Annotated in this window: 101 protein-coding genes, 1 tRNA gene and 4 pseudogenes (2 of these 106 running past the window's edge); 29 read left to right on the top strand and 77 right to left on the bottom strand. The window is 60.7% G+C overall.

The annotated features are described in order from the left end of the window. Positions 1-162 carry the final stretch of a WD40 repeat domain-containing protein gene (locus EJ066_RS17130; protein WP_126039938.1) on the top strand. 966 nt of this gene lie to the left of the window's left edge, so 162 of the gene's 1,128 nt are visible here — the last part of the coding sequence; the start codon falls outside the window, past its left edge; the stop codon is at positions 160-162. 33 nt (positions 163-195) lie between these two features. Next, positions 196-369, top strand: a complete 174-nt coding sequence (locus tag EJ066_RS31430) for a hypothetical protein (RefSeq protein WP_189644292.1) — start codon at positions 196-198, stop codon at positions 367-369. A 151-nt stretch (positions 370-520) separates the two neighbouring features. Here the strand turns inward: EJ066_RS31430 and EJ066_RS17125 are convergent, their stop codons facing one another. From EJ066_RS17125 to EJ066_RS17115, 3 genes are all read right to left on the bottom strand, one after another. Then, complete coding sequence (locus EJ066_RS17125; protein WP_126039936.1) at positions 521-1,831, bottom strand: HlyD family type I secretion periplasmic adaptor subunit; 1,311 nt, start codon at positions 1,829-1,831, stop codon at positions 521-523. After that, a complete protein-coding gene (locus tag EJ066_RS17120; RefSeq protein ID WP_126039934.1) occupies positions 1,831-3,576 on the bottom strand; it encodes a type I secretion system permease/ATPase in 1,746 nt (581 codons plus the stop codon). Before EJ066_RS17120 ends, EJ066_RS17125 begins: the two co-directional genes overlap by 1 nt. 91 nt (positions 3,577-3,667) lie before the next feature. Beyond that, the gene (locus tag EJ066_RS17115; RefSeq protein ID WP_126039932.1) at positions 3,668-5,059 is read right to left on the bottom strand and encodes a family 16 glycosylhydrolase; all 1,392 of its coding nucleotides are present in this window, start codon (positions 5,057-5,059) and stop codon (positions 3,668-3,670) included. 253 nt (positions 5,060-5,312) lie between these two features. On the opposite strand from EJ066_RS17115, the gene EJ066_RS17110 reads away from it, so the two are divergent. The 3 genes from EJ066_RS17110 to EJ066_RS32090 all read left to right on the top strand — a co-directional run bounded on the left by EJ066_RS17110 (position 5,313) and on the right by EJ066_RS32090 (position 8,154). Next, a complete protein-coding gene (locus EJ066_RS17110; protein WP_126039929.1) occupies positions 5,313-5,609 on the top strand; it encodes a DUF1236 domain-containing protein in 297 nt (98 codons plus the stop codon). A 111-nt stretch (positions 5,610-5,720) separates the two neighbouring features. Next, on the top strand, positions 5,721-5,882 hold the full coding sequence (locus EJ066_RS17105; RefSeq protein ID WP_348629257.1) for a hypothetical protein: 162 nt from the start codon (positions 5,721-5,723) through the stop codon (positions 5,880-5,882). Positions 5,883-6,330: 448 nt separating this feature from the next. Then, entirely contained in the window at positions 6,331-8,154 is a 1,824-nt protein-coding gene (locus EJ066_RS32090) for a hypothetical protein (protein ID WP_245454916.1), read from the top strand. Positions 8,155-8,251: 97 nt separating this feature from the next. Here EJ066_RS32090 and EJ066_RS17095 read toward each other — a convergent pair whose 3' ends face one another. Beyond that, the gene (locus EJ066_RS17095; RefSeq protein WP_126039927.1) at positions 8,252-8,857 is read right to left on the bottom strand and encodes a hypothetical protein; all 606 of its coding nucleotides are present in this window, start codon (positions 8,855-8,857) and stop codon (positions 8,252-8,254) included. A gap of 442 nt (positions 8,858-9,299) precedes the next feature. Here EJ066_RS17095 and EJ066_RS17090 point away from each other — a divergent pair, with 442 nt between their 5' ends. From EJ066_RS17090 to EJ066_RS17060, 6 genes are all read left to right on the top strand, one after another. Then, positions 9,300-10,055 (top strand): ABC transporter ATP-binding protein, encoded by a 756-nt coding sequence (locus EJ066_RS17090; protein ID WP_126039925.1) that lies wholly within the window; start codon positions 9,300-9,302, stop codon positions 10,053-10,055. After that, complete coding sequence (locus tag EJ066_RS17085; RefSeq protein ID WP_126039923.1) at positions 10,048-10,794, top strand: ABC transporter ATP-binding protein; 747 nt, start codon at positions 10,048-10,050, stop codon at positions 10,792-10,794. The genes EJ066_RS17090 and EJ066_RS17085 overlap by 8 nt, the downstream gene beginning before the upstream one ends. A 47-nt stretch (positions 10,795-10,841) precedes the next feature. Further along, positions 10,842-12,038, top strand: coding sequence for an ABC transporter substrate-binding protein (locus tag EJ066_RS17080; protein ID WP_126039921.1), 1,197 nt, complete (start codon positions 10,842-10,844; stop codon positions 12,036-12,038). A gap of 69 nt (positions 12,039-12,107) precedes the next feature. Beyond that, positions 12,108-12,995: a branched-chain amino acid ABC transporter permease gene (locus EJ066_RS17075; RefSeq protein ID WP_126039919.1), complete on the top strand. Its 888-nt coding sequence runs from the start codon at positions 12,108-12,110 to the stop codon at positions 12,993-12,995. 59 nt (positions 12,996-13,054) lie between these two features. Next, the gene (locus EJ066_RS17070) at positions 13,055-13,978 is read left to right on the top strand and encodes a branched-chain amino acid ABC transporter permease (protein ID WP_245455213.1); all 924 of its coding nucleotides are present in this window, start codon (positions 13,055-13,057) and stop codon (positions 13,976-13,978) included. Positions 13,979-14,379: 401 nt separating this feature from the next. Further along, positions 14,380-14,568 (top strand): DUF3606 domain-containing protein, encoded by a 189-nt coding sequence (locus EJ066_RS17060; protein WP_126039915.1) that lies wholly within the window; start codon positions 14,380-14,382, stop codon positions 14,566-14,568. Positions 14,569-14,639: 71 nt separating this feature from the next. Here EJ066_RS17060 and EJ066_RS17055 read toward each other — a convergent pair. From EJ066_RS17055 to EJ066_RS16950, 22 genes and pseudogenes are all read right to left on the bottom strand, one after another. Continuing rightward, positions 14,640-14,798, bottom strand: a pseudogene (locus tag EJ066_RS17055) (transposase); the annotation flags it as partial. A gap of 78 nt (positions 14,799-14,876) precedes the next feature. Next, a complete protein-coding gene (locus tag EJ066_RS17050) occupies positions 14,877-15,731 on the bottom strand; it encodes a DUF296 domain-containing protein (protein WP_126039913.1) in 855 nt (284 codons plus the stop codon). A 10-nt stretch (positions 15,732-15,741) separates the two neighbouring features. After that, entirely contained in the window at positions 15,742-16,500 is a 759-nt protein-coding gene (locus tag EJ066_RS17045; protein ID WP_126039911.1) for an SDR family NAD(P)-dependent oxidoreductase, read from the bottom strand. A 122-nt stretch (positions 16,501-16,622) separates the two neighbouring features. After that, positions 16,623-18,242 carry an acyl-CoA synthetase gene (locus EJ066_RS17040; RefSeq protein ID WP_126039909.1) on the bottom strand — a complete coding sequence of 540 codons (1,620 nt, stop codon included), beginning with the start codon at positions 18,240-18,242 and terminating at the stop codon, positions 16,623-16,625. A gap of 94 nt (positions 18,243-18,336) precedes the next feature. Further along, complete coding sequence (locus EJ066_RS17035; protein WP_126043922.1) at positions 18,337-19,194, bottom strand: IclR family transcriptional regulator; 858 nt, start codon at positions 19,192-19,194, stop codon at positions 18,337-18,339. 2 nt (positions 19,195-19,196) lie between these two features. Next, on the bottom strand, positions 19,197-20,000 hold the full coding sequence (locus EJ066_RS17030) for an SDR family oxidoreductase (RefSeq protein WP_126039907.1): 804 nt from the start codon (positions 19,998-20,000) through the stop codon (positions 19,197-19,199). A gap of 142 nt (positions 20,001-20,142) precedes the next feature. Beyond that, positions 20,143-21,159 carry a TRAP transporter substrate-binding protein gene (locus EJ066_RS17025; protein WP_126039905.1) on the bottom strand — a complete coding sequence of 339 codons (1,017 nt, stop codon included), beginning with the start codon at positions 21,157-21,159 and terminating at the stop codon, positions 20,143-20,145. A 30-nt stretch (positions 21,160-21,189) separates the two neighbouring features. Beyond that, positions 21,190-23,058, bottom strand: a complete 1,869-nt coding sequence (locus EJ066_RS17020) for a TRAP transporter large permease subunit (protein WP_126039903.1) — start codon at positions 23,056-23,058, stop codon at positions 21,190-21,192. Between the two features lie 336 nt (positions 23,059-23,394). Continuing rightward, positions 23,395-24,678: a glycosyltransferase gene (locus EJ066_RS17015; protein ID WP_126039901.1), complete on the bottom strand. Its 1,284-nt coding sequence runs from the start codon at positions 24,676-24,678 to the stop codon at positions 23,395-23,397. A 282-nt stretch (positions 24,679-24,960) separates the two neighbouring features. Next, positions 24,961-26,304, bottom strand: a complete 1,344-nt coding sequence (locus EJ066_RS17010; protein WP_126039899.1) for an SGNH/GDSL hydrolase family protein — start codon at positions 26,302-26,304, stop codon at positions 24,961-24,963. A 204-nt stretch (positions 26,305-26,508) separates the two neighbouring features. Further along, positions 26,509-27,602: pseudogene (gene ugpC, locus EJ066_RS17005) on the bottom strand (sn-glycerol-3-phosphate ABC transporter ATP-binding protein UgpC). 11 nt (positions 27,603-27,613) lie between these two features. Further along, the gene (locus EJ066_RS17000) at positions 27,614-28,462 is read right to left on the bottom strand and encodes a carbohydrate ABC transporter permease (RefSeq protein WP_126039897.1); all 849 of its coding nucleotides are present in this window, start codon (positions 28,460-28,462) and stop codon (positions 27,614-27,616) included. Next, a complete protein-coding gene (locus EJ066_RS16995) occupies positions 28,462-29,403 on the bottom strand; it encodes a sugar ABC transporter permease (protein ID WP_126039895.1) in 942 nt (313 codons plus the stop codon). Before EJ066_RS16995 ends, EJ066_RS17000 begins: the two co-directional genes overlap by 1 nt. A 116-nt stretch (positions 29,404-29,519) precedes the next feature. Beyond that, the gene (locus EJ066_RS16990; protein ID WP_126039893.1) at positions 29,520-31,175 is read right to left on the bottom strand and encodes an extracellular solute-binding protein; all 1,656 of its coding nucleotides are present in this window, start codon (positions 31,173-31,175) and stop codon (positions 29,520-29,522) included. Positions 31,176-31,292: 117 nt separating this feature from the next. Further along, the gene (locus EJ066_RS16985; RefSeq protein WP_126039891.1) at positions 31,293-32,345 is read right to left on the bottom strand and encodes an NAD(P)-dependent oxidoreductase; all 1,053 of its coding nucleotides are present in this window, start codon (positions 32,343-32,345) and stop codon (positions 31,293-31,295) included. Between the two features lie 13 nt (positions 32,346-32,358). Next, a complete protein-coding gene (locus EJ066_RS16980) occupies positions 32,359-33,135 on the bottom strand; it encodes an aldolase/citrate lyase family protein (protein ID WP_126039889.1) in 777 nt (258 codons plus the stop codon). A 49-nt stretch (positions 33,136-33,184) separates the two neighbouring features. Next, positions 33,185-33,490, bottom strand: coding sequence for a putative quinol monooxygenase (locus EJ066_RS16975; RefSeq protein WP_126039887.1), 306 nt, complete (start codon positions 33,488-33,490; stop codon positions 33,185-33,187). Beyond that, complete coding sequence (gene nanR, locus EJ066_RS16970) at positions 33,490-34,197, bottom strand: transcriptional regulator NanR (RefSeq protein ID WP_126039885.1); 708 nt, start codon at positions 34,195-34,197, stop codon at positions 33,490-33,492. The genes EJ066_RS16975 and nanR overlap by 1 nt, the downstream gene beginning before the upstream one ends. Positions 34,198-34,407: 210 nt before the next feature. After that, a complete protein-coding gene (locus tag EJ066_RS16965; RefSeq protein WP_126039883.1) occupies positions 34,408-36,027 on the bottom strand; it encodes an ABC transporter ATP-binding protein in 1,620 nt (539 codons plus the stop codon). A gap of 1 nt (position 36,028) precedes the next feature. Further along, a complete protein-coding gene (locus EJ066_RS16960) occupies positions 36,029-37,150 on the bottom strand; it encodes an ABC transporter permease subunit (RefSeq protein ID WP_126039881.1) in 1,122 nt (373 codons plus the stop codon). Then, on the bottom strand, positions 37,143-38,066 hold the full coding sequence (locus EJ066_RS16955) for an ABC transporter permease subunit (protein WP_126039879.1): 924 nt from the start codon (positions 38,064-38,066) through the stop codon (positions 37,143-37,145). Before EJ066_RS16955 ends, EJ066_RS16960 begins: the two co-directional genes overlap by 8 nt. 166 nt (positions 38,067-38,232) lie before the next feature. Continuing rightward, positions 38,233-39,825, bottom strand: a complete 1,593-nt coding sequence (locus tag EJ066_RS16950) for a peptide ABC transporter substrate-binding protein (protein WP_126039877.1) — start codon at positions 39,823-39,825, stop codon at positions 38,233-38,235. Between the two features lie 369 nt (positions 39,826-40,194). On the opposite strand from EJ066_RS16950, the gene EJ066_RS16945 reads away from it, so the two are divergent. From EJ066_RS16945 to EJ066_RS32080, 3 genes are read left to right on the top strand one after another with little or no spacing between them, the layout of a single operon-like run. Beyond that, positions 40,195-40,674, top strand: a complete 480-nt coding sequence (locus tag EJ066_RS16945; protein ID WP_126039875.1) for a TadE/TadG family type IV pilus assembly protein — start codon at positions 40,195-40,197, stop codon at positions 40,672-40,674. Continuing rightward, positions 40,675-42,102, top strand: coding sequence for a pilus assembly protein TadG-related protein (locus EJ066_RS16940; protein WP_245454914.1), 1,428 nt, complete (start codon positions 40,675-40,677; stop codon positions 42,100-42,102). After that, on the top strand, positions 42,099-42,455 hold the full coding sequence (locus EJ066_RS32080) for a hypothetical protein (RefSeq protein WP_245454913.1): 357 nt from the start codon (positions 42,099-42,101) through the stop codon (positions 42,453-42,455). Before EJ066_RS16940 ends, EJ066_RS32080 begins: the two co-directional genes overlap by 4 nt. Before the next feature lie 16 nt (positions 42,456-42,471). Here EJ066_RS32080 and EJ066_RS16935 read toward each other — a convergent pair whose 3' ends face one another. The 10 genes from EJ066_RS16935 to EJ066_RS16890 form a co-directional block, all read right to left on the bottom strand. Then, a complete protein-coding gene (locus EJ066_RS16935) occupies positions 42,472-44,097 on the bottom strand; it encodes an alpha-glucosidase family protein (RefSeq protein ID WP_126039873.1) in 1,626 nt (541 codons plus the stop codon). A 42-nt stretch (positions 44,098-44,139) separates the two neighbouring features. Then, positions 44,140-46,107: a glycogen debranching protein GlgX gene (gene glgX / locus EJ066_RS16930; RefSeq protein WP_126039870.1), complete on the bottom strand. Its 1,968-nt coding sequence runs from the start codon at positions 46,105-46,107 to the stop codon at positions 44,140-44,142. A gap of 172 nt (positions 46,108-46,279) precedes the next feature. Then, a complete protein-coding gene (locus EJ066_RS16925; protein ID WP_126039868.1) occupies positions 46,280-47,908 on the bottom strand; it encodes an alpha-D-glucose phosphate-specific phosphoglucomutase in 1,629 nt (542 codons plus the stop codon). A 3-nt stretch (positions 47,909-47,911) separates the two neighbouring features. Then, on the bottom strand, positions 47,912-49,357 hold the full coding sequence (glgA, locus tag EJ066_RS16920; protein ID WP_126039866.1) for a glycogen synthase GlgA: 1,446 nt from the start codon (positions 49,355-49,357) through the stop codon (positions 47,912-47,914). A 4-nt stretch (positions 49,358-49,361) separates the two neighbouring features. Continuing rightward, positions 49,362-50,627: a glucose-1-phosphate adenylyltransferase gene (gene glgC, locus EJ066_RS16915; RefSeq protein WP_126039864.1), complete on the bottom strand. Its 1,266-nt coding sequence runs from the start codon at positions 50,625-50,627 to the stop codon at positions 49,362-49,364. Between the two features lie 34 nt (positions 50,628-50,661). Next, positions 50,662-52,875 carry a 1,4-alpha-glucan branching protein GlgB gene (gene glgB, locus EJ066_RS16910; protein ID WP_126039862.1) on the bottom strand — a complete coding sequence of 738 codons (2,214 nt, stop codon included), beginning with the start codon at positions 52,873-52,875 and terminating at the stop codon, positions 50,662-50,664. Between the two features lie 60 nt (positions 52,876-52,935). Beyond that, entirely contained in the window at positions 52,936-55,398 is a 2,463-nt protein-coding gene (locus tag EJ066_RS16905; protein ID WP_126039860.1) for a glycogen/starch/alpha-glucan phosphorylase, read from the bottom strand. Positions 55,399-55,530: 132 nt separating this feature from the next. Then, positions 55,531-56,313, bottom strand: a complete 783-nt coding sequence (locus EJ066_RS16900) for an ATP-binding cassette domain-containing protein (RefSeq protein WP_126039858.1) — start codon at positions 56,311-56,313, stop codon at positions 55,531-55,533. A gap of 2 nt (positions 56,314-56,315) precedes the next feature. Then, complete coding sequence (locus tag EJ066_RS16895; protein ID WP_126039856.1) at positions 56,316-57,377, bottom strand: ABC transporter permease; 1,062 nt, start codon at positions 57,375-57,377, stop codon at positions 56,316-56,318. Between the two features lie 153 nt (positions 57,378-57,530). Then, positions 57,531-58,508 (bottom strand): sugar ABC transporter substrate-binding protein, encoded by a 978-nt coding sequence (locus EJ066_RS16890; protein WP_245455212.1) that lies wholly within the window; start codon positions 58,506-58,508, stop codon positions 57,531-57,533. Positions 58,509-58,751: 243 nt separating this feature from the next. On the opposite strand from EJ066_RS16890, the gene EJ066_RS16885 reads away from it, so the two are divergent. The 6 genes from EJ066_RS16885 (at position 58,752) to EJ066_RS16860 (ending at position 64,190) form a co-directional block, all read left to right on the top strand. Further along, positions 58,752-59,978, top strand: coding sequence for an ROK family transcriptional regulator (locus EJ066_RS16885; protein WP_126039852.1), 1,227 nt, complete (start codon positions 58,752-58,754; stop codon positions 59,976-59,978). A 2-nt stretch (positions 59,979-59,980) separates the two neighbouring features. Continuing rightward, the gene (locus EJ066_RS16880) at positions 59,981-60,226 is read left to right on the top strand and encodes an RbsD/FucU domain-containing protein (RefSeq protein ID WP_126039850.1); all 246 of its coding nucleotides are present in this window, start codon (positions 59,981-59,983) and stop codon (positions 60,224-60,226) included. Beyond that, a complete protein-coding gene (locus EJ066_RS16875; protein ID WP_126039848.1) occupies positions 60,223-61,146 on the top strand; it encodes a carbohydrate kinase in 924 nt (307 codons plus the stop codon). Before EJ066_RS16880 ends, EJ066_RS16875 begins: the two co-directional genes overlap by 4 nt. 245 nt (positions 61,147-61,391) lie before the next feature. Then, entirely contained in the window at positions 61,392-62,534 is a 1,143-nt protein-coding gene (locus EJ066_RS16870; protein WP_126039846.1) for a DegT/DnrJ/EryC1/StrS aminotransferase family protein, read from the top strand. A gap of 377 nt (positions 62,535-62,911) precedes the next feature. Then, complete coding sequence (locus EJ066_RS16865; RefSeq protein WP_245454912.1) at positions 62,912-63,844, top strand: complex I NDUFA9 subunit family protein; 933 nt, start codon at positions 62,912-62,914, stop codon at positions 63,842-63,844. A 109-nt stretch (positions 63,845-63,953) separates the two neighbouring features. Then, positions 63,954-64,190: a hypothetical protein gene (locus EJ066_RS16860; RefSeq protein ID WP_126039842.1), complete on the top strand. Its 237-nt coding sequence runs from the start codon at positions 63,954-63,956 to the stop codon at positions 64,188-64,190. Positions 64,191-64,281: 91 nt separating this feature from the next. On the opposite strand, the gene EJ066_RS32075 is transcribed toward EJ066_RS16860, so the two are convergent. The 18 genes and pseudogenes from EJ066_RS32075 to EJ066_RS16770 form a co-directional block, all read right to left on the bottom strand. Continuing rightward, positions 64,282-64,440: an SDR family NAD(P)-dependent oxidoreductase gene (locus EJ066_RS32075; RefSeq protein WP_245454911.1), complete on the bottom strand. Its 159-nt coding sequence runs from the start codon at positions 64,438-64,440 to the stop codon at positions 64,282-64,284. A gap of 40 nt (positions 64,441-64,480) precedes the next feature. Continuing rightward, the gene (gene cysQ / locus EJ066_RS16850) at positions 64,481-65,269 is read right to left on the bottom strand and encodes a 3'(2'),5'-bisphosphate nucleotidase CysQ (RefSeq protein WP_189644534.1); all 789 of its coding nucleotides are present in this window, start codon (positions 65,267-65,269) and stop codon (positions 64,481-64,483) included. Between the two features lie 10 nt (positions 65,270-65,279). Beyond that, on the bottom strand, positions 65,280-67,217 hold the full coding sequence (gene cysN / locus EJ066_RS16845; RefSeq protein ID WP_189644291.1) for a sulfate adenylyltransferase subunit CysN: 1,938 nt from the start codon (positions 67,215-67,217) through the stop codon (positions 65,280-65,282). A gap of 2 nt (positions 67,218-67,219) precedes the next feature. Beyond that, positions 67,220-68,125: a sulfate adenylyltransferase subunit CysD gene (cysD, locus tag EJ066_RS16840; protein WP_126039838.1), complete on the bottom strand. Its 906-nt coding sequence runs from the start codon at positions 68,123-68,125 to the stop codon at positions 67,220-67,222. 329 nt (positions 68,126-68,454) lie between these two features. Beyond that, a pseudogene (locus EJ066_RS32070) lies at positions 68,455-68,583 on the bottom strand (dTDP-glucose 4,6-dehydratase); the annotation flags it as partial. 71 nt (positions 68,584-68,654) lie between these two features. Continuing rightward, positions 68,655-69,974 carry an O-antigen ligase family protein gene (locus EJ066_RS16830; RefSeq protein WP_126039836.1) on the bottom strand — a complete coding sequence of 440 codons (1,320 nt, stop codon included), beginning with the start codon at positions 69,972-69,974 and terminating at the stop codon, positions 68,655-68,657. Beyond that, positions 69,971-71,230 carry a hypothetical protein gene (locus tag EJ066_RS16825; RefSeq protein ID WP_189644290.1) on the bottom strand — a complete coding sequence of 420 codons (1,260 nt, stop codon included), beginning with the start codon at positions 71,228-71,230 and terminating at the stop codon, positions 69,971-69,973. Before EJ066_RS16825 ends, EJ066_RS16830 begins: the two co-directional genes overlap by 4 nt. Beyond that, positions 71,118-73,496, bottom strand: coding sequence for a polysaccharide biosynthesis tyrosine autokinase (locus EJ066_RS16820; RefSeq protein WP_126039834.1), 2,379 nt, complete (start codon positions 73,494-73,496; stop codon positions 71,118-71,120). The genes EJ066_RS16825 and EJ066_RS16820 overlap by 113 nt, the downstream gene beginning before the upstream one ends. 58 nt (positions 73,497-73,554) lie before the next feature. After that, entirely contained in the window at positions 73,555-74,340 is a 786-nt protein-coding gene (locus tag EJ066_RS16815; protein ID WP_245454910.1) for a polysaccharide biosynthesis/export family protein, read from the bottom strand. Further along, complete coding sequence (locus EJ066_RS16810; RefSeq protein ID WP_126039832.1) at positions 74,337-75,146, bottom strand: CpsB/CapC family capsule biosynthesis tyrosine phosphatase; 810 nt, start codon at positions 75,144-75,146, stop codon at positions 74,337-74,339. Before EJ066_RS16810 ends, EJ066_RS16815 begins: the two co-directional genes overlap by 4 nt. A 392-nt stretch (positions 75,147-75,538) precedes the next feature. Beyond that, a complete protein-coding gene (locus EJ066_RS16805) occupies positions 75,539-76,054 on the bottom strand; it encodes a hypothetical protein (protein ID WP_126039830.1) in 516 nt (171 codons plus the stop codon). Between the two features lie 44 nt (positions 76,055-76,098). After that, positions 76,099-76,302 (bottom strand): hypothetical protein, encoded by a 204-nt coding sequence (locus EJ066_RS16800; RefSeq protein ID WP_126039828.1) that lies wholly within the window; start codon positions 76,300-76,302, stop codon positions 76,099-76,101. 133 nt (positions 76,303-76,435) lie between these two features. Then, positions 76,436-76,909 carry a hypothetical protein gene (locus EJ066_RS16795; protein WP_126039826.1) on the bottom strand — a complete coding sequence of 158 codons (474 nt, stop codon included), beginning with the start codon at positions 76,907-76,909 and terminating at the stop codon, positions 76,436-76,438. Positions 76,910-77,150: 241 nt separating this feature from the next. Continuing rightward, complete coding sequence (locus EJ066_RS16790; RefSeq protein WP_126039823.1) at positions 77,151-79,391, bottom strand: AGE family epimerase/isomerase; 2,241 nt, start codon at positions 79,389-79,391, stop codon at positions 77,151-77,153. Beyond that, positions 79,388-80,563: a glycosyltransferase family 1 protein gene (locus tag EJ066_RS16785; protein WP_126039821.1), complete on the bottom strand. Its 1,176-nt coding sequence runs from the start codon at positions 80,561-80,563 to the stop codon at positions 79,388-79,390. The genes EJ066_RS16790 and EJ066_RS16785 overlap by 4 nt, the downstream gene beginning before the upstream one ends. Continuing rightward, entirely contained in the window at positions 80,560-81,597 is a 1,038-nt protein-coding gene (locus tag EJ066_RS16780; protein ID WP_189644289.1) for an SDR family oxidoreductase, read from the bottom strand. Before EJ066_RS16780 ends, EJ066_RS16785 begins: the two co-directional genes overlap by 4 nt. Beyond that, the gene (locus EJ066_RS16775; RefSeq protein ID WP_245454909.1) at positions 81,539-82,318 is read right to left on the bottom strand and encodes a class I SAM-dependent methyltransferase; all 780 of its coding nucleotides are present in this window, start codon (positions 82,316-82,318) and stop codon (positions 81,539-81,541) included. The genes EJ066_RS16780 and EJ066_RS16775 overlap by 59 nt, the downstream gene beginning before the upstream one ends. 59 nt (positions 82,319-82,377) lie before the next feature. Next, entirely contained in the window at positions 82,378-82,557 is a 180-nt protein-coding gene (locus tag EJ066_RS16770; protein ID WP_126039815.1) for a hypothetical protein, read from the bottom strand. Positions 82,558-82,789: 232 nt separating this feature from the next. On the opposite strand from EJ066_RS16770, the gene EJ066_RS16765 reads away from it, so the two are divergent. Next, a complete protein-coding gene (locus tag EJ066_RS16765) occupies positions 82,790-83,596 on the top strand; it encodes a hypothetical protein (RefSeq protein ID WP_126039813.1) in 807 nt (268 codons plus the stop codon). 53 nt (positions 83,597-83,649) lie between these two features. On the opposite strand, the gene EJ066_RS32065 is transcribed toward EJ066_RS16765, so the two are convergent. The 14 genes from EJ066_RS32065 to EJ066_RS16700 all read right to left on the bottom strand — a co-directional run bounded on the left by EJ066_RS32065 (position 83,650) and on the right by EJ066_RS16700 (position 96,677). Then, positions 83,650-83,967: a glycosyltransferase gene (locus EJ066_RS32065; protein WP_245454908.1), complete on the bottom strand. Its 318-nt coding sequence runs from the start codon at positions 83,965-83,967 to the stop codon at positions 83,650-83,652. A gap of 62 nt (positions 83,968-84,029) precedes the next feature. After that, positions 84,030-84,725, bottom strand: coding sequence for a hypothetical protein (locus EJ066_RS32060; protein WP_245454907.1), 696 nt, complete (start codon positions 84,723-84,725; stop codon positions 84,030-84,032). Between the two features lie 191 nt (positions 84,726-84,916). Further along, positions 84,917-86,227, bottom strand: coding sequence for an O-antigen ligase family protein (locus tag EJ066_RS16755; RefSeq protein WP_126039811.1), 1,311 nt, complete (start codon positions 86,225-86,227; stop codon positions 84,917-84,919). 26 nt (positions 86,228-86,253) lie between these two features. After that, positions 86,254-86,937 carry a class I SAM-dependent methyltransferase gene (locus tag EJ066_RS16750; RefSeq protein ID WP_126039809.1) on the bottom strand — a complete coding sequence of 228 codons (684 nt, stop codon included), beginning with the start codon at positions 86,935-86,937 and terminating at the stop codon, positions 86,254-86,256. 108 nt (positions 86,938-87,045) lie between these two features. Next, the gene (locus EJ066_RS16745; RefSeq protein WP_126039807.1) at positions 87,046-88,410 is read right to left on the bottom strand and encodes a flippase; all 1,365 of its coding nucleotides are present in this window, start codon (positions 88,408-88,410) and stop codon (positions 87,046-87,048) included. Further along, on the bottom strand, positions 88,403-88,597 hold the full coding sequence (locus EJ066_RS16740) for a hypothetical protein (protein ID WP_126039805.1): 195 nt from the start codon (positions 88,595-88,597) through the stop codon (positions 88,403-88,405). Before EJ066_RS16740 ends, EJ066_RS16745 begins: the two co-directional genes overlap by 8 nt. After that, the gene (locus EJ066_RS16735) at positions 88,594-89,196 is read right to left on the bottom strand and encodes an acyltransferase (RefSeq protein ID WP_126039803.1); all 603 of its coding nucleotides are present in this window, start codon (positions 89,194-89,196) and stop codon (positions 88,594-88,596) included. The genes EJ066_RS16740 and EJ066_RS16735 overlap by 4 nt, the downstream gene beginning before the upstream one ends. Next, positions 89,196-90,368, bottom strand: coding sequence for a glycosyltransferase family 4 protein (locus tag EJ066_RS16730; RefSeq protein ID WP_126039800.1), 1,173 nt, complete (start codon positions 90,366-90,368; stop codon positions 89,196-89,198). Before EJ066_RS16730 ends, EJ066_RS16735 begins: the two co-directional genes overlap by 1 nt. Positions 90,369-90,471: 103 nt before the next feature. Beyond that, on the bottom strand, positions 90,472-91,509 hold the full coding sequence (locus EJ066_RS16725) for a hypothetical protein (protein WP_126039798.1): 1,038 nt from the start codon (positions 91,507-91,509) through the stop codon (positions 90,472-90,474). A gap of 3 nt (positions 91,510-91,512) precedes the next feature. Beyond that, positions 91,513-92,301 (bottom strand): glycosyltransferase family 2 protein, encoded by a 789-nt coding sequence (locus tag EJ066_RS16720; protein WP_126039796.1) that lies wholly within the window; start codon positions 92,299-92,301, stop codon positions 91,513-91,515. A 14-nt stretch (positions 92,302-92,315) separates the two neighbouring features. Beyond that, a complete protein-coding gene (gene gmd, locus EJ066_RS16715; RefSeq protein ID WP_126039794.1) occupies positions 92,316-93,410 on the bottom strand; it encodes a GDP-mannose 4,6-dehydratase in 1,095 nt (364 codons plus the stop codon). Between the two features lie 99 nt (positions 93,411-93,509). Further along, a complete protein-coding gene (locus EJ066_RS16710; RefSeq protein ID WP_189644288.1) occupies positions 93,510-94,790 on the bottom strand; it encodes a sugar transferase in 1,281 nt (426 codons plus the stop codon). Between the two features lie 273 nt (positions 94,791-95,063). Then, complete coding sequence (locus tag EJ066_RS16705; RefSeq protein ID WP_189644287.1) at positions 95,064-95,627, bottom strand: transcription termination/antitermination NusG family protein; 564 nt, start codon at positions 95,625-95,627, stop codon at positions 95,064-95,066. A 459-nt stretch (positions 95,628-96,086) separates the two neighbouring features. After that, positions 96,087-96,677: a biotin transporter BioY gene (locus EJ066_RS16700; RefSeq protein WP_126039788.1), complete on the bottom strand. Its 591-nt coding sequence runs from the start codon at positions 96,675-96,677 to the stop codon at positions 96,087-96,089. A 116-nt stretch (positions 96,678-96,793) separates the two neighbouring features. Between EJ066_RS16700 and EJ066_RS16695 the strand changes: the two genes are divergently transcribed. Next, on the top strand, positions 96,794-97,702 hold the full coding sequence (locus EJ066_RS16695; protein WP_126039786.1) for an MBL fold metallo-hydrolase: 909 nt from the start codon (positions 96,794-96,796) through the stop codon (positions 97,700-97,702). Positions 97,703-97,705: 3 nt separating this feature from the next. Here EJ066_RS16695 and EJ066_RS16690 read toward each other — a convergent pair whose 3' ends face one another. Both EJ066_RS16690 and EJ066_RS16685 read right to left on the bottom strand, forming a co-directional pair. Beyond that, the gene (locus EJ066_RS16690) at positions 97,706-98,488 is read right to left on the bottom strand and encodes a DUF1499 domain-containing protein (protein WP_126039784.1); all 783 of its coding nucleotides are present in this window, start codon (positions 98,486-98,488) and stop codon (positions 97,706-97,708) included. A gap of 202 nt (positions 98,489-98,690) precedes the next feature. Continuing rightward, positions 98,691-100,319: a fatty-acid--CoA ligase gene (locus EJ066_RS16685; protein ID WP_126039782.1), complete on the bottom strand. Its 1,629-nt coding sequence runs from the start codon at positions 100,317-100,319 to the stop codon at positions 98,691-98,693. Positions 100,320-100,499: 180 nt separating this feature from the next. Between EJ066_RS16685 and EJ066_RS16680 the strand changes: the two genes are divergently transcribed. Further along, the gene (locus EJ066_RS16680; protein ID WP_126039780.1) at positions 100,500-100,856 is read left to right on the top strand and encodes a hypothetical protein; all 357 of its coding nucleotides are present in this window, start codon (positions 100,500-100,502) and stop codon (positions 100,854-100,856) included. 302 nt (positions 100,857-101,158) lie between these two features. Next, a complete protein-coding gene (locus EJ066_RS16675) occupies positions 101,159-101,548 on the top strand; it encodes a DUF427 domain-containing protein (RefSeq protein WP_126039778.1) in 390 nt (129 codons plus the stop codon). 64 nt (positions 101,549-101,612) lie between these two features. Here the strand turns inward: EJ066_RS16675 and ppdK are convergent, their stop codons facing one another. Beyond that, a complete protein-coding gene (gene ppdK / locus EJ066_RS16670; RefSeq protein WP_126039776.1) occupies positions 101,613-104,291 on the bottom strand; it encodes a pyruvate, phosphate dikinase in 2,679 nt (892 codons plus the stop codon). Positions 104,292-104,500: 209 nt separating this feature from the next. Here ppdK and EJ066_RS16665 point away from each other — a divergent pair, with 209 nt between their 5' ends. Together EJ066_RS16665 and EJ066_RS16660 are read left to right on the top strand one after the other, a co-directional pair. Beyond that, a complete protein-coding gene (locus tag EJ066_RS16665; RefSeq protein WP_126039774.1) occupies positions 104,501-104,845 on the top strand; it encodes a VOC family protein in 345 nt (114 codons plus the stop codon). 145 nt (positions 104,846-104,990) lie between these two features. Further along, positions 104,991-105,065, top strand: a tRNA-Gln gene (locus EJ066_RS16660). A 91-nt stretch (positions 105,066-105,156) separates the two neighbouring features. Here EJ066_RS16660 and EJ066_RS16655 read toward each other — a convergent pair. From EJ066_RS16655 to EJ066_RS16640, 4 genes are all read right to left on the bottom strand, one after another. Next, positions 105,157-106,143: an NAD-dependent epimerase/dehydratase family protein gene (locus EJ066_RS16655; protein WP_189644286.1), complete on the bottom strand. Its 987-nt coding sequence runs from the start codon at positions 106,141-106,143 to the stop codon at positions 105,157-105,159. Between the two features lie 119 nt (positions 106,144-106,262). Next, on the bottom strand, positions 106,263-109,721 hold the full coding sequence (gene smc / locus EJ066_RS16650; protein WP_126039766.1) for a chromosome segregation protein SMC: 3,459 nt from the start codon (positions 109,719-109,721) through the stop codon (positions 106,263-106,265). Positions 109,722-109,838: 117 nt separating this feature from the next. Further along, positions 109,839-110,591, bottom strand: a complete 753-nt coding sequence (locus EJ066_RS16645) for a DsbA family protein (RefSeq protein WP_126039764.1) — start codon at positions 110,589-110,591, stop codon at positions 109,839-109,841. 133 nt (positions 110,592-110,724) lie between these two features. Next, on the bottom strand, positions 110,725-111,222 hold the full coding sequence (locus EJ066_RS16640) for a DUF721 domain-containing protein (protein WP_126039762.1): 498 nt from the start codon (positions 111,220-111,222) through the stop codon (positions 110,725-110,727). A 55-nt stretch (positions 111,223-111,277) separates the two neighbouring features. On the opposite strand from EJ066_RS16640, the pseudogene mutY reads away from it, so the two are divergent. Next, positions 111,278-112,484: pseudogene (gene mutY, locus EJ066_RS16635) on the top strand (A/G-specific adenine glycosylase). 37 nt (positions 112,485-112,521) lie between these two features. Continuing rightward, a complete protein-coding gene (locus tag EJ066_RS16630; RefSeq protein WP_126039760.1) occupies positions 112,522-113,133 on the top strand; it encodes an HAD family phosphatase in 612 nt (203 codons plus the stop codon). A gap of 67 nt (positions 113,134-113,200) precedes the next feature. On the opposite strand, the gene EJ066_RS16625 is transcribed toward EJ066_RS16630, so the two are convergent. After that, on the bottom strand, positions 113,201-114,334 hold the full coding sequence (locus EJ066_RS16625) for a site-specific DNA-methyltransferase (RefSeq protein ID WP_126039758.1): 1,134 nt from the start codon (positions 114,332-114,334) through the stop codon (positions 113,201-113,203). A gap of 170 nt (positions 114,335-114,504) precedes the next feature. On the opposite strand from EJ066_RS16625, the gene EJ066_RS16620 reads away from it, so the two are divergent. Further along, positions 114,505-115,194, top strand: coding sequence for an HAD family phosphatase (locus tag EJ066_RS16620; protein ID WP_126039756.1), 690 nt, complete (start codon positions 114,505-114,507; stop codon positions 115,192-115,194). A gap of 41 nt (positions 115,195-115,235) precedes the next feature. Here EJ066_RS16620 and EJ066_RS16615 read toward each other — a convergent pair whose 3' ends face one another. Continuing rightward, on the bottom strand, positions 115,236-115,343 hold the 3' end of the coding sequence (locus tag EJ066_RS16615; RefSeq protein ID WP_126039754.1) for a hypothetical protein. It continues 573 nt past the right edge of the window; 108 of the gene's 681 nt are visible here — the last part of the coding sequence; its start codon lies beyond the right edge, outside the window — the gene reads right to left on this strand; it ends in the stop codon at positions 115,236-115,238.

Raw genomic sequence — 115,343 nt, 5'->3', positions numbered from 1 at the left:
ATCAGCATCGCCCAGATCGGCGCGCCCGGCGAACTCCTCGTCAGGCCCTTGGGCAGTGCGGTGATCGCGCTTGCCTGGTCCGGCGACGGGCGGCATCTGGCGGTGGGCGCCGTCGACGGCACCGCCGCGATCGTCACCTTTCCCGTGCAAATGTTCAAATGACGGAAACAGACCCGCAAGAGACAGGAGGAAAAAATGCAAACCGCACCCACTCCCGAGGACGAGAGCAAGGACGAGTTTTTCGAACGGCTCGCCAGACTGTCGGAAGAAATGGTGGCCAGGCACGGTAAGGATTTCAGCATGGGCGCGCTGGTGCTCGCCGCCCGTTGGATCGCCGAAAATCGCGTCGGCCAATTGAAGACCAACTAGCCATACGGGAATTGAATGCCCTAGGCGCGGCAGAGCGTTCGGATATGCCATGTTGCCTTGCCGTTCTCCGTGGTGTCTGGCTGGCGCCCGACGAAGAGCTTCAAGCAATGGCATGCCCGGCGACCGTGCAGCCCAACGGGAGCAGCACAACTCACTGCTCTCTGAATGCCCGCTGGACCTGATCGGCCAAAGGCTTTACGAGATAGGACAACATCGTGCGGCTGCCGGTCGAAAAGAATACTTCGACAGGCATGCCTGGCGTCAGAACCAGGCCTTTCAGTCTCGTAAGTTCGGTGCGTGGCAGGCTGAGACGCACAGTATAGAAGCCGGCGCCGCTTTGCTCATCGATACTGAGATCCGGGGAAATTTCCCGGACCACACCATTCAGCTCCGGCGTTATCTGTTGATTGAAGGCCGAAAGCCGCAAGGTTGCGGTCTGCCTTGGTGTCAGCTGATCGATATCTTGCGGAACCACACGCGCTTCGACGGTCAGGTCGTCGGTGACCGGAACAATGAGCATGATCAGCTCTCCGGGAGAAATAACGCCCCCGACTGTGTGCACAGCGAGCTGATGTACGACGCCGGTCTGCGGACTGCGTATATCGATCCGCCTGAGCTGATCTTCGGCCGAAACCTTGCGCTCGACGAATTCGGAAATCTTTGCCTGGACGTCACGCAGTTCGCTCGCCACCTCGCTGCGCAAATCCTGATCGATCTGAATGATCTGCAAACGGATTTCGGACGTACGGCCCTTCGACTGCGCTATGGCCGCAGTCAGTTGCCCATGCTCGCCTTGAAGCCGGACGGCATCGCGTTCGAGTGCGGTTATGCGGTCAATTGAGACCAGCTTGCGCTGCCAGAGTTTGCGCATCCCCTCAAGTTCAAACCCGATCAACTCGATTTCCTGGCTTTTGGCATGCTTTTGCTCGGTCAGGCCGGAAACTTCTTCGGTGAGCTGAGCGATACGCTCTCTCAACTGAGCCTTCTGGCCAGCGCGTGCTTGCCGGCGAAATTCGAACAACGACTGCTCGCCGGCCATCGCACGGCCGATCTCATGACCGTCCTGCCGCGACGTGAGCGAAGATGGAAATGAAATCGTTTCGGTGCCACTACGCTCGGCCTCGAGGCGCGCCAAGCGGGCCTCGAATTCGTCCAGGCCCTTTGTGACGATCGCCAGATTGGCCCGGGTGACGGTCTCGTCGAGGCGGATCAAAACCTGACCCGCCTTTACGGCATCGCCTTCCCGGACTGAGATTTGACCGACAACGCCACCCGTCGGATGCTGTACCTTCTTGACGCTGGAATCGACGACCAGCTTTCCCGAAGCAATGACAGCCCCGGATATCTCGGTAACGGCGGCCAGGCTTCCCGCGCCACCAATCAGAAGGATGCAAGCTGCGACCCCACCAAGCAGATAGCGCCGAAGGGTCCGGTCAATCGCGGATGCAGTGCGTTGTGCCATCAGGATGGAGATCCTTCAGGACCAGAGACGACCTTCAGAGGAACGCCTCCCGGACGGGTTACCTTGTTCAAGACATCATTCTTGGGGCCAAACACTTGGACGCGGCCATTTGCCATGACCAGGACCTGATCCAGGCTTGCAAGCGCGCTCGGCCGATGTGCCACCACGACGGCGATGCCGCCACGTGCACGCACACCCTGGATTGCTTCCGTCAAGGCGGCTTCGCCTTCCGCGTCAAGGTTGGAATTCGGCTCATCGAGGATGACCAGGAACGGGTCGCCATAAAGAGCCCGGGCGAGCGCAACCCGCTGCCTCTGGCCGGCCGAAAGCGCCGACCCTGCCTCGCCAATCCGCGTCTCGTAGCCTTCCGGCAGATGGATGACGAGATCATGAACCCCGGCTGCTCGCGCGGCCTCAAGTATCTTGTCCGATGGCGCTTGCGGTTCGAAGCGCGCGATATTCTCGGCAATGGTGCCGTCGAACAGTTGCACATCCTGCGGCAGGTAGCCGACATGGTTGCCCAGTTGTTCCGGCGACCATTGATCGAGCGTTGCGCCATCCAGCCTGACGGTTCCGCGGACCGGGAGCCATATGCCGGCAATCGCACGGACGAGCGACGATTTGCCCGAAGCGCTCGGTCCGATGATGCCGAGGCCGGCGCCTTTTTCCAATGCAAAGGCGACGTCTTGCACGACCACACGGGGCTCGCCCGGCGGCGTGACGCTGATGCCTTCGACCGAAAGAGCAGATATAGGCGCCGCTAGCGAGACGGTCGGTATGGTTTTGGGAAGCAGCGCCAAAAGCTGCGTCAGCCGGGCCCATGCCTGGCGCGCGGTGACGAAGCCCTTCCAGTGGGCGATAGCCAGTTCGATCGGTGCGAGCGCCCGGCTCATCATGATCGAACTGGCGATCATGATCCCGGCCGTGGCTTCCTGATGAATGACCAGGTAGGCGCCAATCGCCAGGATGCCCGACTGCAGCATCATGCGCAGGACCTTCGAGAGCGTTCCTAGGGTCCCAGCCAAATCGCTGGCTTTCGCGTTCGTGTCCAGATAATCGGCGTTGACGCTGGACCAGCGCTCAGCGATGCGCGTGCCAAAGCCCATAGCCTGCAGAACCTCGGCATTGCGACGCGTCGCCTCGGCAAGCATGTTGCGCGCTGCGGCCTGGCCGTTGGCCCTTTTCACAGGTTCTCTTGTGCGCGCTTCGGCAAACAACGTCAGACTGAAGAGTATCACAGCGCCGGCCAGTGCCGTCATCCCGATCCAGAAGTGGAACAGGAAGCAGATTGCGAGATAGAGCGGCATCCACGGCAGGTCGAAAAGCGCGGTCGGGCCCATGCTCGACAGAAACGACCGCACCTGGTCCAGATCGCGCAATGACTGAAGGCCGTCGCCTGCGAGCTTGGTGCGCAACGGCAAATGCATAAGGGCGGTTAAGGCCTGTCCGCTCAACTGCGCGTCCAGGGCCATTCCAACACGCACGAGCAGCCGCGACCGGATGAGCTCAAGAACGCCCTGAAAAACAAAGAGGGTGCCGGCAAACACGGCAAGCCCGACGAGCGTCGGCACACTGCGGCCAGGTATGACGCGATCGTAGACCTGCAGCATGAAGAACGAGCCGGTCAGTGCCAGAACATTGACGACGCCGCTCATCAACGCAATTCCCGCCAACGCTCGCCGGAAGGAAGCCAGAACCGCCGCGAGGGCCGTTCGCGGCGGCTCGGATGGATGGGGATGCGACATCGCCTTCACATCAGTTCAGTCTCAGGCCGCAATGATCGCGCCCGAGGCCTGCCGAACGTGTCCGTGCCGAACCCACCGTCGTGTATTACGCTTAGATAATCCAATCGTTCAACGCATAGGCATGGATGTAGTCGATCTGCATTTCTGCAGGCGTCGCAAGCCCGTCAGCGGGCGCTCCCGCGAGGCCACCAACCCCCATATTCACCACCATATACATCGGATCGTGCATGTCGGCAGGCGTTGCGGCACGTGCAACTTCGACGTCGTCGAAATACCAGACGAGTTCGTCTTCTGTCCACAGCACCCCGTATGTGTGGAAGCCTTCGGTATCCGAGGTATAGGCCGTCGCGCCCACTTTCGTTTGAGTTCCCGTCGCGTTCGAGTGAGCCGTCAGAATGAGCTTGTTTGGATCCTGACCGAACATCTCTATGACGTCCAGTTCCGGTGGCCAGGAGCCGTCCGCCGGGAGAAGCCAGAAGGCAGGCCATACACCTTGATTTTCGGGCATGTCGGCGCGAATTTCGAAATAGCCGTAGGTCTGCGCGAAGGATTCGTAGGTCGTCAGCACTCCTGACGTGTATTTGTAATTGTTTATGTAGGGCCGGATCGCCGCAGGAGCCTGGGCGGCAGTAATCGTGAGAACACCGTCCTCAACGCTGAATGGGTTGACGGAACTCGTCTGAGCGTAGTCGGTATCAATGTACCATTGAAGCTCGTTGGCGCTCGTGATCGAGCTGCCGTTCGCGGCTCCCCACGGGAAGTTCGAGTCCCAGGTGCCACTCGAGCCATTCCACAGGTTCAGCGTGTCGAACTCATCGGAAAATGTAAGTTCCAAAGCCGACCTGTCCACGGCCAGCTTAAACTGACTTGCGGTGAACTCGCCGATAGTCTTGTTGGCGAAGACGAGAAACTCGCTATCGGACAGATTAAGTCGGACGTTGGCTCCCAACTGGACCATGTTGGCACGCACCTCGTCGAAGGAGGTGAAGCCGTAGCTCCCGACGCGCACGGTATCTTCGGCGCGAAAGTCAAGGATAAGGTCACTGCCATTACCTTCGGTCACGACGAAAATATCCGCCCCGGATCCGCCCTTGAGCACGTCGTTGCCCTGCAAGCCGTCGAGCGTCTGTTGGCCGGAGCCGCCGGTAACGATGTTGTCTAGCGCGTTTCCGAAAGCATAGCGTTTGTCGCCGGTGACCGTCAGGTTCTCGAAATTTGCTGGAAGCGTATAGCTCATCCAGGTCGAGATGGTATCGACACCCTCGTTGGGCAGCTCGACCGCCTTGTTTTTCGAGGCATACAGATAATAAATGTCATCGCCTTTGCCGCCATACATTGTGACGGTGACGCTGCCATCGCCGTAGATCGAGTCGTTGTAGATGCTGCCATAAAGCGTTGGGCCGGAATTCGTCGCCGAGTACCACTTTACGGAGGACCCGCTGTAGGGGAGTGGAACGCCCTTGGCGTTCAATACCGTGGCCATCCCGGTCTTTTCTCCTTTGTCTCGCTCCGATATCAGCCCTAACATTTATCGGGGCTAAAGGAGCCACTCCTTTCTGACTTTCGAGTTCGGAGGGTTACCGAACGGTTAATGGCCAGCCTATTGCGCGAAACAGGAAAGACTTAGGTCTTACGTCGGATCAGACCGAAGCCCAACTGAGGAACGTTTGCGGTTCCCTCAGGTTTGGGTGGACCGAGCGCGCCCCAGCACAAAAGATCTTACGAAGGAGATAGCTATGAGAATGCATCTTTCCACAGCCGCGGGATTTCTGCTGCTGGCAGGTGTCGGCGCCGCTGCCGCTCAGGACGTGATCATCGCGCCTGAACAGGAGACCGTCATCAGGGAATATGTAAAAAAGCAGCCGCTTGCATCGGTGAAAATCCCTGGAGTGGAGCTCAATATCGGCTCACCGCTGCCCGATACCGTCGAGCTTCATGAAGTCCCCGACACCGAATATCGTTACGTGGTGGTCGACAACCGGACCGTTGTCGTTGATCCAGGCACACGCAAGATCATCAAAATCATTGAATGACCTAAGCGACTGGGAGGACCCGCCATGCCGAAAGGTGCGGCGTGTGGCCAAGCAAGGAGGAATGTGATCGCGATGTCGAACCGTGAGATTGGAGCGTCCCAGGCACTCCGAATGCGCGTGACGGACCTCAACGAGAGGATGCGCGGAGCCCGGATTACCGTGCGCGAACTGGAGACCTTTCGAAAGGTTGCAGCCGCCATGGAGGACGGCAAGGGCAGAATCGATGCCGACGATTTGATTGCCGCATCCTTCATCGTCGAGACGCTGGACTAACCTCTAGAATGCGAAGCGCTGCAATGTCCCTCTCTCCCAGCCTATTTTCTGTTGGTCTGACTTTCCCAATGCCCGCAATGCAACTTCGCCGTCGTCAAGAGCGGCAGAGAATCGGCTACCACGGCATCTTCAAGTATCCATCTGCGCCGGCATGTCGATTAGCGCGCAACCGGCGCTGCGCCATGCAACAGCAATTCGTGCACTGGAGAAAGTAACAGCTTCGAGGGCGACCAACGGCGTTAGCCAGCACCAAGGTAAGGGACCAAACACCGCTTCGCGAGCTTGAGGATACACACCAAAACGCACAGGCCCGGCAATGCCAAATCACCTTGCCGAAATTTACGCAAACAACGCAGATCTCGCCGTCCTGGGCGGGATAGCAACACTTGCATCGGTGGGCGTCTGTCTTGTGCTCAGGCGTATCCTTATCTCTGTCCAACGGCGTCACATGAAACCAGATGCCGACCTCAGCGAAGGCATATCTGATCCCACCGAGGAATCTTCTTGGGATTGGGAAAGCCCGATCGACGTTGCAACCGAGCCAGCTTCTTCTCAGGTTGCCGTGACCTCAGACACGGCAGACCTGGACGTTCCGCCTCAGCATGCCAAGTACCTTCGGTTCGGGGTGCGAATCGAGTATTTCGACGTAATTTCCGAACCTTGCGAGAGCTCGTTAGTGGCCCAACCCAACGCTTTCGCATCCGCGACGGACATACCGCAATCCGGCCGAGTTGCGGCGTCGATCAGAGAAATCGATGACCAGTTGCGTCATAAGGCTGGCCCGCGCAAAGTTGCTCAGTTGGCCAATCCGGCGCGTGGCGGCTTGAAGGTCACAGCTCAGGATTCCGACCTGACCATCGCGACGGCCTCATCTCCTCGCGTTCGCAGGCCGATCGGTCTTGTGTCCCGCTTCGGCGTTGCAATCTGTCTGGCGGCGCCGCTTGGCTATGCGATGCCGAGACAAAACTGGGTCGACAGCGCCCCCGCCATTTCGCAGGCTCAAGGCCAGGCCCATCCGGACCCTTCGCGACTCTTCGAGATACAGGCGAATGCTGCATTAGACATGCGTAGAACAGCTCACGGTGACGAGCGCATGAGTGTCGAATTGCTCAGCCCGGATCTCACGGCTTCCCAGGCGAAATTGGGGGCAGCCGGTGCTCAGGCAACTGCTGCGAGGGAATTGGCAAGCCAGGATCACCGGGCGGCGGAAGGCGAGCGCGCCAGGAGCGCCGCTCTGCAGGGAGCGCTCCTCGAGTCGCATAAGCAGATCGACGCGCTGAGGACAAGCATGGCAGCCGCCGACAACGCACGCGAGGAGCGATTGCGCAACGACCTCGCGGCAGCCCGCACGCTTGATGCGTTGCAGCGCATTGTGGGAGATGCCCGCGCGCTGCTGCGCGAAGCCACCAACTATGTCCTTACGGAGATGCCCGCTGCTCATCTGGAGCGTCAGCGAACCGAACGGCTGACGCGTGATCTATCGCGAGCGCGGGCGCAAATTGGACAGCTTGAGGCCGACGCCGCCGAGCATCGCACTAAGGCCAAGGCTTCGCTGGCGCAAGCGAGCGGAATGCTCGACGACGAGCGCCGGAAGTCAGAGGACCTTCGTGACGATCTCGCCGAAATGAACCTGTCCAATGCCGCGCTCGTGGAGCGCGCAGACGCGGCTGAGCAGGAACGGACCGGTGCAGTCACAGCGAGAGAACGCGTCGAGCAGACCACAGCCGAGACGGAGCAGGCGCTGGCGCGAGAACGCGCTGCAGCAGCGTCGACTCGTGACGAGCTGAAAAAAGCTCGCCTCGAGCGCGACGCGGCTGAACGGGAGCGAGTCAGAGCAGTCTCAGCGAAAGAGCGTGCCGAGCAAACTGCAACCGAGACAGCGCAGGCTCTGGCACGAGAACGCGCCGCAGCAGTCTCGACCCATCAGGTTCTCGATAAAGCTCGCCTCGAGAGCGACGCCTCCCGAGCACTTTTGATACAGGTCGCCAGACTGAAGGAGGCTCTGGACAAGCAACGTGAAGCGACAGTTTCTCTTGCACGCGACCTGGCCGCCGCGCGCGCGGATAATGACAGGCTCAGGGCTGAGCGTCGCAGCGCGCAGATTGAGCAGCCGCTGAAGCCGCGCTCTGGCCGCGCAGCCGATACCAGCCGGGTGAAGGCTTTCAGCCAGAAGACTGCACGCAGCAAGGTTCGCAATCCGTCGCGGATTGCCCGAATGCGTTCTATCGCACTTCCCTATTCCCTCAGGCCAAGTTACGCGACATTGGAGTGATTACCAAAACGACTGGCGCTGTCCTGCTGTTGAAGGCCAGGATGAACCACCCCATTCGAATTCATCTGCTCTCGCCGGCGAGGGGTTCCGCGATGCGCTATGTCAGCCCGACCACGCTGCCTTTCGCGTTCAATTCGCAATTGACCGGCGCCTGCCGCGTTTCCACTTTGCCTTGCCGTCCATAGTCGATGCTGACCTTGATGGGAGCCGAGATCATATCTGGGCTCAACTGCCGTATGAAACCTGCGCTGCTGACGCGCACACTGGTCGCGCCAAACGGGGCGGCGGCCACCTCGATTGCATCGTGGCAGGCGCGAACGACTTCGTCCGGGACGCCCGGCAGCGCTTTGATTGGACTGACAGTTAATTGACTGTCGCCAGGAGGCTGGAGTGCGGGCGGGAGGCCGAGCGACTGTCCAGCCTCTACAGACGGGACGACACTGGCGGCAGTGGCGGCCCTCGTGCTGGTCGCGTCGTCGCCAGCTCCTTTGTGCGCGCCGCCTTTGCCGCGCTGGCTGCCAGCGCCATGGCCTCCGCCTTTATCGCTGCCAGCGCCATGGCCTTCGCCGTTCTGGCCGCCAGCCCCGTGCCCTCCGCCGCCCTGGGCGCCGGCTGCAGCTCCTGCGCAAGCTATCGCGATCGAGCACGCGAATGCGAAATATACCCAGCTGGATCCAAGGGATTGACGCACTTCCACCTCCATAAGTGCGTCGGTCCAACCGTCTTTCCGCGGCATGCAGTCAGAACGGCGCAACTGCCGCTACCTCCAGGCAAACTCGCGACCGAGGTGCCCACGGAGGTAACTAGAGGATGACTCCGGTGTATCAAGGGCGCGGTACAGGCAGTGGCCGGCATCAGAAGCGGGTTCGGCAACAACGCCTAGTGCGGTCAATGACCGCCCTATCGGATGTCATTCCAACTGCTCGCCAGCTTCTCCAGGCGGCCCTGCGCCAAGGACGTTGGCTCAAACGTTTCGCGAAGTTCGACGCTTCTGAAAAATTGCAGCCTTGACGCGATGTGCATTAGGTCGTTTGTTTGCGAACGGGGAAGCCACGGGAGGAAACCATGGAAGTCACCCTGGGGGCGGACAGCCTCGCAGCGCGTTTCCACGTTTTCACGCCGATGACGGGCGAAGGCCGCCGCGCATGAATTCCGGAGCAATCCTCGAAGCAGCGGGATTGACTAAGGAATTTAAGGGTTTTGTTGCTGTCAACAATGTCGATTTGACGGTGGAGCGGGGATCGATCCACGCGCTGATCGGCCCCAATGGCGCAGGCAAGACGACTCTCTTCAACTTGCTGACCAAATTCCTGCAGCCAACGCGCGGCGCGATCCGCTACCAAGGCCGGGACATCACCAGGATGCAGCCGGCCGACATCGCTCGGCTGGGCCTTGTGCGCTCCTTCCAGATATCGGCGGTGTTTCCGCACATGACGGCGCTCGAGAATGTCCGCATCGCGCTGCAGCGCCGGCGCGGCGACAGTTTCGATTTCTGGCGCTCCGAGAAAGTGCTCTCCCAATTCAATAGCGAGGCTGCGGCTCTTCTCGCCGATGTCGGCCTGACCGCGTTTTCGGATATCCGCGCCAGCGATCTGCCCTACGGCCGCAAGCGCGCGCTCGAGATCGCGACGACGCTGGCACTGAACCCCGAAATGCTGCTCCTCGATGAGCCTATGGCCGGCATGGCGCAAGAGGACATCGAGCGCATCTCGGCGCTGATCCGCCGCATCTCCAAGAACCGCACCATTTTGATGGTCGAGCACAATCTGTCGGTCGTCGCCTCGCTGTCGAACCGCATCACCGTGCTCGCACGCGGCAAAGTCCTCGCTGAAGGCGACTACGCCGCCGTTTCCAAGGATCCGCGAGTTATCGAAGCCTATATCGGGGCTGGACATGACTGAAGCTGAATTTGCGAACAGGCCGGCTGCTGCCGCCTCGGCGAGACCTCTGCTGCGCGTCGATGGCCTGCAGGGCTGGTACGGCGAGAGCCATGTGCTTCACGGCGTGAGTTTCGAGATTGGTCAAGGCGAAGTGGTGACGCTGCTCGGCCGCAACGGCGCCGGCAAGACGACGACGCTGAAGGCCGTCATGGGCATTCTTTCCAAGCGCTCGGGCTCGGTCACCTACGACGGCCGGGAGACGATCAAGCTGCCGTCGCGGTCGATCGCACAGATGGGCATCGCCTACTGCCCGGAGGAGCGCGCGATCTTCTCAAGCCTCTCGGTCGAGGAGAATTTGATGCTGCCGCCGCAGGTGCGCCCCGGCGGGCTCACCGTGGAGCAGATTTTCGAGCTCTTCCCGAACCTGAAGGAGCGGCTTTCGAGCCAAGGCACCAAGCTCTCGGGCGGCGAACAGCAGATGCTCGCCATCGGCCGGATCTTGCGGACGGGCGCGAAGCTCTTGCTGCTCGACGAGCCGACCGAAGGGCTTGCGCCCGTCATCGTGCAGCAGATCGGCCGCACCATTGCCCGGCTCAAGGACGAGGGATTCACGATCGTGCTCGTCGAACAGAATTTTCATTTCGCCGCGTTGGTCGCGGACCGGCACTACGTGGTGGAACAGGGGCGCGTGATCGACACGATCCCCAACGGCGAACTCGACGCCAACATCGACAAGCTGCACGCCTATCTCGGTGTCTGAGGCAATCATCAACGGCGCGTTGCGCCGCAAATCGGAGGGAAGTAGCGATGAAGAAAATCGGATTTATTCTGGCTTCAATGGCGAGCCTGCTGATGGCCGGCGCGGCCTACGCGACTGACGTCAAGATCGGTGTTTTGAATGACCGTTCCGGCATTTATGCAGACATCGCCGGCGAAGGCTCCGTCATCGCGGCCCAGATGGCGGCGGAAGACTTCAAGGCAGCGGACAAGGGCATCAATGTGTCGGTCATCTCCGCCGACCACCAGAACAAGCCGGACGTCGGCTCGAACATCGCCCGCCAATGGTACGACACCGAAAACGTCGATGTCATCGCCGACGTGCCCACCTCGTCGGTGGCGCTCGCCGTCAACGAGATCACCAAGGAGAAGAACAAGATCTTCCTTGCCTCGGGTCCGGCCTCGTCCGACCTGACCGGCAAAGCCTGTTCTCCCAACACCGTCCACTGGACCTACGACACCTGGGCACTTGCCAACGGCACGGGTTCGGCCATGGTCGCGCAGGGCGGCGATAGCTGGTTCTTCGTCACAGCGGACTATGCCTTTGGCCACGCGCTCGAGCGCGATACGTCGGCGGTCGTCGAAGCATCGGGCGGCAAGGTGCTCGGCGCCGTCCGCCATCCTTTCCCCGGCCAGGATTTCTCGTCCTTCCTGTTGCAGGCGCAAGGGTCGGGCGCCAAGGTCGTCGGCCTCGCCAATGCCGGCGGCGACACGATCAACGCGGTCAAGCAGGCGTCGGAATTCGGCATCACGCAGGGCGGCCAATCGCTCGCCGCCCTGCTGATGTTTATCAATGACGTGCATGCGCTTAGCCTCGAAGTGGCGCAAGGCCTCGTGCTCACCGGCGCGTTCTACTGGGACATGAACGATCAAACGCGTGAATTCTCTGCCCGCTTCCAGGAGCGGAATGCCGGACAGAAGCCTTCGATGATCGAGGCCGGAGTCTACGCTTCGGTCCTGCATTATCTCAAGGCCGTCGAGGCCGTTGGCGACAAGGATGCGGCCAAGGTGATGGCCAAGATGAAGGAAATGCCGACGGACGATCCACTGTTCGGCAAGGGTACGATCCGCGCGGACGGGCGCAAGCTGCACGACATGTATCTGTTCCGCGTCAAGAAGCCGGACCAATCGAAAGGGGCATGGGATTATTTCGAGACTGTGGCCACCATTCCGGCCGACAAGGCGTTCCGCCCGCTCGCCGACGGCGACTGTCCGCTCGTCAAGTAAACGCACCTCGCCAACGACGCGCCGAGCCGCTCGGCGCGTCCTTTCATAGACAAATCAACTGGAGCGACCATGTTCGAACTCCTTGGAATTCCGCCGCAAGTCCTGTTCGGCCAGTTGCTGCTCGGGCTGATCAACGGGTCCTTTTATGCGGTTCTGAGCCTTGGGCTGGCGGTCATCTTCGGTCTCTTGAACATCATCAACTTCACGCATGGCGCGCAGTACATGCTGGGCGCCTTCGGCGCCTGGATGCTGCTCAACTATCTCGGCGTCGGTTACTGGTGGGCTGTGCTCATCGTCCCGCCGATCGTCGGCGTCACCGGCATCGTCCTCGAGCGCGTCCTGATCCGACGGCTCTATCATCTCGACCATCTCTACGGGCTGCTTCTCACTTTCGGCCTGGCGCTGATCATCGTCGGCTTCTTCCGCCAGTTTTTCGGCGTATCCGGCCTGCCTTACCCGCCGCCGCCGCTTCTTACCGGGGGGCACAATCTTGGCTTCATGTACCTGCCCAATTCGCGCGCCTGGGTGATTTTGGCTTCACTGATCGTGTGCCTCGCGACCTGGTTCATCATCGAAAAGACCCGGCTTGGCGCCTATCTCAGGGCAGCGACCGAGAACCCGACCATGGTCGGTGTGTTCGGCATCAACGTGCCGCTGCTGGTCACGCTTACATATGGTTTCGGTGTCGCACTCGCGGGTTTCGCCGGCGTGCTCGCCGCGCCGATATACGCAGTCAATCCGAACATGGGGGCAGACCTGATCATTGTCGTCTTCGCCGTTGTCGTCATCGGCGGCATGGGCTCGATCCTGGGCTCGATCCTCACCGGCTTCGGGCTCGGGCTGATTGAGGGGCTGACCCGCGTGTTCTATCCGGAAGGCTCGGCCGTGGTGATCTTTGTCATCATGGCGCTCGTGCTGCTGGTCAAGCCCGCCGGCCTGTTTGGGCGGAGCGCGTGATGGCAATCGACACCAACCCAATCGCCATGGCAGCCATCACATCCGTTGGCGCCGCAGGCATGCCACGCCATCACCTTGCGATCTTCGCCGCGCTGTTCGTCTTCCTCATTGCCGCGCCATTTCTGCTTTATCCGGTCTTTGTCATGAAGGTGTTGTGCTTCGCGCTGTTTGCCTGCGCCTTCAACCTGTTGCTCGGCTTTGGCGGGCTCCTGTCGTTCGGCCACGCTGCCTATTTCGGCATGGCGAGCTACGTCTCGGCCCATGCGGCAAAGGTGTGGGGCTTGACGCCTGAGCTCGCCATTATCGCGGGCACGCTGGTGGCAGCCGTGCTCGGTCTCGCCATCGGCTCGCTCGCCATTCGCCGCCACGGCATCTATTTCGCCATGGTGACGCTCGCTTTTGCGCAGATGGTCTATTTCTTCTCGCTGCAGGCAGCGTTTACCGGCGGCGAGGACGGCATCCAGGCGGTGCCGCGCGGCTACCTGTTCGGGCTGATCGACCTGCGCTCAAGCGAAGTGCTCTATTTCTTCGTGCTCGCCATCTTCTTCGCCGGCATATTGCTGATATACCGGATCATCCATTCGCCGTTTGGACAGGTGTTGAAGGCGATCCGCGAGAACGAGCCCCGCGCGATCTCGCTGGGCTATCGGGTCAACCGCTACAAGCTCGCCGTATTCGTGCTGTCGGCCGCGCTCGCCGGCGTCGCCGGCGCAACCAAGGCGATCGTGTTCCAGCTGGCGTCGCTTACCGACGTCTACTGGACCATGTCCGGCGAGGTCGTGCTGATGACGCTCCTGGGCGGCATGGGCACCGTGTTCGGACCGATTGTCGGCGCGGCAGTCATCGTCACGATGCAGAACTACCTCGCGACATTTGGCGACTGGGTCACGATCGGCCAGGGCATCATCTTCGTTGTCGCGGTGCTGTTGTTCCGGGAGGGCGTCGTTGGCGTCCTGGCAAAATGGATCCGGAAGTCGCTCTGAACAGGTCATCAGTGTAGCCGAGGTCAGCGCGGTCAAAAGACAGGTCGATGTCTTCGGAGAAACGGCGGATCGCCCGGAGGCTTTGGACAAGGACGTTCCGCCCTTGAAGATCAGGGTGGGGACCCCAAGCCTTTAGCGACCTCTGCTAGGTCGCTGTATTTTGCCGTCCAATCCAGGCTACGCCGCGTGAAAGATGCGAACCCGATCATCGTCGGTGTTGATGCCTCATGAATCCAGACGTCCCCTTGGGCGGTTTCTCCACCAGCGTCGGCATCAAGGGCTCGATGAATTCCAGCCGGCCGGTACCGGCACCTGCCCGCTTGTCTATGGAACCGAGTCTCGGTCATCGGATTATATTAGCTATAGTTAACATAACAAAATTCGAAAAGAAGGGAGCAGAAATGGCGAAGGACAAAAGCAGACCCGACCTCCGCGACGCCGGCCAGATCTCGCCCGAGAATGAGTATGAGGTGAAGCTATTCGCTCTACAGAACAACATCACCCCGGACCAAGTGCGAGTGCTGATCCGCGAGCACGGCAATGGTCGGGCGACCCTGACCGAAGCTGCCAAGGCGTTGCCAGGACGATGACCAAACCTTCAGAACTTGGCCCACCGATCACCGCTCGCCGTCATGGCGGGGAACCAGCCGACGAACTGGAGAATCCAACGGCTGCCGTCCGGTGACGGCCCGCCGCCGGGCACGATGATGTGCACATGTGGATGATGGATGAGCGCCTAGCCACAGGTGTGCAGCACGCTGGTCATGCCGATCCGCGCGCCCAGATGCCGTGGATCGGCGGCTATGGTCGTCAGGGTCTCGCGGAGGCCGGAAGGGCGCCAGGTTCGGCCAAGTTGGCCACCGCGGATAGCGGTGCGCAGCGTGGTCAGCATCCTCAACTATGCAGATTCCTCATCGGATGCGACAATCAGCAGTTCGAACGTCACGCAGACGGCATTGGCACCGCGGCGAAGGCGGCCTGCGCTTATCTCACCATCCATGCCGACCAGCGCGATGTCGAGCGTGCAACGCCCGGAGCGGATAGCGCCGCCCGTGACGAGAACCTCGGTTGCGTAGGAGGAGACGGCCGAGCCGTCGTCGAAATCCGCGCCGACCAGGCTGCCGATGCCCCGGATCGAGGCGTGGTCAAAGCCGTGCCGTCGGCAAACGGCCTCGATCGCCTGGCCGATATCCTCGTTGGGCTTTACCGTGCAGAGGGCTGCGCGGCGGCCGCGGCGCTCCCCCAGGACCGGAGCTTTGATCGGCACGAAAAGGCGAAAATTCGTCTCGGCGTCGTCGCGCACGTCGAACAGCGCGCCTGCGATGCCCCAGGCGGCAACCTCGACCGGCTCTGCCAATTGCGAGTCGAGCGGCAGAAGATGGCCCATGCGGCGCACGCCGTCGGGGATATGCCAGATGCCATGGCAATGAAGAAAGGGCTCGTCGTCGCGCCGGCCGGCGACGAGACCTGCATCTTCGATGACCGTTATGCCCTGCGGCGCGAACGTATCGCTGTACCACGCGGCATGCGTGCTGTTGGGAGACGCGGCGGGGATGACGTAGCGCATTGGGTCAACCCGCGCGTTGCGCAGGCGGATATAGCCGCCGCTGAACCCGGCCTCCGCGAGGGCCTGCGCCACGGCGTCATTAATGGAGCGGCCAGGTTCGAGCCGCAACGTCAGCGGCTCTGCCACGCAGGGCATCGCTGCAAACCGTTCCGCCGCCATCGGACCGGGATGGCGGATGCTGCGCATCGGAGCCATCTCAGGCTGCGAGGCCGGCATGGATGAAGCCGCCGTCAACGGCCAGAATCTGGCCGTTGACGTAACTGGCATCGTCGGAAATCAGGAAAGCCACCGCTCCGGCGATCTCGCGCGGCGTGCCGTAGCGGCGCTGCGGCACGCGGTCCAACCACTGCCGGCGGACATCCTCGGTGTGGACGGCCTGCGTCAACGGCGTGTCGATCGGCCCGGGTGCGACGGCGTTGACGCGGATGCCATTAACGCCGAGCTCGTTGGCCATGACGAGCGTGAGTAGATTCTGTCCGCCTTTCGACGCGCCGTAGGCGCTGCGGCCCTTGTTGCCGCAAAGACCAGAAACCGAGGTGATGTTGACGATCGCGCCCGGCTGCTTCCGTTCGAGCCAGTAGCGCGCCGCAGCCCGCGAGACGATGAACGTTCCGGTGAGGTTCACGTCGACGATGCGACGGAAATCCTCGACTGCGGTTTCGACCGACGGCAGGTCCATCGCTGTGCCGGCGGAATTCACGACAGCGGCGAGAATGTGCGCGGCCGTGATCCGGCCAATGGCCTCGTCGACGGCCGCTTCGTCGACGACGTTGCAGACGATGCCGCGTTCCTCGGGCAGGCCGAGATCCGTACAGGCCGAAGCCAGCGTTGCCGCGGCGAGGTCGAGGAGGAAGACCTCGAAGCCGCGCTCTGTCAGGAGGCGAGCGGTCTCAAGGCCGATGCCCGATGCGCCGCCGGTGATCGCCACGGCGCGGCTTTGGTGGCTGCTGTTCATCACCTGCTCCTCATGCCGAGAGCTTGCGCTCGGACGGGTCTAAAGCGCGTCGCGTTGAAACGGATTCATGCGACGCGCTTTAGGTTTTTGTTTTTATGCATGTCGTTGTCCCAAAACCGAGGTCACTTTTGGGCGACATGCGTTAACGCGCCGCGGCGCTCCAGTTCTTCGCGGATCAGCTTCTTGGCGATCTTGCCATAGGCCGATTTGGGCATTGTCTCCCACCACACGAAGCGCTTGGGCATCTTGTAGCGGGCGAGTTTGCCCTCCAGCCAGCGCTCAAGCTCAATCGTTTCGGACACAACGCCGGCGCGGGCAACGCAAACCGCGACGCCGACCTCGCCCCAGACGGGATCGGGAATACCGAGAACGGCGGCTTCGCTGATGTCGGGATGGAGCAGGATCTTTTCCTCGATCTCGCGCGGATAGATGTTGGAACCGCCGGAGATATACATGTCGGACGATCGGCCGGTGATGTAGACGAAACCGTCCTCGGCCATATGGCCGAGATCACCGGTGCGGAACCAGCCGTTGCGGAACGCCGCGGCGTTGGCTTCCGGGTTGTCGTGGTAGCCGGCGAAGACTGCCGGCCCGATCACGCAAATTTCGCCGGTTTCTCCCGGCGAGACCGGATTGCCGGTGTCGTCCTGGATTTCGACCTGCATGGCCGTGCGCTCGAAACCGCATGTCCCGATGCGCGCATGCGGAGCGTCCTCGGCGGAATGGTAGGCCGGAGGCTGCACAGTGATATTGCCGGTGACTTCGCCCAAGCCAAAATACTGGACCAGAACCGGCCCCAGCTTTTCCATCGCCCGCTTCTGGTCGGCGCGGTACATCGGCGCACCGGCATAGATGACATAGCGCAACGAGGAATGGTCGAACCGGTCGACGCTGTCGTCCTCCACCAGCATCTTGAGGATGGTCGGCACGGTGAAGGCGTTGGTCACCCGCCATTTTTCGACCAGCGTCCAGACGGTCGGCACGTCGAGCTTGTCGGTCGGCAGGAGGATAGACTTGGCGCCGTGCGCCACCTGTACGAGTTGGTGGATGCCGGCCCCATGCGAAAGCGGGGCCACCACGATCGAGGCGTCGTCGCGCGTCGTGGCGGGCATCAGGTCGCACAGATGGTTGGTGACGACAAAGCCCATCTGACCATGCGTGAGCACGGCGGCCTTCGGCCGGCCGGTCGTGCCGGAGGTGAAGAAGAACCAGCAGGGATCGTCGCGATCAACGGCGACGCTGGGAACGGTCCGGCCGGCAAAACGGGCGGCGACCGCGTCGTAATCGTCGCCGAATTCGGCCTCGCCGATCGACAAGACGAAGCAGATCCCGGGGGCTGTTTCCCTGCAGGCAGCAGTATGAGCCGGGAAGCCCGCGCCGCAGATCAGGCCGCGCGCGCCGCTCGCCTTGGCGAGGTAGGCGACCTCGTCCGGCGACTGGCGGTAGTTCGCCGGCACCCAGACGGCTCCAAGACGGAAGCAGGCGAACATCGATTCGAACATCTGATTGCAATTGGCCGACTGGACGAGGATTCGGTCGCCCTTTGTCACGCCAAACTCGTCGCGCAGCGCGGCGGCCATCGCGTTGACGCGCGCTTCCATCTCGCGCCATGTCCACTGCCGCTCGCGCCAGACGAAGCCAATATCGTCCGGATTGCGTCGTGCCGCCTGGGTCAAAAAATGCGAGAGGTTCATGACGCGCGTGGAGGAAGGCGTCACGCTGCCTGGAGCCATGGTCATCATTTCGCGTGCTCCAGCAGCGACACGTAGTTGGCGACCGCCGCATCCACCATATTGAACACCCCGGAATGCGCACATCCGACGATCTGAGCCTTCGTCATCGAGGCGCTCTCCTGGCATGGTTTTTTACGGGTTGGTGCTCGCGCATGAGTGCACGCGAGGTGAACATCTGGGCAAGCCGTTCCTCGACGCGCTTTGCCTCTTGCGTGAGATATCCAGCGAGTTCGAGCTGTCTTGCCGGCTGCATTCGGCTGTCGATCGCGGCGATCGACAGTGCGCCCACCGGCCGGCCGTCCGCGCTGCGAAGCACAACCCCGACCCCCCAGGAATTGGCGACGATCCGGCCAGGATTGAGCGAATAGCCGTTGGTGCGCGTGGTTTCAACGTCGCGCCGGATCTGCTCGACCGGAAGCATCGGGTAGTCCGATTTCAGCACCGCGTCATTGGCGGCCAGCACCCCCTCCACTTCCTCGTCGCGGAGCGCCGCGAGCATTGCGAGCGAGCCGGCGCCGACGCCCAGCGGATGCTCGAAGCCGGCCTGTAGCGCGTGGGTCCTGACCGGGTAGGTCCCTTCCTCGCGATAGAGGCAGACTGAGAATGTGTCGCGGCGAACCGAGAGGAAGCTCGAATCCTCGGTCTTCTTCGAAAGGCGCAGCAGGCTTTCCATCGAGACCTGAAGCAGGCCGAAACGTCGCGAGGCGAGGCTGCCCAGCACGTAGGCCTCCTCGCCGAGATAGTAGCGCCGCGTCGTCTCGTCCTGCTCGACCATTCCCGCGCGCATCAGCGCCAGCAGCAGGCGGCGCGTCGTCGGCTTGTTCAGCCTACTCTCTTCGACGATGTCGGAGAGCGAAACACCGCGGTCGGCGTGCCGGCCGACCATCGAAAGAAGGCTCAGGGCCCGGTCGACACTCTGCGAGCCGGTCTGATCGCGTTCTGGGGGCGGCGCGATGTTCATGGTCAGCGCAACTCGGAGACGGCGCAACTTTGGCCGCCATCGACGGGCAGGCAAACGCCGGTGACGAAGCGCGCCTCGTGGGAGGCGAGAAACACGGCCGCCGCAGCGACGTCCCACGCCGTTCCCATCCTCCCCATTGGTACCATGGCGTTGCGGGCGGCCACCATCTCGTCGGCCGAGCCGTACTGGCTGGAAATCTGCTTGTAGATCATCGGCGTATCGATCAGGCCCGGCATGATGCAGTTGGCGCGAATGCCTTGCCGCGCATACTGCATAGCCAGCGCCACGGTGGCCTGGTTCACCGCGGCCTTGGTCGCATAATAGGCGAAATAGGGATAACCGACGTAGCGTATCGCGGCGAGCGACGAGATATTGACGATCGCACCGCCGCCGCCCTTCAGCATATGCGGCAACACCGCCTTGGCGGTGCGGTAGACCGGTCCGATGTTGAGATCGAGGGAGGCCTGGAACTCGTCCTCGTCGAGTTCGACGGGACCGCCCATGTGGGTCACGCCGACATTGTTGTGCAGGATGTCGATGGCGCCGAACGCCTCCATTGCTGCCGCTGCCGCCACCTCGACGGAGGCCAGAATGGTCACGTCGGCCGATAGCGCGATCGCCTGGTTGCCTTCATCGCGGATGATCGCCGCGGTTTCGGCGGCGGCTGCCTCGGCGAGGTCGACGCAGGCGACACGCGCCCCTTCGCGCGCGAAGGCGACCGCCGCGGCCTTACCGTTGCCCCAGCCGGGTCCGGACGACCCTGCGCCGAAGACGATTGCGGATTTTCCTCTGAGCCGGTCGACCACCTTCGAATTCCTTAGAAAACCGCGCCTGTTATCTGGCGGGCGAGCCACGTGGCCGGCCCGCCAGAATTTCGCTTTCTGTACGATCCCGTCCGAAAAGCCGCGATGTTTTACTGCGCTGCCTTCGTGGGAAGCGGCCCGGCGCTCAGGTCAGGCTGGCGCCAACAGCCTTTTCCAAGATCGCCCAGGCTTCGTCGCCATATTTGCCTTTCCACTCGGCGTAGAAGCCGGCGTCCTTCAGCGTCTGCCGGAACGGGACAGCATCCGGCTTGTTGATCTTCATGCCCTTGGCGGCGAGTTCCTCCTCAAGCGTGGCATTGAGCTTGGCGACGTCCTCACGCTCCTTTACGCCGGCCTCGTTGAGGTTCCTGGCGACGATTTCGCGCACATCTTCCGGCATCGCTTCCCAAGCCCGCTTGTTGGCGAGGAACCAGAAGCCGTCCCACATGTGGTTGGTGACCGAGCAGAATTGCTGCACTTCGTAGAGCTTGGCCGTCGAGATGATGGCGAGCGGGTTTTCCTGCCCGTCGACGATCTTTGTCTGCAGCGCCGAATACACCTCGGCGAAGTTGATGCTGGCCGGCGCCGACTTGAAGGCGGTGAACATGGAGGTCCAGAGCGGGCTGACCGGAACGCGAATCTTGAAGCCCTCAAGGTTCGCGGGCGTCAAGATCGGGCCGACGGAACTGGTGATCTGGCGGAAGCCGTTGTCCCAGATCTTGTCCATGACGACCAGGTTCGATTTTTCGATCTCGCCACGCACGTATTTGCCGAGGTCGCCATCCATCGCCGCCCAAACGGCGTCGTAATTCGGGAAGGCGAAGCCGATGCCGCTGATCGAGGCATTGGCGACAAGCGTGGAAAGGATCAGCGGCGACAGCGTGAAGAATTCGACGCCGCCCGAGCGAACCTGGCTCAGCATGTCCGTGTCGGCGCCGAGCTGGTTGCTGGGGAATATCTGGATGGCGACGCGGCCGCCGGTCTCCTCGCGGATCTTGTCGACGGCTTCCTGCGCACGCAGGTTCATCGGGTGGGTGAGCGGCAGGTTGTTGGCGTATTTGTAGTTGAACTCCGCCGCCTGAGCCCCGGCGTAGCGGATGGTGCTCACGAGCGGGATGGATGCGGCTGTACCTATCAGCAAGGTGCGGCGGGTGATATTCATTGTGTTTCCTCCTGGTTTAAATCCGAGTGCCTAGAGATAGGCTATCGACAGCGCCGGGACGGCGGCGATCAGCAACAGGCCGACAAGCAACGCACCGAGATAGGGCCAGATGGCATTCATGGCCTCGTCGGGCGAGACGTCGCCGATCTTGCAGGCGATGTAGAAGCCGATGCCAATGGGCGGGGCCATGAGCCCGATGTTCATTGCTGTCACGACGACCATCGAATAGTGCACGTCGTTGATGCCCAGCCGGGCGGCGATCGGGAACATGATCGGCGCCATCAGAACGATCGCCGGCAGACCTTCAAGGACGCAGCCGAGAACCATGAAGACGGCGATCGTGACGAGCATGAAGGAGAACCAGCCTCCCGGCAGGTCCGTCATGTAGACGGCCAACTGGTTGGCGAAGCCGGTTTGCGTCAGCGCCCAGGCCATCGCCGAGGCGGTGCCGAGGATGAGCAGGATGGCGCCAGACAGCGCCGCCGTCTCGACCAGCATGGCGTAGAACTTCTTCGCGCCGATGCCGCCATAAAACAACGCGCCGATGACCAGCGCGTAGAGCACGGCGATCGTGGAAACCTCGGTGGCGGTGGCGACGCCGCCGCCGACTGCACCGCGAATAAGGAAGGGAAGCACCAGTGCGGGGGCGGAGACGAGCAGCGTCTTCCACACAACCGAAAACGGAGCGCGATGTACGCCTTCCATGCTTTCGCCCGAGGCCTTCCAGCGCGCCAGCACCGCAAGGACGAGCAACAGAACCATGGCGATGACGAAGCCGCTGGTGAAAAGCGCGGCGATCGAAACGCCGGCGACCGAGCCGAGCACAATCAGCACGATGGACGGCGGCACCGTATCGGCCATCGCAGCGCCGGTTGCCAGCAACGCGATCATCTCCTTGGGCTTGTGGCCGCGCCGCTTCATCTCGGGGAAGAGTGCCGGAGCGACGGTCGCCATGTCGGAAACCTTCGAACCGGAAATGCCCGAGACGAGGAACAGCGAGCCTAGCAGCACATAGGACATACCGGCTTTCACATGGCCGAGCAGCGACGCCATGAACTCCACGATCGCCTTGCCCATGCCTGTCGCGTCGAGCACACAGCCGAGCAGAACGAAGATCGGCACCGACAGCAAGATGAGGCTCGACATCCCTTCGTCGATGCGCCCGACAAGCACGATCATCGGCACATGGGTGCTGAAGGCGATAAAGGCGATCGTGCCGATGCCGAAACAGAAAGCGATCGGCACACCGAGCAGGAGGCAGACGGCCACCACGCCGACGAGGAAGATCGGGATATTGGCGTAGCCGAGCGTGAGAAACCACGGCGAAAGCAGCCAGCCGAACAAAGCCAGTACAGCGATAACGGCGATAGCGGCGGCCAGGTTGGCAAGCGTCGCCGCGCGGATCGCGTGGCCCACGGCGATGACGGACATCAGCGCCAGCCCAACGACAATTGCCGAGGCGCGGAAGCTCATTGGAATGTTGAGCGCCGCCGAAGTGACGTACCACTCATCCCCTACATACTGGCTTGCCGGCACGATCAACGCGAGCAGCACCGTCGCCACAACGAGCAAAGCAAGCGCGTTCACGAAGTCGCGGGCGCGCTCGGGGATCATGCCGAGGAAGACGGTAAGACGCAGGTGCTCGTTACGGTCGATGGCGATTGCCGAGCCGAGCATGGCGAGCCAGAGAAAGGAGATGGAGGCGGCCTCGTCGATCCAGACGATCGGCAGCGACAGCACGTAGCGCGAGATGACGCCGGCAAGCAGCAGGCCGACGACGAGGACGAGCAGGATCGAAGCCGCTGCCTCGACCGGCCACATCAGCCGCGAACCGGGCCGTGCATCCAGCACCTCGGCCGGCGTATCAACGATCATCGTGTTGTTGCTGGCAGCTGTCATGCTTCAAGCTCCTCCACTCGAACCGGCGCCCGGCCTGAACGTTCAGGCCGAAACCGGAACGATGCGATCTCCTCCCGCTCCTCCGGGCCTCGAATAATAGGTCTACAATATGGACCTGTTATTTCGCATGATGGATTTATTCGCACGCGATTGGTTGAATATCAAGCAACTTGTGGCGGAGATTTGATCCATATTGTGGATCAACAGGAACCATTCTGGATGGGTTGGCTATGCTGCGTCGGTCACCAAACGCCGGCAACCTTGTCGCTCAAACGCCTGCGTCCAGCCAATCGCATCGAGCAGGACCCATCGGCGCATCAAGCCAAGGTTCCACAGTCACTTTACGGGGTCACTGCGCGTCGCCACCGCGTCCTTGACGGCATTCGCAAGGTTGGCGAGGATTCTCCATTCCTGCTTGAGACCTTCGAGCGTCGCCTCAAAGGAGCGAGTGCCGATAGCTCGGGTACCGATATGGCTCGCGACAGCGCGCGAATAGAGATCGATGGTCTGCTGGGCGGTCGAAGATCGTGAATAGGAGGCCGCAGTCCGTCCGGCTTCTTCTTGCAGCGCTGCTCGGCCCGGTGGAGTGATCGCGCGGACCTTGGCGAGAGCTTTTGAGAATTGGGCTGGGGACGCATCGGCTGACAGGAGATGGCCGTTCTTTCCGTTGTGTACCACTTCACGGACTCCAGGTTCATCAAGCCCAACCACGGGAATGCCGGCTGCCATGGCCTCGACGAGCACAAGACCCTGGGTTTCGGAGCGCGACGAGAAGGCGAAGACGTCCATGGCGGCATAGACGTCGGCCAGATCGGCGCCTTCGACCATGCCCAGCAGATGGCATCTGTCCTGAAGACCAGCTTCATCCAGCATCCGGCGCATTTCGGACGCTGACGAACCGTCGCCGGCGACGATAAAATGCGTGCGCTCATTCTGCGAAAGAAACAGGCAGACTGCTTCGGTGAGGTAAGTCAGGTTCTTCTCCGGCGCCAACCGGCCTACGTGCCCGACGATGAAATCGGTTTCCGCTATTCCCAAGCGGCTCCGCAATCTCAGCCGATCTCCGTTGGAGAACCTGGCCAGATCAATCCCTGTCGGGATTATGGTGATCGGTTTGGTGACATCGTGGTGGCGCAAGAGGTCGGCAATGCTGAGCGTTGGAGCGATGATATGGTCGCACAGATCGCAGTAGCCCGCCGCAAGGCTGAGCACGAGCCGTTGGAGGACCGGTGCATCCTGCGCAACGTAGTGTCCGTAGAGTTCGTAGCGGGTGTGATAGGTGAATATGGCCGGCAACGATCGCGACGCGGCGGTGCGAAGGGCGGTGTCGCCGAGGAGAAACGGGTGGTGCGAATGGATAATATCCGGCTCGAAGGCGTTCAGCGTCTTCTCGAGAGAGCGGGTGAACGGGATCGGCACCGAAAAATCGCTCCCGTTAAAATTCTGGATCGCAGGGACGCGAATGATGTCGCTTTCTGATCGAACTGCTTCCGCATAGTCCGGCGCGACGATCAGGACTGCATGTCCCAACTCACGCAGCGTCTCCGACAACCACGCGACGCTGTGTGCAACGCCGCCTACATGCGGGCTGAATGTGTTGGTAAACATCACAATGTTCATGCAAGGCTTATCCACTACCGCGTCTATCGATCAAAGGGGCGCGGCCGCCAAAGAAACCGCCGCGTCCGGCTTTTCACGCTGTCGGATGATCGAAACCCGCTCCCCGGGCAATTTTGCGATCGCCTCACCCGCTCAATAAAATTCATTCACAGAAAAATATTTCACACCCTGCTTGTCGGACATGGGCAGGAAGCAAACCTTGCGATCTGCAGGCCTGTGTTCAGCCAAAAGGGGCGACCCTTGCCGCGGTGCCTGAGCCGCACGGCAAGGGTCAGTAGCGACCTATTTAGCTGGTCCCAACAGGAGATCGAGATCGACCGCGTCCGCCATAGCCTTATATCCCGCGTCATTGGGATGGAGGTTATCGCCGCAGTCGTAGTCGTCGCGCAGGTATCCCGGCTTGGCCGGGTCTTCCATCACCTTGTCGAAGTCGATCACGCCGTCAAAGCCGCCGCCGGAGCGGATCCATTCATTCACAGTGACGCGTATCTTTTCCTTCTCGGGTGTGTAGTAGCCCTCGGTAGGAAGCCCTTTGAAGGTGTCGGCGAAAGGGGTCAACGTCGCACCTACGATGCGTATGCCATGGGCATGCGCGCGGTCGATGAGTTGTTTGTATCCGCTGATGATGTCTTCGGCGATCGGTTCCTTATCGTCCGGCGTGATTGCTTTTTCGCCGGGCCAACCGATATCGTTGATGCCCATCATCACGACGACGGTCGAGACATTGGGATGGCTCAGGACATCAGAATCGAAACGTGCCAGAGCATTGACACCCATACCGTCGGTCAACACGCGATTGCCCGAAAAAGCTTCGTTGACCACCGCGACCTTGCGGTTGGCCTCCTGCAATCGCTTGGCGACTTGGTCTGGCCAGCGATTATTGGCATCGGGGGTCGAGCAATTCCCATCCGTGATGGAATCCCCGAAAAACACGATCGCTTGGGATTCCGGCGCGGCGTCAATCCATATATCGCTTAGAAAAAGGCGAGATTTGAGTGTGCTGTCAGCTTCAAACGCTGCGTCATTTGTGAAATTGCCCGGACCGGAGATATAGGCGGTTTGCACACCATCCCAATGCACCGACGAGAGCGCCGTCTTCTTCGGCAGGAAGATGCTGACCGAGATGTCGGAAAGCGCTTCTGCCGGGAGGGCGACGGGGTCACTGAGGATCGGGGCTCCCGCCGGAATGACCACAGAACTCTTGCCGCCCCATGTGAGGGGCTTCAGGGTCGCCTGATCGACGGCGCCGTCCTTGCCTGCTATTGCTACGCTGCCGGCACCGATGGTCAGCGGCTTAGCGCTGAAGGCGTTCGATAGGACAACCCGGACGCTGTTGCCCCCAACACTGATGCGGGCAACTTGGCGGACGGTCTGATTCTCCAGCACCTCCGGCACTCCGAAAGGCGCAGGAAGATCATCCGACCAGCGCGGAGCAGGTGTGGCAGCCCAGGTGGTGATCCAGTTTCCCATCTCGGCGCCTTGTGCCCCGAAACCAGCGATTGCGGAACCGGCCACCACAGCCGCACATGCCAGGATGGCCGAACGTCGATGCTGTTTCCTCCCTGCTGCGGGAAAAAGCGTCGATGAAACTTTACCTGCAAAAATAAAAGGCCTGTTGAGCCGCATTTTCATCTCCTCCTCGAGACATGCCTGCAATGCCGCCGCCAGCCTTATTATGACGGGCTGCCCAGGAAATGAAATTGAACTTCCGTTGCGATCTTGGACCAGCGTCAGGAGCAAGATGTTCGACTGTGGCAGAGGGGTGCCGCCGAATGCTGATCCTGCTCACGATGGTTGCCGGGAATGAGCCACGCTCGAGATGCTGCCTCGTCAAATCGCTCGCTCGGTCCTAGCGTCGAAAATGGAGGCCCGGTTCATGTTGATGTCGATCGGCAGCCTCTCGCCGGGACGGCTGACGTCGTGCGCCTGCAGTTCCGCCATCACCGGCGCGCCGGCGAGACGGAAGGTCGCATAGCTGCGCGAACCGGTCGGCTGCAGCAGGTCGATCGTTGCGTCGTAGCGAAATGTGCCCTGCGCAGGTGCTGCTGCGTGCGCGCGAGTCAGATGTTCCGGCCGCAGCCCGAGCAGCACTGGCTGTCCGTCGGTGGCGCCATTGAGGGCCGGCCGGGTGCGACCGGAAGCAGCGCATCGGCGAGCCGGATGGCGGCAGCGCCGCCGTCCAGCTTCAGCGTGCCCGGCAGGAAGCTCATGCGCGGAGAACCGAGAAAACCAGCGACGAAGGTCGAGGCGGGGCGCTCGAACAGGTCGAGCGGCGCGCCCTGCTGCTCGATCAGCCCGTCGCGCATCAGCACGATGCGGTCGGCCAGCGTCATCGCCTCGATCTGGTCATGGGTGACGTAGATCATCGTTGTGGCGATGTCCTGGTGAAGGCGCTTGATCTCGCCGCGCATTTCGTCGCGAAGCTGCGCGTCGAGATTGGACAGCGGCTCGTCGAACAGGAAGATGCGCGGGTTGCGGACTATAGCGCGGCCGATGGCGACGCGCTGGCGCTGTCCGCCGGACAATTGACGCGGAAAGCGCCTGAGCAGCGGAGTGATGCCAAGCATGCGCGCCGCCTCGGCGACGCGTGCCTCCACCTCTGGCTTGGGCATCTTGCGAGCCTTCAGGCCGAAGCCGATGTTCTTCGCCACGCTCATGTGCGGATAAAGGGCATAATCTTGAAACACCATCGCCACGTCGCGGTCGCGCGGTCGGAAATCGTTGACCACTTCGCCGCCAATCTCGATCGTGCCTTCCGAACTTTCCTCCAGCCCTGCGATGGTCCGCAGCAGCGTACTCTTGCCACAGCCGGACGGGCCGACCAGCACGGTGAACTCGCCATCGCGAATATCGAGGTCTATGCCACGCACGGCATGGAAGGCGCCGTAGCGCTTGTGCAAGCCGGTGATCCTGACTTCGGCCATGCCGATCCCTTCTATCCGCGAACGGCGCCGAGCGTCAGCCCGCGCACGAGATGTCGTTGAGCAAGTACTCCCAGCGCGATCGACGGCACGAGGGAGACGATGGCAAGGGCTGCCGCCTCGCCATATTGCGCGCCCTGGAAGCCGATGAAGGCGCGGAACACGGTTGGCAGCGTGAAAGCAGTGCGGCTGGTCAGGATCAGCGCGAAGAAGAACTCCGTCCAGCAGGCGATGAAGGCGAAGACGGCCGCCGCGACGATGCCGGGCGCGGCGAGCGGCACCGCGACGCGCCAGAACGCTTCCCAGCGCGTGCAGCCGTCGACGAGGGCCGCCTCTTCCATCGATTTCGGCATGCCGCGGAAATAGGCGAACATCATCCATACCGATACCGGCAGCGTGAACACCGTATAGGCGATGATCAGGCCGATATGCGTGTCGTAGAGGCCGACGCCGCGATAAATCAGGAATACCGGCAGCACGATGCCGATGGGCGGCAGGAAACGCTGCGACAGCACCCAGAAGGACAGATGCTGGCCGCCGGTGTTGTAGCGCGCCAGGCTGTAGGCCATCAGCGTGCCGAACAAGGCCGATAGCACCGTTGCCGACAGTGAGATGATCAGGCTGTTGATCAGCCCGTCGAGGCCGCGATAGGCGAACAGCGCGGCTTCGTAGTGGACAAGCGTCGGCGCGGTGGGGAACCAGACCGGCGGCACGGTGAGGTAGTCGTCACTCGGCTTGATTGATGTGTTGAACATCCAGTAGAGCGGCCACAGCACGAAGAGCAGGAAGAAGCCGAGCAGCAGGATGCGGCCGATGGGTACCGACCGGCGTTTCCTGCGGCGGGCGGGCGCGACGGCGGCCATCAGACCGGCTCCGCCTTCAACAGGCGCCGCACCAGCAGCGTCACCACGAGCGCGGTGAAGATCAGGAACAGCCAGCTCCCGGCGGTCGCCTGCGACAGATGGAACTGGGTAAAGCCGACCGTGTAGAGATAGTAGGACGCGGTATAGGTCCGCGTGCCCGGCCCGCCGCCGGTCATGATGAAAATAGTGTCGAACATGCGGATGGCGTCGAGCAGCCGAAAGGTTAGCGCCAGCAGCATCATCGGCGCGAGATGCGGCAGGGTTATCGCCCAGAATGCCTGCCAGGCGTTGACGCCGTCGAGTTCCGCCGCCTCATAGAGGTTCGGCGGAATGGCGGTCAGCCCGGCGAGCAGGATGACGAACATGAATGGCGTCCACTGCCAGACATCGGCGATGATCAGCGAAGCATAAAGCCATGGAGCTTCGGTCATCCAGCCGATCGTCACCTCCTGCCCCAACAATTGCGTCAAGATGTAGTTGGTCGGCCCGAAAGGCCGCTGCAGCAGCAGCGTCCAGGCCTGGCCGACGATGACCGGGCTGATGAACAGCGGCACGATCAGGATCGACATGATCACGCCGCGGCCCGGAAAGCTGCGCACCATGGTCAACGCCACCAGAAGCCCGAGCACGAATTCGATGGCGACGCTGACCCCCGACAGCCACGCTGTCAGCAACAGCGACCAACGCGCGACGGGATCGAACACGACCCGCTCGAAATTCTTCAGTCCGACAAAGGCGTGGCCCGGCACCTGGAAATCATAGTTGATGAAGGATACGACCAGCGAAAACAGCAGCGGATAGATCGACAGCGCCAGGATCAGCAGCACTGCTGGCGCGACCAGCAGCCATTTGAAGTGGCGATCCGCCCATTGTGCGAAGCCCGACAGCCGGGGCGGGGCGCCGGCGGCCTTCATGCGACTGATGGTGGCGGTGTGCTGCATCGATTATTCCGAATCCGCCTGGCGGTTGGGTTGCGACGAGGTGTTGCGGACCAAGCGCCCGCAACACCGATTTTGATCAAGAGAACCGGCCGGCGTCTCCGACGCAGGCCGAGACTTCACAGGGTGACCGCCATGCCGAGCTTCTCCACCGTGTTGTCGGCGGTGGCGCCCGGCAGTTTCAGGAACTCGGTGTAGAATGCCTTCTGCGAATCCACGCCGAGCCGGTCGGTCGTCTCGTTCCACTCGGCCGCCGCCGTTTCCAGCGACGCCTTCGGATCCGCACCGGCCCACACTGCAGTGCACATGCGGTCGATGCTGAGGAAATAGTCCTGCGCACCGGGCATGATCGGATCGAGGAGGCCAACATTGGCCGAGTTGTTGAGGTTGCTGAGATACTCCTTGGCGCTCGGGAACAGCGCGCCGTAGAGCTCGGACTTGAAGTGGGAGATGCGGTAAGGATCGCGAAGCGCATAGGGCAGCATGCAGCGAGCAAGCGAGACGGGCGGCGAGCATACCCACTGCATGAACAAGTAGGCCGCTTCGGGGTTGGCCGAATCTGCCGACAGCGCCTTGTTATAGCCGGTCGCATGTTCAGGATTGCCGGGCACGACCGCGTAGCCGACCTTGCCGGCGATCTGTGATTGCGGGATGAAGTTGATTGCAGTCGCGGACTGCGAATAGTTCGCGGCCATCCGGCCTGACGGCGGCCAGGAGTAGATCATCGCCACCTTTCCGGTGAGGAACGCCGCCCACAGCGAGACGGCGTCGAGCTCGTTGTTGCCGGGGATCGACGCCGCATTGGCGGCAATCATGTTTTGCAGCGTCTTGACGCCGGCATCCGAAACCAGGCCGGCTTTCATGTCGTCGCCGAACAGTTTTCCGCCGTTGGCGCGATACTGCTGCAGGAAATCGAACTGGTTTCCTGGGCTGCCGGCTTTTCGAAAATGGCCCGCGCCATAAACGTTGGGCGCCATCTGGTCAGTGATGAACTGGGCGATCTGGGCATACTCCTCCCAGGTCTTCGGCGGTGCAAGCTTGGCGTTGAACTTGGCCTGGTATGCCTCCACCATCTTCGGATCCTCGAAGATGTCCTTGCGATAGTAGAGAGCGAACATGTCGCCGTCGTCGAAGAAGCCCCAGACCTTGCCCTTGTAGGTCGGCAGTGCCTTGTAGAGCGGATGATAATCCTCGAGATCGGCCAAGTTCATGTATTTGGCGATGTAATCGTCCAGAGGCGCGATGACGCCGCCATCAGCGAGCGACGGCGTCCAGGCCGGCGAGATGTCGAGGACGTCATAGGCGCCTGAGCCGGCGATGTGCTCGGCCACCGCCTTGGAGTACTGGTCCGGGTTCGACAGTTCGACCACATTCGACTTCATGCCCGTAAGCTGCTCCCACATCGGCCCACTGAAATTGCGCGGGTCGAGCGCCTGCAGGCCTGCCTCGTAAGTCATGTTGAGCGTGACGCCGGAATGCACCTTGGCCGCCTCGACCGCGCGGAAGGCGGAGCCGTCCGCCGGCCCTTCCATCGACGCCTTCATGGCCGCGGCCTGAGCCTGGCCGAGCGGCGAGCCGGCGTCCGCGAGTTCGAGCTTCTGCTGCGCCAGCGCCCAATCCGTCATCATGCCCAGGATCGGCCCGGACGCCGCCAGCATGCCGGTCATCTGGCCGAAGCGGGTTATGAAAGTTCGGCGGGTGGTTTCGCCACGCATGAAGGCATCGACCTCTGCTTCGAGGCCTGCCTGAAAGTCACGTTTTTCATGATCGTTCATAGTGCTTGGTCCTCCCATTTTTCCGTTTGCGTCACTCGTCCGCGGGCGCGGCGGTCGAGCATTCCTCCCGTGAAGCCGCCGCGAAGGGCCGTGGCGGCGCGCCGTATTCTCGTACTCCTACGCCCCGAAGCGTGCGGCGAAACCGGCCAACCGATCCTTCCATGCTTCTGTCGAAAGCACCTCGCGATTGACCACGCCGCGCGGTTCGCGGCCGTGCTGCACCTCGATCACCGCCTTGACGTCGGCGGCACCGTTGCCGGCAAAGCACTGGTCGGTCCAGCAGAGCGCGTGCGGCGCCAGGATAACGTTGTCGAGCTTGAGGATCGGGTCGGCGGCGTCCGGCGGCTCCTGCTCCAGCACGTCGAGCCCCGCGCCGGCTATGCGGCGCTCCTGCAGCACTTTCGTCAGCGCCTTCTGGTCGACGATCGGGCCGCGCGCGGTATTGATCAGGTAAGCCGTCGGCTTCATCAGGGCGAGCCGCTCGGCATTGACGATGTGATGGGTCTGAGGCGTCAGCGGACAGCTCACCGACAGCACGTCGGCGCGGCGGAACAGGTCCTCCAACCCGACCAGTTCGATGCCGAGTTCGGCAGCGACCTTCCTGTCGGCGAATGGGTCATGGGCGATGAATTTCATGTCGAAGGGCTTCGCCATGCGAAAGACCTCAGCACCGATGTTGCCAATGCCGAGCGATCCCAGCGTCCGCCCGACCAGGCCGACGCCCATATGCTGCGAACGCTTGTCGAATCCATGAGGTCCCTTGCGGGTCAGTGTGTCCTTCGTGAGCAGCTTGCCGGTCAGTGCCAGCATGAAGGTGATGACGGATATGGCGACGGGCCGTCGCACGCCGTCGGGCGTGATGACCAGCGCGATACCGGCGGCGGTGCAGGCCTCGACATTGACGGTATCGTAGCCGACCCCGAAACGGGCGACGACGGCCAGGCGGCCGCTCTTCGGGACACTCATCGCATCGAAGCGATGGGTGAGCAGGATCAGCGCATCGAAATCCTCAAGCTGCTCGGCGCGCAGCGAGTTGTTCGATTCCAGGAACGCCATCTCGACATCGGGCGCATTGCGCAGCGGCTCCAAGTCGAAGTCGGGATAGGTCGGCGAGCCGTCCGGCTTGCGGAAATCACCGGAGAGCGCCACCCTGAACATTGTGTTGGCCATCGTCTCCTCCGCCTCACTCGCACACGGCCCGGATCTTGGAGACCGCGTCGGCCATCGCATCGTGCAGGACCCAGACATCACCCGAATAGCAAATGAAATCGAAGCCTTGCGCATAGAAGTCGTGCCCCTGCTGCACGTTGGGCACCAGGCGTCCGAGCGATTTGTTGTGCTTCTTGGCGGCGGCAACGATCTTGTCCATCGCGTCGGTAAAGGTGGGATGGGCGAAATCGCCGGGAACGCCGAGCGAGACCGACAAATCGAAATGTCCGACCCACAGACAATCGACCCCGTCCAATCCCGCAATGCCATCGATGTTCTTGACGCCGTCGGCGGTTTCGATCAGGCAGATGAATGCCGAGCGCTGGTTGGCCGCTTCGAATTTGTCTGCAACCGAACCCGGACGGTAGCGGTCATGCGCGATCTGCAACGCCACGCCGCGAGCGCCAGCAGGATGGTATTTCATGGAATTGATGATGTGCCGCGCCTGTTCGACGGTGCTCACCATCGGCGCGATCAGGCCTTCGGCGCCCATATCCATGGCGCGGGCGAGGAAATGGTAGTCCTGCGACGGCACACGCACCATCACCGGCAGGTCGGCCGCCTCGAAATAGCGGATCGCGCTCTTCACCGTCTCCAGGCTGAAGCCCGAATGCTCCATATCGAAGAAGACGAAGTCGCAGCCGGCGGACTTCAGAATATGCCCGATTCCCGGCGTCGCGAACTCGGCGACGAGCGTGCCGAGCTTGACCCGCCGGTGAGCGGCTAACGCCTTGAGACCTGGTTGCGACATGCACTTCCTCCCCTTTCGCCCAAACCGGCGCTAACCGGCTATGCATTCTTCAAGGTGTCGCCTCGAGAACGAGATCGCAGATCGTCACCAATTTGGTGTCGACGAGCGGCGCGCTTAGCGTGTTGAACTCGTCGAAATGAATCGTGCGGCAGTGTTCGTCGAAGGCGGCCTCACTGTCGTAAATTTCGTAGAGCACGATCCGGTCCGGTTCGCCGCGCGCCTCCGTCACGTCGAAGCGGCGGCAGCCGGCCTCGCTGCGCACCGACGCGATCGCATTGGCGTCGACCAGCTTTCGGAAGCTGTCCCGGGCGCCCGGCTTGAGGCGGAAATCGACCCAGACGACGAAGCTCGTCATCACTTGGGCCTCGCGATTTCCAGATAGCGCCTCGATACATATTCCAGATGCCTGCGCATCGCCGCTTCGGCCCCGTCCGGATCGCGCGCCGCGATCGCCTCGAAGATTTCGCGATGGGCCTCGTAGGCCTTGCGGTCTTCACCTTCGGCCAAAGTCGTCCGCCGCTGTTCGAGCAGCCATTCGGCTAATGCCGCGTGGATGGCTGTGAAGATTCGATTGCGGGTGATCACCGCCAGCACGTAGTGGAAGTCCACGTCCGTACGCTCGAAGCGCGTGAGGTCGCCGATCGACTGCCGGTTTATTTCGAGCGCCTCCTTGAAGCTTTCAATGTCCTCTGGCGTGGCATTCACAGCGGCGTTGCGGGCAAGCCCGACCTCGAAAAACAGACGCGCGCTCTGGAAGTCGTGAACCCCGCCTGGGGCCGAAATCATGTGCCGTGCCGGCCCCGAGAGGGCGTCGATCACGAATTGGGGCGTGGGGCGGGTGACGCGGGCACGCTCGCCGGATCGCACCTCGACAAGGCCCATCTTGCTCAGATGCAGCAGCGCCTCCCGGATTGAGGGGCGTCCGACCCCGAACTGCCGCATGAGTTCCCGTTCCGACGGGAGTCTGTCGGCTTCGGCCAACTCTCCGGTGCGGATCAGCCGCTCGAGGTGTTCTACGACCTCGTCGGAAAGCTTCCGCTGTTTGATCTGAACCCCAATCACGTGGCATACCTTTTATACCAGGTGAGCACGCTATTGCCGTAATGCCTCTATGTCAAACAGAACTCATGTCGACAAACCCTTCGGCCGACAGGTCTGGTCCAGGAACCAATCCGCCGAAAGGCCTAACAGAAAGCCCGCGCCCCCCGGGGAGGACGCGGGCTGTTTGGCTCCCGAAACGACCATCATCCGCTGCGGACCTGAGCGGCGGCGCTATGCGCTCAAGCGAAACCGTGTGACGTCGATGGCCGCATTCATCAGCGTCTGCGTGTAGGTGGCTTGCGGATTGCTGAAGATCGCCTCGGTCGGTCCTTCCTCGACGATCTTGCCCTGCTTCATGACGATGATGTAATCGGCCATGGCGCGCACGACGGCGAGATCGTGGCTGATGAACAGGTAGGACAGTTCGTGGTCGGCCTGCAGCTTGCGCAGCAATTCGACGATCTGCTTCTGGACGGAACGGTCGAGCGCCGACGTCGGCTCATCGAGGACAACCACCTTGGGCTTGAGGATCATCGCACGCGCGATGGCGATGCGCTGGCGCTGGCCGCCGGAGAATTCGTGCGGGTAGCGATTGCGCGTATTCGGATCGAGCCCGACTTCGCGCAAGGCCTCGACCGCGCGCAGATCGCGTTGCCTGCCCGACAGGGACGGCTCATGCACCAGAAGCCCTTCGGTGATGACCTGGCCGACGGTCATGCGCGGCGACAGCGAACCGAACGGGTCCTGGAAGACGAGCTGCAATTCGCGCCGCAGCGGCCGCATGGCCTGACGGTCGGCGGCGGAAATATCGCGATCGCCAAAGCGGATGACGCCATCGCTCGGCAGGAGCCGCAGCAACGCCCGGCCAAGCGTTGATTTTCCCGAACCGGATTCGCCGACGATGCCGATAGTCTGATTTCGTTTCAGCCGGATCGAAATGTGATCGACAGCGCGCAGCATCAGCGGCTCTCCGGCAAGAAACCCGCCACCGATCTTGAAAGTCACTTCGACATTCCGGCCTTCGAGCAGGACGGGCGCGTTTGGCGGCGGCGGCGCCTTGCTTCCGGTCGGCTCGGCGGCCAACAGCATCTTGGTATAGGCATGCTGAGGGTTGACGAAGATCGCTTCTGCCTCGCCCTCCTCGACGACCTCGCCGTAGCGCATGACATAGACGCGGTCGGCAAAGCGCCGGACAATGCCGAGATCATGGGTGATGAAGACGATCGCCATGCCGAGCTTGCGCTGCAGTTCGGCGAGCAGCGTGAGGATCTGCGCCTGGATCGTCACGTCGAGCGCCGTCGTCGGCTCGTCCGCGATCAGAATGTCGGGATCGTTGGCCAGCGCCATGGCGATCATCACCCGCTGGCGCTGACCACCCGACATCTCATGCGGGTAGGATTTCATCCGCCGCTCGGGATCGGGAATATGGACCAGCTGCAAGAGCTTGAGCGCCTCTTCGCGTGCTTGTGCCGCGCTAAGCCCGCGATGTCGGCGGATCGGTTCGATCAGCTGGTTGCCGATCGAATAAAGCGGATCGAGCGAGGTCATCGGCTCCTGGAAGATCATGCTGATTTTACGGCCGCGGACCTTGTTCAACTCGGACTTGCTCAGGGTCAAAAGGTTGCGGCCGCGATAGTCGACGACGCCTGTCGCCTCGCCGTTCGAGGCCAGCAGGCTCATCGCCGCCATCATCGTCTGGCTCTTGCCGGAGCCGGATTCGCCGACCACGGCGACGGTCTCGCCTGCATTAACGTGGATGTTGATGCCCTTGACGGCTTCGACCGCGCCATCGAGCGTGCGGAAGCGGACCCGAAGGTCCTTGACGCTGAGGATCGTTTCGGAAGCGACCATCTCAGCGATCCCTGGGGTCGAGTGCGTCGCGCAGGCCATCGCCGACGAAATTCAGCGCAAACAGCGTCGAGACGAGAAAGAAGGCCGGGAACAGGAGCAGCCAGTTGGCCGAGCCGATGTTGTGGGCGCCGGTCGAGATCAGCACGCCCCAGCTGGTCATCGGTTCCTGGACGCCGAGGCCGAGGAACGACAGGAAACTCTCCAGGATGATGACCTGCGGCACCAGCAGCGTCATGTAGATCACCACCGGGCCGAGCAGGTTGGGGATGACGTGGCGGATCAGGATGCCGCGCTGGCCAACGCCCATCGCCTCCGCTGCCTGGACATATTCCTGGCGCCGGATCGACAGCGCCTGTCCGCGCACGATGCGTGCCATATCGAGCCACAGCACCGCGCCGACCGCCAGGAACATCAGCACGAAGTTCCGGCCGAAGAACACCACCAGCATGATGACGAAGAAGATGAACGGCAGCGAATAGAGTACGTCGACGATGCGCATCATCACCTCGTCGACCTTGCCGCCGACAAAGCCGGCTGTAGCGCCGTAGAGCACGCCGATGACGCCGGCGACGACCCCAGCGAGCAGGCCGATGGCCAGCGAAATGCGCCCGGCCATCAGCGTCCGCGACAGCAGATCTCGGCCGGTATTGTCGGTGCCGAACAGGAAATATTGCTGCCTGATCGAAGCGCTCATCACCGCTTCGAGGCCGTCAGGCGATTTGCTCTCGATCTTGGTGTCGTCGAAGGCATCGGAACGGTCGAGATAGCGGACGTTGCGGTCATCGATCGGTTTGGACGATGTGACGGTGACGAAGATGCGATTGCCTTCCTGGCGCCACTCCTTGATGTCGACACGCATACGCTTGATCGCCTCTTTGAGCGCGGTTTCGATCATGTCGGCCTTCGGATAAGACGAGAAGCTCGGCGGCGTGCGCACATAGTCGGCGTAGATGGTGGTGTATCGATGCGGCACCAAAGAGGGCCCGAACACGCTAATGACGGCAATGAAGGCAAGATAATACAGGCTGAACATGGCGGCGCGATTGGCCTTGAGGCGCGCCCAGGCATCGCCCCATAGGGAGCGGCCGACGACGGCCGGTGCGGTGGCTGCAATGTCAGTCATAGCGCACCCTCGGATCGACGAAGGCATACATGACGTCGACGATCAGGTTGAAGACGATGGTGAACAGCGCGATGACCACCACGGTGCCCATGACCAGCGTGTAATCACGGTTGAGCGCGGCATCGACGAAATAGCGACCAACGCCGGGAACAGCGAAGATCGTCTCGACGATGATCGAGCCGGTGAGCAGCGCGGCTGCCGCCGGACCGGTAAAGGAGACGATCGGCAGGATGGCGCCGCGCAGCGCATGCTTGACGACCACCGACCAGTCCGACAGGCCGAGCGCGCGGGCGGTGCGGATGTGGTGCGAGCGCAGCGATTCGATCATCGAGCCGCGCATCAGGCGCGCGACGATGGCGATCTGCGGCAGGGCAAGCGTCAGCACCGGGCCGACCTTGTTGAGCACGGCGCCATCACCCCAGCCGCCGATCGGCAGCAGCTTCCAGGTCAGACCGAACAAAAGCTGGATCACCGGCGCGATGACGAAGGTCGGGATGGTGCTGCCGGCGGCGGCCAGCGCAATGACCGAGTAGTCGGCAAGCTTGTTCTGATTGAGCGCGGCAATGGTGCCGAGTATGCCGCCGAGCAGCAGTGCCAGGATCAGCGCCGAGGCGCCGATCTGGATTGAAACGGGCAGGCCCCTTGCAAACAATTCGGTGACGGTAAAATCCGGCAGGTTATAGCTCGGACCGAAATTGCCGCGCAGCAGATTGCCGAGATAGTGGACATATTGCAGCCAGAGCGGGTCGTTGAGGCCGAACTGCGCTTCGAGATTGGCCCTGATCTCGGGGCTCAGGCCCCGCTCCTGATTGAACGGGCCGCCAGGCGCGACGCGTATCAGGAAGAACGCCACGGTCACGATGACGAACAGCGTCGGGATGGCGGTCAGGAGCCGCCGGAATACGTAACGCAGCATCGGTTCCCCGCTTGATCCAGAGCAGCGCGCGTCCAGCTGGACGATTGCGCTCTAGCCTTCAAATCCTCGCACCGACATTGCCGAAAATCGATTCCGGTTCCCAGGCCGATGCGATGGCAAACCAGCGCCGCCACGCATTGGGTTGCGCGGCGGCCCAGCTAAGGGATCAGTCCTTGCTGATGAAGCGGGACGGATGGATGTCCATCACATTGTCGTCGAAGCCATGCAGCTTCGAGGAAACGATATCCTTGTAGCTATAGTAGAGAAGCGGGATGTTGCCGACATCGTCGACGAGGATACGCTCGGCCTCAGCGAGTTCCTTCATGCGCTCTTCGGGCTTGCCGCCGGCGGCCGCCGCCTTGTCCATGGCTTCCTCGAATTTCGGGCTGCTGTAGTCCGAATAGTTGTTGCCACTGGCCTTGCGGGAGATGCCGAGGAAGGTTTCGGGATCCTTGTAGTCCGCAATCCAGCCGGCACGTGCCACGTCATAATCGCCCTTCTGCTCAAGGAAGGAGTAGTGGGTCTTGGTGTCGGTGTTGAGCAGTGTGATTTCGACGCCGAGCGGCTTCAACTGCTCCTGGATGGCGACCGCCGTGTTCTTGTGGTTTTCCGAAGTGTTGTAGCGGATTTCCATCTTGAGCGGCTTCTCGGGCGTGTAGCCAAGCTTCTCAAGCACCTTCTTGGCTTCGTCTTCGCGGTCGATCTGCGACATGTCCGCGTACTTGGCCAGTGCCGGCGTATAGCCCTCAATGCCCGGAGGCACCATCGAATAGCCAGGCAGCATCGAGTTCTGCCAGACCTTTTCGGCAAGGAAGTCGCGATCGATTGCCATGGAGATGGCGTTGCGCAATTCGACGTTGTCCCACGGCGCCTTGTCGGTCTTGATCGCAAAATAGTAGGTGCCAAGGTATGGCCCGACACGGATCTGGTCGCCGAATTTGGTCTTGAGATCGGCGAGCTGTTCTGTCGGCAGGTCACCGTAACTGTCGAATTCGCCGGCCTCGAAGCGCTTCATCGCCGACGAGCGATCCTCGGTCGGGATGTAGTTGACCACGTCGAATTTGACGCTCGCGGCGTCCCAGAATTTCGGATTCTTGACCAGCTTCAGATGGTCGTTGGGAATCCACTCCGCCGCTGTAAAGGCCCCGTTGGAGACCAGCTTGCCTGCCTTGACCCAGTCGGCGCCAAGCTTTTCGATAGATGCCTTGCTGACCGGATAGGTCGCCTGATGGGTCAGCATCTCCAAGAAGTAAGGCGTTGGCGCCTTGAGCGTGACTTCGAGGGTATTTGCGTCAATCGCCTTGACGCCCATATCCTCCGGCTTGCCCTTCTTGGTGTTGACTTCCTCGGCGTTCTTCACGGGATAGAGCATGGAAGCGTATTCGGCAGCGGTGGCCGGATCTTCCAGCCGTTGGAACGAATAGACAAAGTCGTCCGCCGTCACCGGGCTGCCATCCGACCAGAGGCCGTCCTTGCGCAGCTTGAAGGTGTAGACGGTGCCGTCGTCGGACACTGTCCAGCTTTCGGCGGCGCCCGGAATGAGGTTCGTCTTCTGGTCATGCATGACGAGGCCCTGGAACAGGTCGCGTATGATATCGGCTTCGTAGACCGTCGAGGTCTTGTGCGGATCGAGCGTCTCCGCTTCGGCGGCGGATCCGCGGTTATAGACGGTCTCGGCGAAAGCCGGCGTGTAGAACGTGCCGGCGGCCAAGGCCATGGTTGTGGCGAATACCGTCGCCTTCAGCATATTTTTCAGCATGGAGTTCTCCCTGTCGAGGCGGCCTTTCAGCTACGCCTCTTGAGTGTTGACGCCGCGAAACCGATTGGATGGTTCCTTTGAGCGCGCCGCCGGTTCCCTTTCCGGCAGCTGGTGGCCAGACAGTAACGTGGTGATTTTTTATTTCAACAGACTCTAGGGGTCACCCAAAGTAAGGCACGCCGACAGCGGCTTTGCAGTCGGCAGAAAAGCAGTCGAACCATCGGCTTGGCTCCGTTTCCGACTTCAAGCTTTCGTTTCCGGCAAGAAACTTGTCGTCGATTCCACTTTGCGGAAATGTTTTAATGCGCCTTTAAGCAACCATGGGTTACATCTTTCGCGGACTTCGGTATGTTCCGATGGGCGAATGGCATGCACAGCATACAAACTAAGACAACCTCTATAAAGTGGCGTAAAATTCGCCAGTTAAGACTCAAATTATGCCAGTTTAGAGAGCAGTCCGGAACTTCCGCAATCGAATTCGCGCTGCTTTCGCCCATTTTCATCTTGCTTTTGCTCGGCATGGTTGCGTACGGTATCTATTTTGGTGCAAGCAATTCCGTGCAGCAAATCGCGGCTGACGCCGCACGCACGGCAATCGCCGGGCTAAACGAAGCCGAGCGCCAGGCGCTGGTGACCAGTTTTGTCAACAACAATGCCGGCGGATATCCCTTCGTTGATTCCGGCAAGCTGACCTATCAGGCCAAGGACAGCACGGCCGACGGAAAACAGTTCGTGGTGTCCGTCCAATACGATGCCCGCAATCTGCCGATCTGGAACCTGTTTCCGGCGCTGTCCATGCCAGGAACCACGATCTCACGCAGATCGACAATACGGGTCGGAGGCATCTGAATGCCGAACACTCTGCTGGAAAGGATCGGCCGGGTCGCCCACTCGATGCTTGGCGACCTGAAGGCGAACTTCACCGTCATGACAGCGCTGAGCGCACCGTTCGCGCTGGCGCTGGCTGCCGTCGCCATCGATGAAGGTTCGATCTATTTGGAGCGCCGGGAGGCGCAGGCGATGACCGATCTGGCGGCAATCTCCGCCGCCTCGAACATCAACAACATAGAGGCCGCGGTGGTGACCACACTCGGCGACAACGGAATGCCGGGTATCGTCGTTCAGAAGGCAGGACAGACGATCGTTCCTACTCTCGGAAAGACCATAGTGTCGGTCACCGCCGGCCGATATTCACCGGAGTCGTCGCTCGGCGTCGACAAGCGTTTCGAAGCCGGTAAGACGCCCTACAACGCCGTCCATGTCACGCTGCATAAGGTTCCCGCCCGCTATTTCGCGAGTTCACTCATCCCTACGCCGGTTATCGGCACCCAAGCCATCGCCAGCATGACGGCGCAGGCGAGGTTTTCGGTCGGGTCCAGGCTTCTCAGCGTCAATGGCGGTATCCTCAACGCGCTTCTCAGCGGGCTCCTTGGTGGCAATATCTCGCTCAGCGTCATGGACTACAATGCGCTGATCTCGACCGATATCAACGCGCTTTCGTTCGTCGACGCTCTTGCCGTCCAGCTGCAACTGACAGGCGTCAGCTATTCGGAGGTGCTGGCGTCGAAAGCGACGGTGGGCCAGATCGCCACGGCCATGGCTAACGTCTCGCCAGTTGGCAGCACCAGCAAGCTCGCTTTGCAGACAATCGCGTCCAGAGCCACCAGCACGGTGAAGATCCCGCTCAATCATCTTGTCGATCTTGGATCAGTCGGCCAACTGGGTCTCGGGCAAGAGTCGACCGGCCTTGTGATCGACGCCAACGCCATGGGCATGCTGACCACCGCCGCCGCGCTGGCGAACGGCTCGAGGCAGGTCGACATCAATCTCGGCGCCACCGTTCCAGGGCTAACCTCCACCACGCTGTCCATCGCCATCGGCGAACCTGCACAAGTTTCGCCTTGGCTGACAGTCGGCGATGGCACGGTGGTGCGCACCGCGCAGACGCGGATCAAGCTGGTGGCATCCGTCGGCATCGGCAATTCGAATCTCGGTGGCGGCATCAGCCTCCTGTCCGTCAAACTGCCGCTGCATGTCGAAGTGGCTCATGCCGAGGCCAAGCTGACCGACATCAGCTGCCCGACGGGGCACCCCGACAGTTTGAAGGTTTCCATTGCCGCACGTCCGGGCATAGCCTCGCTGCACCTTGGCGCCAGCGACGCCGACAACAGCCCCACCGCCTTCGCCGACTTCAGCAACCCGCAGTCGTTCCAAGCTGCCGAGATCGCAGGCGTCAGCCTCAAGCTCCTTCTGATTAACCTCCCCTGCTGCAAGTGAACGGTTCGGCAGCGGTCGCGATCACCAACAACGACCCGACGACGCTAACCTTCAACAGCACCGAAATCGCCAACAAGACGATAAAGACGGCTTCCACGAAAAATCTGACGCAATCCCTCACCACGTCGCTGGTCAACAACTTGTCGCTTTCGGTCGGGGCGCTGGGTCTCGGGCTTGATGTAACCGCCCTGCTTGGGACGGTGAAGCCGGCAGTTGTGACGTTGCTGAACGGTGTGACTGCACCTGTCGACGCATTGGTTTATAACGTGCTGGCGGCACTGGGCGTGCGCGTCGGCGAGGCCGATGTCCGGATCATGGGCGCGACTTGCGGACGCTCCGCGCTCGTTCAATGAGGATCCAGTAGAGAGATCAGCCGGCTCGCCCGAGAAAGCAGCTTAGCTGCGGCAGTGACAGAGCGTCGTCCTGCAAGGCGGCACCGGCGCCAAGATCGATCGTCTCTGCGACACCGATATCCTGCGGCAACGGCCAGATGGCCGGCTCATCGGCGAAATTGAAGACGCAGAGCAGCTTTTCACCGCCGCCATCGCGCATGAAGGCAAGCACATCGCCCTCGGCATCGAGAAAGTGGATCGAGCCCCCCACCAGTGCCGGATGCCGCTTGCGCAAAGCGAGCATCGCCCGGTAGCTGGCTAGAACCGACTTTTCCTCGCCGTTCTGGACATTGACCGCACGAGCGCGATGGCTCGCCGGGACCGGAAGCCACGGCTTGCCGGTTGAAAACCCGGCATTGTCAGCGCCAGCTTCCCAGACCATTGGCGTACGGCACCCATCCCTGCCCTTGAACCCGGGCCAGAAGCGGATGCCATAGGGATCGCGCAGGTCCTCGAAGGCCAATTCCGCCTCCTCCAGACCAAGCTCCTCGCCCTGATAGAGGCAGATCGATCCGCGCAGGCACGACAGCAGCGCGATCGAGAATTTCGCCATCCTCTCCGGATCACCGCTGGGCCTTGCCCAGCGCGTCACGTGGCGAACAACGTCGTGGTTGGAAAACGCCCAGCAGACCCAGCCGTCGGAGACCGCACTCTCGAAGGCTTCGACGCAGCCGCGCACGTGTCCTGCCGAGAACTGCGGACCGAGCAGGTCGAAAGTGTAGCACATGTCGAGCTTGTCGCCGCCGGCGGTGTAGGCGGCGAGCGTCTGCAACGAACGGGTTTCGTCGCCGACCTCACCGACAGCGGCACGGCCCTCATATTCGTCGAGCAGCGCCCTAAACTGCCTGAGGAAGGCGAGGTTTTCTGGCTGCGTCTTGTCGAACAGATGCTCCTGGTAGAGGTAGGGATTGGTTTCGGTGTTGGTGCCGGCGACGCTTGTCGCCAGCGGCGGGTTGCTGCGCAGCCAGCGGTCATGGACATAGTAGTTGACCGTATCCAGCCGGAACCCGTCGACGCCGCGCTCCAGCCAGAACCGCACCGTTTCCAGCAACGCGTCCTGAACGTCCGGATTGTGAAAGTTCAGGTCCGGCTGCGAGGCGAGGAAATTGTGCATGTAGTATTGCCTGCGGGTCGCATCCCACTCCCAGGCGGGGCCGCCGAAGACCGACAACCAGTTGTTGGGCGCGGTGCCGTCCGGGCTCGGATCGGCCCAGACATACCAGTCCGCCTTAGGGTTGTCGCGGGTCGCGCGGCTTTCGACGAACCATTCGTGCCGGTCGGACGAATGCGACAGGACCTGGTCGATGATGATTTTCAGGCCGAGACGGTGCGCCTCGGCGACCACCGCGTCGAAATCCTCTGATGTGCCGAACATCGGATCGACGGCTGTGTAGTCGGAAACGTCGTAGCCCATGTCGGCCATCGGCGACTTGAAGAAGGGCGACAGCCAGACGGCGTCGACGCCAAGTGAAGCGACATGAGCCAGCCTCGAGGCAATGCCGCGCAGATCGCCGCCACCGTCTCCCGTCGTGTCCTGGAAGGAGCGCGGGTAGATCTGATAGATAACGCAGCCGCGCCACCACTCGGCTTTCGCATCAGCCATTTCGGTTTTCCTCTGAGCGAGCCTGCCCGGCCTTGCGTTCGATCATGAGAATAACCGTTCGCCCGGGGATTGGACGCGAAATTCCTGCGGCGCCGGTCGCTGTTTCGACGGCCGGGCTCCAGAAAATCCCTGACGCTCCGGCAGCGTGAACATGCATTTGCGGCGGTCGCCGTTGATGACGGCGGCAAGACGGCAAGCTTCATCGCCGGCGGCGCCGAGCACCATGACAAGGCGGTGCCGCTCCGGGTCGTGCCAGTGTGTTTCGTCGAGCGGCGCACCCGTTTCGGTCAGCCATGCAACGTCCGAAATTTCCGATCCGGCGGGCGGCTGTCCAGTCAGGAAACGCGTGTCGGAAAGCGCCGGCACGAAACGACGCATCGCCGCGAGCAAAGCGGTGCATTGTTCCAGCGCCTGATCGCGCCCGGCCCAGTCGAGCCAGGTGATCTCGTTGTCCTGCGCATAGGCGTTGTTGTTGCCCTTCTGGGTGCGGCCGAATTCGTCGCCCGCGGTCAGCATGATCGTGCCACGCGAGGCAAACAGCGTCGCCAGCAGCGCGCACCGGTCATCGAGGCGAGCCTTGGCGATGGCCGCATCGCCGGTCTCGCCCTCGACGCCATTGTTCCACGACAGGTTTTCGTTGTGACCGTCTCTGTTCCACTCGCCATTGGCCTCGTTGTGCCTGTGCTCGTAGGCAACGATATCGGCCAGCGTCATGCCGTCATGGGCGGCGATAAAATTGATGCTGCGGCTTGTCTGCTGGCCGGCCTTGGCAAACACATCGGACGAACCGGCAAGCCGGGTCGCCAGCGCGCCGACCATGCCACGGTCGCCGCGCCAGAAGCGTCTGACGTCGTCGCGATATTTGTCGTTCCATTCGAGGAAGGGCGGCGGAAAATTGCCGAGCTGATAGCCGTTCGGGCCGATATCCCAAGGCTCGGCGATCAGCACCCGGTCGCCAACGACCGGATCGTCCCGAATAGCCTTGAGCAGCGGCGCATCAGCGTCGAAAGCGCCCTCGACCCGGCCTAAAATGGGCGCCAGATCGAAGCGGAAACCGTCGACGCCGGCATGGCGGACAAAATGACGAAGCGTGTCGAGGACCATTTCCTGGACGACCGGATGGTCGCAAGCAACCGTATTACCGGTGCCGGTGTCATTGGCCAGCCTGCCGTCCGGCTCGTGCCGGTAGTAGGCGCGGTTGTCGAGGCCGCGCAGCGACAGCGTTGGTCCAAGCCTGTCGCTTTCGCCGGTGTGGTTGAAGACAAGATCGAGGATGACGCCGATGCCGGCCTCGCGCAGCGTGGCGATCGTCTGCCGTAATTCCGCCAGACCGCCGGGCGCGAGACGCGGATCGAGAGCCATGAAAGTCACGGGGTTGTAGCCCCAGGCATTACGGAGCCCGAGCGGCGGCAGATGCCGTTCATCGATCGATGCCGTCACCGGCATCAATTCAACCGCGCCGACCCCAATTTTTTTCAGGTGCTCGACGATGGCCGGATGGGCAAGGGCTGCAATCATCCCGCGCTGGCGCTTCGGGATGTCCGGATGCAGCATGGTGAAGGCGCGCACCGGCACTTCGTAGATCAGGCCGCCAAGCTTGAACAGCGGCGGCACGACAGGTACCGGTTTCGGCAAGTCTGCGGCAATCGCCTTCGGCAGAAGCGGGGCGGTGTCGGTCCCCTCGCCCCGACGAGCGGCGAGCCGGTCGTCATAGGCATAGGGCCTGTCGATCTCGACGGCATAGGGATCGACCAACAGCTTGTCAGGATCGAACCAGAGCCCTTGCTCGGGTGCATAGTCGCCATCGCCGCGAAACCCGTATCGGGTGCCGGCGGCGAGGCCATCAACGAAAAGTGCGTGAACGCCCTCGCCTTCCGGCTGGAGTTCGAGCCGGTCGATCTCCCTGTTACCCTGCTCATCGAAGATCGAGACCCAGAGCCGGCTGGCAGCAGACGACCATGCGGCAAAACGGATGCCATCGCGGGTGACGGTGGCGCCGAGCGAGGTCAAGCGCGCTCCCCCTTCTCCCCTTGTGGGAGAAGGTGTCGCCGAAGGCGACGGATGAGGGGTGCTCCAGCTTGGCAACGAGGGCGTTCCGTCCAACACCGCTCATCCGTCTCGGCGCTGCGCGCCGATCCACCTTCGCCCACAAGGGGAGAAGGAAAGGCGCGTGGCGCCAAGCTCACGTGATGACGCTCGGCTTGGCGCGGCCGGTATGGCTGCGAATCCCGGCAATATCATCGGCGGCGGCGATGAGATCGGCGAGCGCCTCCTGCGTGTCGAGATCATGCCTGGACTTGTCCGGCTCGTAGCGCTCGATATAGACGCGCAGCGTCGCGCCTGAGGTGCCGGTGCCGGAGAGCCGGAACACGACGCGCGATCCACCCTCGAACAGCACCCTGATGCCCTGGTTCTTGGCTGTCGAACCGTCGACCGGATCGTGGTAGGCGAAATCGTCGGCGCCGACGATTTTCATGCCGCGCACGCTGGTGCCGGGCAACGAAGCGAGCTTGGCGCGCAATTCGTCGACCAGCGCGCTGGCGCGGTCGGTCTCGACCTCCTCGTAATCGTGGCGCGAGTAGTAATTGCGGCCATAGGTGGCCCAGTGCTCGGTGACGATCTCTCTGGCGCTTTCGCCGCGCACTGCAAGGATGTTGAGCCACAAAAGCACAGCCCACAGCCCGTCCTTTTCGCGGACATGATTGGAGCCGGTTCCGGCACTTTCCTCGCCGCAGATCGTCGCCATGCCGGCATCGAGAAGATTGCCGAAGAACTTCCAGCCGGTCGGCGTTTCATAGATGCCGATGCCGAGCTTGTCGGCGACGCGGTCTGCCGCACCGCTGGTCGGCATCGAGCGGGCGATGCCTTTCAGGCCGGCCTTGTAGCCAGGCGCCAGATGGGCGTTGGCGGCGAGCATGGCCACCGAATCCGACGGGGTGACGAAAATGCCCTTGCCGATGATCAAATTGCGATCGCCGTCGCCGTCGGAAGCGGCGCCGAAATCCGGCGCATCCGGTCCCATCATCTCGTCATAGAGGTGCTTTGCGTGGACCAGGTTGGGATCGGGGTGGTGGCCGCCGAAATCCGGCAATGGCTTGAAGTTGCGGCAGGTGCCATTGGGAGCGCCAAGCCGCCGTTCAAGAATCTCCTTGGCATAGGGGCCAGTCACCGCATGCATGGCGTCGAAGCGCATGCGGAAACCATATTTGAAATTGGCGCGGATAGCGTCGAAATCGAACAGGCTTTCCATCAGTTCGGCATAGTCGGCGACCGGATCGATCACCTCGACCGTCATACCGCCCGCCTCGACCGTGCCGATTGTGTCGATGTCGACGGTCCCGATATCGGCGATCTTGAAACTGGAGATCACCTTGGTCTTTTCGAAGATCGCGTCGGTCAGCTTTTCCGGCGCCGGGCCGCCATTGCCGGCATTGTATTTGATGCCGAAATCCTCGTGCGGGCCGCCGGGATTGTGACTGGCCGACAGGATGATACCGCCGAAGGTCTTGTATTTGCGGATGACGTTGGAGGCTGCCGGCGTCGACAGGATGCCGCCCTGCCCGACCATCACCTTGCCGAAGCTGTTTGCCGCCGCCATGGCGATGGCCTTCTGGATGACCTCGCGGTTGTAGAAGCGGCCATCGCCGCCGATCACCAGGGTCTTGCCCTCGAACCCGTCCAGCGCATCGAAGATCGACTGGATGAAGTTCTCGGCATAGTGCTCCTGCTGGAACACCGGCACCTTCTTGCGCAGTCCGGAAGTGCCGGGCTTCTGGTCCAGATAGGGTTTGGTGGCGACGGTTCGTATCATGCTTCAGGCAACCCTTTTCGAAAGCAGCAAGCGATAGAGCTCAACGTATTTTTCCGCGCTTTTATCCCACGACACATCGGCCTTCATGCCTTGCCGCTGCATCGACGTCCAGACCGTCGGGCTGGCGTGCGCCTCCACCAGCCTGCGGATTGCATGCAGGAAGGCGCCAGCATCGGCGGGGGCGAACTGGAAGCCGGTCGCCACGCCCGCCGAAACGGCCGCTTCATTGGCGTCGATGACCGTGTCGGCAAGGCCGCCGGTGCGGGCGACGACCGGCACGCAGCCATAGCGCAGGCCATAGAGTTGCGTCAGCCCGCAAGGCTCGAAGCGCGACGGGATGACGATGGCGTCACAGCCGCCTTGCATGATGTGGGAGAGCCCCTCGTCGTAACCGACGACGACGCCGATGCGGCCGCGATGGCGGGCGGCGGCGGCCAGCAGCGCACCTTCGAGGCCGGCGTCGCCGGACCCCAGGATCGCCAGGCGCGCCCCCCTGGCAACAATCCCGTCGACGACCGCCGCCAGTATGTCCATGCCCTTCTGCCAGGTGAGCCGGCTGACGACACAGACGATCGGACTGTCATCGCGGTCGAGGTTGAAACGATCCTCGACGGCGGCCCGGTTGAAGTGCCGCGCCTTCAATGTCTTGGCGGTATAGTTGGAGACCAGATGCTTGTCGGTTTCAGGGTTCCATGTCTCGGTGTCGATGCCGTTGACGATGCCGTAGAGATCGACCGAACGCATGTTGACGAGCCCATCGAGACCCATGCCGAATTCCGGCGAGCGGATTTCCTGCGCATAGGTCGGGCTAACCGTGGTGATGGCCCAGGCGGCCTGCAGGCCGGCCTTGAGGAAGCCGACGCCGCCATAATATTCGACGCCGTCGAGCGCCATGGCCGCCGCCGGCAAGCCAAGCTCGCCAAAGATGCCGGCGCCGAACTGACCCTGAAAGGCGAGGTTGTGGACGGTGATCATCGACGGCGTGCCGACCGCCTTGCCGTAGCGCATATAGGCCAGCGTCATCGCCGACTGCCAGTCATGGGCATGGACGAGATCCGGCTGGTAGCCCGAGATGGCACCGGCGGCAACGTCGCCGCCAACCTGGCTCAACGCCGCGAAACGCCGCCAATTGTCAGGCCAGTCGGCGCCGGTGGCATTGCCATAGGGACCGCCGGGGCGATCGAACAGATGCGGTGCGTCGAGCACGAACAGGTCGAGCCCGGCGATCTGGACGGCATGGACCGAAGCCTTGCCGCCCTGCAGCAGCGGATATTGGTGAACGGCCTTCTTTTTCTTGAAGGTATCCATCACCTGGGGATAGCCGGGAACAAGCGTGCGCATCGTCACGCCCTTGCCGGCGAGCGCGATCGGCAACGCGCCGGTCACGTCGGCAAGCCCGCCAGTCTTGATCAGAGGGAATATCTCGGGCGTGACCGACAGGACCTGCATGCAACTACAACCCCAGTTTGTCGATCATGACCTGCGTGACGAGGCAGATGCCCTTTTCGGAAACGCGGAAGCGCTTGGCATCGAGAGCCGGGTCCTCGCCGACCACGAGCCCCTCCGGTATCCTTACGCCATGATCGACCACCACGCGCTTCAATCTTGCGTTCCGGCCGACATGGCAGTCGGGCAGCATGACGACTTCCTCGAGCGTCGAATAGGAATTGATGCGCGCGCCGGTGAAGATCAGGCTTCGCTTCAGCGAAGCGCCCGAGACGATGCAATCGCCCGACACCAGCGAAGAGATGGCCATGCCGCGACGGCCATCCTCGTCGTGCACGAACTTTGCCGGCGGCTTCAGCTCGGCATAGGTCCAGATCGGCCAGTCGCGGTCGTAGAGGTCGAGTTCCGGCGTGATATCGGTCAGGTCGATATTGGCTTCCCAATAGGCGTCGACGGTTCCGACATCGCGCCAATAGGCCTCGTTCTCGGCGGTCGAGCGTACGCAGGACTTGGCGAAGCGATGGGCGATCGCCTTTCCGTGCTCGACGATATAGGGGATGATGTCCTTGCCAAAGTCGCGGCTTGAGCCGGGTTCGGCGGCGTCGCGGCGCAATTGCTCCATCAGGAACTTGGTCTTGAACACATAGATGCCCATCGAGGCCAGGGCAAAGTCCGGTTTGTCGGGAATGCCGGGCGGATCGGCGGGCTTCTCGATGAAGGAGATGATGGTGTCCTTGGTGTCAACATGCATGACGCCGAAGCCGGTCGCCTCCATGCGCGGCACTTCGAGGCAGCCGACGGTGACATCGGCGCCGGCGTCGACGTGCTGGCGAAGCATCAGTTCATAATCCATCTTGTAGACGTGGTCGCCGGCCAGGATGACCATGTATTCAGGCCCGTAGGCCTCGATGATGTCGATGTTCTGGTAGACGGCGTCGGCGGTGCCTTCGTACCATTGCGTTTCCGACACGCGCTGGCTGGCCGGCAGGATATCGAAGCTCTCGTTGCGCTCGGGCCGCAGGAAGTTCCAGCCGCGCTGCAGGTGGCGGATCAGAGAATGCGCCTTGTACTGGGTAGCGACACCGAGGCGGCGAATGCCGGAATTGAGCGCATTGGAGAGCGCGAAGTCGATGATGCGCGTCTTGCCGCCGAAATAGACCGCGGGTTTGGCGCGCCGGTCGGTCAATTCCCTGAGGCGGCTGCCACGGCCGCCGGCCAGCACATAGGCCATGGCGTCGCGCGCCAGTGGCTGGGTTCGTTTTATCTCTGCCATTTTTATCCTCCCAAGTTACTCGCGCGAGACATCGTCAGTCCGGAGCAAATTCGAGCATGATCGTCGACAGCGGCGGCAGCAGCATCGTCGCCGAGATGCTTCCTCCTTCCGCCCGAGCCTCGACGGCGCCGCCATTGCCCTTGCCGGAACCGCCATAGTCGGAGCCGTCCGTGTTGATGATCTCGCGCCATCTACCTGCCGTCGGCAACGGCACGCGGTAATTGTCGCGCGGCACGGGCGTGAAATTGGAGATGATGGCGACCGGGTTTCCGCCCGGCGCGCTACGCAGCCAGGCAAAGACGGAGTTCGCGCTGTCGTCGACGATCAGCCAGGAAAAGCCCTCCGGCTCGCAGTCGCGCGCATGCAAGGCCGGGCGCGAGCGATAGAGATAGTTGAGATCGCGCACCGTCTGCCAGACGCCGCGGTGGAGCCGGAAATCGAGCAGGTTCCAGTCGAGCGCGCGCGCCTCACTCCACTCGCGGCGCTGGGCAAATTCCTGCCCCATGAACAACAGCTTTTTGCCGGGGTAGCCCCACATGAAGGCGTAATATGCGCGCAATGTCGCGAATTTCTGCCAGTCGTCACCGGCCATCTTGCCGAGCAGCGTCCCCTTGCCGTGCACGACCTCGTCATGGGAGAGCGGCAGCACGAAGTTTTCGCTGAAGGCGTAGACCAGGCCGAAGGTGATGTCGTTGTGGTGGTGCTTGCGAAAGATCGGCTCCTTGGAGAAATACTCCAGCGTGTCGTGCATGAAGCCCATGTTCCACTTGAAGCCAAAGCCCAGTCCGCCCTCATGCGCCGGCTGCGAGACCTTCGGCCATGACGTCGATTCCTCCGCGATCGTCATCACGCCCGGATGGTGGCCGTAGATCTCCTTGTTCATCCGCTGGAGGAAGCTGACCGCCTCGAGGTTTTCACGCCCGCCCTTTTCGTTGGGGATCCATTCGCCGGCCTTGCGCGAATAATCGAGGTAGAGCATCGAGGCGACGGCATCGACCCGCAAACCGTCGACGTGGTATTTCTCAGCCCAGAACAGCGCATTGTTGACGAGGAACGAGACCACCTCGCGCCGGCCGAAATTGTAGATCGCGGTGTTCCAGTCGGGATGGAATCCCTTGCGCGGGTCGGCATGCTCATAGAGCGCGGTGCCGTCGAAATTGGCCAGGCCATGCGCGTCCACCGGGAAATGCGCCGGCACCCAGTCGAGGATAACACCGATGCCGGCGCGGTGGGCGCCGTCGACGAACCGGGCAAAACCGTCCGGATCGCCGAAGCGGGCCGACGGCGCGTAAAGGCCCGTCGTCTGGTAGCCCCAGGACGGATCATAGGGATGTTCGGAGATCGGCATGAATTCGATGTGGGTGAAGCCCGTGTCGACGACGTAGGGGATCAGCCGGCCTGCGAGTTCATCCCATGACAGGAAGCTGCCGTCGTCGTGAAGTTGCCAGGAGCCGGCATGGACCTCATAGATCGACACCGCCTCGCGCCTGGGGTCGGCATTGCGCCAGAAATTGCGGTGTGCCTCGTCGCCCCATTCATGCGCCGGCGGAAGCGCCGTCACCGAAGCGGTGGCCGGGCGCAGTTCGGACTTGAAGGCGAACGGATCGGCCTTCAGCGGCAGCCTTACGCCATCGGGCCCGATGATCTCGTATTTGTAGGGCCGGCCGGCGCCGATGTCGGGAATGAACAACTCCCAGATGCCAGTGTCGCGGCGGACACGCATCGTATGCCTGCGGCCATCCCATTCGTTGAAGTCGCCGACCACCGAAACGCGCCTTGCATTGGGCGCCCAGACGGCGAAATGCACGCCGGACGCACCCTCGTGGGCAATGAGGTGCGCACCGAGCTTGTCGAACAGCCTGAGATGCGAACCCTCGGCAATGTAATAGTCGTCCAGCGGACCAAGCACCGGTCCAAACGAATAGGGATCGGTCAGCCACCAGTCGCCGCCTGCGTTGCGCGCATGATAGCGCAGCGGCTGGCGCTTTCTGAGCGACAGCCTGCCCTCGAAGAAGCCGCCTTCGTCGCGCCTGGAGAGGTCGCCCGCTTTCTTACCGGTCAGCGTATAGGCAGTGACGAGTTCGGCATGAGGGACGAAGCAGCGGGCAACGAAACCCTTGTCCGCCTCATGCACGCCGAGAACAGCAAACGGGTCGCCATGCGTACCGGCGACAATCGCCGCGACATCGCCGGCTGACGCCAGTCCGTCCGGCCCGCTTGTCGCAGCGGTCGCGCGCGGCTTCCTCATCAGGCAGTGACCTCCCGGGGGGCATCCGGACCACATTGTTTGTGGCCTCATGCAATCATATCAGACGGGCACGTTCCAGATTTCTTTCGCATATTGGCGGATCGTGCGATCGGACGAGAACCAGCCGACCCGGGCGACATTGCGGATCGCCTTGGCATACCAGTCCGGGCTGTTGCGCCAGACGGCATCGACGTCGCGCTGGGTGGCGGCGTAGGCATCGAAATCCGCGGCGACCATGAACCAGTCGCTCTGATAGAGGCCGTTCATCAGGTCGCGATAGCGTTCTGGATCGTCAGGCGAAAAGACGCCCGACGAAACGGCAGCCACTGCCTGCGCCAGTTCGGGAGAGGCTTCGATCACGGGCCGCGGATCGTAGCCGTTGCTGCGCCGCTCGGCGACCTCAGCGGTGGTCAGGCCGAAGATGAAGATGTTGTCGTCGCCGACGCATTCCTTGATCTCGACATTGGCGCCGTCGAGCGTGCCGACCGTCAGCGCACCGTTTAGCGCGAACTTCATGTTGCCGGTGCCGGATGCTTCCATGCCGGCGGTCGATATCTGCTCCGAGAGGTCGGCGGCCGGCATCATGATCTCGGCCAGGCTGACATTGTAGTTCGGCACGAACACCACTTTGAGCAAGCCGCGAACCGCCGGGTCGCGGTTGATGACCCTGGCGACGTCGTTGGCGAGTTTGATGATCAGCTTGGCGTTATGATAGCTGGGCGCCGCCTTACCACCGAAGAACTTGACGCGGGGCATCCAGTCGCGTTCCGGATGGGAGCGTATCTGGTCGTAGAGCGCGACCGTTTCGAGGATGTTCAAGAGTTGGCGTTTGTATTCGTGGATGCGCTTGATCTGGATGTCGAACAGCGCCGAGGGATCGACCTTGATGCCAAGGCGATTGGCGACGAGATTGGCGAGCCTGACCTTGTTTGCCCGCTTGACGGCCGCGAACTTGTCGCGGAAGGCGGCGTCGTCCGCGAACGCATCGAGCTCCTTGATCGCGTCGATGTCGTCGAGGAAGCGGTCGCCGATCGCCTCGCGGGTGAGCGCGGTGAGACCGGGATTGCACTGGATCAGCCAGCGCCGCGGCGTGATGCCGTTGGTCTTGTTGTTGATGCGGTCGGGGTAGAGCTTGTGGAGATCGGCAAACACCGTCTCCTTCATCAGCTCAGTGTGCAGGGCCGACACGCCGTTGATCGAGTGCGAGCCGACAAAGGCCAGATTGCCCATGCGCACCCGGCGCTCGCCGTTTTCCTGGATGAGCGAGATTTGGCTGATCTGCTCATTCGAGAACTGGTCGGAGGCGCGCGCCTCCAGCAGCACTTCGGCGTTGATGGCGTAGACGATCTGCATATGGCGCGGCAACAGCCGCTCGAAGAGCGGCACCGGCCAGCTTTCGAGCGCTTCGGGAAGCAGCGTGTGGTTGGTGTAGCCGAAGGTGCGCTTGGTGATGCTCCAGGCCTGGTCGAAATCCATACCGTGGACATCCATCAACAGGCGCATCAACTCGGCCACCGCGATGGCCGGGTGTGTGTCATTCAGATGGATTGCCGCCTTGTCGGGCAGCGACTGCAGGTCGCCATACTGGCTGAGATGGCGCTGGACGATGTCCTGCAGCGAAGCGGTGGAGAAGAAATATTCCTGCCTAAGCCGCAGTTCCTGCCCGGCCCTATGGGAATCGGCTGGGTATAGGACACGCGACAAGGCATCGGCCTTGTTGCTTTCGGCAAGCGCCCCGATGTGGTCGCCGGCATTGAACTTGTCGAGCAAGATCGGATCAATCGGCATGCCCGACCACAGCCGCAGCGTATTGACGCGTCTGGCCCGCCAGCCGACCACCGGCGTATCATAGGCGACGGCCAGAACGTGTTCGGTCGGCTTCCAGACGTGGCGCTCGAGCCGACCATCCTTCGAGGTGATCGATTCCACCGCGCCGCCGAAGCCGACCTCGAAGGAGCGTTCGCGGCGCTCGAACTCCCAGGGGTTGCCGTGATCGAGCCAGGTCTCGGGCAGTTCCACCTGCCAGCCGTCATGGATTTCCTGCCGGAACATGCCGTTGGCGTAGCGAATGCCATAGCCATGCGCGGGGATATCGACTGTCGCCATGCTTTCCATGAAGCAGGCGGCGAGCCGGCCGAGACCGCCATTGCCAAGGGCCGCATCCGGTTCGAGCGCGGCAATGATGTCGAGATCGACGCCAAGCGACGACAGCGCTTCGCGCATGTTGTCCATCAGGCCGAGATTGGAGAAGGCATCGCGCATGAGGCGGCCGATGAGGAATTCGAGCGACAAATAGTAGACGCGCTTTTCCTGCTGATCGTAAGCCTCTTTCGTCGCCTGCATCCAATGATCGACGATATGGTCACGCACGACCTTGATCGAGGCGGTGAGCCAGTCGTATTGCGTCGCGACGCTGGTATCCTTGCCGAGCCTGTATTTGAGGGCCTTCAAGACTTCATCGGCGAGCGCCTTGGGATCGGAGTTTTCGGGGATGGGAGCTTCGGATGTCATCGCGCGCGTCATGCTGCCTCTCGTGCGGTTGCCATGATCATACCGGCTTTCACTATTCCTCCCACCCCATGCTAGTGCATCTCACTAGATGTTCAATCGATTCAGGCAGCCAAGGGGCCACCAGCCCTGCGGCAATTTGGCGACTCAGGCGGCCAGCGCCGCCTCCGGCGGAAGCTTCGCTCCAGTCATGAAGGCGACGGCGTCGGACATCGTATATTGCTTGGGATCGATGACACAGAGGCGACGACCCAGCCTATGGATGTGAATGCGGTCGGCCACCTCGAAGACATGCGGCATGTTGTGCGAGATCAGCACGATCGGCAGGCCGCGCTTCTTCACGTCGAGGATCAGTTCGAGCACGCGGCGGCTCTCCTTGACGCCTAACGCCGCCGTCGGCTCATCCATGATGACCATCTTCGAGCCGAAGGCGGCGGCGCGCGCCACCGCCACGCCCTGGCGTTGGCCGCCCGAGAGCGTTTCCACGGCCTGGCTGATGTTCTGTATGGTCATCAGGCCAAGTTCGGTGAGCTTGTCGCGGGCACGCTTCTCCATTGCCGGCCGGTCGAGCATGCGCAGCCAGTCGCCCAGAAAACCCGGTTTGCGGATCTCGCGACCGAGAAACATGTTGTCGGCGATCGACAGCGCCGGCGACAGTGCCAGGTTCTGGTAGACGGTTTCGATGCCGGCTTCACGGGCCTCGATGGGCGACTTGAAGAGCACCGGCTTGCCGTCCAGCTCGATGATCCCCTCGTCCGGGATCACGGCGCCCGAGATCGCCTTGATCAGCGTCGACTTGCCTGCGCCATTGTCGCCGATCACAGCCAGGATTTCTCCCGGATAGAGATCGAAATCGCAATTGTTCAGCGCGGTGACGCGGCCGTAACGCTTGAGGAGGCCGCGCGCGGTGAGGATGGGCTCCTGGGTCATGATTACACCGAAACCTTTCTGATCCACTGGTCGATCGCCACGGCGCCGATGATCAGCACACCGGTGAGCAGCACTTTCCATTGCGGATCGGCGCCCATCATGTTGAGGCCCATTGAGACGACGCCGACGATCATCGCGCCGAACAGAGTGCCCAGAATAGAGCCGCGTCCGCCGAAGAGGGAAATGCCGCCGATCACCGTCGCGGTGATCGCCTGCAAATTGTAGTCGGTGACGGCGGCGGACGGCGAGATCGAGCCGTTGCGGCCGATGGAGACCCAGGCGGCGAAAGCGGCGATCAGCCCGGCCAGGGTGTAGACCGCGATCAGCACCTTCTTGGTCTGGATGCCCGACAGCTTCGCCGCCTCCGGGTCGTCGCCAACGGCGTAGACATGACGGCCCCATGCCGTGTGATTGAGCACGTACCACAGGATCAGCACCAGCACGACCATGGCAACGACGCCGAGTGTCAGCACCGCCGTGCCGACCTTGAAGTTCAGACCAAACAAATGCAGCAACGGCGCCTGGACGTCGACGTCGGCGTCGCGGATCGTCTCATTGGCCGAATAGATGAAGTTGGTGGCCATGACGATGTTCCAGGTGCCGAGCGTGACGATGAAGGGCGGCAACTTCATGTAAGCAACCAGCAGCCCGTTGAGCAGCCCGCAGGCCCCGCCCGCGGCAAGCCCGATCACCACGGCAAGTAAGGTCGGCAGACCATAGGTGACCGCGCAATTGCCCATGATCACGGCTGAAATCACCATGATCACGCCGATTGACAGGTCGATGCCGGCTGTAAGGATGACCAGCGTCTGCGCGGCCCCGAGAATTCCGACGATGGCGATCTGCTGCAGGATCAGCGTCAGCGTGTAGGACGAAAAGAACCGTCCTCCGATCGTGGCGCCGAAAATGGCGATCGCCAGAACCAGCACGATCAGCGGCACCGCAGCCGGAGTGGAATGCAGGAAATGCTGGATGCGCTTGACGACCGACGTACCGTGCTCGTCAAAAGCAGCGACGCTGTCGCTGCTCGAGATAGCCTTCTCGAATTCCTGAACCTGGCTCATGTTTCCTCCATTGGGCTTCAGCTACGCCGACGCCCGTTCACCATTCCCGATCTGCCGTCGGAATTGTTCGCGCTCGCGATTGCGCATCGTCCACCCGAAGCGGCCGGGGATCAAGCCCCCGGCCGATCGGTTGCGTTGCCTGTCAGACCGGCATCAGCCCCAGCACTTGGCCAGGCCTTCCTTGGTGTCGATGGACTTCACACCGTCTGCCGGCTTGTCGGTCACGAGGTTGACGCCCGTGTCGAAGAAATCCTTGCCTTCCGTCGGCTTGGGCTTCGTCCCGTCCTTGGCGAAAGCGGCGATCGCCTCGATGCCGAGTGCCGCCATCTGCAGCGGATATTGCTGTGAGGTCGCACCGATCACGCCCTCCGTGACCGACTTCACGCCGGGGCAGCCGCCGTCAACCGACACGATCAGCACATTGCCTTCGAGGCCCACGGCCTTGAGCGCCTGGTAGGCGCCGACGGCTGCAGGCTCATTGATGGTATGGATGACGTTGATGCCGGGGTCCTTCTGGAGAAGGTTCTCCATCGCCTTGCGGCCGCCTTCCTCGTTGCCGTTGGTGACATCGTGGCCGACGATGCGTGCATCGTCCTCGTCGCCGATCTTGTTGGGGTCCTTTACGTCGATGCCATAGCCCATCATGAAGCCCTGGTCGCGCAACACGTCTACCGTCGGCTGCGAAGGCGTCAGGTCGAGGAAGCCGATCCTGGCATCCTTCGCCGCGTCGCCGAGCGTCGCAGCGGCCCACGCGCCAATCAGCTTGCCGGCCTCCAGATTGTCCGTCGCGAAGGTCGCGTCGGCAGCGTCGAGCGGATCAAGCGGCGTGTCCAGCGCGATCACGAGCAGACCGGCGTCACGTGCCTTCTTCACCGCTGGAACGATGCCCTTGGTGTCCGACGCGGTGATCAGGATGCCCTTGGCGCCGTCGGCGATGCAGCTTTCGATCGCCGCCACCTGGCTCTCGCTGTCGCCGTCGATCTTGCCGGCGTAAGCCTTGAGGTCGACGCCGAGTTCCTTGGCCTTCGCCGAGGCGCCTTCCTTCATCTTAACGAAGAAGGGATTGGTGTCGGTTTTGGTGATCAGGCAGGCGCCGACGTCGGCGGCGGACGCAGCCGAAGTGAACGCCATCAGACCCAGTCCGGCCGTGGCAAAAACGGTGGACTTCAGTAGTGCTGTCTTGGTCACGATTTCCTCCCATTGATCCATTCCGGCATCCAAACGACTTTTCCCAGCGCCGATGCCTGCCCCAAGAGAATACCAGGCCGAGGTCGCTGTCAATAATTAAATCACTCTTATTTATTATTGACAGCGTTGCATCGTTCACCCATTCTGGCTCAAAAGCATTGAGGGGAACCGACGGGAGGAACAGGGGTGGAGACCGGCATTCCGAGGCACGGTTCGCCCGAGGCAGCCGAAAGCCGAATTCATCGCGGCACCAACCAGAGCGGCATGCGCGACCACAATGAGCGGCTGGTGCTGTCACTTGTGCGTCAGCACGGCAGCCTGGCCAAGTCCGACATTGCGCGCATGACCGGGCTTTCGGCCCAGACGGTTTCGGTCATCATGCGCGAGCTCGAGGTGGACAACCTCCTCGTCCGCCAGGCGCCGCTGCGCGGCAAGATCGGCCAGCCGTCCATTCCGATGGCGCTCAATCCCGATGGCGCCTATTTCATCGGTCTGAAGATCGGCCGGCGCAGCGCCGAACTCGTGCTGATCGATTTCCTCGGCAATGTGCGCTCCATGCTGCAGCATTCCTACCGCTATCCGGCACCGCGCGAGACGGTCGAATTCGTCACCTCCGGCATGAAGACGATGCGCGGCGAACTCACCCCGGCGCAGGACAAGCGCATTGCCGGACTTGGCATCGCCATGCCGTTCGAATTGTGGAACTGGGCCGATACGGCAGGTGCGCCGCGCGACGTCATGGACGAATGGCGCCACCGCGACATCCGCGCCGACATCCAGGCGCAGTGCGAGTTCCCGGTCTACCTGCAGAACGACGCCACCTCGGCCTGCGGCGCCGAGCTGGTGTTCGGCAAGGCGGGTGCGGCGCGCGACTTCGTCTATTTCTATATTGGTGCCTTCGCCGGCGGCGGCATCGTGCTGAACGGTCACCTTTTCGGCGGACCGACCGGCAATGCCGGCGCGCTGGGTTCGATGCCGGTGCCCGGACCGGACGGCAAGCCGACCCAATTGATCGACGTGGCGTCGATCGCCATGCTTGAAAAGGCGCTCAACGCGCGCGGCGTCGAGGCCTCGCATCTGTGGACGTCACCGGAGGATTGGGGCGAGATCGGCGTCGAGCTCGACGACTGGATCGCCTGCGCCTCGCAGGCGCTTGCCTATGCCATCGTGGCGGCGTCCTCGGTTATCGATTTCGAGGCAGCGGTGATCGACGGATGGATGCCGAAGGCCGTGCGGCGCCGGCTCGTCAATGCTGTTGTTGAAGCCATCGGCAAGATCGACGGCGAAGGCCTGAAGCTCCCAGCCGTTCGCGAGGGGACTGTCGGCATTCATGCACGTGCACTGGGCGGCGCCAGCCTGCCGCTTTCCGAGCGCTTCCTCATCGGTTCGACCATGATTTCCAGGAGTGCCTGAGCATGCTGGTCGAAATCCCGGCACCGCTCGGCCCGGAGCTCCTGGCGACGCCGCGTGCCATAGCGACGATGGGGCGGATCTGCGCCAGGCGCGCGCCAGGCCGCAAGGTGGTTGCGCTTGCCGGCGCCGACTTCTATCTAGGGGCCAGGTTTGCACACGCGATCGTCGCAACAAGCAAGCCGCGGCTCTACGCCAACATCATCATCCGCAAGGATGTAATCTATCCGCCGGAGAACAGGAAATCATGATCCTCTGTTGCGGCGAAGCCCTGATCGACATGCTGCCGCGCACCACGACGCAGGGCGAGCCGGCCTTTGCCCCCTATGTCGGCGGCGCGGTGTTCAACACGGCAATAGCGCTTGGCCGACTGGGAGCGCCCGCCGGTTTCTTTTCCGGCCTGTCGTCGGATCTGTTCGGCGGCCAATTCAAGGACGCACTGAGAGCAAGCCAGGTCAGTTCCACCTATGCGCACACATCCCCCCGTCCGACCACGCTTGCCTTCGTGCGGCTAGACAACGGCCACGCGACCTACACATTCTATGACGAAAACACAGCCGGACGCATGCTGACTGTCGATGATCTGCCGGAACTCGGCAGCGAGGTTGAAGCCATGCTTTTCGGCGCCATCAGCCTGATCTCGGAGCCGGCCGGATCGGCCTATGAGGAATTCATGCGGCGCGAGCACAGCCGCCGCGTCATGATGCTCGACCCCAACATCCGGCCAAATTTCATCCTGGACAAGGCCAGACACCTCAGGCGCATCCGCAACATGATGGCCATGGCCGACATCGTGAAGCTGTCGGACGAGGACCTCAACTGGTTCGGCGAAGCCGGCTCGCACGAGGACGTCGTTCGCAACTGGCTGGATCGCGGCCCGACGCTGATCGTCGTCACGCATGGCAGCGAAGGCGCCACCGGCTACAGCAGGGGTCACAAGGTTACGGTCGTGCCGGATAAGGTCAAGGTGGTCGATACGGTCGGGGCCGGCGACACGTTCAACGCCGGCATCCTGGCCTCGCTGCACGAGCAAGGCCTGCTGTCGAAGGAGGCGATCGCCAATCTGCCGGAAGACGCCATCCACAAGGCGCTGGCGCTCGGCGCCAAGGCTGCGGCGGTGACCGTGTCGCGAGCCGGCGCCAATCCACCCTGGCGGCATGAAATCGCCTGATTGGATAGCGATGCGCCTCGCTTTGCCGATCACTTTATGTTTCGCCGGCCGGGCGCGATGCGATATGAAGACCGTAGGATGCCCGACGAAGCCCGGATTTCCGGCATCTTCAAGGACGCGTCGAAGATCAGAGGTAACAGACTGCGACACTTGAGCAATTCGCGGTTTGCCCCGCGCGGGTTTCTCGGCCACGCCAAGTCTGCTACCAGCGGCCGGTTATCTGGCTAGGACCTTTTGAGGCCGACATGCAGTTCATCGATCTTGGCGCGCAGCGCGAACGAATCCGCGACAGGCTGAAAGTAGCCATCGACCGCGTCGTCGACGAGGGACGCTATATTCTGGGACCTGAGGTCACCGAATTCGAAAACAAGCTCGCCGCCTATATCGGCACCAAGCATGTCGTCGCCTGCGCCAACGGCACCGACGCACTGCTGCTGCCATTGTTTGCGGCGGGCATCGGCCCGGGTGACGCGGTGTTCGTGCCGAGTTTCACCTTCGCCGCCACGGCGGAAGTGGTGGCGCTGGCCAAGGCCGAGCCGGTTTTCGTCGACGTCGATCCCAATACCTATAATATCGACGTCGCCAGCCTCGAGGCGGCCATCGCCATGATCAAGGCGGAAGGCCGGCTGAAGCCAAGGGCGATCATTCCGGTCGACCTGTTCGGGCTCGCCGCCGACTACGAGGCGATCATGACCATCGCCAACCGCGAAGGGCTGATGGTGATCGAAGACGCCGCGCAGGCGATCGGCGGCTCGATCGACGGCAAGATGTGCGGTTCGTTCGGCACGGTCGGCTCGACCAGCTTCTACCCGGCAAAGCCGCTCGGCTGCTATGGCGACGGCGGCGCGATGTTCACCAATGACGATGCGCTGGCCGAACAACTTCGCTCGTTCGCCTTCCACGGCAAGGGCGAAACCCAATATGACAATGTCCGCGTCGGCATCAATTCGCGGCTCGACACGCTGCAGGCGGCGATCCTGATCGAGAAGCTGGCCATTCTCGAAGACGAGATGGTTGCCCGGCAAGCGGTCGCCAATCGTTACGCCGAAGGCCTCGGCGATATCGTCAAGGCGGCACGCAACCTCGACGGCAGCCGTTCAGCCTGGGCGCAATATGCCATCGAGACGCCGAAGCGCGACGGGCTCAAGGCGCATCTCGGGGAAAAGGGCATTCCCTCGGTCATCTATTATGTGAAGCCCTTGCACAGCCAGATCGCCTACCGCGACTATCCGCGGACGCCGACGGGTCTTGCCGTTTCGGAGGAGTTGCCGAAGCGCATCCTGTGCCTGCCCATGCATCCTTATCTGAGCGAGGCCGACCAGGACCGGATCATCGAGACGATCCGCAACTATATCGGGTCGAATTCGGCGCACGTCGCCGCCGCGTAGAGCCGCACGCGCACGATCACAACCTAGCCAGAAGGAATGTCGCCTTTTCGAGATCATCGACTAGGTCGCGTCCTGATCGCTGGCCGACATCGGCAGGATACATGCCAGACCGGCCGCACGATGACGCTCTGGGGGATCGCATCGACGAGCGCCTCGACCGCGATGGCGACGTGAAGTCCTGATTTAGACATTCGCACGCCTCTTTCACAACGATATCGGTCGTCGCTCGATCGACCCAGCGCCGACTGGAACAAAAGCCTCCCTGCGTTGTTGTCCAATCGTCCTGATGTTCGACGGGCTGGTTCATATGCCGGACCAAGGGCAATCCTCGCGGCAGGCGTTCGGCAGGCATGCGAAGACAAGGGATGGCAGGGCAAATGGATCGTGACGATCTCAACACAAAACGGATTGTCACTGTGTTCGGCGGAACGGGCTTTCTCGGGCGCAGGACCGTGAAGCGGCTCCTGGAAAGGGGTTTTACGGTCCGAGCCGCATCCCGCCACCCGGCCCGGGTAGGCCCGGTCTTTTCCTCGGCTGCAAGGATGCCCGAAGCCGTGGAGGCGGATATATTAGATGCCTCCTCGATCGGCTCGGCCATTGCTGGATCACAGGCGGTCGTGAATGCTGTCAGTCTTTATGTCGAGCAGGGCGTTCAGACTTTTGAACGCGTCCATGTGAAAGCCGCAGCGGATCTCGCCGCAGCGTCGCGCGATAGCGAGGTCGACCAATTCATCCAGATATCGGGAATCGGCTCCGATCCTCAATCGGATTCGAATTACATCAGCGCACGTGGACGCGGAGAAGTGGCCGTGGCGAACGCATTTCCCGGCGCCTTCATTGTGCGTCCCGCCGTCATGACGGGACCTGACGACGCTTTCCTTACGACCATCGTTAAACTGATACGCCTCCTGCCGGTCTATCCGCTGTTCGGCGATGGTGGCACTCGGCTTCAGCCGGTCTATGTGGCAGACATTGCAGAAGCAGTGAGCCGGCTGATCGACGGACAAATCCACAAGGGTTCATCGATATTCGAGTTCGGTGGCCCGCGGATCTATACCTATAAGGAACTGCTTCAGGAGATCGCGCAACAGGTCGATACTCACGTCCGGCTGATGCCGGTGCCGTTTGCGGTGTGGAGCGCACTGGCCGGCGTCGCGGAACTTCTTCCGGCCGCGCCCATAACGCGCAACCAGATCGAACTTATGCGTCACGACAATGTGGCAGCGATCGACACGCCAGGCCTGAAGGAACTCGACATCGAGCCGCGAGGCGTCGACGAGGTGATCGGCTTGATCAAGCAGCGTGCTTGAGGCAGGCGTGCGCTCGTCTCCTGGTTAGGAAAAATCGACGATCCTGACGGGAACTTATCGGCACGCGACAGGTTGGTCGAGCTTGAGCCAATGAAGAAGGAAAAGAACTATGGCCAGATGCGATCAATGCGGGAACGACTACGACAAGGCTTTCGAAGTGAAGCTAGCTGACGAAACCTACACCTTCGACAGCTTCGAATGCGCGATCCATAAACTTGCTCCGATGTGTCCGCATTGCGGATGCCGGATCGTCGGACATGGCGTCGAACAAGATGACGTCATCTACTGCTGCGCACATTGCGCCGCGGAGGAAGGTGCAAATGCGCTGACCGATCGCGCACCGTGATGCAGTCTACGATGCTGGATTCCGGCGTTGTTGACCAGAATATCGGGGCGGCCGTGGCGTTCGACAATTCCTTCGAGCGACGCCCTTGAGATCACTGCGTCATGACGTCGAACGGAAGGCCTTCGGCACCGATCCCTTCCGCCACCGTGGAGAGAGCGGCCACGTCGCGGGCATTGACGATCACCGTCCCGCCGTTTTCCGCAAGTGCCTTGGCCATGGCGAAGCCGGGGCCACGCGAGGCACCCGTCACCGATGCGACACGCCCTTGAGTGAGAACAACGCAATAATCGTCAGGTGGGCCCGGCTATTTTGCCGCTGGCGATGAAATGCGGATTGGCGAAGTCCTCGTCATCGCTCTGGTTGCGCTTGCCGTAGGCCAGCGGCTGGCCGTCGAGCATGCGCGTCATGCCGCCGGCTGCGCGCAGCACCGCATCGCCGGCCGCGGTATCCCACTCCATGGTGCGGCCGAAGCGCGGATAGACGTCGGCCTCGGCGCCGGCGACAAGACAGAATTTCAGCGACGAGCCGACCGAGACGATCTCGGCAGCACCCGCCGTGCGGATATAGGCATCGGTCTCGGGCGTATTGTGGGACCGGCTGGCGACGATGGTCAGTGGCGCCACACCCGCCCTGGCCGAAATCGGCCGGCGGCCGACGATCTGGTAGTCGCCGCTGACTTCGATTGCTTCCGCCCTGCCCGGCCGGCCGGAAAAGAAGCGGCCGGTGCATGGCGCGAAGACAACACCGACCTCCGGCACGCCGCGGCGAACGAGCGCAATGTTGACAGTGAAGTCGGTCCTGCGGTTGACGAATTCCTTGGTACCGTCGAGCGGATCCACCAAAAAGAAGGCGTCGCCGAGGTCAGGCAGAACGATGCCGGCCGACGCCTCTTCCTCGGCCACGCAAGGAATATCGGGGTAGGCTGCGCGCAGCCCGGCGAGGATGATTTTTTCGCTCTCGCGATCGGCCTCGGTCACCGGCGAACTGTCTGATTTCTGATCGACCGCGCAGCCGGCTTCGAAAACGCGCATCACCTCGCGCCCCGCCGCCAGGGCGAGGCGCTCGAACACGCCGAGCATCACTTCGTCGTCAGATGCCGCCGCCGCTATCGTATTGGTTTTCGGCAATGTCGCGCTCATTCAGCCAGAGTTCCAGGGCCTCCACCATCTCCTCGGCAGACTTGCCGAGCGTCTTGAGATGGATCTCGGGTTTTTCCGGGGTTTCATACGGTGAATCGACGCCGGTGAAATTCTTGATCTCGCCGTTCAACGCCCGCGCATAGAGGCCCTTCGGATCGCGTCTGGCGCATTCCTCAAAGGGTGTGTCGACAAACACCTCGATGAATTCACCGTCGGCCATCAATTCCCTCGCCATGCGCCGCTCGGCGCTGAAGGGCGAAATGAAAGAAACGATGACGATCAGCCCGGCATCGGCCATCAAGCGCGCAACTTCGGCCACGCGGCGAATATTTTCAACGCGGTCGGCGTCGGTAAAGCCAAGATCGCGATTGAGGCCATGGCGGACGTTATCACCATCCAGGATGTAGGTATGGCGGCCGGTGGCGAACAGCTTCTTCTCGAAAAGGTTGGCGATGGTCGATTTGCCGGAGCCCGAGAGCCCGGTGAACCAGAACACGGCGGGCCGCTGGTTCTTCATATCGGCGCGGCCGTGCTTGCCGACATCGAGCGATTGCCAGTGGATGTTCTCGGCGCGGCGCAGCGAATGCAGGATCATGCCAGCGCCGACCGTCGCGTTGGTGATCCGGTCGATCAGGATGAAGGCACCGGTCGTGCGGTTCTCGGCGAAAGTATCGAAGGCGATCGGCGCCCGCGTCGAGATGTTGCAAATGCCGACCTCGTTCATTTCGAGCGACTTGGCCGCCTCATGGGCGAAGTCGTTGACGTTGACGCGGTATTTCAAGTCGGTGACAGTGGCGCTGGTCTGATCGGTCTCGGTTCGCAGGATGTAGGAGCGGCCCGGCAGCAGCGCATGCTCGTTGAACCAGACGATGTTGGCGGCGAACTGGTCGGCGACCTGCGGCCGCGCCGACGGCGACACCAGCATGTTGCCGCGCGAAACCTCGACCTCGTCGTCGAGAACAAGGGTGATGGCCTGGCCTGCCACCGCTTGGCTCAGGTCGCCGCCATGCGAGACGATGCGCCTGACATGAGAGGCCTTGCCGGATTTGGCGACAACGACCTCGTCGCCTGGTGAGACCGAACCGGACGCAATCGTGCCGGCAAAACCGCGAAAGTCGAGATTGGGGCGGTTCACATACTGCACCGGAAAACGGAACGGCAATTCGACAACGGCTTCATCGACCGACACGGTTTCCAGATGTTCGATCAGCGTCGGGCCGGAATACCATTCTGTCTTGTCCGAGCGGCTGGTAACGTTGTCGCCGTAACGGGCAGACATAGGGATGGGCACGATCGTCTCGAAACCGAGCTTGTGCGAGAATTGCCGATAGTCCTCGATGATCCGGTCGAACACGGCCTTGTCGAAGCCGACGAGATCGATCTTGTTGACGGCCAGGACGATGTGCCGGATGCCCAGCAGCGAGGCGATGATCGAGTGGCGCCTTGTCTGGCGCAGCACGCCCTGCCGGGCGTCGATCAGCACGATAGCCAAATCGGCTGTCGACGCGCCGGTTGCCATGTTGCGCGTGTATTGTTCGTGACCGGGCGTGTCGGCAACGATGAATTTGCGTTTCGGCGTGGCGAAAAAGCGATAGGCGACATCGATGGTGATGCCCTGCTCGCGCTCGGCTTCGAGGCCATCGACCAACAGCGCGAAATCGACGTCGTCGCCTGTCGTCCCGTGCTTGCGCGAATCTCGCTCGAGCGCGGCAAGCTGATCCTCGAAAATCTGCTTGGTATCTGAAAGCAGGCGCCCGATCAGCGTCGACTTGCCGTCGTCCACGGAACCGCAGGTCAGGAAGCGCAGCAGCGACTTTTGTTCCTGCACCGCCAGATAGTCACGAATGCCGTCGGTGGAGGCGAGGCTCTTGGCCATGATGTGGCGCATGCTCAAAAGTACCCTTCGCGCTTCTTCTTTTCCATCGAGCCGGCTTCGTCACGATCGATCAGGCGGCCCTGCCGTTCAGAGGTGCGCGCCGTGAGCATTTCGCCGACAATGGCCTCCAGCGTATCGGCGTCCGATTCGATCGCGCCGGTCAGCGGATAGCAGCCAAGGGTTCGGAAGCGCACCAGCCGGTTCTCCACCGTCTCGCCCGGGCGCAATTCCATACGGTCGTCATCCCTCAAAATGAGCATGCCGTCGCGTTCGACGACCGGTCGTTCCTTGGCGAAATAGAGCGGCACGATCGGGATGTCTTCCTGGAGAATGTACTGCCAGATATCGAGCTCGGTCCAGTTCGACAACGGAAAGACGCGGATCGATTCACCGGTCGCGATGCGGGTATTGAATATCTTCCACATCTCCGGCCGCTGGTTCTTCGGATCCCAGGTGTGCTGGGCGTTGCGGAAGGAGAATATCCGCTCCTTGGCACGCGACTTCTCCTCGTCACGCCGCGCCCCGCCGAAGGCTGCATCGAAGCCGTATTTGTCGAGCGCCTGCCGCAGCGCCACGGTCTTCATCACATGCGTGTGGGTGTTCGAGCCATGATCGAAGGGATTGATGTTGTCGCGTACACCATCCCCGTTGACATGGACCAGGAGATCAAAGCCGAGCTTTTGTGCCATCTGATCGCGAAAGGCGATCATCTCGCGAAATTTCCAGGTCGTGTCGACGTGGAGAAAGGGAAAGGGCGGCTTGGCGGGATAAAACGCCTTCATCGCAAGGTGCATAAGCACGGAGGAATCCTTGCCGACTGAATAAAGCATGACCGGCTTGGCGAAGGCAGCTGCTACCTCGCGAAAAATATGGATGGATTCGGCCTCGAGCCGCTGAAGGTGCGTAAGCGCGATGTTCATGGACTGTGAGCGTTCTCTCGTGCCATCCAGATCTTGGATCGATGCATCAGGCGCAATTTTCAGCCGCCCGGTTCAAGCTTCACGTCTGGACAATCTTATTTTCGTGCAGGCGTTCTAGCAGATCGCCATTGTTTATAACAATGCAAGACAGGCCTGCCCCAGAGTGGTTCGGGAATGAATTTTCCACGCAGGAACCAGAACCCGGAAATTCCTGCTCAACGAGCTAATGGCATTGCGAACGTCAGGAAAATACTGCCCAGGTCAAGAAAGACGCCCGGCAACCGCTTATACCCGTTGCTATCGGTTCTCGCACCCGGTGACGACAGGCTTCACGTAGCTCCCTTCCGCGCTTCGCCCAGCCGCTCACCGGCGTAGCGCTCGCGGCGAATCGGCCCCCACCACCACTCGTTTTGAAAATACCAGTCGACCGTCCTGGCGAGGCCGCTGTCGAAGGTTTCGCGCCGAAGAGCTCAAGTGCCCTCCGACTTTTAGGATGCCGCAAATGTCGGCCGCAGTGCCCAGCCTGCTACTACGACGAAGTTTCGATGGGAACAAACAGCTTGCCACCGTTGTGGTCGACCTCGATCAATTCGTTCTTCTGGGCCAAACGGGCAGCAAATCCTTTGTGAAAGATAATGGCGTTCATATAGGCAAACGTCATTGCAAGCGCTTCGGTCCGCAACGGATAATCGACCAGTGAATGGATGAGAAGAAAAGACACCGACAGAAAAGCTGCCTTCTGAAGCGGATCTCGGCGAACTCTGGCAAGTGCCGTAAAAAGCAATATGAAATAAAGCACCATCAGAAAGACTGCAATAATCCCCCCCTCGAAGGCTAATTCTAGATAATCATTGTGAGCGTGGTTAACGTATTGCGCAAAAATCATCTCCTCCTTTTCGTATATCTGATAGGCCCTTTGAAAATTCCCAAATCCGACGCCAGTCGCCAAATTTTCTTTGATTCCCTCAATAGTGGTACGAGCAAATTCTCCTCGCCCGAAATCCGGATCAACCGCCTCGGCATCGATCTTCGTCCATGCGCCTATCGTGTAAACCGAAAGCCCTATGAAAATCGCCAGAATGCTCAATCCACTCGCCCTGGAACGCGCTGAAAGAAAGACAACGGATAGTACGGTAATCGCCAAGCCAATCAGAACACCGGCACGCGAACCGGCGGCCAAAAGCAGCAGCAAAAGCGCAACCAGTCCGAGCGATCCAGACAAAAGGTATCCGCGGAACAGGCCGTAATAAACGACGAAGGGAATAGAAACAAAAAGCAAAGCCGCAAAATGATTCTGGTTGGCAAAAAGCCCGGCATTGATCGTAAAAGGCAACAATCCCTCTATGGCGATGTCGTCAGAGAGCGAATATTGAATCGCCCCCGCCAAACCATTGCAGACAACGCCCATAAAAAAGAACGGCAAAAGCGCTTGGACCTGCTCAGTGCGCAAACGCAGCACGCTCAGGAAAAACGCTGCTGAGGCCACCAGATACAACAGGCATTCGATCGTCCGCCCAACTCCGACACTGACGAAACGAAGCCGGGTTTCTCCAACCAGCCAAGGATCTGGGAGCAACAGTTCCGGTCGCAATCCGCTGAATATGGCAGCAGGCAGTGGGACGATTTGCAAAATCACCAATGCCACAGCGAAGATGAGCAGCCACAGAACAGAACGAGGGATTCCCTGGCCGGATGTCTGTGAAAAGACAGCCGCGGCCGAGATGATTGCCGCGACCTCAATCAGCGTGTCCGTATAGAGGCCGCTTGCAGTCCCTCCGCCGATCAGCAGCGCTAAAAAAAGAACCGATCCCAGGAGGTATTTGTCCCATTCCGAGGGCCGATCGCTCAAGATGAAAGTCTCTCGATGTTCAATTTGTGCATTATCAACGTACCGACATATCGAAAGCGCCAGCTCTCAGCAATGGCGGCAGTCTCCAGCTTCAACAGTTGCATGGGGCACCCAGCCGACCCAACCGAAAAATCCCGGCTCATGGCCTGACGATTGTATGTACCCTCCGGAATGTCGAACCGCGCTATTTCGCCCGCTGGGCCCATGCATCTGATCGACCAGAACAGTTCCTTTGGAAGCTTCAGGTTCCTTGCGGAGGCGATCAGAGAAATTCTATACGAGCCAGGAGGCAGTTCAATATACTGCTGGAGAGCAGCGTTCTTGACCGGCGTATTGAAGAAGCGGATCGTCGCCCCACCCTCTCCTTCGACCGCATCCTGGGATGTTGCAAAGGTAACTTCCAGTCCCGACTGATCGCGGATTTGCCAGTCGAAAGGCTTACCGCTGGGGACCGGTTCAAAGGTACCATTGAAAATATACCCACCCAGTTTCCGTTCTTCATCAGATAGGCTGAAAAGAAACAACCGATACGCTTGGTCATATTCCTTCTGGCGAATGTAACCGTGGATCACATACGACAATTCGCTCGAGTTTGGTGGCGCGCTTGATCCGGTTAAATCGAGCAGCAGCCGATTTGCGAAATCAAGCCCCTCGGGAGTTTTGCCGAGAGCCACGAACAGACTGGCTCTCCAGGGCGCCTCCGCCTTTATGGCTGCCAGCACAGCCTGATATCCATCGGGACTCGAGAGGATTGTCGGCAGCCCCTCGGCGACAGTTGGAAATTGTCCCGGCCATCGTCGCAGCAATACATCGATCTCGCCGACAGCCTTTGACAGATCGCCTATCTCGATCGAGTGGCCAATGGACCTCTGGAGCGCGTGGATTTCGGTCTTGGATAATTTTCGAGCTTGATCGAAGACCTCATAGGCTTGGTCCTTTTCGCCCTGCCGGTATTTGATTTCGCCAATCAGGCTGTAGAGACGTGCATCGGCCACATCAAAGCGAAGCGCGCCCTCGGCCTTGGCGAGCAATGCATCAAGATCAGGAGTGTTGCTTGCGTCGTTCAGGTCGTCAGTGATTTCGCTTATCAAGGCATTGACGTTCAGCGGATCCAGCGCGAGGGAAACGGCTGGCGTCTCGGTTTCAAGAAACCGACTTAGCCCGATCGACGAAGCCGCCAACGCTAGAACGGATGCGACGAACCAAACGCCTGAACGCCGGAGATTTTGCATAGGCCGGCTGGTCTGCTCCGTCATCGACTTTGCCCTCAATTTTCGGGGTACTCGTGCCGTAGTCGTAATACTGGTAGTTCATATATTTGTAAGCGTAGTTGTAATCGAACTTGTTCACCGCAAACTTCGACATCGCGGCTCCGACCACGTTCGCGCCGGCAGCGCGCATGCGCTTCAACGCCGTCTTCGCCGACTTGCGTGTCACCTGATTGGTAGAGATGACCATTAATGTACCCTCGGCAAGTCGGCTGAGGATGGGCGCATCTGAAAGGCCGACCACCGGCGGGGCATCGATTATGACAAGATCGAAGCGCTTGCCGAGATTGGTAACAATCAGTGCCATCTTCGGCGAAGAGAGCAGGTCCGCAGGGTTCGGCGGGATCGTTCCAGAGGTCAGGACGGTCACGTTGGGATATTTCGTCGCCCTGAAAATGCTCGCCAGATCCTCCTTGCGGACGGTGTTCGTCAGCAGATTGCTCAGTCCGATCGTGTTGTCGAGACCAAACAGCCGATGAAGGTTCGGCTTTCGAAGATCGCCGTCGACAATGAGAACCCTTGCGCCGAGCGCCGCAAAATCCTGCCCGAGCTTGAACGACGTTGTCGACTTGCCTTCCGAGGGCTCCGAACTCGTCACCAGCAGCGATCGCGGCGCGCCTTCGGCGCCAGAGAACTGCAGCGACGTTCGAAGTGAACGGTAGGCTTCGGACAGTCCTGATTTCTGGTCGGTGATGCTGGCCATGAGCTCCCGGTCATCGACAAGCGGCAAGATGCCGAGCATCGCCAATCCCAGCTCCTTTTCGATCTGCTCAGGATTGGTAAAGGTGTTGTTCAACAATTCGATGATGTAGATAATTGATGCACTCGTAGCCAAGAAAAGAGCCAGAGCAATCGCAAGATTAATACTCAGACGCGGAGAATAAGGACTATTAGGTTGCGTCGCGAAATCAACGATTGCTGCATTTTGCGACTTTAGTTCAGAGCTGACACCGACCTCATTCAGCTTGGCTATAAGGTTATCATATTGCGATCTGTTCGAATCAACCTCGCGCTTCAGAATCGTGTATTTGATGTTCTTGTCATTGAAGATAACCTGTTGCTTTTCCATCTCGGCGAGCTTGGACCTGAGGTCAGCTTCCTTGTTCTGAGCCTCCTGGTATTTCTGCCGCAGTGAATCAGTTATGGTCAAAACGCCATTATTATAAAGCCGTTGCAGTTCCTTGATCTGCGCCTGAAGCTGCTGCATCTCCGGGAATCCAGGCTTCAATATGCCCAACTTCTGCTGATACTGGCTGGTCAAATCGGCCAATTTGTCGGTAATCTTCTGCAAACCTTCGCTTTCCAAGACCGGGCCGAGGCTCGACCCGCGACCTTTGTCTATCTGGTCGACCATCCGTCCGGCATCGAGACGCTCCTGGATCGCTGTCGCGAGCGCGGTGTTCAGAGCCTCGATGTTCGATCCTATCAGCGATTTGTCGTCGCCGGTGATCGTGATGCCAACGTCCTTTGCATAAGCGACCAGATCCTCTTCGGACTTCTGAAGCTTTTGCTTTACCTGCAAAACCTGTTCCTGGATGAACTGCCGTGCCAGGTCTGAGGTTTCGCTGGTCTGATCGACGCGTTGGTCGATAAAGCTTTGCGCGACCTGGTTGGCTATATCACTTGCATATTTCGGTTTCTGGTCTGCAAACGTAATCGACAGCAGACTTGTGTTGGTCACAAGGTTGACCGTGAGGTCTTTCAGAATGCGGCCAATCGCAATCCTCTCACGTTCCTCCGGGGTCTTTTCTTCAATGGAAGGCGATTTGGAGATTCCGAACGCGCGATAGAAAATATTGCTAAGCGAGAAGCTCGGTGTCGGAAACAGAAAGTCCGGCTTTTCGCTGAGCCCCAGTTGGAACACCACGCGTTGCGCCAACGCACGGCTTTTGAGCTTTTCACGGGCGGTTTGAAAGGCCCGCAAGTCGCTGCTTTCAGAAACCACCTCAATGTCCTGGAAGACCTTGGCCGAAGGAACCAACACTTCCAATTGCGCTGTGGCCTGATATTTTGGCGTCTGCATCATGCTGACAACGACGCCGGCAACCAGCCCGGCTGCTGCCATCATGACGATCAGCCACCGATACTGGACAACGTAAAACAGCAGTCTGAGGGGATTGAAGCCCTCGTCCTGCTCCGTGTAATCGCGACCGTATGAGCTGTAGTTTTGCGCACCGTCATAATACAGGTCGGGAGACAAGGCTTGGCCATGTCCTGGGCCTGCAATTTGATGCTGTCTGTTACGATCGAGCATGGTGCGAGGTAATCCTAGGTTTGTCTATGTCCTGAATTCTGGCGAGCTATGGTTATATTCACGGAATCACCGCAATTCGGGCTGCACTCGAGGCGACGCCAAGGGCGTCCTTGAGGTTGTTCATGGCAATTTTCGATTTCGAGGCGAAGACGACAATCTTGTCGCCGCCATAGATGCGCGGATTGCGACTCTTGCCGGCACGAATCTGCTCCACATTGTAATTAGCTACCAGAGTATTTTGGCCGACATTGCGGTAGACAAAGACTTTTCCCGCGTCGCCAACCGCATTGAACCCGCCAGCAAGGGCGATCGCATCAATGAGAGAAGAATTGCTCGACACCGGAAAGATACCGGCCCTAACGACTTCGCCGTCGACGGTAATGCGCTGTCCGATCGATTCCTTGACGTAGACCGACACGTCGGGCGACTGCAGATAGTTGGCGCCGTAAGTCGTTTCGATTTCCTGCTCCAGTTGACGCACGGTCTTTCCCGCCGCGGTGACGGTTCCGATAAGTGGGAGCGAAATCTGCCCGCCGGCGTCGACTTGAACGGTTCTGTTCAGATTGTCGACCTGGAACACACTTACCTCGAGCACATCGTTCGGAGACAAAGGCTGCTCGCTGCCATCCTGCGTGTTCTGCGGTGCCGGCAGATCCTTCACGACGCGCAGAGCGCCGCCGCCTGAAAGCGGCGCCGACGCCGAAGTCAGTTGCAGCGCATCGACCGAAGCCGGCGAGGACGGTGTCGTCGAGGAGGTGCTCGTGCAGGCAGACACCGTGATTGAAGCGAACAAGACACATAAGGTGCCCATATAGCTTTTTGGAAAATGAAAAATGCCCATCATGCGGTCCCGCCCTTCAACAAGCGACCCAACCCTCCAAAGCGACCAACGTTGCCAGGGCTAGGCTTCTTCGCGCGTGACTTTCCGACCGGCTCGAGAGGCCGGTTCGCCAATATTTCGCCTGGACGTTTCAACACCATATTGCGGGCCTCGTCTTCCCCACATCGCTTCGCAACAACGGCAACAGCCTGCGAAAGCCCAGGCGGCCGGCGGGTGGCGCCATGGGTGTCCGATGCGATAATATCTACCCTGCCTTCGTCAATCAGCTTTTCCGAGTAGTAAAGCGCCGTGCGTCCAAAAGCACCAACAATCGAGTCTGCCGTAAGCTGAACAAGGCAACCGACTGCGTTCAACCTCTCAACAACATCGTAATTCGCCTTGATCCAGGTTAACCGCTCGGGATGAGTAAGAATCGGTATGAACCCGGCGCTTATGAGGCGCAGAGCTAGTTCTTCCAGTCTTGGCGGTAAAACGTGATGCGGCGGCTCGAATAAAAAATAGCGAGACCTGTTTAAAGTGGGCACTTTGCCGAGCGCCAATTGCTCCGGCAGATCGGGCGCGACGTGAATGTCGGCACCGACATAAAGAGCAAGCGGTATTTCGAAGCGGCGTAACGCCTTTTCCAGCCCTTGAACCGCCCGGGCAATATTGGCCCATCCGTTTTCGTACATGCCCGGCACGATATGCGGCGTACATGCCATATGGGTCGTTCCGTCAGCCACCGCCAGCCGCGCCATTTCCAGCGATTCGGCAAGACTGGGCGAGCCGTCGTCGAGACCGGGCAAGATATGGGAATGCAGGTCGATCATTGGCGTTTCCGGCTGCACCGACGCAACGTGGCAACTTCGCTCCCAAAAAACACAGATGCGTCATCCGCGGGATTGCGAATGACGCATCTGGCAAGGTTACGCATTGCGGCAGATGCCAGATCCAAGCCACTCGCCGACAGCGTTATCATAACCATGCAAGCTAAGATCAGCGCTACCGCGCCATCAGCCGCAGCGCCGCTCAGTTGGCCGAAACGACTCACCCATGATGAAGCGCATTCGGCTTCCACTCAAGTAATAGAGCGGTCTGGTTAATGAATTCCATCAACATCTCCGGCTCTAGCCGGCGCGCCAGAGCCAAGGCGCACAGGGGATCGGCAAACGCAACACAGCAGAGGCAGTCACATGCCCCTGCTGTGTTGTCTTAACTGCGCCTAACGGCTGACAGCGCCGCCCTCATCATCATCCTGCGTTGCAGCAAGAATACCGGCCGCGCCAGCCATGCCCCCAAAAATAAAGAGCGGAGTGTTGGACCGGGCGCCGCCAGGGGCAATCTGACCCGTATGCTCGGGGCTCACACCAACGGCAGCCGTCTGCTCGGAGCCCACCACTTTCAGGCAGATATTGTTCTCGACGCGGGAAATGTCGAGACTTGAATTCGCCGGCACCTCCAGGCTGCAGCCACCGATATTGACGGAAGCCGCCCCCCTGGCACCGACCACCACGCGACTGCCGAAATCCAGACCATTTCCCGCCTTGGCGGGACCGTAACCAGCGGCTTGCGAAACCATTACATCGCCATCGACGCGCCCGATGGAACCGATTGAACTTGACGCTGCCTGATAGGGTGTCGTGCAGGTGCATGGCGCATCCTGAGCGAAAGACGAAACCGGGCCGAAACCGATCGAGGCGATAAATCCAGCCAACACACTTTTAACCATAAGGTTCATTCTTTTCGATCCTTTTGTCCCGCCACACCTCAGCCCCGCCCCGATCACTGATGGTACGGATCAAGCGCGTAACAGCTTTCTGCTTTGATTCCAACCCGTTTCGCATATGCGAAATGACTTTTTGGTTTCCGCTGTGTTTCATTGGACACACTCACTTGGCGGATTTTAAATCTACCATTTTCACTGCCGGACCCCTCTAGAAATTGTCGGAAAGGCAGATCTGCTTCCTGGCCTTTGATGGCGGCCATCGCGCCATGCTTGGTACAGGGATTATGGTCGACCGTGTTTGACGTCGGGACCTTATCGCACATCTTGCCCTTTCGTTTTATGACGGTCGCGTGTCGTGGCGACGGACGCGAGGGCAGTTGGCGAGCCCGTGAGCTACGAGCCCGATAAGCAAGTTTTATAGGTCGAACCCGCCTGCGCGGGCTGTCCGCACAAGATACCATTCTCGGCAAGTTTCGCGGCCAGATCAGTGCCATCGGACGTGAGGCATTGCACGACAATGGCATCACCAAACTTTGAGGCGACATTGCCGTCGCAAGGCGTCCCTTTGCCGACCGGCTTGCAGGTCAGGGCGAGCCCTTGGTAGTCCCGGCGCACTGCCTCCGTCACCATGGCACGCATGGATCGCGGCTTGGTGAACGCCACGCCGCACAACACAATCTTGCGGCCGGCGACACGAAGGTCATCGACTGTCTGGACGGAAAGCTTGCCATCAAACGCCTCAAGCGCCGCTTGCGTCCTGGGGGGTTGCGAACGAACAGGCGTCCCCTTTTTCACGATGATGGCAAAGAAGCCAATCGCAAACACCACGGCAACAAGTGCCAATAAGCTCATTTTCTTGGACGACAAAATTCTCACTCCCGCCGCGGGCCATGCACGCGTCTCTGTCACCTCTAGCGAAAACGTCCGGACGACCGCACCATTGATAAAGGCTGATGGCCCCATGTTGGTTCAAAACCCGACGTTTGACTCGAGAACATCGGGCCATTTGAATCGAAGAGATTTTCTATTCCGTCAACCGTTCCGCCGCTGGGAAATCGGAAACGACTTTCGGAAAGCGTTTTTAGTGTCCAAAAGGACACGTGGCGCTCTACCGAGATTCGCCGGCGGTGCTGTCCAGATATTGCGTCAGCGCACAGACCAGATGGTAGAAGATGCTTGCCGGCACATCGGTCGCGAGCGAGCGGCCACGCTCGTCGATCCGGTCTATCCACAGGCCGAGCGGCGCCGGATTGATGTGCCAACGGAACAGGCGACCGACTCGCGCTTCGATCTCGGGCTTGAGATCGGGGCCGCCTGAACCGTCCAGTGCGATCGCCGCCTTGATGGCTTCGGCCTGCGGCCAACTGCGCGAGACACGGTCGAGCGGCAGGCCTTGCCGCGAGATGGCGCCATAGGCGAGGCCGGTGGCGCGATTGAGGCCGTTGGCGATGGCCGAGGCATAGAGCTTTCGGGCAAAGCTGGTTAGTTCGCTCTGGCCGGTGCGCCCTGCGAAGTCGACCAGCAGCGAGGCCCATTCGAAATGGTGGCCGGGTTCCGTCCATGAGCCTTTTTCGCCCTCCGCCGGCCTCCACTCGGCATCGAAATATTCGCCCAGCGTCCAGCTCTCCGGATCGAAGAAATGACTGCGAAACAGATCGACGATGCGCGCGGCGCGGCGAAGATAGGCGAGCTCGCCGGTCGCCTGATGCCAGGCCAGGAAAGCCTCGAGCAGATGCATGTGTGGGTTGGAGCGGCGATCGCCCTCGCCGCTCGACGTTTCGAGGAAACCGGTCATGCGGTGATCCTCGAGATGCGCGTCCAGGAACGAAAACGTTTCTTCGCCAAGCCGCAATGCATCGGGATTGCCGACCATATGGGCATGCGCCAGCGCCAGGAGCACGCAGGAATGGTCGTAGGCATCCTCGGCGGCGTCGGCGACCGTGCCATCGACGTTAAGCGTGCGCACCCAGCCGCCGTTGTCGGTGCGGCCGTTCCTGTTCATGAATTCGATGCCATGGCTGATCAACCGGTCGGCAGGCCCGTCCCAGTCGCGCGCCTTGGCGACAGCAAAGGCATAGACTTGCCTGGCCATGGTGCGCATGCGCTTGGGCTTCATCAGTGGTGTGGCGTCAAAGCCGAGCGCCTCGTGGAAACCGCCATGGCGCTCATCGACCCCGACCGTGGACCATAGCGGCACCGTCTCTTCAAACAGCCAGTGGTGAACGCGCCGCCGCCAGGCGCCGCTTTCGATCACGCGGTCGTCTGCGGGCGTGAACCTGGTTTCCAGCCGGCCGCTCTTTTCGAGCTGTTCGACGATCTTCTTGACATTCTGGCTGCGGCTGACCGGGGCGACGAATGTGGCATCGGCGGTCGAGACGATGGCGACGTCCTTCAAGCCGATGGCCGACAGCAAGCGACTATCACTGCGGATGTAGGAGTTTTCGCAGTCGATGGCGACGACATCGCCGACAATGACGTTGCCCTCTTTGTCGGAGGGGCCGACGTCGAGCAGCGATTGCCAGGAACCGAGGTCGTTCCAGCGGAAGCCGGCCGGCACCATGGCGATGTCGCTGGCGCGCTCCATGATCGCATAGTCGATCGAGGTCGAGGGAATGGCGGCGTAGAGCTCCAGAGGCATGTAGAGACCGGAAAGATCCGATGTCGCTGCCTGGTAGGCAATCTCGGTGGCCGTCCATATCTCGGGTTCGAAAGCCATGAAGGCGTCGCGCATGGCGCTGGCGCGAAACAGGAAGATGCCGGTATTCCAGTAGAAATTACCCGCCGTCAGGTAATTCTGCGCGGTCGCGAGGTCTGGTTTCTCGACGAAACGCGAGACATCGCAGATGCCATCCTCCTCGCCGGCGACCTCGATATAGCCGTAACCGGTCTCGGGGTGGCCAGGCTTGATGCCGAATACCACCAGCCGGCCCGCACCCGCCGCGCCGGTACCGTTTTCCACGCTCTGCCAGAATTGCTGCGCGGTCGCGATCTCGTGATCGGACGGCACCACCAGCACCAGGCTGTCGCCATATTCGGACAAGGTGCGCAGGGTCGCCAAGGCAACGGCGGCGGCGGTGTTGCGGCCGGTCGGCTCGAACAAAGGCCCGCCGCCGGAAAGGTTGAGGCCGGCGAGATCGGCGTGGACGCGGTCGGCGTGCCGCTCCGAGGCGATCAGGAACACCGGCGTTTCGCCATCCGGCCGCGCCGTCAGCCGGCGCAGCGTCTTGGCCAGCATCGAGCCATCGCCCGAAAAATCATGAAACTGCTTGGGATTGTCCTCGCGCGACAGCGGCCACAGCCGTGAGCCAACGCCGCCGCTCATGACAAAACTGACGATCCGCTCGGTCATTGGGTGACACCTCTGACATTTTCAAACAAAGCAAGGAGCGCTGCCGCGTAGTCTCGGCGGCGCTTTTTTTGCCGACTTTGCAGGACGGCGACACTGTCGCGGACAAAGCGTGGGCGCTGCCCGGCTTCAAGGAGATGCTGCGCCAGCGCTTCCGAACTATCGGGTGCGAAGAAAAGCGCGCCCGGCGCCTGCTCGCGATGCAGCGGAATGTCGGATAGCAACATCGGCGTCCCCAGCGACTTCGCCTCCTCGACCGTGGTTGACCACCCCTCGAAGTGAGAGGGGTTGAGAAGATAGTCCGCGGCGCCGATCAGGGCTACGACATCTTCGTAGGGAATCAATCCGAGGTGCCGAAAATGGCTCCCGAGCCGGTGCGTTTGCGCAAGCTCCATCAGACGCTTGAACAATGTCGGGTCGCGCGGATCCGAAGTGCGCCCCGTGAGGATTATCGGCGGCAAGGAGCTCAGCGCTCCGATTTTATTTATATGCTTCAACGCCTCTATGACCAGCCTGTGGTTCTTGTGGACCCAGAACTGGTTGGGGAGAAAGAAGAAACGCTCAGGCAGACCATGCGCCTGGCGCGCCTCATCGGCACGCGCCAGGATGGCGCCTGGATCGAGATCGATGGCGAAACGGACGACGGCGGTCTTGTTGCGCGAGGCCGGATAGAACGTTTCACAGTCCGCGAGCGCGTCCCCGCTCGAGAGCATTATGGTGCGATTGCCTGATGTCTGCAGGCGATAGCCGAGATCCCTGCGCCACCAGGCGCTACGCGGAAAGAGGTGCGGCAGGCGACGGTGCTGGAAATCGGGAATCCAGGAAACGACCGGCACTGGAAACCGGTTGCCAAACCACTGGGCGACTTCAAAAACAACATCGATGCCTTGCGCAGCGACAAGATCCGCGAAGGCACGGTCGCTTCCGCCAGCAAGTGCGATCAGCCCTCGTCTGCCAAGCCCGGCGCCAACGACCCGGTCATCGACAATAGCAGGCGCAGCCAACATATGATCGAAGGACGCGCCAATGCTTGAATGCTGCTCAGGTGTAAGAAACAGTTTCGCCTGCACCTTGCCACGCAGCTCGGAGGCGATGACGCTCAGCATATTGCGTAGATAGGACTCGCCGCCGGACCAAGTTCCGCGGCCGATGAGAGTGAAGCCGACGGTAATCAAGGCGCGGAGCGTCGCAGACGGTCGACCGGCTCGGCGAAAACGTTGGCGCGATACCAATCGACATAGCCGGCAATGCCCTTGCTGGGCGGCACCTGCAACTGAAGCCCCTCCGGAACACCGGACGGATCAGAGATCAGGTTCACGGGATCGCCTGGCCTGGATTTTCCCGAAAACGAAAGACGATGATTGCCCCCCCAGGCCTCTAAGACCATGCTGGAGATCGTACTGACCGAAGCAGCAGCGCCCGCACCGCCATTGTAGATGGCAAAGCGCGATTCGCCGGCAGGCAAGATGCGATGGATCAACCGCACGACGTCGGAGACATGGTGCCAATCCCTCATTTCCGTACCCATGCCGCCAAGCACAATGTCGGTTCCGCCTGCTGCGAGCCTTCCGCAGAGATCCCAGAGCAGTTGCTTGCGCAGCCCTTCGCCATAGACCGAAAAGAGGCGCGCCACCGAGACTGGCTGGCCATATGCGGCACAATATGACCGGCCAAGCTCCTCAACCATGCGTTTGTGATAACCATAAGGGGAATAGGGATCGAGCGCGGCGTCGACCCTGATCGAACCGACATGTCCGCCGCCATAGACCGCAGCGGAGGATGCAAGAACGACAGGTGCATCGGGTGCACGGCGGCGCAGGAAATCGAGGACGCGAGCCGCGGAAACAACGCTTTGTTCAAAATCGTTCAGAGGATCGGCAATTGACTGGCCGACCGTCGCCCCACCCGCCAAATGATACACGGCTGTCGGGCGGCCATGCGCCGCCAGCGCCGCATCCATTGTTTCCACGGCTATTCCACCAGAAAAAAATGCGCCGCGGGTCGCCGAAGCAAAACCGGGTGCTTCTTTTCGACCGAAGCCGATGACATGGCATCCCTTTTCAGCCAGGAAACGAGCAAGGTGCAGGCCGATGAAACCGCCAGCTCCAGTCACCCAGACAGGCTCTGCCTCTTTTGATTGTGTCAAGAAATCAGTCCTTCCCGTGCTTGTGGCAAAGGAAAGAGACCAGGCGTCCGGGCCGACGGTCAAGCGATGCGGCGACCTTGGCAACGACACCGAAGGGCACGGGAGCAAGAGCAAGGCGGACAACCGGGGAAAACGGACCAAGGACTTTGGCGAGCCTCTCGCGAATCTCGGATTCTGTCATTGGGTCATAATTCACGACGGACTGGAACGAGATCAATTCGCGATCGATGGTCAGCCCTGCCCCTTGGAGCGCAGCGCGGTAGGCCGCCAGCGTAAAGGCGTTCTCTCCGCCATAGAGATGATGAAGCGGGTGAGCGCGCAGAAAAGGCTCGAGTTGCTGCGGACCGGAGACCACATGGTCGCGCAACGACAGGACCGTCGCTCCGTCGCGAGAGAGACGCGCAATTTCGCGGCAGAAAGCCGGAAGGTCATGGGCGTGATGAAGCACCTGCCGCGCGACGACCAAATCATAGCCTGCGGCGGATAATGGGATCGCCTCACCGAATGCTTCGACGACATCGATGGGCGTGCCTGTGCTTTCGGCAAGCGCCCGGATCGCAGCGGCACCGACGAGTGCGCTCGGATCAGGCTCGACAGCGGTTACAGACCACCCCTCGCGCGCCAGGGCGTAGGAGAGGATGCCGTTGCCGGCGCCAAGATCGAGAACACGGCCCGCCTTGCGCGGGATCATGCCGCGAACCGCGTCGAATTCCGCGCTTTCATGATAGCGCCGCGCGGCCACGGCCGGATCGTCGAAATAGGCGGCGCGAGCGAGTTCTTTCATCGAAGGCTCGCTCATGCACCAGCGGACCGCGTCTTCCCAAGTCATGGTCGCTTCAGGCATCAAGAGAAAACCAAATGTTGGATCATCGGCGCCGGATTTCCGGCAGCAGCCACGCAAGGCGGCACGTTCTTGGTCGTAACGATCTCGATCTCCTCGTCAGTTTGTCTGATGCGCCCACAACAGCCGCCGCCAAGGCTCAGCTTGACGAATGCGACAGCGCTTCGGTCATAGGCCGGCATACTTCGCCCGTCCACCATTCCAGATGGATAATTTCCAGCGTCGGTGAGAAGGACTGCCGTAGCCTCTATCACTTTGCAGCAGCGCGTCGATCACGCTTCAGTCACGAGGTTGTTCGAGACGTGCAGCTAAGCTACCGTTTCCGGACTCGTCAAGTTCAGGTCACGAGAATTCGAGCCGCGCGAATTTCGGCTGCGCAAAACCCACCCGTTGCCCCCCAGGACACAGAGCATCATGTTTTTCAAGACAGTATTCTGCATTGTATGCCTTCTAACGAGTTCATGGCCGACGACGGCGCAAACGCGCGCTCCATTCAGGCTCTTCGAGGCTATGAACTTCGCCGGCGAGCCCGATTTCGGCTCGTTCGGTTTGGAGCATCTTACGATTGTGGATCCTCATGTTCTGGGGCCGGATGTTCCCGACGCCGGCCAAGTGCAGCAAGCGCTGGCAGTGCCGAGGCGCAACGAGTATCTCAATATCGACATAGAAAGCTGGCCCTTGGAGGGTCCGGATCAAGCGTCCTCCATCGCGAAATACCAGAAGACGCTCAGCGCGTTCAGAAAGGCAGATCCGAGCGTCAAGCTCGGCCTTTATGCTGTCTTGCCGATCAGGGATCACTGGAGGGCAATCGGCCATCAGGGCGCCGTCGAACTGGACGACTGGAAACAGCAAAACACCACCATCGCGTCCTCCCTCGTCCCTCATGTCGATGCGCTATTTCCCTCCCTGTATACATTTTACGGGGATAAGGACGCCTGGGTGGCCTACGCACAAGCCAATATCGAGGAAGCACGCAGGATTTCACAAGGAAAGCCCGTCTACTGTTTTCTATGGCCACAGTTTCATAGGACTCTTGCCTTTCTGCCTGGCGACCTTTGGTATGCCCAACTGGACACCTGCAGGAGGCTGGCTGACGGTATCGTCATATGGGGTACCATCGCCAGCAATTCGCCCTATCGGCCAGCGACATGGGATGAAAAAGCGGAGTGGTGGCAAGCTACCTTGAGATTCCTTCAGGAGCAAGGCAAGATCCCAGACTGATTACTTATGCCGAAAAAGCAGACTGGAGAAATAAACGAAGGATCGAGCGTCATCTATACCAATTCGAGAAACCGCTCAAACTGGCGTTTCTTGCTGTATTCTTCACGAATTGCACGGCTTCCTGCCCAACCGATCTTGTCCCAGCTGCCGCTATCCAATTGCTGTTCGATCCTATCCAATGCGTCCTGCGGTTGCTCGTAAACGATCATGGTTTCTCCGTCGCGCATCGGTGCGGGATAATTGCCGGAATCGGATATCAGCAGAGCGCCAGCGCCCATCGTCTCGAAACAGCGCATGTTGCCACGGTCCGGACCCGCCATGTCGATCGAGGCGTTGACCACAACTTTGGCCCTTCCGAGTTCGGCATACATGGCGCGACCGAATACGGGAGGCGCGCTTACACTCCGGATCGCGCGTGGGCGGCGCACCGCCCTCAGGGGCCGAACCAGCCAAGCGGCGTCTCGGCGAGTGGCGTGTAGCGGGACAGGTCCAGATGGAAAACAACGTTGCGGCGGCTGGAAAGGCGCGCCACGGCTTCCAAAATCTGCCTCCGGCGCTGGTGATGACGACTGTAGCCACCGAAGAAAAGGACATCGATGTCCCTGTTCCGATTTGCGGCCACGGTGTCGAGTTCCGGATCGTGTGCGGGAAAGAAATGGGCCGTCCTCGCGCCCTGCTCTTCCCAAAGCTTTCGCATCGACGGGAAATTGCAAACAACGACATCATAGCCGGAAAAATCGATCGTGCCTGGCGCAGCGCGCCACGCAATCTTTCGCTTCACGTGCCCCGGCAGCCGGCGCACGAAAGAGGCATCGTAACGAAATGGATCAAGATTGTAGAAGATGTCCGTCTTGTGGTGCTCGATCTGGGCAAGAAGGATATCGGCCAGCGATGCATCTTCGCCCAGCCCGTTTTCGAGCGCCCATGCCCGCTGCAGCGATTCGTCGTCTCCATTCGTAAAAAAGGCTTCCGGGCTGCCGGCGAGCGCCGGCAGGAGAATATGCGAGGCGCCATAACGGTCGTTCAAAAACACTTGTTTCTGCGGCTCGAACCCACGGACCCCCGCAACGAGTCCAGCGAGTCTGGCCCGATAGCTGGGCGATATCCCAGAATTTTGAAAAATTCGCATGGCTGGTTCCTGTTGGAATTTAGTCTCGGGGTCTGGAGCGCTGATAACGATCAGTTGCCGGCCCGCAGGCGCTGAGCGCAAGCCGGGATCAGGGCAGAGTTCGACCATAGGGATTGTGACGCTAGCGCCCGTCGAAATAGGGCTTCAAACCCACTGCTCCAACATACCGGTCGCGGCGGGGCACTCGACATCTAATAAGCCCGAATCTCCAAATTTCGAGCTTTGGCGAGAAACCCCTGATATCCATACCAAAACGATATCGTCAGAGCCGAAGTGACCCAGAAGAGCGAATTTCCCCACAGGCTGCCACTTGCCAAGCCGGCTATCGCTTCCCTGATGAATAGGACGGCACTCAGCACTGCAGCGAGCGGGAATTTGCCGGACCGAATGATGCCGACCGTCGATCTGAGTGCCAAGACTATGTGAGCCGCAAGCGGCAACGATCCGAGCGCCCCCACCGCCATCAGGGATTCAAGATAAATGTTGTGGGGATAGAAATTGAACCGCATCTCGACGACATAACGTCCAAACAAGGGGTTTTCCAGAAACTGATTCCAAGCTCCAGCGTATAATAGGCTACGCATCGTTGTCGATTGATCGGTATCCAAGTCGATCTGCTGAAGCCTCGCAATAACAACGTCGACTAGCTCCACGCCACTGCTCACTAAAATCACTAAGGCGATGACAAATGCCCCAAAAACCGCAAATACTCTTTTTGACCCCTTGAGCAACAGTATATATGTCAACATAGCACCCGCGCCAGCAATGTATGCGCCTCGCGATTTAGCAAGCACAACAATAAAAAGTAGAATCGGGCCAAATATTAACGCTTGTATCGTTAATCTTTTCGTCTTTCCTATAATAAGTGCAAAATATATTAAAAACCCAAAAGCGGTGTGACCCATTGCAATTGGATTAATCTTATCTAGAGACATTCTACTATTACTGCTAAGGCTATTGGCTTCCAATAGAAGGTCTCTATTTAAATAGAGTCCAATTATAAAGACTACGCAAAGCGCATTCATCGCAAAAGTCAAATCTACATTCTTTATCGCCTTATCCATTGACGAGATCAGAAGCGCTGCGCCGACACCCGTCACCAGGAAAATGCTAAATACCATTCCCGGCCCGCCTGATATATTTATTGAAGAAAGGTATATATTCTCTGCAAGCCTGCATATATAGAATATAAAGAATATCTTTATCGGCAAAAGAGCAGGTGTCGACGACCTAAATTTTGAAGGAACAAGTAAAAAGGAAGTCAGTGTTATCAGAGCAATGGCTGCCCTGACCAGGATCGATCCTAGACTTCCTTCCGGATCAAACCTATTTACTATGCCGGAAAAAGCATAAAAGCCGCAAATTGCAAGAGCGAAGGCTGTCGCAGGAGAGAACAAAATATGTCGGTCAACATAATTTCTCAAACGCTGAAATCGACGGTCAATCCCGCCTCGAGCGAAATCGGCAGATGCTTTGTAGAGAATGTTGGCTCTCTGCGTCATGAGACTAGTCGCACCTCACTGCAACCTCACACGGTGAAGTGTGCCACGCCGTGGACTCCGCGGGCTATGTTGCCTTTGGAAAAATAGGAAAGAAATTTGACGCCGAAGTGGTCAGCCCAGAGCCGTAATATCTCCTGCTCGCCAAGGCGATGGATATCATCGAGAAACACCACGTAATCCTGCGCAAGGTTTGCCTCAAGCGCAGGAAGTGCGGGATAACGCGCCAATTCATATCCCGTCTTGTAGGCAGGCGGGCCATCGACGACCACACAATCAATGGATAGATTCTGCACAGCCGTTGCGACGATCGCTTGATCGTACCAATTCAGGCCATTTTTGCTCAAGGTGCAGGGCCTCAATGGCGCGCGAACGACTGCGGCGAATTCGGACAGATTCAGAGCTGTGAGACGGCTCTCAACGAAAGTCGCCCATTCTGCGTCCGTCTCGAAGCTGACAATCCGGCCGCCAAGCCGCGACAGGACTTGGGCAATGTAGATCGTGGAAATGCCACTTCCAAATTCCACGACTGTCTTGCGAGAGTTGATTTCAATTTCATTGAGCACCACCTGCAGGGCTGAAGGAAGCAGGGATGCGTCGGACCATGGCAAGTACGGCAGACCTAGCCGGGATAACTCAACCGCAGCTCGCGTATTGTTGGAAGCTTGCGCAAAGTGGTTCCACTTTGTCGAGATCCTGTTTAGCACCGTCATGCGCTCATAACTCCGCTTTGCTTTGGTTACTGAATATCGCCGCTTGTGGACACCCGCCACCGAGCCGGCAACCGAAGGCCCGTTCGTCTTTCCATGAGAACTGCCCGGTCAGGCGAAGGCAATTCGTCTTACATAGTTCAAAAACTCTTTGGGAGTTCGCCACGGCATGAATGCGGAGCGCGACATCATCACGAATATGGGCCTCGTTCGGCGTGGGATCGCCAAAGTGAGATAGGAGGCCGTCGCATATGACACAAGCGTCGCAAGCGCCGCACCAACACTCCCATAGTGGGGAATGAGAAGGAAATTAAGAGCCACGTTCGTAACCGCACCGAGGCCTTCGGTTAACATGAAGAATGTGGCGCCACCCCCTATGATTGTCCATCTCGTGAAGGCGATCCGCATGAACAAGAAGGGCGCAGACAGGACATGAACCAGCAACACCGGAACCGATGGACCGTACTCAGTTCCGAAAAGAAACCGGATAAGCGGCCCGCCAAGCAAGAACATTGTGGCGATCAGGCCAAGCCCCGCCAGCCATAAGACATCGAAGACGGTCTGAAGTTGCTTGCCAAACAAATTTTGATCCCTTTTCGCGGACTCGATCAGCTTGGGAAATACACTGGCGACCAACGCGGCCGGCACAAAGTATGCTGCCTCGGAAAGGGTCGCCGCCACCGCATAGGTACCAACCTCTGCCGGTCCGGCCAGCCAGCGAAGCATGATCATATCGATTTTCAGGTAGACAATCGCAAATATGGATCCAAGGAAAAGCATCCAGCTCTCGGAGAGCAGCACCTTTGCCAATGCCGGAGAGAACCGCCATGTCGACAAAGGCGGACCCTTCTGCTGCCTGTAAAAGCGGAACGAGAGCATGGCCGCAATCAATACCTGGACTACATTTGCAGCGGCGAACGCCATCACAGCAGCCCCGATCCATACAAGTCCAAGCTTTCCCAGACCGACCAGCAGTGCGGATATGCTGGAGGAAATGGCACTGTACCGGGCCTGAACGCGCGAATGGAACCAGAGGCCGAAGAACCCTGACAGCGACGCCAAGGGTATGAAGGCCGCGGCCAAGAACAGCATTGAGCGCTCCGTCGAATGCACCCCGATAGACAGCGCGTAGACGACCAAACCCGCAGCTCCCAGCAAATGGCCGGAGAATTTCAGGACGAACACTGTGCCGAGTACGCATGGCACGTCGTCAGGGCGGTTGACAATTTCTCGAATAACCAGTCCGTCGAGCCCAAGTTGTCCGGCGACTGCAAACAGGAGTGCCATAGAGAACGTATAGGACAGCAACCCAAATTCGCTCGGCCCGAGATAACGAGCCACTACCGCCACCACTAAAAGCCCCACCAGACTCGCTAGCAGCCTGTCAGCAATCAACCAGAGCGAGTTTGAAATATACCTCCAGTATCGTCTAAACAGGCTTGAAAACGTCCGGAAGGTTGTAAAAACCTTACGCACGATGAGGTTCGCTCATATTTTTCACTAACCAGATGATCTCTTCGACTGATGTCCGACGGGTACCGTTGTAGAACGAGGCGCGGCCAGCAACGCATCGTGCGACCACGACTGTGACCAGAAGCACCAGGACCCGGGCAATGACGTTGTCGACCATCATCCAGGCGCTGTTAAGGAAATAGCTCTTCATTCAATCGACGCGGCATGCGTGGATTCCAGGGAACGTATGACTTTGCAGGGTACGCCGCCGGCCAGGCAATCCGGCGGGATGTCGGATGTAACGACGCTGCCCGCCGCGATGACGGAGCGCGCGCCGATCCTCACGCCTTTCAGGACGGTCACATTGGCACAGAGCCAGACATCGTCCTCGATCGCGACTGGCGCGGAAAGAGTGCCACGCCCATGCCGCCGGTCCAGGTAATCGACGGCATGAAAGTCGGTGTCGAAAATATTGCAGTTCACTCCGATAAGAACATTATTTCCAATTGCAATGTTCTCGACACAAAAAATAGACGCTCCTGAAATCCCGACATTATCCCCTATAGAGATTTTTCCAGATGACCCGACAACCAGTTGAGTGGGATGATTTATACCGGCTCGATTGAACCTGGATTTGCTGACGATGGTTACGTAATCCCCGATTTCGAGAACGCCTGCCCCCCCCAGCCCAATTGGCCCGAGGACGGACAAGCTGCGAGGCCTCTTTCTGCGCCTCACCGCAAACTGAAGCGTCGCGACAGCGTTCCAGAACAGGCGCTCGCTTCGATCAATCAACTTGAAGAGGAACATCAACGCCTTGATTCTGACCGGTCGCGGTAAAGCGTTTGAATTGCCGCGACATTTTGATCGATATGAAATCTAGTCATTGCGAACTGGCGCGCGTTCCGACCCATATCGAGCCGCGTATCGCACCGGCAGAGTTTTTCGATCGCTTCGAGAAGGCCGTAGGAAGAGGACATTTCGAAGCTCAAGCCGGTTCTGCCTTCTTCAATCACCTCAAGCAAATTCGGCAAGCGGGTGACCAAGCCTGGGCGCCCTGCCGACGCTCCTTCAAAAATGCACCTAGCACTATGGCTTGTCAGAAAGGGCGCAATGACGACGTCACTGGCTGCGAGAACGGGAATGATGTCATCTATGAATGGCATGGCGCTGCACCGGCGGCTTGCGTTTATCGCCTCCAATGCTGCTTTTCCATATGCTCCTTCGTTTTTTCCAAAGCCTGCAAATACAAATCGAGCACGGTCGGGAAGGTCTGCCTCGAGCGCGTTGACCGCATGTACGAAAGGCAGAATGCCATTCGACTCCGCAATTCGTGACAATGAGAGGAATACCACGTCGCCATCCACCCATCCAAATTTCTGCCTCAATTCGGCAACGCCTTGATCCGGCGCACGGAAGAGACTGCTGTCGACGCTGTTATAGACAACCGATCCCGGAGTGGCGGTGGCGCCAATGCTATCCAGACCGGCTTTGTCGATAGCAACGAAATAATCAACATGCTTCTTATTTAGATTGCGAAGAATGTTACCCCACCTGTTTTGCAGGATCGGTTCCCGGACATGGGCGATAACGGGGATCGAGGGATCGGCGTCATGCGCGCCCTTGGCGGCCGCCACCATGCAGGTGGAGTTCAAGTGAACAATGTCCGGCCGTATATCGCGGACAAGCTTCCTGGCGCATCTGACGAGAAGCGGAAAAGACAGTATCGCGTGTATCTTCGACTTCGCGTCCCTGCAGGGTGCGACTGTCGATCCATGGAAAGGTCGAATGTCCTGTTCCTCGATTACCTCGGCCCCGGCAGCCTCGAATAACTGGCGGACCCCCGAATTCCCGGGGCGACGCGGCATTGCCACTATTGGAGAGAATTCTTTGTGATCCAGCGATTTTATCAATAATGCCAAACTCTTCGGCGCACCTCCCAGTGCGGTCGCGTGATGAAAATACAATACTTTCTTCACCATCTACGAGCAGCCACAATGCCCCGGTCGGGGTGGTGAGATCGGCCGTCAGGCATATTCGTGCCACCTCTCGCTGCGGCGGTATTTGACCACATGCGCCGACAGGTCAAAGAGCCGCACGGATTTTCCGTACAAAATCGGCCCGCCAGCCGCCAACGATTTCGCCCAGCCCCGCTGCCTTGTCGAATCGATTGGCCGCGGCGGTCGCAATATGGGCGGCAGCGTCGCGGGTATCGCCGTAAACCAGACACACCGGGGAAATTGCACCTTCCTGCGCATATTTCTCGAGATACGCGCCCTTGCGGATGATCGGGCGTGTGCCGAGCTGCACGCTTCGTCCGAATATGCCGGATGCCTGGTCGTAGTCCGGCCCGTAGCAGCACCAGGCGAGATCGCAGGCTTTGTACAAGCTCAGAAGTTCGTCGTCCGACACGAACCGGTCGACCACCATTCCGCCGGCAGCAATCAGGCGCGCGCAGTCCTCGTCACAGGCTGGGTCAACGCGCCCGACAGCCACCACAAAAACATCTTTTGCGAGATCTGGATGATCGGAAAGAATGTCAGCCAGGAATTCGAAGCCCTTCGACTTTCTCACGCTGCCCAGGAAGCACAAAATGGCGCGCCCGCCGGCTGCGGCCAGCACGTCGCGTGACAGTTGGCTGGTTTGGGTAAGCGCCGCGCCGTTATGCATGTCCCACATCTGAGGGTCGTGTACCCACCCGTGCGCGATTTGGGCAAATCGACGATCAAATTTGAACGGCAAAATCGTAAAGAGCGACAGGTGAGGCAAATGCCGCAAGCACCGGAAAGTCCATCTCTTGAGGCGGTAAACCAGCCTTCCGCTCTCGAAGCATTTGGACGGCCTTAGAAAAAGCCCAACCGTCCGCCGCCCAAACAGCGACCTTGCCAGCGCAACTGCTATAAAACCAGCGTAATCATCGTCTATGGTGGCAAACAGGAGGTGACGGGCCTTAACGAGGTCAAGCCACATTCGCGGCCCAACGCGGCCCGTTACCGCGTCGAGGCCAAACAGGCCGGCAAAGAGATCCTGGTAGAATTGGCGGTGGCCGCCGGGCGCAGATACGTGAACGTAGCTGCGCTTCACCTGTGGGCCGACCTTCGAGGCATGGCTTACCGAAACCACTATTCAGCTTGCTCCGTGCCGGCTTTGCTTGGCGATGCCGTCACTGTTAATGCCGAAAAATTGCCCCAGCTTGCGCGCCGGCTTCGCAACCAGCGCGTAGTCGACAGGGCCTGATCCGAGCCAACGGCGTCGAGACCGCAGTGCTTCCAGATTATGCCCGATGTGGGAACGCAGGCTTTTTGTACTAGCGCCTCCCACCATCATGTCAACGAGGACCTGATCCAGTGTCGCAACGCTGAATCCATGAAGCTCAACCGCCCGCAACATCCAGTCGTAATCGGAGGAGACTTTGAGCGCCAGATCGAAAGGGCCGACCTTCTCGGCAACACCGCGCCGGACATAGAAAGTCGGGTGGGCAGGCATCCAACCCGACCGGAACCCATTTTGAGGTCTGGGTTCTGCCCGCCAGCGGCGAACCACCCGCTTGCTGTCGTGGTTGTCCACAAAGTCGAGATGGCCGTGGACAATATCGGCGTCAGCGAGCGCCATGCTGATCTTGCCAAGCACGGACCGGTCGTGAAACGCGTCGTCCGCATTGAGGGCTCCGATTGCTTCGCCGCTGCAAAGCGCAAGCCCTTTGTTCAGAGCGTCATACATGCCGCGGTCGGGCTCGCTGACGATCTGCAATCGTCTATCGGCATAAGAGCGAACAATGGCAAGCGTTTCGTCGGTCGAGGCTCCGTCGACAACGACCAGTTCCTTGTCCTGGTGATCCTGGGCAAAGAAGCTGTCGAGCGTATGCCTGATCGTTGCGGCCGAATTCCAGCAGACCGTCAGAACCGAGATTTTCATGCGAACCGGACTCGTTACCGTGCCGCCTTGCGACCGTGCTCTTCGTCGAGCCGGCGATGCTCGTATTCGCGTTCCACGACCTTGAGGTCGGACTGGACCATCTCGCGCACCATCTCGCCAAGTGATGTCGTTGCCTTCCAGCCAAGCGCACGTTCGGCCTTCGAGGGATCGCCGATCAACAGGTCGACTTCGGTCGGGCGGAAGTAGCGTGGATCAACCTCAACCAATATCCTGCCGGTCTTCGTGTCGATACCCTTTTCGTCGACCCCGGAGCCGTTCCATTGAATGCGAACCCCCACTTCGGCGAAGGCGAGTTCCACAAATTTTCGAACGGAATTTTTCACCCCTGTCGCCAGAACATAGTCGTCAGGAACGTCCTGCTGGAGAATTCTCCACATGCCCTCGACATAGTCGCGCGCATGCCCCCAATCGCGCTCAGCGGACAGATTGCCGAGATAGAGCTTGTCCTGGAGGCCCAGGCTAATCGCGGCAGCCGCGCGCGTGATCTTGCGCGTCACAAACGTCTCGCCCCGCATCGGGCTTTCATGGTTGAACAGAATTCCGTTGGAAGCGTGGATATCGTAAGCTTCCCGGTAGTTTACCGTGATCCAGTAGGCATAGATCTTTGCTGCGGCATAAGGCGATCGCGGATAGAACGGCGTCGTTTCCCTTTGTGGTATCTCCTGCACCTTCCCGTAGAGCTCGGAAGTCGATGCCTGATAGAAGCGCGTCTTTTTTGTCAGGCCAAGCAGCCGGATGGCTTCCAGAAGACGCAATGTGCCGATCGCGTCTGCGTTTGCGGTATACTCCGAAGTCTCAAAGCTCACCTGGACATGCGATTGCGCCGCGAGATTGTAGACCTCGTCGGGCTGCACCTCCTGGACTATGCGGATGAGGTTCGTGGCGTCGGTCATGTCACCGTAGTGGAGCGACAGCCTTACGTTCCTTTCATGCGGATCTTGATAAAGATTGTCGATGCGGCCGGTATTGAACGACGATGAACGCCGCTTGATGCCGTGGACGTCATAGCCCTTTGCCAGCAGAAGTTCCGCCAGATAGGCGCCATCCTGGCCCGTGATACCGGTAATCAATGCGGTCTTTCGGCTCATCTCATTCCCTTCGGCGGTTTCAGAAACACAACCATAGCGTTCTCCAGTCGATCGATGCCGTATCCGGCAAATGGAAACAGACCAGATTCAGCTTGTTAACTATCGGGACCCAAACCCGTTTAACACCGTCTTTAGTGTCCGTAGTGCAATAATAATATCAAGCCACGGCGAGAAATTCTTGATATAGTAGAAATCGTAGTGCAGTTTTTCGATCTCGTCGTCATCGTCCGATACGTATCCTTGGTTTACCTGAGCCCACCCGGTAATTCCAGGGCGAACGATGTTTCGGTAGCGATAGAATGGCAAAGCCACGGAATAGTGAGAGGATAACACCGTCGCTTCGGGCCGCGGCCCAATCCAGCTCATCTCCGAACGGACGATGTTTATCAACTGCGGCAGTTCGTCGATTCTGCTTCTTCGAAGGAAGCGACCGAGCCGGGTTATCCTGCTATCACCCGGCTTCGTCACGGCAAGACTGCGAACATTTGCCACCTCAGGTGCGCTGACGGTCATCGTTCGGAACTTGTACACCGTAAACGATCTCCCGCCGTATCCGAGGCGCTCCTGGCGAAATATGGCGGGACCAGGGGATTCTAGCCTTATCATCAGCGCGACCAAGACCAAGAACGGCGCCAGCATCATCAGAGCCAGGACTGCACTGACCCAATCGATCGCCTGCTTGACTTTGATGTACGCCTGATTCGGATTGAGCGAGCCCAACGTGTTTTCGGACAAATGCTCGATTTCGACGCGACCCGTCAACGATTCACTGATCTGCTTGACGTGATAGACGGGAACGCCGGCAAGAGCCTGATCGGCTATGTAGCGCTCCCAATCATCGGATAGCTCGGCACGAAGATCGGCAACGACGCCGCTTACGCGGTCAATGACGGTATTGGGGGAGCCGAGCCAATGCCAATTCACGCCGCCAATCGCTTCAAGACTACTGACAGCCCCGCCTGGAACCACGGCGAGACTGTACGGATCCAGGCGCCGGCTCAGGATGCTCAAACCGAAATACCAGAGAATTGACAATGTTAAACTACTGGCGGCCTGGTAGCCGCTGTAGTCAATTCGAAACAAGAAAATCGTCAAATACACAATTCCATAAGACATTGCGAAAGTTGGCAAAATGTAACCAGCAGCTGCAACGCCAGGAAAATTACCTATTCTGCGAAATGAAAAGAAGCCAGCAGTATGCGCGACAAATGCTGCAAAAATCGTAATCTGCAGATTGGAATAATAAATAAACGAGGGGTCAGCTACAATTCGAATAAGCGCAGGCGTCAAAATCGCAAAAACCAACCCACCAAGAAGCTGAAATCTAATTCGGTGCAGAAGATGCCGTTGAGTTTGCGGCTTTATGATGGGAGCATTCAATTCGAAGAACTCTCTGGAAGACAGCTGAATAAATCGATTATTCTCAATTTTTGGACTCGATAAATTTTAGGACCCAACAAAGGTTCACTCAAAATCCATCGACCGGCCAGATCGACATGCCAGGGGCCGGTGCAGCAGCCCTCAATTGACCCACCTGTTTCGTCGGCTTGGTCAAAATGCGTTACCTCTCCAACAATGGCTACCGCACTCCCGGGTGAAAACCCGAGAGCTGACTTTGCAACAGCTTGCACCGCACGACCGAGCTTTTAACGGTTATGCGATTGCGACGAGTTCCCTCGAATCGAGGTCGACAGGGACCTCGCCATTCATGATGGCAACCAGAACCCGGGCCCTTCCGGCTGGATCGAGCCGGTCAAGGCGACCGATCATCTCCGCGAAAGGACCTGACAGAATCCGAACCGATACGCCCGTAGTAAGGCCTCCCCTGAAATCAAGCAGGCCGTCCCTGCCAGTCAGGGCTATGAACCGCTCCACCAACCCCGAGGGGACCGGCAATGGCCGCTCGCCCTGCATGATGAGCGAGCGCACGCCGAACGTTCCATTGACCGAGCGCCACCGCTGCAGCGCGACATCGAGGGCGATGAACATGTAACCTGGAAAATATGCCGCCGGCCGCGTCTCGATGCGCCGGGCATGACGTGTAGTTTTCTCGCAGCGAGGCACAAACGAATGAAACCCCTGCATCCGCAGATGCCGTTCGGCGACGTCTTCTTTCCCCGGAAACACGCTGGCGGCATACCAGCGTTCCGCGGCGCCGGTTGCTGGCCGCTGCAACGATACAGTCGCCTTATCAGTTGTTTTTTTCGGACTGTTCACGCGTCTCCTCTCGGCGGTTTTCGGCATGGTCAATGTCAAGAGTTACGACAGCGTGAAGACACCAGCAAGCAACTATCTCGCGGGAATAGAGGCGGTTCGCCCAAAAATTTCTGCTATTGTCCAACAACTTTAGCTGCGCCTAAAAAATCATCGAGCCGCTTTCTTTTTAAGCTATCCAAGCAACGGTATCGAGCAATCGCGTCGATGTGTAGCTGCTTGGTTACGTTGGCTCGCGACGAATCGCTGGCTGTTCTGGTCCATAGTCCGTCGACTTGACCATAGTGTGACGGTATCGTTACCAAAGCATTGCGGAGCAGATACTGGCCAATTGTCGTTTCTGTCCCAGCCTCTGTTCCTCGTCGTCACGACCCGCCGCCGCTGAACAGAATCATCCCACGCGGCCACATCCCAGCGGATGCGTGGGTCGGTCAGTGCCGCGTCCGATTCATCGACCAGAGTTCAGGAGCGTTTGAGCAGCGACCAGACGGCTGGCACGAGGCTCGCCGCCAGGGCGACCTTGATCAGGTCGCCGACGATGAAAGGCACGACGCCGAACTGCCACGACTTTTCCGGGCCGATGAGCAGTGCCAGCCAGGCAAAGCCCAACGCCATCATGACGATTTCGGCGACCAGAATCGCGTTGAAGAGCTTGATCGGATGGCGATCCCAACCGCGATCTGCGGCCCAGCCAACGATCGCCGCCATGGCCACGAAGCCGGCAAGATAACCGCCGGTCGAGCCGAGCATGTAAGCGATGCCGATGCCCTTTTCCGGCGTGCTCTGGAAGACCGGGAAGCCCAGTGCGCCCTCCGCCATGTAAAGAAGCAGCGTGGCGACACCGAGGCGCATGCCGAAAGCCGCGGCGATTAGAAAGATGGCTAAGGTCTGCAACGAGATGTCGACCGGTCCGAGCACGACTTTCGTCTTGGCCGACAAGGTCAGCACCAGCGTTCCGACGATCGCAAGCAAAAGCTGCGTCGCCAGGCGGGTCGCGCCCTTTTCAGGCAAAGCGAGAGAAACAAGCGGACGCATCGTCGTTGCAATTGCCATGATCTTCCCCATTCCGGACTGCCGCAGATCGCGGCCTTGCGTTTTCCTATATTGGCTTCCGTGCTATGCGGCAATCGGTTTTGCCGTCTCTAGAACAGAGCTCGACGATATTCGCCATGGCGCTGAAATTCGACACAGACTTCGACCCGTCCTACGGCCAGGGCGTAACCGTTGCGCCCGACGTGCTACGTGTCACCGCCCCAAACCCCAGCCCGTTCACCTTTCACGGCACCAACAGCTACATTGTCGGGCGCAAGACGCTGGCAGTGATCGATCCGGGGCCGGATGACGACGCGCATCTCAAGACGTTGCTCGAAGTCATCGGAGACAGGCCGGTCAGCCACATTTTCGTCAGCCACACGCATCGTGACCATTCTCCGCTGGCGGCCCGGCTGAAGCAGCGCACCGGTGCCATTGTCCTGGCCGAAGGCCCACATCGCTCAGCGAGGCGGCTGCACATAGGCGAGGTCAATCCGCTCGATGCCAGCGCCGACACCGCCTTTAATCCGGATATCGCGCTTCTCGACGATACGGTGGTCGACGGCGATGGCTGGGCGGTCAGAACGGTGCTGACGCCGGGCCATGCCGCCAATCACGCGGCTTTTGCGCTGGAAGGAACCGGTGTCCTGTTCTCGGCCGATCACGTCATGGCGTGGTCGACCTCCATCGTTGCGCCGCCGGATGGCGCCATGGCCGACTACATGATCTCACTGGATCGGCTGATCGAGCGCGGCGACCGCCTGCTGCTGCCCGGCCATGGCGGGCCGGTGACCGCGCCGCGCAGCTTCATGCGCGGATTGAAGAGCCACCGCAAAATGCGTGAACGCGCGATCCTGGAGCGAATCAGAAGCGGCGACCGGACGATCAAGGACATGGTCGAGGCGATCTATCGCGACACGGACCCCCGCCTCCATGGCGCTGCCGGCCTGTCCGTGCTTTCCCATCTGGAGGATCTGGTGATGCGCGGCCTGGTGAGCACCGACGGCGACCCCGCCATCGACGGCATTTTCACCCCCATCGCGTAGGCGCTACTCGGCCGGGGTTGTGCCCACCTGGCCTGCGACTTCCTGATCGAGCTCAGCCAGGAAATCCACGATGCGAGCCGCGTTGTCGCCAAGGTCGTAGCGGCCGTAGCGGGAGGCCGAGCGCATGTCGACGATGATCGCATCGCCATCTTCGGCCACGCGGATGGCGACATCTGCGGGAAGGCCGAGGACGAAGCTCTTGGCCAAGGCGCCGATCGTCACCTCGCTTTGCCCGATTGCCTCGGGAAACGGCGCCGTAAGCTGCCAATCCCGCCGATCTAGCACGGTTTTGAGCGCGTGCAGGACACGATCGAAAGGCAGGTTGTAGCTGCGTCCGGTGACAAGCGGATAGGTTTCAGTCTGCAGGCGCTGTTCCCCCGGGGTCGGTGGCGAAAGCGCGTTCATATCCCCGGTCCGGGTGCTGGTATCGAGCATCGGCGGATCGTCGAAATCCGTCGAGATATCCCTGAGCGGCGGATAAGCCGCCGCCCAGTAGGCAGCAACGCCATAAGGAGCAAGCACCAGAAGTGCGAGCAACGTGCCGACGGTGAGATCGCGACCGCCGCGATCGCCGAAATTCCACAGTCTCGAAAAGGCAAGTCCGGCGAACAGCAGCGCAAAGGCAGCAAGCAGCGCGACGATGCCGAGCACCCAAAGGAAGGCCGGCGTCTCGACAAAGTCATATCGATGGCCGACGAGAACGGTCAGAAGCAGCACCGCCGAAAAGGCGCCTGTCCGCCGCGACCAGCCGGCCGCCCTCGACGTCTGTCGCTGGGAAATTTCCATTACTTTCCGGACTGCTCCAACCCGAACGGAGACTTAGAGCGACGTGCGTCCACTTGGATGCACAAAGTACGCTCTAGCTCTTTGTACCTACGCATCGTGCTTTCCGAACCGAGGGTCAGCGCAGCAAAAATCGACTCCGATTTTCGGGCCGATACGGCCGAGCCCTTTGGCGGTGGCTTGAAGGCGAAAGGCACCATCTCCGTCAATCCGTCGGAAGGCGATAGTCCCTGAACTGCTGGCGCAAGGTGATCTTCTGGATTTTGCCGGTTGCGGTGTGGGGGATTTCGGCGACGAAGACGACGTCGTCGGGCATCCACCACTTCGCCACCTTGCCGCTCATGAAAGCGAGGATATCCGTTCTGGTCGGCTCCCGACCCGGCTTGCGGACGACAACAAGCAAGGGCCGTTCGCCCCATTTTGCATGTTGGATGCCGATGGCCGCCGCCTCCGCCACATCCGGATGACCAATCGCGAGATTCTCGAGCTCGATGGTCGAAATCCATTCGCCGCCCGATTTGATGACGTCCTTGGCGCGGTCGGTGATCTGCATATAGCCGCCCGGGTCGATATGGGCGACATCACCCGTATCGAACCAGCCTTCTTCATCGAATTGCTCGGATCCGACGCCGCCGTAGTAAGCGCGCGCGACTGAAGGTCCGCGGACCTTCAAGCGCCCGAATGTCTTGCCATCCCAAGGCAGCGGGTTGTTGTCGTCGTCCGTCACCTTCATTTCGACGCCGAAAGGCGGATAGCCCTGCTTGCCCTGGACATCAAGCCGGGCTTCGCCCTTGAGCCCGGCATAGTCCGGCTTCATGGTGCACAACGTACCGAGCGGCGACATTTCAGTCATGCCCCAGGCATGGATGACCTCAACATCGTAATTGTCCTGGAACTTTCTCGTGATCGCACGAGGGCAGGATGAGCCGCCGATGACGACTTTCTTCAGATGGGGGAGTTTCTTGCCGGTCTCCTCCAGATGCTGGAGCAGCATCAACCACACTGTCGGCACGGCGGCGCTGAACGTCACCTTTTCGGTGTCGAGCAACTCGTAGATCGAGGCACCGTCCATCTTGCAGCCAGGCATGACCAGCTTGGCGCCGATCATCGGCGCGCTCTGGCCAAGGCCCCAGGCGTTGGCGTGGAACATCGGCACGACCGGCAATATGGTATCGCGCGACGAGAGGCCCATCGCGTCGGGCATCGCGGCGATCATCGCGTGCAGCACGTTTGAACGGTGGCTGTAGAGGACGCCTTTCGGATCGCCTGTCGTGCCCGAGGTGTAGCACATGCCGGCGGCGGTGTTTTCATCGAACGTCTTCCAGACGAAGCCGCCGGCGGCTTCGTCAAGCCATTCCTCATAGGCAACGACGTTCGGCAGCGCCGTTTGCGGCATGTGCGCCTTGTCGGTCAGCACGATCACCTTTCTCAGCGACTTGACCGCGCCGGCGATCTTCTCAAGCAGTGGCATGAATGTCAGATCGACGAAGATCGCCTTGCCTTCGGCATCGTTCATGATCCACACGATCTGCTCGGGAAAGAGGCGCGGATTGAGCGTGTGATAGATCGCACCGACCCCCATGATGCCGTACCAGGCTTCGATGTGGCGCGCCGTATTCCAGGCCAATGTGGCGATGCGGTCGCCAAGCCCAAAGCCATCGCGCTCAAGTCGCTCAGCGACCTGCGAGGCGCGGCGATGAATTTCGGCGTAAGTGGTTCGGGCAATCGGACCCTCGATCGAGCGCGACACGATCTCGCGTTCGCCGTGCTGCCTGGCTGCGTTGTCGATGAGCTTGTGGCAAAGCAGCGGCCATTCCTGCATCAGTCCGAGCATTTTGTTCCTCCCATTGGTTTTTCATTCCATTGTGGGACGAACCAGCGGATTGTCCAGCCATGACAGGGCCGAAGCGGTGCATTGATCGAAAAGACAGGGAAAACCGCCACAATCCGGCCATCGTCGGCGTTAACGTTGATTAACGGGCAGGGGTGCGATTGGCGAATGAAAGAGGTTCGCATGGACGCGCAGCTCGACGACAAGGCTCTCGAAAATACGCTTGCCGAAAGTCTGGCCGATTTGGTGCCGGACGCCATAACCATTACCGAAGACGAATTCGTCGAAGTTGTCGGCGGCGCCCTTGAGGCGGTCGGCGGCACGCTGCTGTTCAAGATGTGCGTTCAAAACGAAGGCGAGGGCCAGCACGTTGCCGCGGCATGCGTCGGCGATGGCGGCAACCGCCAGTTTCTGCTTCTTACCTTGCCGACCGGCGGTGGCGCGCTCAAGGTCGAAACCGCGTCGAGAAGCACCAATCCGGTCGCCGGTATTGCCGCCGCCTACGCCGGGTTGATGGACGCGTTTCAGGCTGCCGCCTGATCGGTCATCGGCAGGGCCGGTTTGACAAGAAACCCGGCAACGCCAAAGGCGATGGTTTTCGCGCCTCGCATTCGACGGCGGCCTTGCGCAATGCATGCGGACGACACATCTTAAAGCGCGTCGCGTCTGAAGGGATTCATGCGACGCGCGTTAAGGTCTTGTTTTTTGTGCGTGTCGTTATCCCAAAACCGTTGAACACTTTTGGGCGACATGAAGTTCTTGTTTTTTGTGCATGTCGTTATCCCAAAACCGTTGAACACTTTTGGGCGACATGCATTGGGTCGATGCAAGGAGAACCAGCCATGGACCAGATCGCCAACCCGTCGCCCGGCTTTCAACGCAACCCGGGTAAAGTGATTACGGTCGAGCCTTACATCGGAACTGTGACCGTACGCGCCGGAGACGCCGTTATTGCCTCGTCCACCAAGGCCAAGGTGTTGACCGAGCCCCCCTACCCCTCAGTCCTCTATATTCCGTTCGAAGACATCGATTTCGACCAGCTTCGCAAGACGGAACTGTCGACCCATTGCCCCTACAAGGGGGATGCGAGTTATTGGAGCGTGCTGCCTGCCGCAGAAGCGGGCAAGGATGCGATGTGGGCGTACGAGCAGCCTTTCGACGAAATGGCCGAAATCCGCGATCACGGCGCATTTTATCCCAACAAGGTAACGATCGAAACCGCGCCAGCCTGAGCAGGGACGGCACGAGACCTGTCCTGTCGATCAATCGGTGCTGCTGCTGCCGACGTCGTGCCTCTTACCCGCGGCTATTCTTCGCAACCTGCACCGCCGCCTGCGCGGCAGCCAGCCTGGCGATTGGCACGCGGTAGGGCGAGCACGATACGTAGTCGAGGCCGACCTGCTCGCAGAAATGGATCGACGCCGGATCGCCGCCATGTTCGCCGCAAATGCCGAGCTTGATCTTCGGCCGCGTCGCCCTGCCTTTTTCAGCCGCCATCCGCACCAGCTCGCCGACGCCCTCAATGTCGAGCGATACGAATGGATCCTGCTCGATAATGCCCTTCTGACGATAGACCTCCAGGAACGAGGCCGCATCGTCGCGTGAGATGCCGAAGGTGGTCTGGGTCAGATCGTTGGTGCCGAAAGAGAAGAATTCGGCCGCCTCGGCGATGACATGGGCGCGGATCGCTGCGCGCGGCAGTTCGATCATCGTGCCGGTAAGATAATCGATCTTGACGCCGGTTTCCTCCATCACGCTTTTGGCGACGGCATCGATCCGCGCCTTGACGTAGTCGAGCTCCTTCACCAGACCGACCAGCGGCACCATGATTTCGGGAACCACCAGCGCGCCGGCCTTCCTGCCGGCTTCGACGGCGGCCTCGAAAATGGCGCGCGCCTGCATCTCGGCGATTTCGGGATAGGAAACCGCAAGCCGGCAGCCGCGATGGCCAAGCATAGGATTGAACTCGTGCAGGGCCTCTGTGCGCTGCCTGAGCTTGTCGGGCGACACGTTCATGGCGGCGGCGACTTCGGCCACCTCTTCCTCGGTCTTGGGCAGGAATTCGTGCAGCGGCGGATCGAGCAAGCGGATCGTCACCGGCAGGCCGGCCATGATCTCGAAAAGCTCGAGGAAATCCGAGCGCTGCATGGGCAAGAGTTTGGCCAGCGCCGTTCGCCGGCCTTTTTCCGTGTCGGCCAGGATCATCTCGCGCATGGCGACGATACGGTCGCCCTCGAAGAACATGTGTTCGGTGCGGCAAAGCCCGATGCCTTCGGCGCCGAAGGAACGCGCCATGCGTGCGTCAAGCGGCGTCTCTGCATTGGTGCGCACCTTCATGCGGCGCGCGGCATCGGCCCATTCCATAATGGCGGCGAAATCGCCCGAGAGCTCAGGCTGCAGCATCGGTACCGCACCTTTCAGCACCTGGCCGTTGCCGCCGTCGATGGTGATGATATCGCCCTTGCGGAACGTCGACCCCATCGCCATCAGCGTGCCGGCTCTGTAGTCGACGCGCAGCGAGCCCGCGCCCGACACGCAAGGCTTGCCCATGCCGCGCGCCACCACCGCGGCGTGGCTGGTCATGCCGCCACGCGTGGTCAGGATACCTTCCGCCGCATGCATGCCGTGGATGTCCTCGGGACTGGTCTCGATACGCACGAGGATCGCCTTGCGGCCTTGCGTCTTGAGCTCCTCGGCGTCGTTTGAGGAAAAGACGATCTCGCCAGTGGCAGCACCGGGAGAAGCCGGCAGACCGATGCCGATCACATCGCGCGCCGCCTTCGGATCGATGGTCGGATGCAGCAACTGGTCGAGCGAGGCCGGATCGATGCGGGCGACGGCCTCTTCCTTCGAAATGAGCTTGTCCCTCGCCATCTCGACAGCGATCCTGAGCGCCGCCTTGGCGGTGCGCTTGCCGGACCTTGTCTGCAGCATCCACAATTTGCCGCGCTCGATGGTGAATTCGAGATCCTGCATGTCGCGGTAGTGCTTTTCCAGACGGTCGGAAATGGTGACGAAAGACTGGAAGGCTTCCGGCATCAGCTTCTGCAGCGACGGCTTGTCGGAGCCGGCGGCAATGCGCGCCGCCTCGGTGATGTTTTGCGGCGTGCGGATGCCGGCCACGACATCCTCGCCCTGCGCATTCACCAGGAACTCGCCATAGAGCATCTTTTCGCCGGTCGACGGATTGCGGGTGAAAGCAACGCCAGTGGCCGAAGTCTCGCCCATATTGCCGAAGACCATGGCCTGAACGTTGACCGCCGTGCCCCAGCTTTCGGGAATGTCGTGCAGGCGCCGGTAAGTGATGGCGCGGTTGTTCATCCAGCTCGAAAACACGGCTGATATCGCGCCCCAGAGCTGCTCGTTCGGATCCTGCGGAAATGGCTTGCCGAGTTCCTCCTCGACCTTGGCCTTGTAGAGCGCGATCACGCCCTGCCATTCGATGGCGGTCAGTTCGGTGTCGAGTTCACGGCCGAGCCCGCCCTTCTGGTCTTCGAGGATTTCCTCGAACACCTCATGGTCGAGGCCCATGACGACATCGGAATACATCTGGATGAAACGCCGGTAGCTGTCATAGGCAAAGCGCGCATCGCCTGAATCGGCGGCCAGCGCCTCGACCGTCTCGTCGTTCAGGCCAAGATTGAGCACGGTGTCCATCATGCCGGGCATGGAGGCACGGGCACCGGAACGCACCGACACCAAAAGCAATTTCGAGGGATCGCCGAAACGGCGGCCAGTCAGACGGCCGATATGATCGAGGGCGACCGCCACATCCGCTTCCAGTGAAGCCGGATAGCAGCGCTCATTGGCGTAGTAGGCATTGCAGACCTCGGTGGTGATGGTGAAGCCCGGCGGCACGGGCAGGCCCAGGCTGCACATTTCGGCCAGATTGGCGCCCTTGCCACCCAGGAGGTTCCGGTCGCCGGCACGGCCTTCCGCAGCGCCGTCGCCAAAGGTGTATACCCATTTGGTCATGCTTGCTCCCCGGTTGCAGGAGATTGAAAAGATTGACGAAGCCGAAGTTTCGCCGCGTCCACCCCGAGCGATATGATGCTGCAGTGCGAAAGGCAAGGTGTTGGCAAAGCCAGCCGGCTTCTACAATCGATTAAGAAAAAGGGATGCCAAAAAGACTTGCTGCCCGGCGGCCACCGGAATAGAACACAACAAGAACAAAGGGTAGTGCCATGAGACTGAGCGGACAACTCGATTATCTGGAAATGCCGGCGACTGGTGGAACGCTGGACAGGCTGAAGGCTTTCTATAGCGCCGCCTTTTCCTGGTCCTTCACCGATTACGGGCCGACCTATTCGGCCTTTTCGGAAGGTCTTGACGGAGGCTTCCAGGCCGATGCCGGCGAAGCGCCCGCCAAGCCGCTTCCCGTGCTTTACTCCAAGGACCTGGAAGGAACCCTGGACGCTGTCGAAAATGCCGGCGGCACGGTCGTCAAGCCGATCTTCTCATTCCCCGGCGGCAGGCGGTTTCATTTCGTCGACCCGGCCGGTAATGAAATGGCCGTCTGGGGCGAATAAACGCCATCGCCTGACAGCGGGGATGACATGCGAGTTCCTATCTGCGGGAACCAGTGGATCAGTTCCGCGCACTCGAAATTCTCGGCATTGAGCTTTCCGTCGGCTCGTCCTATAAGGCCGCGCTCAGCCGGCATGTTCAGGCTGTTGGGGCGTAGCCAAGTGGTAAGGCATCGGTTTTTGGTACCGACAATCCCAGGTTCGAATCCTGGCGCCCCAGCCAAGCTTGCTGGTGTACGGCCCGAACACATAGGTTACGGATTGCACCGAGGGCCAATCGGCTCGACGGCTGAAGACCAGCCGCTTCCCTGTCGTCAGCCTTTAGCTGATCCAGCCATCCATTCCGACCGGTACCAGTCGACAAATTTTTTCAGCCCATCTTCGATCGAAACGCTCGGCTTGAAACCGAAATCGCGCTCCAGGGCGGTCATGTCGGCATAGGTCCGCTCGACGTCGCTGCTCTGCATCGGCTCGCTTTGGCGGATCGCCTTTACACCGAGGAGTTTTTCCAGAGTGTCGATGAAATCGCCGAGCCGCACCGGCCGGTTGTTGCCGACATTGTAAATCCTGGCGGGCGGAACGTCGGCCGTGGGCGGCTTGCCGAGCACAGCAACGACCGCCCTCACCACATCGTCCACGTAAGTGAAATCCCGCCACATCTCGCCATCGTTGAACACCCGGATGGGCCTGCCCTCGAGCATCGCCTTGGTGAATATCCAATAGGCCATGTCGGGCCGGCCCCAGGGACCGTAGACGGTGAAAAATCGCAGACCCGTCTGCGGCACCCCGAAGAGATGGGCGTAGGTGTGGCTCATCAATTCATCGGTCTTCTTGGTGGCGGCGTAGAGTGAGACGGGGCTGTCGACCTGATCGGTCTCGCTGAACGGAACCTTGCGGTTGCCGCCATAGACCGAGCTCGACGAGGCATAGACCAGATGCTCGAAGCCGGGCTCAGCGCGGCAGAATTCAAGCATTTCGAGATGGCCCACGACATTGGAACGGACATAGAGCCTCGGATTGTCGAGCGAATGGCGCACGCCCGCCTGCGCGGCGAGATGGACAATCCTGGTTATGCCTTGCCCTGCCAGAGCCGTAGAGAGAGCGCCCTGTTCGGCGATGTCAATCTGATGAAACGAAAAATCCTTGCGGGGCTGAAGGCGGGCGAGCCGCCCCTTTTTTAGCGCCAGGTCGTAATAGTCGTTCATGTTGTCGACGCCGACGACCGCTTCCCCCCTGTTCAGGAGGTGATGGCAAACATGGCTGCCAATGAATCCCGCGGCTCCGGTAACGAGTACAGGCAACAAGGTTCTCCATGCATTTAGCCAGATTGGTCATCCGATCGGACGGGAACCGACCGATCGGTTCGTGCTATAGCCGAAAGCCCCAATAGGCGCTACCGACAAGCTATGCGGTCAACGTGTCAGCTCGCCTCGCGCATGGCCTCGGCCGCCTGCAGGTCGACCGAGACGAGTTGGCTGACACCCTGTTCGGCCATGGTCACCCCGAACAGCCGGTTCATGCGGGCCATGGTGATCGGGTTGTGCGTGATGATGACGAAGCGCGTCTCGGTGGTGGCGGCCATTTCGTCCATCAGATTGCAGAAACGCTCGACATTGTGGTCGTCGAGCGGTGCGTCGACCTCGTCGAGCACACAGATCGGTGCGGGATTGGTCAGGAACACGGCGAAGATCAGCGACATCGCCGTCAAGGCCTGCTCGCCGCCGGAAAGCAGCGTCATGGTCTGCGGCTTCTTGCCGGGCGGCCGCGCAAGGATTTCGAGACCGGCCTCGAGCGGGTCGTCGGACTCGATCAGTTGCAGTTCCGCAGTGCCGCCACCGAACAGATGCGAAAACAGCCGCTGGAAATGGCCATTGACCACGTCGAAGGCAGCCAGCAGCCGTTCGCGGCCTTCGCGATTCAGGCTCTGGATCGCCTGCCGCAGCTTGCGGATGGCCTCGATGATGTCCTCGCGTTCGGAAACAATGGCCTCCAGCCGGTCCGACAGTTCCTTCTGTTCTTCCTCTGCGCGCAGATTGACGGCGCCCAGCCGTTCGCGCTCGATCTTCAGCCGGTCGAGCTGACGCTCGATCTCGGCCATCTCTGGCATCGGGCTGTCGGCCTCCAGGCCGGTATGGCGGATAACCAGATGCGGCGGCGTATTCAACGTCTCCTGGATGCGCGCCTCGACCTCCAGCCGCCGCTCATCGGCAGCGGTCAGCCGTTCTTCGGCGCGGACGCGGGATTCGCGCGCTTCGGCCAGAGACTGGATCGCTGATGTCGCGGCCTTGTCCAGTTCGGACTGCCGGTTCTCCGCCTCCTGCAGCCGATCGCCGGCTGCCTGGCGCAGGCTTTCGGCCTCGGCAAGCTGCGACAGCAAGGCGCGCCGCTTGGCGTCGATCTCGTCGGGTGCGTCGGCCAGTCTTTCGCGCTCGGTCTCGGCTTCCGCCTTGCGTTCGCCGAGCGCCGCGATCTGCGTCGAGGCGTTTTCGGCGCGCTCCAGCCAGTTGCGGCGTTCCGCGCCGATGGCGTCGAGGCGGCGTATACGCGCCTCGGCTTCCCGCCTCAAACCTTCATGGACGGCGCGTGCATCGGCAAGGGTGGCGCGGTCGCGAGCGACATTGGCGGCCGATTGTTCGAGCTGCAACTGCAGATCGCCGAGATCGGGAGCGCTTTGCAGGAGCATCTCCGCCTCGACGAAAGCCGCCGCCGTCTCTTCATGGCTATCGACGATGCGCGCGCGCGCCTCGTCAAGTGCTGCGCGTCGGCTCGACAGCTCGCCGCCGGCCTTCTCGGCCTCGGCCAATGCGTTGCGGGCGGCGTCCAGCCCATGCTGGGCATCACGGCCGGCCTGACGGGCGTTGCGCTCGGCCTCGCTCGCCTGGGCAAGCGCCTGCTCGGCATGGGCGAGAGCCTCTTCGGCATGGCGCAGGACGCGGGTCGCATGGACCGCCTCGGCGTCGAGCTCGGCCAGCCGGTTCTTCTGCGCCAGCCGCTGCGCGGCCGCGGTCGGCGCGTCGGCGCTGGCGGTGAACCCGTCCCAACGCCAGAGCGCCCCTTCACGGCTGACCAGCCGCTGCCCGGGAGCAAGCAGCGCCTGCAGCCGCTTGCCGTCGCCTGCCTCGACGATGCCGATCTGCACCAATCGGCGGGCCAGTTGCGCCGGCGCGCGGACCACACTGGCAAGGCTCTTGATGCCTTCGGGCAGTGCGGCGTCGCCGGGCTGGATCTCGCTCTGGCCCCAATGCACCGGCGCGCTGCGGTCGAGCGGCACGTCGAGATCCTCTCCAAGGGCCGCGCCCAGCGCCGTCTCGTAGCCGCGCTCGACGCTGATCTGCTCCAGGACGGAGGGGAAAAGGTCGCCGCTCGCGGCATTCAGGATCTTGGCCAGCGTACGGGCCTCGGTTTCGATCCGCGCCAGTTCGGCCTTTGCATCCTGAACCGGCGGGCGGGCATCGCTTTCCGCCGCACGTGCCTCGACGACGGCCTGTTCGGCGGCAATAGCCGCGGCTTCGGTCTCCTCCAGCAGCGCCAGGGCCTGTTCGACCAGAAGCCGCTTCTCGGCGGGATCGGGCAGGCCGGCAACCCTAGAGGCGATGTCGGACAATTCGCGGTCGACATCGGCGAGTTGGCGGGCGAAGCGGTCGCGGCGCTCAGTGGTGTCGCGCAGCGTTCGTTCGATCTGATTGCGGGAGGCGGCTGCCTCCGCCCGTTCGGCCGTCAGCCCGGCGAGTTTGGCTTCGCTCGCGGCAAGCATCGACGCCGCCTGCTCGAACGCGGCGCGGGTGTTGGCCTCGCGCTCGGCGGCACCGGCGTTTTCGGTATTAAGCGCGGCTTCTTCGGTGACAAGGCGTTCGAGGATATCCGCATTGTCGCGGACCATCCGCTCCTCACGGGCGATGTCGCCGTCGAGCTGCTGTAGCCGGCGGCCGAGTTCATCCTGACGGGCGCGGATGCGGCCCGCTTCCTCTTCGATCTGCGTCTTGGCGATCGACAGGCGCTGGAAGGCGGCAGCGGCGGCGGCTTCCGCATCGCGCAGGTCCGGCAATCGGTGGGCGCCGATCCCTTGCTCCTTGGCGGCGGCCATCTGGGCGGCGGCGCGCTCGCCGACGAGTGCCGTGGCAATCGCCAGCGCCGAGCGCGCCTCGCCTTCCTGCGTCTTGGCCAGCGTCCAGCGCAGATGCAGCAGCGTCGCTTCGGCCTTGCGGATATCGGCCGACAGGTTCTTGAACCGCGATGCCTGGCGGGCCTGGCGCTTCAGGCTTTCGATCTGGCTTTCCAGTTCGCCGACGACATCGTCCAGCCGTTCCAGATTCTGTTCGGCCGCCTTCAGCCGCAGCTCGGCCTCGTGGCGGCGTGTGTGCAGGCCCGAAATTCCGGCCGCCTCTTCCAGCAGGGCGCGGCGCGCCTGCGGCTTTGCCTGGATCAGCTCGCCGATGCGGCCTTGTCCGACCATCGAGGGCGAGCGCGCGCCGGTCGACTGGTCGGCAAAAAGCAGCTGCACGTCCTTGGCGCGGGCTTCCTTGCCGTTGATACGGTAGAGCGAACCCGCCTCGCGCTCGATGCGGCGAGAAACCTGCAACTCGTCCGCGTCGTTGAAGGCGGAGGGCGCGGTACGGTCGCTGTTATCGAGAAAAAGGGTGACTTCAGCGGTGTTGCGGGCCGGACGTGTTCCCGAACCGGAAAAGATCACGTCGTCCATGCCGGACGCGCGCATGTTCTTGTACGAGCTTTCGCCCATCACCCAGCGCAGCGCCTCGACAAGGTTCGACTTGCCGCAGCCGTTCGGCCCGACGATGCCGGTCAGGCCGCGTTCGATGACGAACTCGCCGGGTTCGACGAAGGATTTGAAACCGAGCAGGCGAAGGCGCGAGAACTTCATTCGCGCTGCCCCGTAAACGGGTTCCGCAAAAGTGTTCCGCGGTTTTGCAACAACAACCCGCGGCACAACAAAAAGCCGCGTGCGCCGAAGCGCAGCCGCTTCGGCGCTGCCGAAACGTCAAAGCAGAGGGTCGATGATGGCCGACATTTCTGCAATCGACAGCGCCCCCTTGTAGGTCTTTCCGTTGATAAAGAAGGTCGGCGTCGAGTCGACCTTGAATTCATCGGCGCCGCGCTTCTGGACCGATCTCACATCGTCCAGAAGTTTCTGGTCCGTCAAGCAGGCCTCGAAGGACTCCTGTGTAAAACCGGCCATCTTGGAGATTTGCAGCAGGGCGTCCTTGACATTGCCACCACCTGCCCAGTTCGCCTGCTGCTTGAACAGAACGTCCACCATCGGGAAATAATTATCCTTGGAGCAGCGCGCCAGCATGAAACCGGCCTCGGCGCTGGGGTCGAACGGAAATTCGCGCAGGATAAGGCGAGCCTTGCCGGTGTCGATATATTTCGTCTTCAGCTCCGGGAGTGTGGTTTCGTGGAAATGCGCGCAATGCGGACAGGTCATCGAGGCATATTCAACGATGGTGACCTTCGCGTCGTCCTTGCCCAGTTGCGCGTCGGGCAGTGCGCCGGGCTTCAGCAATGCCGCCATGTCCACCGTGCCCTGAACTTCTGGCGCCTTGGCGGCGGCCGGAGTAGCCGGAATGGCCGGCTTCGCGGGATCGGCGGGAACCGCAGGCTCGACGTCCTGCGCCACGGGTTTTTCGCCCGAGTCGCTGCATGCGGCGAGCAGAACCACCGCCGGAATGGCAGCCAGCGAAGACAGGAGGTTTCTGCGGGACAAGCTTTTGCCAAACGGGGGACGGAGCATACGAATCACCTGACAATGGTTGGATTTTGCAATGCAAAGGCTAGAAAAGGCGAGAGTTGGCGCGAATTAAGGCATCGCCGTCCCCATTCCAATCGCCAAATCTTGTGGACGCGATCACGAAAGCGCGAGTTTGTCACTTCTTTTGGCCAAGAATTGTGGCGCCTAGCCGCTCCAGCGAAGCGCGCAGCCCGTCATCCTCGATCAGTCCGACAGTGCCCGACAGTTTCGCCTTCTCGGCCGCGGTCAGCGGCCGGAAGCTTGGTTTAGGCCGCCCCTTGTCCGCTGTCACCGGCTTTTGCACGATTCTGATCCGGCCGATAGCGTTGAAGCCGAGAAAGGCGTTGACCCTGTTGATGATCTCACCGGTCTCGTGCTGCAGATGGAGCGCGGCCATGCCCTCGCAGGCGATGACCAGCACCGCCGGCTCGAACGGATCGTCTTCATGCATGCGGCGCGGCCACTGGATCTTTTCCGGGCGCGAGCAGCCGGCGAGCCGCGGCCCGGCAATCTCCTCCCATGACTGGACGAGCCCGATCGACATGCCGGCCCGCTTGCGCAACACCGGATCGAGGATCTCGGTTGCGAGATCGCTCACCGGAACGGGATTGCCGAAGGGCCTTTTCCCTGCCATGTGCGTTCTCCACTCACGACCTTCACCAAGTATCGGCTAGGCCAGTCCTCGATCAATGGCACTGCACGACCAGACCCGCAAGACCGCATCCGCAGATACCAGCAAAGCTGGATCCGGAGACAGCGGCAGAGCCGCGTCTGGAGACAGCGGCAGAGCCGCGTCTGGAGACAGCAGCAAAGCTGCGTCTGGAGATCGCGGCGACATCGCGTCCCGCCTGCTTGCCTGGTACGACGCGCACCACCGCGACTTGCCATGGCGCATTGCGCCGCGAGCGCTGGCACGCGGCATGCGGCCCGATCCCTACCGCGTCTGGCTTTCGGAAGTCATGCTGCAGCAGACTACGGTCGAAGCGGTAAAATCCTATTTCCAGGCCTTTGTCCAAAAATGGCCTGACATCAATGCGCTGGCAGCGGCACAGGCCGAGGATGTCATGAAGGCCTGGGCCGGGCTCGGCTATTATTCCCGCGCGCGCAATCTCAAGGCCTGCGCCGATCTCGTCGCACGGCAAGGCGGCAGGTTTCCCGATACGCAAGCGGGTTTGAGAGCACTGCCCGGCATCGGCGCCTACACTGCGGCGGCGATAGCGGCGATCGCCTTCGACGAGCCCGCCGCGGTCGTCGACGGCAACGTCGAACGGGTCGTTTCCCGGCTGTTTTCGATCGCCACGCCGCTGAGCGAAGCCAAGGGCGACATCCGCGCCTATGTCGAGCGCATGGTTCCAGGGACCAGACCGGGCGATTTCGCCCAGGCGATGATGGATCTGGGTGCGACGATCTGCACGCCGCGCCGGCCGCGCTGCATGCTGTGCCCGCTGCGCGAGGATTGCAGCGCAACCGTTTCCGGCGATCCCGAGCACTTCCCGGTCCGCTTGCCGAAGGGCGAGAAACCGCTGCGGCGCGGGGCTGCCTTCGTTGCGTTGAGGGCTGACGGCGCCATCCTTTTACGCAAGCGCGCGGACAAAGGCCTGCTCGGCGGCATGACCGAGGTGCCGACGACCGGCTGGACCGCGCGGGTCGACGGCGCCACCACCGACGCGGCGGCACCCTTCCCCGGCGACTGGCGGCTTGCCGGGCGGATTGGCCATGTCTTCACCCATTTCGCGCTTGAGCTCGACGTCTTCAAGACGGTGACCGATGGCGCCGCGCCCGTGGGGCATTTCTGGTCGCTGGCCCATGAAATTCCGGGGAAGCGCTGCCACTGTCATGAAAAAGGTAATCGAAGCGGCGATACCGGGCGCAACGAAGAAGCGGCGTCCACATTGAATTGCCCCACATTGAGTTGCATTGAACGAGGACAAGAATGACCGAAATCCGCCACATCGTTTTCGACATCGGCAGAGTGCTGATCCACTACGATCCGAACTTGCCCTTCAGCCGATTGATCCCCGACGCGGAAGAGCGGAAATGGTTCTTCGACAATGTCTGCACGCATGAGTGGAACATCGAGCAGGATCGAGGCCGGACCTGGGAAGAGGCCGAGGCGCTGGCAATCGCGGAGCATCCCCATCACGCGGAGAACATCCGCAGCTTCCGCCGCCACTGGCACGAGATGGTGCCTCACGCCTATAACGACAGCGTCGCCATCATGATCGGTCTGATCGAGAGCGGCCACGACGTCACCATGCTGACCAATTTCGCCACCGACACGCTTGCCGAAGCCCGGCAGCGTTTCGACTTTCTCAACCGTCCGCGTGGAGTGACCATTTCGGGCGAGATCGGCATGATCAAGCCGGATCGCGGCATTTACGACCATCACGTCGCCGCATTCGGCCTCGAGCCCGCGGCCACATTGTTCATCGACGACAGCCAGAAGAATGTCGACGGCGCCAAGGCGGCCGGCTGGCAGTCGGTGCTGTTCACCGATGCAAAGACGCTTCGAGCGGACCTTGATCGCCTGGGGATCAGAGCGTGATTTGAGTCACTTCGACAAGCTGATTGATAATCCGCTTCAACACGGCAGATACGGTAAGATCCGTTCGTCAGGCCCCTGCCCGCTCCATGCCCAGACGGGCGATGCGGCGAAGCTCGTCGATCGGGGTCAGGCCGCCGCTGCGCTCATAGTGCCAGAAGGTCCAGCCGTTGCAGGCGTCCAGCCCCTGCACTTGCGCGCCGATCTTGTGGATCGACCCCGCACTGTCGCCGATCGCCACCGTGCCGTCGGCGCGTACCTTGGCGGCCCAGCGCTTCCTGGCGTCATAGAGCGTGGCGCCCGGCCGCATCAGCCCGGTGTCGATCAGGCTGACGAAGGCGACACGCGGCTCGGCGCGCTTGCCGGTAAGCACGGTTAGATCAGCGCCGTCCAGCGGCCGCACTGCATCGATGCGCTCGTTGGCGGCGTCGATATAGGCCTGCTCACGCTCGATGCCAACGAAATGCCGGCCGAGGCGCTTGGCCACCGCACCGGTGGTGCCGGAGCCGAAGAAGGGATCGAGCACGATATCGCCGGGCTTGGTCGAGGCCATCATGATGCGGGCGAGCAGCGCTTCGGGCTTCTGCGTCGGATGCAGCTTGTCACCATTTTCGTTCTTCAGGCGTTCGCCTCCAGTGCAGATCGGGAACAGCCAGTCGGAACGCATCTGGATGTCGTCGTTCGACGCCTTCATGGCTTCGTAGTTGAAGGTGTAGCCCTTGCCTTTCTGGTCGCGCGAGGCCCAGATCATCGTCTCATGGGCATTCTGGAAGCGGCGGCCGCGGAAATTCGGCATTGGGTTGGTCTTGCGCCACACAACGTCGTTGAGGATCCAGAACCCTAGATCCTGCATCTTGGCGCCGACCCTGAAAATGTTGTGGTAGGAGCCGATGACCCAGATGGTGCCATTGGGTTTCAGCACGCGGCGCGCCGCCAGCAGCCAGGCGCGGGTGAAGGCGTCGTAGACCTCAAAGCTCGCGAACTGGTCCCAATCGTCGTCGACGGCATCGACCTTGGACTGGTCGGGCCGGTGCAGATCGCCGTCGAGCTGCAGATTGTAGGGCGGATCGGCGAAGATCACGTCGACGGATCTTTCGGGCAGCCGGTCGAGCGCGGCGACACAGTCGCCCTTCAGGATCGTATCCAGCCACTCGGATTGCTGGGGAGCATGGGAAAGCTCGTCGAGAAGACGCACGGCAGACATTGTGACACCCAAAGCACGCGTTACTGTTTACTCCCTGTTATGGTTACCGATCAGCGTAAATATTCGGTGAAGGCCTGGGGTTCGGACCCGGGTAATTTGCGAAGGCCGGCCTGTTGGTGTATGCCGCGCCGCCTGAGCATCTCAGCCTCCCTCCCGCTTTCCGGATCGCCATGCCCCAGCCAGACCTTGTCATCTTCGATTGCGACGGCGTGCTCGTCGATTCCGAAATCATCGCCGCGCGCATCGAAGCCGAGCTTTTGACGTTGGCCGGTTACGAGATATCGGCCGAGGAGATTTCCGAAACCTATGCCGGGCTGACCTTCAAGGACATCATGATGCGGGTCGAGGAGAAGTCCCGCATCCCGTTCCAGGCCTCGCTGATCGACCGTGCCGAAGACCTGGTCGACCGCAGGCTGCGCAGCGACGTGCGCGCCGTAGATGGGGTGCGCGAGGCGGTCGCCGCGGTGACGGCACCGCGCTGCGTCTGCTCGAATTCGCGCACCGAGCGGATCGAGTTCATGCTGGAGAAGGTGCATCTGCTGCCATTCTTCGCCGGCCATATTTTTTCGGCGTTGGAAACACCGAGCGGAAAATCGAAGCCGGCGCCCGACGTGTTCCTCTTTGCCGCGGAAAAGCTCAAGGCCGACCCGGCGAACACTTTCGTCATCGAAGATTCAGTGCATGGCGTGACCGGTGCCAGGACAGCCGGCATGCGTGTGATCGGCTTCACGGGAGGGGCGCACAGCTATCCCGGGCATGCCGACGCGCTGACCGAGGCCGGCGCCGAAACGGTCATCCGCCGCTGGGCGGAATTGAAAAGCGTGATCGCGGCTCTGTCGGAATGGTCGGCGGATGCGTGAGGCGGGGCGTCCAACCCGACGCGCGCCTCCAATGCTGCCGCTTATTGCGCGGCGGCAACCTTCTTCCTGTCGGTCGACTTCTTCGGCGGGCCTTCGTCATAGCCGGCGAACGCCTGATAGTCCTGCGCGGTGGGTTCGGGAACGACAAC

Origin of the sequence: Mesorhizobium sp. M9A.F.Ca.ET.002.03.1.2 (assembly GCF_003952365.1) — a bacterium.
Classification (GTDB): domain Bacteria; phylum Pseudomonadota; class Alphaproteobacteria; order Rhizobiales; family Rhizobiaceae; genus Mesorhizobium.
The sequence above is the reverse complement of the archived record's forward strand: the minus strand, read 5'-3'. Positions and strand labels throughout refer to the sequence as shown.

What these genes read in the sequence shown, in the direction of transcription:
- EJ066_RS16895 (WP_126039856.1), bottom strand. Translation starts at nt 57,377, where the DNA reads ATGAGCCAGGTTCAGGAATTCGAGAAGGCTATCTCGAGCAGCGACAGC.
- EJ066_RS16790 (WP_126039823.1), bottom strand. Translation starts at nt 79,391, where the DNA reads ATGACCGAGCGGATCGTCAGTTTTGTCATGAGCGGCGGCGTTGGCTCA.
- EJ066_RS16685 (WP_126039782.1), bottom strand. Translation starts at nt 100,319, where the DNA reads ATGCTCGGACTGATGCAGGAATGGCCGCTGCTTTGCCACAAGCTCATC.
- EJ066_RS32060 (WP_245454907.1), bottom strand. Translation starts at nt 84,725, where the DNA reads ATGCGAATTTTTCAAAATTCTGGGATATCGCCCAGCTATCGGGCCAGA.
- EJ066_RS16900 (WP_126039858.1), bottom strand. Translation starts at nt 56,313, where the DNA reads ATGACCCAGGAGCCCATCCTCACCGCGCGCGGCCTCCTCAAGCGTTAC.
- EJ066_RS16820 (WP_126039834.1), bottom strand. Translation starts at nt 73,496, where the DNA reads ATGCTCGATCGTAACAGACAGCATCAAATTGCAGGCCCAGGACATGGC.
- EJ066_RS17060 (WP_126039915.1), top strand. Translation starts at nt 14,380, where the DNA reads ATGGCGAAGGACAAAAGCAGACCCGACCTCCGCGACGCCGGCCAGATC.
- EJ066_RS16735 (WP_126039803.1), bottom strand. Translation starts at nt 89,196, where the DNA reads ATGTTCCTCTTCAAGTTGATTGATCGAAGCGAGCGCCTGTTCTGGAAC.
- EJ066_RS16740 (WP_126039805.1), bottom strand. Translation starts at nt 88,597, where the DNA reads ATGAAGAGCTATTTCCTTAACAGCGCCTGGATGATGGTCGACAACGTC.
- EJ066_RS16995 (WP_126039895.1), bottom strand. Translation starts at nt 29,403, where the DNA reads ATGCAGCACACCGCCACCATCAGTCGCATGAAGGCCGCCGGCGCCCCG.
- EJ066_RS16825 (WP_189644290.1), bottom strand. Translation starts at nt 71,230, where the DNA reads ATGACGGAGCAGACCAGCCGGCCTATGCAAAATCTCCGGCGTTCAGGC.
- EJ066_RS16630 (WP_126039760.1), top strand. Translation starts at nt 112,522, where the DNA reads ATGACCGAAATCCGCCACATCGTTTTCGACATCGGCAGAGTGCTGATC.
- EJ066_RS16870 (WP_126039846.1), top strand. Translation starts at nt 61,392, where the DNA reads ATGCAGTTCATCGATCTTGGCGCGCAGCGCGAACGAATCCGCGACAGG.
- EJ066_RS16955 (WP_126039879.1), bottom strand. Translation starts at nt 38,066, where the DNA reads ATGCTGCGTTACGTATTCCGGCGGCTCCTGACCGCCATCCCGACGCTG.
- EJ066_RS17095 (WP_126039927.1), bottom strand. Translation starts at nt 8,857, where the DNA reads ATGGAGGTGGAAGTGCGTCAATCCCTTGGATCCAGCTGGGTATATTTC.
- EJ066_RS17080 (WP_126039921.1), top strand. Translation starts at nt 10,842, where the DNA reads ATGAAGAAAATCGGATTTATTCTGGCTTCAATGGCGAGCCTGCTGATG.
- EJ066_RS17010 (WP_126039899.1), bottom strand. Translation starts at nt 26,304, where the DNA reads ATGCGGCTCAACAGGCCTTTTATTTTTGCAGGTAAAGTTTCATCGACG.
- EJ066_RS31430 (WP_189644292.1), top strand. Translation starts at nt 196, where the DNA reads ATGCAAACCGCACCCACTCCCGAGGACGAGAGCAAGGACGAGTTTTTC.
- EJ066_RS16770 (WP_126039815.1), bottom strand. Translation starts at nt 82,557, where the DNA reads ATGCCGGCCTATGACCGAAGCGCTGTCGCATTCGTCAAGCTGAGCCTT.
- EJ066_RS16945 (WP_126039875.1), top strand. Translation starts at nt 40,195, where the DNA reads ATGCACAGCATACAAACTAAGACAACCTCTATAAAGTGGCGTAAAATT.
- EJ066_RS16775 (WP_245454909.1), bottom strand. Translation starts at nt 82,318, where the DNA reads ATGAAAGAACTCGCTCGCGCCGCCTATTTCGACGATCCGGCCGTGGCC.
- EJ066_RS17040 (WP_126039909.1), bottom strand. Translation starts at nt 18,242, where the DNA reads ATGATGACCATGGCTCCAGGCAGCGTGACGCCTTCCTCCACGCGCGTC.
- glgC (WP_126039864.1), bottom strand. Translation starts at nt 50,627, where the DNA reads ATGGCAGAGATAAAACGAACCCAGCCACTGGCGCGCGACGCCATGGCC.
- EJ066_RS16800 (WP_126039828.1), bottom strand. Translation starts at nt 76,302, where the DNA reads ATGGCCGCCATCAAAGGCCAGGAAGCAGATCTGCCTTTCCGACAATTT.
- EJ066_RS16645 (WP_126039764.1), bottom strand. Translation starts at nt 110,591, where the DNA reads ATGCTCCGTCCCCCGTTTGGCAAAAGCTTGTCCCGCAGAAACCTCCTG.
- EJ066_RS17035 (WP_126043922.1), bottom strand. Translation starts at nt 19,194, where the DNA reads ATGAACATCGCGCCGCCCCCAGAACGCGATCAGACCGGCTCGCAGAGT.
- EJ066_RS16905 (WP_126039860.1), bottom strand. Translation starts at nt 55,398, where the DNA reads ATGACGCGCGCGATGACATCCGAAGCTCCCATCCCCGAAAACTCCGAT.
- EJ066_RS16690 (WP_126039784.1), bottom strand. Translation starts at nt 98,488, where the DNA reads ATGGAAATTTCCCAGCGACAGACGTCGAGGGCGGCCGGCTGGTCGCGG.
- EJ066_RS17075 (WP_126039919.1), top strand. Translation starts at nt 12,108, where the DNA reads ATGTTCGAACTCCTTGGAATTCCGCCGCAAGTCCTGTTCGGCCAGTTG.
- EJ066_RS17015 (WP_126039901.1), bottom strand. Translation starts at nt 24,678, where the DNA reads ATGAACATTGTGATGTTTACCAACACATTCAGCCCGCATGTAGGCGGC.
- EJ066_RS16960 (WP_126039881.1), bottom strand. Translation starts at nt 37,150, where the DNA reads ATGACTGACATTGCAGCCACCGCACCGGCCGTCGTCGGCCGCTCCCTA.
- EJ066_RS16975 (WP_126039887.1), bottom strand. Translation starts at nt 33,490, where the DNA reads ATGACGAGCTTCGTCGTCTGGGTCGATTTCCGCCTCAAGCCGGGCGCC.
- smc (WP_126039766.1), bottom strand. Translation starts at nt 109,721, where the DNA reads ATGAAGTTCTCGCGCCTTCGCCTGCTCGGTTTCAAATCCTTCGTCGAA.
- EJ066_RS16880 (WP_126039850.1), top strand. Translation starts at nt 59,981, where the DNA reads ATGCTGGTCGAAATCCCGGCACCGCTCGGCCCGGAGCTCCTGGCGACG.
- EJ066_RS16765 (WP_126039813.1), top strand. Translation starts at nt 82,790, where the DNA reads ATGTTTTTCAAGACAGTATTCTGCATTGTATGCCTTCTAACGAGTTCA.
- EJ066_RS17025 (WP_126039905.1), bottom strand. Translation starts at nt 21,159, where the DNA reads ATGAATATCACCCGCCGCACCTTGCTGATAGGTACAGCCGCATCCATC.
- EJ066_RS16675 (WP_126039778.1), top strand. Translation starts at nt 101,159, where the DNA reads ATGGACCAGATCGCCAACCCGTCGCCCGGCTTTCAACGCAACCCGGGT.
- EJ066_RS16625 (WP_126039758.1), bottom strand. Translation starts at nt 114,334, where the DNA reads ATGTCTGCCGTGCGTCTTCTCGACGAGCTTTCCCATGCTCCCCAGCAA.
- EJ066_RS16700 (WP_126039788.1), bottom strand. Translation starts at nt 96,677, where the DNA reads ATGGCAATTGCAACGACGATGCGTCCGCTTGTTTCTCTCGCTTTGCCT.
- EJ066_RS17110 (WP_126039929.1), top strand. Translation starts at nt 5,313, where the DNA reads ATGAGAATGCATCTTTCCACAGCCGCGGGATTTCTGCTGCTGGCAGGT.
- EJ066_RS16730 (WP_126039800.1), bottom strand. Translation starts at nt 90,368, where the DNA reads ATGGTGAAGAAAGTATTGTATTTTCATCACGCGACCGCACTGGGAGGT.
- EJ066_RS16665 (WP_126039774.1), top strand. Translation starts at nt 104,501, where the DNA reads ATGAGACTGAGCGGACAACTCGATTATCTGGAAATGCCGGCGACTGGT.
- EJ066_RS17050 (WP_126039913.1), bottom strand. Translation starts at nt 15,731, where the DNA reads ATGCGCAGCATCCGCCATCCCGGTCCGATGGCGGCGGAACGGTTTGCA.
- EJ066_RS16980 (WP_126039889.1), bottom strand. Translation starts at nt 33,135, where the DNA reads ATGTCGCAACCAGGTCTCAAGGCGTTAGCCGCTCACCGGCGGGTCAAG.
- EJ066_RS16680 (WP_126039780.1), top strand. Translation starts at nt 100,500, where the DNA reads ATGGACGCGCAGCTCGACGACAAGGCTCTCGAAAATACGCTTGCCGAA.
- EJ066_RS17070 (WP_245455213.1), top strand. Translation starts at nt 13,055, where the DNA reads ATGCCACGCCATCACCTTGCGATCTTCGCCGCGCTGTTCGTCTTCCTC.
- EJ066_RS16985 (WP_126039891.1), bottom strand. Translation starts at nt 32,345, where the DNA reads ATGGCCAACACAATGTTCAGGGTGGCGCTCTCCGGTGATTTCCGCAAG.
- EJ066_RS16695 (WP_126039786.1), top strand. Translation starts at nt 96,794, where the DNA reads ATGGCGCTGAAATTCGACACAGACTTCGACCCGTCCTACGGCCAGGGC.
- EJ066_RS16750 (WP_126039809.1), bottom strand. Translation starts at nt 86,937, where the DNA reads ATGACGGTGCTAAACAGGATCTCGACAAAGTGGAACCACTTTGCGCAA.
- EJ066_RS17085 (WP_126039923.1), top strand. Translation starts at nt 10,048, where the DNA reads ATGACTGAAGCTGAATTTGCGAACAGGCCGGCTGCTGCCGCCTCGGCG.
- ppdK (WP_126039776.1), bottom strand. Translation starts at nt 104,291, where the DNA reads ATGACCAAATGGGTATACACCTTTGGCGACGGCGCTGCGGAAGGCCGT.
- EJ066_RS16940 (WP_245454914.1), top strand. Translation starts at nt 40,675, where the DNA reads ATGCCGAACACTCTGCTGGAAAGGATCGGCCGGGTCGCCCACTCGATG.
- EJ066_RS16990 (WP_126039893.1), bottom strand. Translation starts at nt 31,175, where the DNA reads ATGAACGATCATGAAAAACGTGACTTTCAGGCAGGCCTCGAAGCAGAG.
- EJ066_RS32090 (WP_245454916.1), top strand. Translation starts at nt 6,331, where the DNA reads ATGAAACCAGATGCCGACCTCAGCGAAGGCATATCTGATCCCACCGAG.
- EJ066_RS16755 (WP_126039811.1), bottom strand. Translation starts at nt 86,227, where the DNA reads ATGACGCAGAGAGCCAACATTCTCTACAAAGCATCTGCCGATTTCGCT.
- cysN (WP_189644291.1), bottom strand. Translation starts at nt 67,217, where the DNA reads ATGCGCCACATCATGGCCAAGAGCCTCGCCTCCACCGACGGCATTCGT.
- EJ066_RS17105 (WP_348629257.1), top strand. Translation starts at nt 5,721, where the DNA reads ATGCGCGTGACGGACCTCAACGAGAGGATGCGCGGAGCCCGGATTACC.
- EJ066_RS16860 (WP_126039842.1), top strand. Translation starts at nt 63,954, where the DNA reads ATGGCCAGATGCGATCAATGCGGGAACGACTACGACAAGGCTTTCGAA.
- EJ066_RS16950 (WP_126039877.1), bottom strand. Translation starts at nt 39,825, where the DNA reads ATGCTGAAAAATATGCTGAAGGCGACGGTATTCGCCACAACCATGGCC.
- gmd (WP_126039794.1), bottom strand. Translation starts at nt 93,410, where the DNA reads ATGAGCCGAAAGACCGCATTGATTACCGGTATCACGGGCCAGGATGGC.
- EJ066_RS16875 (WP_126039848.1), top strand. Translation starts at nt 60,223, where the DNA reads ATGATCCTCTGTTGCGGCGAAGCCCTGATCGACATGCTGCCGCGCACC.
- cysQ (WP_189644534.1), bottom strand. Translation starts at nt 65,269, where the DNA reads ATGCTCGGCGTGTTCGAGCGCCTCGCCCTGGCGGCGGGGCGCGAGGTG.
- EJ066_RS16805 (WP_126039830.1), bottom strand. Translation starts at nt 76,054, where the DNA reads ATGAACCTTATGGTTAAAAGTGTGTTGGCTGGATTTATCGCCTCGATC.
- EJ066_RS17115 (WP_126039932.1), bottom strand. Translation starts at nt 5,059, where the DNA reads ATGGCCACGGTATTGAACGCCAAGGGCGTTCCACTCCCCTACAGCGGG.
- EJ066_RS16620 (WP_126039756.1), top strand. Translation starts at nt 114,505, where the DNA reads ATGCCCCAGCCAGACCTTGTCATCTTCGATTGCGACGGCGTGCTCGTC.
- EJ066_RS17045 (WP_126039911.1), bottom strand. Translation starts at nt 16,500, where the DNA reads ATGAACAGCAGCCACCAAAGCCGCGCCGTGGCGATCACCGGCGGCGCA.
- EJ066_RS16965 (WP_126039883.1), bottom strand. Translation starts at nt 36,027, where the DNA reads ATGGTCGCTTCCGAAACGATCCTCAGCGTCAAGGACCTTCGGGTCCGC.
- EJ066_RS17090 (WP_126039925.1), top strand. Translation starts at nt 9,300, where the DNA reads ATGAATTCCGGAGCAATCCTCGAAGCAGCGGGATTGACTAAGGAATTT.
- EJ066_RS17000 (WP_126039897.1), bottom strand. Translation starts at nt 28,462, where the DNA reads ATGGCCGCCGTCGCGCCCGCCCGCCGCAGGAAACGCCGGTCGGTACCC.
- EJ066_RS16640 (WP_126039762.1), bottom strand. Translation starts at nt 111,222, where the DNA reads ATGGCAGGGAAAAGGCCCTTCGGCAATCCCGTTCCGGTGAGCGATCTC.
- EJ066_RS17020 (WP_126039903.1), bottom strand. Translation starts at nt 23,058, where the DNA reads ATGACAGCTGCCAGCAACAACACGATGATCGTTGATACGCCGGCCGAG.
- EJ066_RS16720 (WP_126039796.1), bottom strand. Translation starts at nt 92,301, where the DNA reads ATGAAAATCTCGGTTCTGACGGTCTGCTGGAATTCGGCCGCAACGATC.
- EJ066_RS16810 (WP_126039832.1), bottom strand. Translation starts at nt 75,146, where the DNA reads ATGATCGACCTGCATTCCCATATCTTGCCCGGTCTCGACGACGGCTCG.
- glgA (WP_126039866.1), bottom strand. Translation starts at nt 49,357, where the DNA reads ATGCAGGTCCTGTCGGTCACGCCCGAGATATTCCCTCTGATCAAGACT.
- cysD (WP_126039838.1), bottom strand. Translation starts at nt 68,125, where the DNA reads ATGAACATCGCGCTTACGCACCTTCAGCGGCTCGAGGCCGAATCCATC.
- EJ066_RS32065 (WP_245454908.1), bottom strand. Translation starts at nt 83,967, where the DNA reads ATGTATGCCGAACTCGGAAGGGCCAAAGTTGTGGTCAACGCCTCGATC.
- EJ066_RS17120 (WP_126039934.1), bottom strand. Translation starts at nt 3,576, where the DNA reads ATGTCGCATCCCCATCCATCCGAGCCGCCGCGAACGGCCCTCGCGGCG.
- EJ066_RS17125 (WP_126039936.1), bottom strand. Translation starts at nt 1,831, where the DNA reads ATGGCACAACGCACTGCATCCGCGATTGACCGGACCCTTCGGCGCTAT.
- EJ066_RS16815 (WP_245454910.1), bottom strand. Translation starts at nt 74,340, where the DNA reads ATGATGGGCATTTTTCATTTTCCAAAAAGCTATATGGGCACCTTATGT.
- EJ066_RS16865 (WP_245454912.1), top strand. Translation starts at nt 62,912, where the DNA reads ATGGATCGTGACGATCTCAACACAAAACGGATTGTCACTGTGTTCGGC.
- EJ066_RS16925 (WP_126039868.1), bottom strand. Translation starts at nt 47,908, where the DNA reads ATGATACGAACCGTCGCCACCAAACCCTATCTGGACCAGAAGCCCGGC.
- EJ066_RS16890 (WP_245455212.1), bottom strand. Translation starts at nt 58,508, where the DNA reads ATGGCGTTCACTTCGGCTGCGTCCGCCGCCGACGTCGGCGCCTGCCTG.
- EJ066_RS16935 (WP_126039873.1), bottom strand. Translation starts at nt 44,097, where the DNA reads ATGGCTGATGCGAAAGCCGAGTGGTGGCGCGGCTGCGTTATCTATCAG.
- glgB (WP_126039862.1), bottom strand. Translation starts at nt 52,875, where the DNA reads ATGAGGAAGCCGCGCGCGACCGCTGCGACAAGCGGGCCGGACGGACTG.